Source organism: Peptoniphilus sp. (genome assembly GCF_050943655.1).
Taxonomy (GTDB): domain Bacteria; phylum Bacillota; class Clostridia; order Tissierellales; family Peptoniphilaceae; genus Peptoniphilus_A.
In genome coordinates this window covers 1-82,018 of the sequence record NZ_JBMNPQ010000002.1, presented here as the reverse complement: position 1 = coordinate 82,018, position 82,018 = coordinate 1, and the positions used below count along the sequence as shown (strand labels likewise).

69 protein-coding genes and 1 pseudogene are annotated in these 82,018 nt (G+C 35.7%); 52 read left to right on the top strand and 18 right to left on the bottom strand.

The genetic code is table 11. The features are described from left to right. Positions 1-214: pseudogene (gene tuf, locus ACOX6R_RS00715) on the top strand (elongation factor Tu); the annotation flags it as partial. Positions 215-279: 65 nt separating this feature from the next. On the opposite strand, the gene ACOX6R_RS00710 reads toward tuf, so the two are convergent. Continuing rightward, entirely contained in the window at positions 280-816 is a 537-nt protein-coding gene (locus tag ACOX6R_RS00710) for a uracil-DNA glycosylase family protein (protein WP_433446200.1), read from the bottom strand. 290 nt (positions 817-1,106) lie between these two features. On the opposite strand from ACOX6R_RS00710, the gene ACOX6R_RS00705 reads away from it, so the two are divergent. Further along, entirely contained in the window at positions 1,107-2,468 is a 1,362-nt protein-coding gene (locus tag ACOX6R_RS00705) for a hemolysin family protein (protein ID WP_433446196.1), read from the top strand. A gap of 121 nt (positions 2,469-2,589) precedes the next feature. Here the strand turns inward: ACOX6R_RS00705 and ACOX6R_RS00700 are convergent, their stop codons facing one another. Continuing rightward, entirely contained in the window at positions 2,590-4,296 is a 1,707-nt protein-coding gene (locus ACOX6R_RS00700) for a dihydroxy-acid dehydratase (protein WP_433446194.1), read from the bottom strand. Positions 4,297-4,577: 281 nt separating this feature from the next. On the opposite strand from ACOX6R_RS00700, the gene ACOX6R_RS00695 reads away from it, so the two are divergent. The 11 genes from ACOX6R_RS00695 to phnW all read left to right on the top strand — a co-directional run bounded on the left by ACOX6R_RS00695 (position 4,578) and on the right by phnW (position 16,251). After that, entirely contained in the window at positions 4,578-5,783 is a 1,206-nt protein-coding gene (locus ACOX6R_RS00695; RefSeq protein ID WP_433446193.1) for an aconitase X catalytic domain-containing protein, read from the top strand. Positions 5,784-5,785: 2 nt separating this feature from the next. Then, complete coding sequence (locus ACOX6R_RS00690) at positions 5,786-6,187, top strand: aconitase X swivel domain-containing protein (protein WP_433446191.1); 402 nt, start codon at positions 5,786-5,788, stop codon at positions 6,185-6,187. Positions 6,188-6,199: 12 nt separating this feature from the next. Continuing rightward, positions 6,200-7,234 (top strand): TRAP transporter substrate-binding protein, encoded by a 1,035-nt coding sequence (locus ACOX6R_RS00685; protein ID WP_433446189.1) that lies wholly within the window; start codon positions 6,200-6,202, stop codon positions 7,232-7,234. A gap of 77 nt (positions 7,235-7,311) precedes the next feature. Next, positions 7,312-7,797, top strand: a complete 486-nt coding sequence (locus ACOX6R_RS00680; protein ID WP_433446187.1) for a TRAP transporter small permease — start codon at positions 7,312-7,314, stop codon at positions 7,795-7,797. A gap of 14 nt (positions 7,798-7,811) precedes the next feature. Next, positions 7,812-9,080, top strand: a complete 1,269-nt coding sequence (locus ACOX6R_RS00675) for a TRAP transporter large permease (RefSeq protein ID WP_433446185.1) — start codon at positions 7,812-7,814, stop codon at positions 9,078-9,080. Positions 9,081-9,094: 14 nt separating this feature from the next. Further along, the gene (locus ACOX6R_RS00670; RefSeq protein ID WP_433446183.1) at positions 9,095-10,066 is read left to right on the top strand and encodes a C-terminal binding protein; all 972 of its coding nucleotides are present in this window, start codon (positions 9,095-9,097) and stop codon (positions 10,064-10,066) included. 60 nt (positions 10,067-10,126) lie between these two features. Next, entirely contained in the window at positions 10,127-10,807 is a 681-nt protein-coding gene (locus ACOX6R_RS00665; RefSeq protein ID WP_433446181.1) for a GntR family transcriptional regulator, read from the top strand. A gap of 135 nt (positions 10,808-10,942) precedes the next feature. Next, positions 10,943-11,719, top strand: a complete 777-nt coding sequence (locus ACOX6R_RS00660) for an ABC transporter ATP-binding protein (protein WP_433446179.1) — start codon at positions 10,943-10,945, stop codon at positions 11,717-11,719. A gap of 125 nt (positions 11,720-11,844) precedes the next feature. After that, positions 11,845-13,377, top strand: a complete 1,533-nt coding sequence (locus ACOX6R_RS00655; RefSeq protein ID WP_433446177.1) for an ABC transporter permease subunit — start codon at positions 11,845-11,847, stop codon at positions 13,375-13,377. Continuing rightward, positions 13,367-14,359, top strand: coding sequence for an extracellular solute-binding protein (locus ACOX6R_RS00650; protein ID WP_433446175.1), 993 nt, complete (start codon positions 13,367-13,369; stop codon positions 14,357-14,359). Before ACOX6R_RS00655 ends, ACOX6R_RS00650 begins: the two co-directional genes overlap by 11 nt. Before the next feature lie 14 nt (positions 14,360-14,373). Then, on the top strand, positions 14,374-16,251 hold the full coding sequence (gene phnW, locus ACOX6R_RS00645; protein ID WP_433446173.1) for a 2-aminoethylphosphonate--pyruvate transaminase: 1,878 nt from the start codon (positions 14,374-14,376) through the stop codon (positions 16,249-16,251). A gap of 770 nt (positions 16,252-17,021) precedes the next feature. Here the strand turns inward: phnW and ACOX6R_RS00640 are convergent. Next, positions 17,022-17,564 (bottom strand): phosphatase PAP2 family protein, encoded by a 543-nt coding sequence (locus ACOX6R_RS00640; protein ID WP_433446171.1) that lies wholly within the window; start codon positions 17,562-17,564, stop codon positions 17,022-17,024. Continuing rightward, positions 17,551-18,429 carry a LysR substrate-binding domain-containing protein gene (locus ACOX6R_RS00635; RefSeq protein ID WP_433446169.1) on the bottom strand — a complete coding sequence of 293 codons (879 nt, stop codon included), beginning with the start codon at positions 18,427-18,429 and terminating at the stop codon, positions 17,551-17,553. Before ACOX6R_RS00635 ends, ACOX6R_RS00640 begins: the two co-directional genes overlap by 14 nt. Positions 18,430-18,677: 248 nt before the next feature. On the opposite strand from ACOX6R_RS00635, the gene ACOX6R_RS00630 reads away from it, so the two are divergent. The 4 genes from ACOX6R_RS00630 to ACOX6R_RS00615 all read left to right on the top strand — a co-directional run bounded on the left by ACOX6R_RS00630 (position 18,678) and on the right by ACOX6R_RS00615 (position 23,479). Then, positions 18,678-19,304: an NAD(P)H-hydrate epimerase gene (locus tag ACOX6R_RS00630; protein WP_433446167.1), complete on the top strand. Its 627-nt coding sequence runs from the start codon at positions 18,678-18,680 to the stop codon at positions 19,302-19,304. Continuing rightward, the gene (locus tag ACOX6R_RS00625; RefSeq protein WP_433446165.1) at positions 19,297-20,652 is read left to right on the top strand and encodes an MATE family efflux transporter; all 1,356 of its coding nucleotides are present in this window, start codon (positions 19,297-19,299) and stop codon (positions 20,650-20,652) included. The genes ACOX6R_RS00630 and ACOX6R_RS00625 overlap by 8 nt, the downstream gene beginning before the upstream one ends. 89 nt (positions 20,653-20,741) lie before the next feature. Next, complete coding sequence (locus ACOX6R_RS00620; RefSeq protein WP_433446163.1) at positions 20,742-21,941, top strand: hypothetical protein; 1,200 nt, start codon at positions 20,742-20,744, stop codon at positions 21,939-21,941. Continuing rightward, the gene (locus ACOX6R_RS00615; protein ID WP_433446161.1) at positions 21,941-23,479 is read left to right on the top strand and encodes a ClC family H(+)/Cl(-) exchange transporter; all 1,539 of its coding nucleotides are present in this window, start codon (positions 21,941-21,943) and stop codon (positions 23,477-23,479) included. The genes ACOX6R_RS00620 and ACOX6R_RS00615 overlap by 1 nt, the downstream gene beginning before the upstream one ends. Before the next feature lie 154 nt (positions 23,480-23,633). Here the strand turns inward: ACOX6R_RS00615 and ACOX6R_RS00610 are convergent, their stop codons facing one another. From ACOX6R_RS00610 to ACOX6R_RS00590, 5 genes are all read right to left on the bottom strand, one after another. Beyond that, positions 23,634-23,996: a Spx/MgsR family RNA polymerase-binding regulatory protein gene (locus ACOX6R_RS00610; RefSeq protein WP_433446159.1), complete on the bottom strand. Its 363-nt coding sequence runs from the start codon at positions 23,994-23,996 to the stop codon at positions 23,634-23,636. 593 nt (positions 23,997-24,589) lie between these two features. Beyond that, the gene (locus ACOX6R_RS00605) at positions 24,590-25,174 is read right to left on the bottom strand and encodes a DUF1275 family protein (RefSeq protein WP_433446157.1); all 585 of its coding nucleotides are present in this window, start codon (positions 25,172-25,174) and stop codon (positions 24,590-24,592) included. Positions 25,175-26,545: 1,371 nt separating this feature from the next. Next, positions 26,546-27,748: an FprA family A-type flavoprotein gene (locus ACOX6R_RS00600; RefSeq protein ID WP_433446155.1), complete on the bottom strand. Its 1,203-nt coding sequence runs from the start codon at positions 27,746-27,748 to the stop codon at positions 26,546-26,548. A 13-nt stretch (positions 27,749-27,761) separates the two neighbouring features. Continuing rightward, positions 27,762-28,526 (bottom strand): exodeoxyribonuclease III, encoded by a 765-nt coding sequence (locus tag ACOX6R_RS00595; protein WP_433446153.1) that lies wholly within the window; start codon positions 28,524-28,526, stop codon positions 27,762-27,764. A gap of 15 nt (positions 28,527-28,541) precedes the next feature. Beyond that, positions 28,542-29,366: a tRNA 2-thiocytidine biosynthesis TtcA family protein gene (locus ACOX6R_RS00590; protein ID WP_433446151.1), complete on the bottom strand. Its 825-nt coding sequence runs from the start codon at positions 29,364-29,366 to the stop codon at positions 28,542-28,544. 195 nt (positions 29,367-29,561) lie between these two features. On the opposite strand from ACOX6R_RS00590, the gene ACOX6R_RS00585 reads away from it, so the two are divergent. The 15 genes from ACOX6R_RS00585 (at position 29,562) to ACOX6R_RS00515 (ending at position 49,854) form a co-directional block, all read left to right on the top strand. Further along, positions 29,562-31,022: a nicotinate phosphoribosyltransferase gene (locus ACOX6R_RS00585; protein ID WP_433446149.1), complete on the top strand. Its 1,461-nt coding sequence runs from the start codon at positions 29,562-29,564 to the stop codon at positions 31,020-31,022. 18 nt (positions 31,023-31,040) lie between these two features. Next, a complete protein-coding gene (locus tag ACOX6R_RS00580) occupies positions 31,041-31,907 on the top strand; it encodes a radical SAM protein (protein ID WP_433446147.1) in 867 nt (288 codons plus the stop codon). Positions 31,908-31,925: 18 nt separating this feature from the next. After that, a complete protein-coding gene (locus ACOX6R_RS00575; RefSeq protein ID WP_433446145.1) occupies positions 31,926-32,399 on the top strand; it encodes a hypothetical protein in 474 nt (157 codons plus the stop codon). Next, a complete protein-coding gene (locus ACOX6R_RS00570) occupies positions 32,396-33,601 on the top strand; it encodes an AI-2E family transporter (RefSeq protein WP_433446143.1) in 1,206 nt (401 codons plus the stop codon). Before ACOX6R_RS00575 ends, ACOX6R_RS00570 begins: the two co-directional genes overlap by 4 nt. 225 nt (positions 33,602-33,826) lie before the next feature. Beyond that, entirely contained in the window at positions 33,827-34,975 is a 1,149-nt protein-coding gene (locus ACOX6R_RS00565; RefSeq protein ID WP_433446141.1) for a cation diffusion facilitator family transporter, read from the top strand. Positions 34,976-34,983: 8 nt separating this feature from the next. Then, on the top strand, positions 34,984-36,381 hold the full coding sequence (trkA, locus tag ACOX6R_RS00560; protein WP_433446139.1) for a Trk system potassium transporter TrkA: 1,398 nt from the start codon (positions 34,984-34,986) through the stop codon (positions 36,379-36,381). Next, a complete protein-coding gene (locus ACOX6R_RS00555) occupies positions 36,371-37,822 on the top strand; it encodes a TrkH family potassium uptake protein (RefSeq protein WP_433446137.1) in 1,452 nt (483 codons plus the stop codon). The genes trkA and ACOX6R_RS00555 overlap by 11 nt, the downstream gene beginning before the upstream one ends. Continuing rightward, positions 37,819-39,186, top strand: coding sequence for an NAD-binding protein (locus ACOX6R_RS00550; RefSeq protein ID WP_433446135.1), 1,368 nt, complete (start codon positions 37,819-37,821; stop codon positions 39,184-39,186). The genes ACOX6R_RS00555 and ACOX6R_RS00550 overlap by 4 nt, the downstream gene beginning before the upstream one ends. 4 nt (positions 39,187-39,190) lie before the next feature. Beyond that, positions 39,191-39,859, top strand: coding sequence for a uracil-DNA glycosylase (locus ACOX6R_RS00545; protein ID WP_433446133.1), 669 nt, complete (start codon positions 39,191-39,193; stop codon positions 39,857-39,859). Between the two features lie 233 nt (positions 39,860-40,092). Then, positions 40,093-41,430, top strand: coding sequence for a DUF3798 domain-containing protein (locus tag ACOX6R_RS00540; RefSeq protein WP_433446131.1), 1,338 nt, complete (start codon positions 40,093-40,095; stop codon positions 41,428-41,430). A gap of 71 nt (positions 41,431-41,501) precedes the next feature. Beyond that, on the top strand, positions 41,502-43,097 hold the full coding sequence (locus ACOX6R_RS00535; protein WP_433446129.1) for a sugar ABC transporter ATP-binding protein: 1,596 nt from the start codon (positions 41,502-41,504) through the stop codon (positions 43,095-43,097). Next, positions 43,090-44,166: an ABC transporter permease subunit gene (locus tag ACOX6R_RS00530; protein WP_433446127.1), complete on the top strand. Its 1,077-nt coding sequence runs from the start codon at positions 43,090-43,092 to the stop codon at positions 44,164-44,166. The genes ACOX6R_RS00535 and ACOX6R_RS00530 overlap by 8 nt, the downstream gene beginning before the upstream one ends. After that, complete coding sequence (locus tag ACOX6R_RS00525) at positions 44,159-45,298, top strand: ABC transporter permease subunit (RefSeq protein ID WP_433446125.1); 1,140 nt, start codon at positions 44,159-44,161, stop codon at positions 45,296-45,298. Before ACOX6R_RS00530 ends, ACOX6R_RS00525 begins: the two co-directional genes overlap by 8 nt. 1,747 nt (positions 45,299-47,045) lie before the next feature. Further along, positions 47,046-48,458 carry an APC family permease gene (locus ACOX6R_RS00520; RefSeq protein WP_433446198.1) on the top strand — a complete coding sequence of 471 codons (1,413 nt, stop codon included), beginning with the start codon at positions 47,046-47,048 and terminating at the stop codon, positions 48,456-48,458. A gap of 76 nt (positions 48,459-48,534) precedes the next feature. Beyond that, the gene (locus tag ACOX6R_RS00515) at positions 48,535-49,854 is read left to right on the top strand and encodes a M18 family aminopeptidase (RefSeq protein ID WP_433446123.1); all 1,320 of its coding nucleotides are present in this window, start codon (positions 48,535-48,537) and stop codon (positions 49,852-49,854) included. A 1,177-nt stretch (positions 49,855-51,031) separates the two neighbouring features. On the opposite strand, the gene ACOX6R_RS00510 is transcribed toward ACOX6R_RS00515, so the two are convergent. Then, positions 51,032-51,793: a hypothetical protein gene (locus ACOX6R_RS00510; RefSeq protein WP_433446121.1), complete on the bottom strand. Its 762-nt coding sequence runs from the start codon at positions 51,791-51,793 to the stop codon at positions 51,032-51,034. 130 nt (positions 51,794-51,923) lie between these two features. On the opposite strand from ACOX6R_RS00510, the gene ACOX6R_RS00505 reads away from it, so the two are divergent. The 3 genes from ACOX6R_RS00505 to ACOX6R_RS00495 are packed head-to-tail and all read left to right on the top strand — an operon-like array spanning position 51,924 to position 54,206. Continuing rightward, positions 51,924-52,412, top strand: a complete 489-nt coding sequence (locus ACOX6R_RS00505) for an LURP-one-related/scramblase family protein (RefSeq protein WP_433446119.1) — start codon at positions 51,924-51,926, stop codon at positions 52,410-52,412. 51 nt (positions 52,413-52,463) lie between these two features. Continuing rightward, positions 52,464-53,840 (top strand): aldehyde dehydrogenase family protein, encoded by a 1,377-nt coding sequence (locus ACOX6R_RS00500; RefSeq protein ID WP_433446117.1) that lies wholly within the window; start codon positions 52,464-52,466, stop codon positions 53,838-53,840. A 24-nt stretch (positions 53,841-53,864) separates the two neighbouring features. Continuing rightward, on the top strand, positions 53,865-54,206 hold the full coding sequence (locus tag ACOX6R_RS00495) for a phage holin family protein (protein ID WP_433446115.1): 342 nt from the start codon (positions 53,865-53,867) through the stop codon (positions 54,204-54,206). Between the two features lie 1,141 nt (positions 54,207-55,347). On the opposite strand, the gene ACOX6R_RS00490 is transcribed toward ACOX6R_RS00495, so the two are convergent. Together ACOX6R_RS00490 and ACOX6R_RS00485 are read right to left on the bottom strand one after the other, a co-directional pair. Then, positions 55,348-55,770 (bottom strand): PPC domain-containing DNA-binding protein, encoded by a 423-nt coding sequence (locus tag ACOX6R_RS00490; RefSeq protein WP_433446113.1) that lies wholly within the window; start codon positions 55,768-55,770, stop codon positions 55,348-55,350. Between the two features lie 11 nt (positions 55,771-55,781). Next, complete coding sequence (locus ACOX6R_RS00485; protein ID WP_433446111.1) at positions 55,782-56,258, bottom strand: methylglyoxal synthase; 477 nt, start codon at positions 56,256-56,258, stop codon at positions 55,782-55,784. 111 nt (positions 56,259-56,369) lie between these two features. Between ACOX6R_RS00485 and rpsF the strand changes: the two genes are divergently transcribed. From rpsF to rpsR, 3 genes are read left to right on the top strand one after another with little or no spacing between them, the layout of a single operon-like run. Then, on the top strand, positions 56,370-56,654 hold the full coding sequence (rpsF, locus tag ACOX6R_RS00480; RefSeq protein ID WP_433446109.1) for a 30S ribosomal protein S6: 285 nt from the start codon (positions 56,370-56,372) through the stop codon (positions 56,652-56,654). Positions 56,655-56,666: 12 nt separating this feature from the next. Continuing rightward, a complete protein-coding gene (locus tag ACOX6R_RS00475; RefSeq protein WP_433446107.1) occupies positions 56,667-57,167 on the top strand; it encodes a single-stranded DNA-binding protein in 501 nt (166 codons plus the stop codon). A 14-nt stretch (positions 57,168-57,181) separates the two neighbouring features. Then, positions 57,182-57,406, top strand: coding sequence for a 30S ribosomal protein S18 (gene rpsR / locus ACOX6R_RS00470; RefSeq protein ID WP_433446105.1), 225 nt, complete (start codon positions 57,182-57,184; stop codon positions 57,404-57,406). Positions 57,407-57,502: 96 nt separating this feature from the next. Here rpsR and ACOX6R_RS00465 read toward each other — a convergent pair whose 3' ends face one another. Together ACOX6R_RS00465 and ACOX6R_RS00460 are read right to left on the bottom strand one after the other, a co-directional pair. Beyond that, positions 57,503-59,194 carry a hypothetical protein gene (locus ACOX6R_RS00465; protein ID WP_433446103.1) on the bottom strand — a complete coding sequence of 564 codons (1,692 nt, stop codon included), beginning with the start codon at positions 59,192-59,194 and terminating at the stop codon, positions 57,503-57,505. Next, positions 59,181-60,101 (bottom strand): FUSC family protein, encoded by a 921-nt coding sequence (locus tag ACOX6R_RS00460; RefSeq protein WP_433446101.1) that lies wholly within the window; start codon positions 60,099-60,101, stop codon positions 59,181-59,183. Before ACOX6R_RS00460 ends, ACOX6R_RS00465 begins: the two co-directional genes overlap by 14 nt. Before the next feature lie 133 nt (positions 60,102-60,234). Between ACOX6R_RS00460 and hpf the strand changes: the two genes are divergently transcribed. From hpf to ACOX6R_RS00430, 6 genes are all read left to right on the top strand, one after another. Further along, positions 60,235-60,750: a ribosome hibernation-promoting factor, HPF/YfiA family gene (gene hpf, locus ACOX6R_RS00455; protein ID WP_433446099.1), complete on the top strand. Its 516-nt coding sequence runs from the start codon at positions 60,235-60,237 to the stop codon at positions 60,748-60,750. A 226-nt stretch (positions 60,751-60,976) separates the two neighbouring features. Then, complete coding sequence (locus tag ACOX6R_RS00450; RefSeq protein ID WP_433446097.1) at positions 60,977-62,068, top strand: dipeptide epimerase; 1,092 nt, start codon at positions 60,977-60,979, stop codon at positions 62,066-62,068. Positions 62,069-62,102: 34 nt separating this feature from the next. Next, on the top strand, positions 62,103-63,281 hold the full coding sequence (locus ACOX6R_RS00445) for a DUF819 family protein (protein ID WP_433446095.1): 1,179 nt from the start codon (positions 62,103-62,105) through the stop codon (positions 63,279-63,281). Between the two features lies 1 nt (position 63,282). Continuing rightward, positions 63,283-64,068 (top strand): serine hydrolase, encoded by a 786-nt coding sequence (locus ACOX6R_RS00440; protein ID WP_433446093.1) that lies wholly within the window; start codon positions 63,283-63,285, stop codon positions 64,066-64,068. 1 nt (position 64,069) lies between these two features. After that, the gene (locus tag ACOX6R_RS00435) at positions 64,070-64,384 is read left to right on the top strand and encodes a DUF3870 domain-containing protein (RefSeq protein ID WP_433446091.1); all 315 of its coding nucleotides are present in this window, start codon (positions 64,070-64,072) and stop codon (positions 64,382-64,384) included. Positions 64,385-64,973: 589 nt separating this feature from the next. After that, entirely contained in the window at positions 64,974-66,590 is a 1,617-nt protein-coding gene (locus ACOX6R_RS00430; RefSeq protein ID WP_433446089.1) for an alkaline phosphatase, read from the top strand. A gap of 1,176 nt (positions 66,591-67,766) precedes the next feature. Here the strand turns inward: ACOX6R_RS00430 and pepT are convergent. Next, positions 67,767-68,978 (bottom strand): peptidase T, encoded by a 1,212-nt coding sequence (gene pepT, locus ACOX6R_RS00425; protein WP_433446087.1) that lies wholly within the window; start codon positions 68,976-68,978, stop codon positions 67,767-67,769. A gap of 108 nt (positions 68,979-69,086) precedes the next feature. Between pepT and ACOX6R_RS00420 the strand changes: the two genes are divergently transcribed. Then, positions 69,087-69,860 carry an alpha/beta fold hydrolase gene (locus ACOX6R_RS00420; protein ID WP_433446085.1) on the top strand — a complete coding sequence of 258 codons (774 nt, stop codon included), beginning with the start codon at positions 69,087-69,089 and terminating at the stop codon, positions 69,858-69,860. Positions 69,861-69,899: 39 nt separating this feature from the next. Here ACOX6R_RS00420 and rd read toward each other — a convergent pair whose 3' ends face one another. Beyond that, on the bottom strand, positions 69,900-70,061 hold the full coding sequence (rd, locus tag ACOX6R_RS00415; RefSeq protein WP_433446083.1) for a rubredoxin: 162 nt from the start codon (positions 70,059-70,061) through the stop codon (positions 69,900-69,902). Positions 70,062-70,219: 158 nt separating this feature from the next. Between rd and ACOX6R_RS00410 the strand changes: the two genes are divergently transcribed. After that, on the top strand, positions 70,220-70,612 hold the full coding sequence (locus tag ACOX6R_RS00410; protein WP_433446081.1) for an ATP-binding protein: 393 nt from the start codon (positions 70,220-70,222) through the stop codon (positions 70,610-70,612). Between the two features lie 1,396 nt (positions 70,613-72,008). Here ACOX6R_RS00410 and pepD read toward each other — a convergent pair. Further along, the gene (gene pepD, locus ACOX6R_RS00405; protein ID WP_433446079.1) at positions 72,009-73,400 is read right to left on the bottom strand and encodes a beta-Ala-His dipeptidase; all 1,392 of its coding nucleotides are present in this window, start codon (positions 73,398-73,400) and stop codon (positions 72,009-72,011) included. Positions 73,401-73,408: 8 nt separating this feature from the next. After that, the gene (tyrS, locus tag ACOX6R_RS00400; RefSeq protein ID WP_433446077.1) at positions 73,409-74,635 is read right to left on the bottom strand and encodes a tyrosine--tRNA ligase; all 1,227 of its coding nucleotides are present in this window, start codon (positions 74,633-74,635) and stop codon (positions 73,409-73,411) included. A 216-nt stretch (positions 74,636-74,851) separates the two neighbouring features. Here tyrS and ACOX6R_RS00395 point away from each other — a divergent pair, with 216 nt between their 5' ends. From ACOX6R_RS00395 to tkt, 6 genes are all read left to right on the top strand, one after another. Next, positions 74,852-76,021, top strand: coding sequence for an NAD(P)H-hydrate dehydratase (locus tag ACOX6R_RS00395; protein WP_433446075.1), 1,170 nt, complete (start codon positions 74,852-74,854; stop codon positions 76,019-76,021). Positions 76,022-76,621: 600 nt separating this feature from the next. Beyond that, entirely contained in the window at positions 76,622-76,819 is a 198-nt protein-coding gene (locus ACOX6R_RS00390) for a hypothetical protein (RefSeq protein ID WP_433446073.1), read from the top strand. A gap of 11 nt (positions 76,820-76,830) precedes the next feature. Then, the gene (locus ACOX6R_RS00385) at positions 76,831-77,103 is read left to right on the top strand and encodes a hypothetical protein (RefSeq protein WP_433446071.1); all 273 of its coding nucleotides are present in this window, start codon (positions 76,831-76,833) and stop codon (positions 77,101-77,103) included. A gap of 104 nt (positions 77,104-77,207) precedes the next feature. Next, entirely contained in the window at positions 77,208-77,552 is a 345-nt protein-coding gene (locus ACOX6R_RS00380; protein WP_433446069.1) for a type II toxin-antitoxin system PemK/MazF family toxin, read from the top strand. Positions 77,553-78,856: 1,304 nt separating this feature from the next. Then, a complete protein-coding gene (locus ACOX6R_RS00375) occupies positions 78,857-79,612 on the top strand; it encodes a WecB/TagA/CpsF family glycosyltransferase (protein WP_433446067.1) in 756 nt (251 codons plus the stop codon). Between the two features lie 10 nt (positions 79,613-79,622). Then, positions 79,623-81,572, top strand: coding sequence for a transketolase (tkt, locus tag ACOX6R_RS00370; RefSeq protein WP_433446065.1), 1,950 nt, complete (start codon positions 79,623-79,625; stop codon positions 81,570-81,572). Positions 81,573-82,018: the final 446 nt, after the last annotated feature.

Genomic DNA, 82,018 nt, shown 5'->3' with positions numbered 1-82,018 from the left:
TAACGGATACAGACCACAATTCTACTTCAGAACAACAGACGTAACAGGAGATATCCAATTAGCAGACGGAGTAGAAATGGTAATGCCAGGAGACAACTCAACATTTACAGTAACACTAATCACACCAATCGCAATGGACGAAGGATTAAGATTTGCCATTCGTGAAGGTGGAAGAACAGTAGCATCTGGCGTAGTATCAAAAATCATTGACTAATAAAATAAAATAAAAAATGGAGCAGGCGACTGCTCCTTTTTTGTTGCAAAATTTTTGTTTTAAAACTATTTAATAATATCTTTAACTAAACTCTTAAGCTCTGGGATGACTTCTTTTTCAAACCATGGATTCTTGGCAAGCCAGCGTCCGTTAAGTGGTGATGGATGGATTATTGGGAAATATTTTGGAAGATATTTTTTATAATTTCTGACGGTTTCTGTTAAATTTTTCTCTTTTATATCTTTTAAATAATAATCCTGTGCATACTTTCCTACTAAAATATAAAGCTCAAGTTCTGGCATTAGTTCAAAAAGTTTAGGGTGCCACTTCTTAGCAAATTCTTTTCGCGGTGCCATGTCGCCGCTTTTTGCCTTGCCTGGATAATAAAAGTCCATTGGAAGAAGTGCTATTTTATCTGTTTCATAAAATTCATCTCGGCTTACTCCAAGCCATTCGCGGAGCCTATCTCCGCTTTTGTCATTCCAAATAATGCCAGACTCCTGTGCCTTCTTGCCTGGTGCCTGACCAATTATTACAATCTTTGCATTTTTATTTGCCTTATAAAGCGGTTCGTAGTTTTTCTCTGTGTACTTCGCGTTCATTTCATCGTTTTTTATTTCATTTTTTATTTTAGAAAAATCGTTCAATTAACTCGCCTCCATAAACTCTCATTTAATATATCCCCATTTATTAAAAACTTAAAGCCCAGGTCAGTGCGACATAACAATTGTGAAATTTATTTTATTTTTATATACTATATCTAAGAGAAAAATTTTTAAAAATTAGATTGAGTAAATTTATCTAAAGAAGTAATGGATAAAAGATTATAGAAATAGATATAAATAATTGTTATAATAATCTTAATAATTCATATTGGAGGGACAATAGTTAAATGGACGATGGCGGGGCCTTAGGGCTTAAACTTTTATTAATCGTAATACTAACTGGAATAAATGCCTTTTTTGCGTCGGCAGAGATGGCAATGGTTTCAGCAAATAATAATAAAATTAAGGAAATGGCTGAAGAGGGCGATGCGAGAGCTCTTATGTTACTTGATATTGCAAAGGATCAAACGAGATTTTTATCCACAATTCAAGTTGCAATAACTTTAGCTGGATTCTTCTCATCTGGATCAGCTGCAACAAGTATCTCAAGAGTATTGGGACAGAGATTTATAGAAATGGGAATAAGTTATGGACACACAATTTCATTTATTGTTGTGACATTTATACTTTCTTACTTAACACTTGTATTTGGTGAGCTCGTTCCAAAGAGAATTGCACTTCAAAACTCTGAGAAGGTGGCACTAAATTCAGTTAGAGCAATTTCCTTTGCATCAAAAATATTTTATCCCTTTGTAAAATTTTTATCTTTTTCGACAGTGATTGTACTAAAGATTATGGGCAAATATTCTGAAGATGTTGAAGAAAAAATTTCTGAAGAAGAATTAAAATCATATATCAAAGTATCAACTCAGCAAGGAGTAATAAACTCAGCCGGCGAAGAGATGATTGTAAACATTATGGACTTCGACGACAAGTTGGCTTATGAGATAATGACACCGCGTACAGCTATTTACATGGTAGACTACGACGCCTTTAACACAGATACCGTAACTGAAATTTTAAAAATGGGCTACTCAAGAATGCCAGTTTATAGAGAAAACACGGACAATATTTTGGGAACAGTTTATATAAAAGATATCTTCGCAGAATATGCAAGAAATAATTACAAGAGCATAAACCTCGACAATTGTATAAAAGCACCATACTGTGTGCCCGAGACTAAAAAGATTGACCAACTGCTAAAAGAATTGCAAAACACCAAAAATTATGTGGCAATACTAATCGACGAATACGGCGGATTTTCGGGGATGGTAACTGTTGAAGACATTGTCGAAGAAATTGTTGGAGAAATTGAAGATGAATATGACAAGGACAATCCAAAGATAGAAAAAATTTCCGACAACGAATACATTGTCGACGGTTCAATGGATATAGAAGATGTAAACGACGAGATTGGAACTTATCTCTACTCCGACAATCACGAGACAATATCGGGCCTTATAATAGAAAACTTAGGTTACATTCCAGAAGAGAATGAAAAAGAAAAATTGCAAGTGAGAATAAAAGGATATATATTGACAGAGCTTGCCGTTGCAGACAAGAGAATAATAAAGGCAAGCATCAAAATAATAAAAGACGAACAAGAAGACGCAAAGCGCGAGTACAAAGAATGGGACGCATTGCAATAAAAAAGCTAGCTACGTTTAAGTGTAGCTAGTTTTTTGTATTATTTTTAGTAAAAATAAAATCTTATTTATTTTATTGAAAAACCATTAGCATACATTAATTATATACATTTAGGGTTAATATCTAATAATTTTTATATAAAATTGCCCCTTGAATTGCTGAACTAACATTATCGACATATCTTTTCATCATACCAGGCAATAAGTCTGGACTCTTATAAGGTTTAATCTGAGCTTTTCTTCTGGCAAATTCTTCTTTACTAACATTGGCATTAACTTCTTTTTTGTTAATATCAATAGTTATCTCATCGCCGTCTCTTAATAAACCTATTGGACCTCCAGCTGCTGCTTCGGGTGAGATGTGACCAACAAAGCAACCATTATTTGTACCAGAAAACCTGCCATCCGTAATTACAGCTGTGGTTTTTGATAATCCTTCACCGTTTAATAGTTTTAAAGTTAGATACATTTCTCTCATTCCTGGACCACCTTTTGGACCCTCATATCTTATGACTAGAACATCCCCATCTTTAATTTTTTTATTTTTTACCGCTTCAATTGCAGCTTCTTCTCTGTCAAAACAAACAGCTCTACCTTTAAATAATTGTGCAGACTTATGTATAGCAGCTGGTTTTGCTACACCAGTTTCAGGTGCTATATTACCTCTCATTATAGTAACGCCACCAAATTTTAAAAATGGATTATCTAGCGTTCTTATTACTTTATCATTGACGGTAACAGGTTGAACGTATTTTAAGTTATTATCTACAGTTTCTCCAGTGCAAGTTAACGTATCAAGGTTTATATTGTCCCCAAGTCTCTTCATTACCTCTGGAATACCGCCATTGTAGTAAAAGTCTTGAACATCAAACTCGTCAGAGGCTGGATTTACTTTTACAATTAATGGCACTTTTTCAAAATATCTCTCATATAGATTTATCATTGTGTCAGAGCTTATACCTATTTCGTTTGCAATTGCTGATAAGTGGATAATCGCGTTTGTAGATCCTCCTGTTGCCATAAGCACAGCTATTGCATTTTTCAAAGCTTCCAGATTTACTATTTTTTTTATGTTTATATTTTTTTTAACTAACTCTACAATTTTTTCTCCAGAATTGAAAGCAGATCTAGATCTTTCGTTGTAAACTGCTGGTATTAATGATGAGCCCGGGAGACAAAGTCCCATAGCTTCAGCTAGAGTACACATTGTATTTGCTGTGCCTAAGAATTGACATGATCCACAGGTAAGTGCACAGTTAGTACTTAAATTTACAAGTTCATCTTTATTTAATTTGCCTCCATAATACATGCCAAGTCCTTCAGAAATGGTGGTTGTATTAGTTTTGACTTTATTACCAAAGCTAGGAGAAGATATCATTGGTCCTCCGTTTACAAAAATAGTTGGTATATTAGTTCTAAGAGCTCCCATTATCATACCAGGGACAATTTTATCACAGCTTCCCAGTATTACTAAACCATCATAAGCATGTGCCCTTACTTGTAATTCTACTGAATCAGCTATTAAATCTCGTGATGGCAAAGTATATTTTGATCCTATATGATTATCGGATAAAGCATCGCAAACTGAAATACATCCGAATTCTGCAGGAATTCCACCAGCTGCATAAATTCCATTTTTAATTTGCTGAGCAATTTCTCTTAAATTTTTATGTCCAGGAATCAAATCATTAAAACTATTAGCTATTCCTATAATAGGTTTCTTCAGATCTTCGTAACTGTAACCATTACCTTGAATTATTGTAGCGTGAGAAATCAAATTAAGTTCTCTAAATTTACCTACTTTTTGTATTAGATCATTATTTTTATCCATACTATCTCTCCTTTCGCTATTTTTTAATGATATTTTATTCTATGGTTTAAATAAAATCAAGATGTGAGATGTGTCTGATAAATATTTAAAAAGTTTGTGTTTATATTTTTTAATATTCTCAGATTAATTTAAAAATTATTGTATTCATTTTTTATCTATATAAAAAGTAAATTATTTAAAACAATTTTAATTTATCATAAAAAAGTATTGACATAATAAATCGATAGATGTATACTTCTAGTATACGGTGAAAACATTTACAATAGAGGGGGATTTATATTATGAAATTGACTGATCTACAAAAAGATATGTTAGATGGTAAATATGGCGAAGGTACTCAACTTGCTATGAAAGTTCAAGTTGGTATAGGAGAATCTTTTGGAGCAGAAAGGATGGTTCCTATTACAAGAGCCCATGTTGCACTAAGTAACCAAGATGCTGATCTTTGGTTGGCGGAAAAAATGGTTAATTTAGGAGCAAAGTGTAGAGTATCTCCTACAGTTAATCCTGGATGGTGTATACCTTATTTTAAAGAAAAGAATATGGGTGATGAAGAGGACTACGCAATGATGCAAAGAACTCATGAAGCATATAAAAAGTTAGGAGCTACTTTAACTTACAACTGTACACCATATATTGATACAAATGTGCCTAATTTTGGAGAAGTAGTAGCTTTTTCTGAATCTAGTGCAACCCCTTATGTTAATTCGGTATGGGGAGCTCGCTCAAATAGAGAAGGAGCCAACTCAGCACTTTTTGCATCTATTACAGGATTTGTACCAGAATATGGACTTTTATTAGATGAGAATAGAAAAGGAAATATACTAGTTGAAGTTGAAGCTGATATGAAAACTCCATATGATTATCACCTATTAGGAATGTGCGGGGATAAGATAGGTTTCGGTATACCAGTATTTACAGGATTACCAAAAACAATTTCCAAAGAAGCATTGAGGAACTTGGGTGCACAGCTTAATACGTCTGGTGCTTATGATATGTATCACATACTTAACTTTACACCAGAAGCTCAAAGTTTAGAAATGGCGTTTGGTGGAAAAGAGCCTGAAAGAAAAGTAACTATAACAAATGAAGATTTTGAAAAAGTTCTTGATAAGATATCTCTCGAAGGAGATAGAGAAATTGACTTTGCTATGTTTGGATGTCCACACTTCACATTAGATGAGGTTAGATATATTTCTGACAAGATGAACGGAGAAAAATTAAAAAAAGAAATGTGGATTTTAGTATCATCACATGTTAAACATCTGGCAGACATAATGGGATATACAGAAAGTATGGAAAAACTGGGCGCACATATTGTTCCAAGTACATGTCCAGATCAGCCAATTTGGAAGTTCTTAAAAGGAAAAGTTGGTGTTACTGAATCTCCAAAGTGTGCATACTATCCAAAAAGAAGAGGAATAGATTTTGTTATTAGAGATTTAGATACTTGTGTTGAAGCAGCTATGACAGGGAGGGTTAAATAATCATGAAAAAATTTAAATGTCATAAAATATCTGATGGAAGAGTTGAAGCTGAGGTTACTATTTCAAAAGACCCAATAATGTTTTACTTATTAGAACCAGAAACTGGAAAAATGATAGAGCCTAACCACGATTTTACTGGTAGGAGTATGGCAGATAAAATACTTCTGTTCCCTTCAGGAAAAGGAAGTTCTGTAGTTCAAGCTGATGGTTTATTTCAATTAATGAAAAATGATAAGCAACCTGCTGGAATGATTGTTCAGCATGCTGAAACAGTTTTAGTTTCCAGTGCAATTGTATTTGAAATTCCGTTAGTAGATAAAGTAGATCCTGAATTCTATGAAACAATTAAAGAGGGCGATAGAATAATACTGGACGCAACAAATGAAGAAATAACTATTTTATAAAAGGAGAGCATTATGAAAAAAAGAAAAATTTTAGGGATAGCTTTATTAGCATCTATGTTATTTATGACTGCATGTTCAGGTAAAGGAACTAATACAAAAGAGGCAGCACCAGCTCAAGCAAATAGTGACGCGTTAACAATAAAAATTGGTCACGTAGAACCAGAGAATAGATCAACTCACAAAGCATTAGTTGAATTTAAGAAAAATGTAGAAGAAAAGAGTGAAGGAAAATTAAATATTGAAATATTTCCTAACGGATCTTTAGGCGGGGATGTTCAGATGACAGAGTCAGTAGCTATGGGAACATTAGATGCGACATTACCATCATCCTCAGTTCTAACAACATATTCAGAAGAATTTGGTATATTAGATATGCCATGGTTATTCTTGAGTAGTGAAGATGCATTTGAAGCATTAGATGGAGATGTAGGAGAATATTTTAATAAAAAGTTAGAAGATCAAGGAATAAAATGCTTAGGCTATGTATATAATGGTCCAAGATCAACAACTACTAACTCAGGACCTATTGAAAAGCCGGAAGACTTAGAAGGTGTAAAAATGAGAGTTATGGAGAGCCCAATTTTTATAGATTTCTATAAAACTTTAGGAGCAAATCCTACACCAATGAGTTTTACTGAACTTTATACAGGACTTCAACAAGGCACTGTTGAAGCTCAAGAAAACCCACCTTCATTAACATTTGCAAATAAATTTTATGAAGTACAAAAATATCAAACTATAGATGAACACGTTCACAATTTCTTGCCTTTTATTATAAATAAAGGCGTATATGACAACTTAAGTGATGACTTAAAGGATATTTTAGATGAAGAGGCTAAAGAATATGTAAAACTTCAAAGAGAAATGGAACTTAAAGATAATGAACAAGCAATAAAAGATTTAGAAGAAGTTGGTGGATTGGAAACTAATATACTTGATAATGATCAAAAACAAGTATTTAAAGATGCAGTTGCTCCTATGTACGATAAATATAAGGCAAAATTTGGCGAAGAGTTATTTGAAATGTGTGAAAAATACAATAAATAAAGACATAAGTATTCAATTAAATAATTTGCATAGTAGGAAGATCTTAATTCTTCCTACTTGCTTATAGAGGAGTTATTATGAAAAATCTTTTTAAAAAATATAATAAAGTTGAAGAAGTGGTTTTGATAGCGAGTTTAGTAATAAATGTTATTATTGTTTTTACGCAGGTTATCATGAGATATTTTTTCAATTCTTCTTTATCTTGGTCGGAAGAGTTATCTAGGTATATTTTCATTTGGCAAGTTTGGTTAGGGACCAGTATAGCATTTGTAGACGATCAACACATTAATGTAGATTTAATTTATCAATTGGTAAAAAGTAAAAAAGGACATAAGATTCTAGATACAATAAGATATACTGTATGGTTAATATTTAACTTATATCTTGTAAAAATTGGTTTTGAACTAATCGCATCAATGTCAGCTAGAAATGCACTATCATCAGGAATGAGGATACCTTTAGCATATGTATATGTTGTATTACCAATCTCGGCTATCTTATTGTCTATTCGAATAATAGATAAGCTTATTGATATTTTTAAGACAGATTATTCTGCAGAATAATTAAGGAGGATATTATGGAATCTTTAGTTCTTTTTGGAATATTTTTTATATTATTATTTTTGGGTATTCCTATTGGTTATGCTATAGGTATAGCGACTCTTATAACGATAAGTAAGTATACATCTTTGCCAACTGTAATGATAGCACAAAATTCAGTTGCAGGTGTTGATTCTTTTCCTCTATTAGCTATTCCTTTTTTTATGTTGGCTGGAAATTTGATGAGTAGTGGCGGAATAGCGAAGAGACTTGTTAATTTTTTTGAATCTATTATAGGTCATATCACTGGTGGTTTGGGCATGGTAACAGTTGTAGTATGTATGTTCTTTGCTGCTATATCAGGTTCAGCAGTAGCAACTGTTTCAGCAGTTGGAGCTTTTATGATACCTCAAATGGTTGATCATGGTTATGGGAAAGGTTTTTCTACAGCATTAACAGCTGCAGCAGGTACCATTGGTGTAATTATTCCACCAAGTGTTCCGTTTGTAATATATGGAGTTGTTTCAGGAGCATCAATAACTCAAATGTTTACTGCTGGTTTTTTACCAGGTATTTTGATGGGTATAGCATTAATGATTATTTGCTATATAGTGTCCAAAAAAGAAGGATTCAAGGGTAGTGAAACTAGATCAAGTTTAAAAGAAATATTTCATGCTTTTAAAGATGCGTTTTGGGCAATTTTATCTCCAGTTATAATATTAGGAGGAATTTATTCTGGTATGTTTACTCCGACAGAAGCGGCAGTGGTTTCTGTAGTTTATTCTTTTGTAATTGGAGTATTTGTTTACAAAGAACTAGATATGAAGCAAGCATATAATGCATTTAGGGATGCAATCGTGGTTAATGGAGCTACAACTTTTATGGTAGGTCTATCTACTGCATTTGCTGCACTACTAACAATGCAACAAATCCCACTTAAGATTGCAACTTTTATAACATCACTAAGCGATAACGGTATAGTTATATTGTTATTAATAAATGTGTTCTTATTAATTGTAGGAATGTTTATAGATAATATACCAGGAACTATAATATTAACACCAATATTATTGCCTATAGTAATGCAATTAGGTATGAGCCCTGTTACATTTGGTATTATGTTAACTATGAATTTAGCGATTGGTTTTTGTACGCCACCATATGGAATTAACTTATTTGTTGCGACTGCAATATCAAAGGTTAATATGACGGTACTGACTAAAGAGATACTTAAGTTCATACTAGGATTAATCATTGTTTTATTATCTGTTACATTTATACCAGCTGTAACTAATATATTTTTATAATTTAGGAGGTAGTTATGTTAATTTGGATCATTGATGAAGAGTGGACTGAATATGAATATGAAAAAGAATTTCTTAATGAAAAATATCCTGGAGTAGAAATTAAAATTTCAACATATGATTATCAAAAAGATTTAGAAGAATTTGGTTATAAGGCGGATGGAATTTTAGCACAAGTATATGCTGACATTCCTGCAGAAGTAATAAATAAATTAGATAATTGTAAAGTAATTGCTACTTATGGTGGTGGATATGATAGAATAGATATAGAAGCATGTAAAAATAAAGGAATAAGAGTAACGAATATACAAGGTTATTGTGCTGAAGATTTGGCAGATTATGTAATAGCTGCTATTTATCATTATAATAAAAAGATTAATTTTTATGCTAATAATGTTTTAAAAGATATAAATGATGGTAAATGGGGCTCTACAGTTATTGAAAAAAGGAATCATAGAATTTCAAAACAAAAACTATTTATTGTAGGATTTGGAACTATAGGTAAAGCAGTAGCTGAAAGGGCTAAATTACTAGGAATTGAAATATTAGCTTATGATGAATATTATAATGAAGAAGAGATAGCAAAATATGGCGTCAAGAAGGTTAGCTGGGAAGAAGGATTTTCTACTGCTGACTATGTAAGCATTAACTTAAAAGGTGTGGAAGCTAATAGAGATAAAGTTGGCAAAAATGAGTTTGAGTTAATGAAGAAAGATGCTGTTATTATAAATACAGCAAGAGGGAAAATAATAAACGAGCCAGATTTAGTGTATGCCGTAAAAAATGGCATTATCGGTGGGGCAATTTTAGACGTTATAGATAAAGAACCGCCAACAGGGGATGAAGAAATCTTACATGTTGAAGGGATATTAGTAACACCTCATATCTCTTATATTTCTATAGAGTCTATGAGAGCTTTAAAAGAATTTGCATTAGGCAACTTAGCTGCTGTATTAGATAATAAGGAACCAAGAGATCCAGTAGTATAATTTTATTGCTATTCTAAAAAGTGTATTAAATATTGTTTAGTACGTGGGTGAAGACGAAAAATGAATTATGACAATATTGAGATTAAAAGAAAGAAAACTCTTTCTGAAGTTGCCTATGATTATATAAAAAAAATGATAATAGAAGGAAATTTAAAAGGTGGCGATGTTCTAACTGAAAATGGTATTGGTGAGGCTCTAAATATGAGCAGAACACCTGTTAAGAGAGCTATTACGAGGTTAGAACAAGAAAGATACGTAAGAAGTGTTGATGGTATAGGTACAATTGTAGAAAATTTATCTTTAAAAGATCTTACTGATATTTATGAAGTTAGGATAGAAATAGAAAAACTTGCAATAAGGACCTCAATTAAAAATTTAAAACAAAAAGAATTAGAAAAATTGGAGAATGAATTTGAGCAGGTTTTATCGGAGATACGAAAAGGGAATACTCCAGATGAGGATTTTTTGTCAATGCAGGATGAAAAACTCCATATGTTTATCTTAGATAATTCGACTAATTCATATATTAAAGATATTTATAAATATATAAGAGCTCAGATACTTAGATACAAGCATGAGGCTTATGCATTGACAGATACCTCAGAAGAGAGTACCTTATATCACCTTGAAATAATTAGATGTTTAAAGTGTCAAGATCTTGAAGGTGCACTTAAAATTATGGAAGAGCATTTGAGATGGTCATATAATACACTCGTTGAAGAATTGACACGATTAGATTAAAAGCTGGGCAATCCAGCTTTTTTATAATTGATAATTTTAAAGACGCTTTAAGGCGCCTTTTTTTGTGCTCATTTAAATATTTATAAGTTACATTACCTACCGGACACACGGAATATTTTTTTGAAAGAGGTTTAAATGTTAGTCTTAGAAAATATTAAAAAACAATTTGATGATGGGATGTATATTTTAAATGGAATAAGTTTGGAGATTAATAAGGGCGAGATTGTTTCAATTTTGGGGCCATCGGGAAGTGGCAAGACGACTCTTCTTAATCTTATCTTGGGGATTTCGCCTCTTACAAGCGGAAGAATTCTATATAATGACAAGGACATGAGCAATTTGTCACTACAAGAGAGAAACTTCAACATTGTGTTTCAAGATTATGCACTTTTTCCCAATTTAAATGCTTATGAAAATATTGTCTACGGTCTTAAGAATAGGCCGAATCTTTCGACTAAGGAAGAGGTAGACGAGTTAGTTGAGCTTTTAAATTTAAAGGAGCATCTTGAGAAAGATATTTCTGAACTCTCTGGTGGACAAAAGCAAAGAGTTGCCCTTGCGAGGACTCTAGTGATGAAGCCGGAGGTGCTTTTGTTGGACGAGCCCTTCTCTGCACTTGATGGAATTATTAAGGAGTCGATTAAACAGAGGATAAAGGAAATTGCTGCAAAATATAATCTTACGACAATTATTGTAACTCACGATCCAGAGGAAGCTCTTACTATTTCAAATAAGGTTTTAATTTTAAACAAGGGAAAGATTGCTCAGTTTGGAACTCCGAAGGAGATTATAAATTCTCCAGCTGATGAATTTGTTGAGGAGTTTATATTAAGACAGCTCAAGGTTAAAAAAGATAATATTTATAACTTATTTGACAGTGGACCAATTGGCATAGAAAGGCAGGTTGGTTAATCTTGGAGAGTAGAATAAGTTTAACTAGAAATAGACAAGAGGCGTCAAGTCACAAGTTTTTAATGTACTTAATTTTTGCATTCTTTCTAATATTTCTAATTTATCCATTAATTAAAGTGCTTCAGATGGCATTTTTTGTAAATGGAAGTTTTAGCACAGAAAATTTTAAGGATGTTTTTTCAAGTGGCGATGTGATTAAGGCTTTTACAAATAGTTTTTCGATTTCGCTATTAAGTAGTCTCATCACAACAATTACTGCATTAATAATTGCTATTGGAATAAATTTTACAAATTTAAATAAAAATTTTAAGAAGTTTTTGGAAATTGCTCTAATGGTTCCCATGTTTCTTCCAACTATTACTTATGGTTTTGCAATCATGCATTCTTTTGGAAAACAGGGATACATTTTAAAATTATTTGCAAAGCCAATAATAGACATCTACGGTGTGGGTGGCCTACTTCTTGGATATTTTATCTACACTTTGCCCGTGTCCTTTATTCTGCTTAATAATGGGATGAAATACATTGACAAGAGATATGGCCTTGTCTCCACACTTTTGTATGACAGTGGCTTTAAAAATTTTATGATTTCTATTATAAAGCCAATAAGATTTACAATTATTATTTCGATAATTCAGTGCTTCTTCCTGTCATTTACAGATTTTGGTATTCCCGCATCTCTTGGGGGAAACACTCCATTAATTGCAAAGTCTCTTTACGAGCAGATGATGGGATCAGTTCCAGATTTTAACAAGGGAGCGATTATTGCACTTGTCATGATGATTCCATCAATCTTAAGCATTGTTGTGATATCAATTTTTAAGGAAAAGAACACAAGTGAGAATATAAGCAAAAATATTTATGTGAGAAAGAATAGAGCAAGAGATGTATTTATAATTATTTTTTCGATTTTTGTAGTCTTAATTATTTTTTCAGTTTTAATTTCTGTAGTGATAATTCCGTTTTTTGAAGATTATCCATACAATTTAAATTTTTCGCTGATAAATATTAAGAACACTTTAAATGATAACGAACTTTTGGGAGCATACAAAAATTCAATTGTAGTTGCCCTTGTTGCATCTATTATTGGAACGGTCATTGCATACATTGGAGCTTTATTTACAACGAGAAAACAAAATATAAATAAATTTTCAAAAGTTTTAAATGTAACTCCATCTATTATAAATACAGTGCCGGGAATGGTACTCGGTATTAGTTATTTGCTCGCTTTTTCTCCCACACCAATTCACAACACTTTATTTATTGTAATAATATGTGACGTGGTGCACTATTTTTCCACGCCTTATTTGATGTTTTCTGATTCGCTAAGCAAGTTAAATCAAAATTGGGAGACGACGTCAAATCTTTTGGGAGATTCTTGGTTTAAAAATGTAAAGAAAATACTCGTGCCAAACTCCTATAAGACTATAGTTGAAGTGTTCACTTATTATTTTATAAACAACATGGTTACAGTCAGTGCCGTAATTTTTATTACAGGTGCAAGGACAATGGTCATAACGACAAAGATTAAAGAGTTGCAATATTTCATCAGATTCGATGACATATTTGTAATTTCTACAATGATTCTAGTTACAAATATTATAGTAAAAATTATTTCAAACAAATTAACTAAAAGGGGATTAAAAAATGAAAATTAAAAATGTAAAAAGTATTTTGGTATTAATCGCACTGGCACTTTTATTACCACTTACAGCTTGTGGTAATAAAGAAAATAGCGATGCAGTCGTTATTTATTCAAACGCAGATGAAGAGGCAATAGTTGCCATAAAGGACGCACTTGATGCTGCAGGTTATCAAGATAAGTACATTGTAAAGACATTTGGAACATCAGAACTTGGCGGAAAGTTATTGGCAGAAGGAAAAAATATTGAGGCTGACATGATGACAATGAGCTCTTTCTACATTGACAGTGCACAGGATAAGGACAATATTTTTCTTGATTTTAAGCCAGATGTAGTGCCACTTGATAAAGAAAATTCAGAATACAGCTATCCAATAACTGTGCAAGAGGGAGCAATTTTCTACAACACTAAAGAGCTTGAGGCAGAAGGGCTTGAAGTGCCAAAGAGTTTTAAAGATTTAACTAAGCCGGAATACAAAGACAAACTCAGCATATCTGATGTAAAGCATTCTTCAACAGCTTGGCTTACAATACAAGCTCTTGTAGATAATTACGGCGAAGATGAAGCGAAAAATATTTTAAGTAAAATTTATGAAAATGCTGGAAACAATATTGAAAGTTCAGGATCAGGCCCTATGAAGAAGGTAGAAGTTGGAGAAGCTGTCATTGGAATTGGACTAAGACACCAAGCAGTTCTTAAAAAAGCAGAAGGAAAACCAATTGAATTTGTGGATCCAGAAGAAGGAACTTATTATTTAACAGAAAATCTTGCAATATTAAATAAGGACAATCCAGAAAAAGAAGAGCTTTGCAAAGAAATGGCAAATGTAATTTTAAAAGAAGCAAGAAAAGAAATTATTAAATTTTATCCAAATGCCGTATATGAAGGCGAACAAGAGGATGAAAGTATAAAGGCAAAAGATGTTAAAAAATATCCAGAAAAACTTACAGTCGACTTATTAAAAGAACATCAAGAATTACCAGAATCTGCTAAATAAATTGGAGGTAACAAATGGAATATAAATTATTGACACCGGGACCATTATCAACAACTATGAGCGTAAAAAGAGAGATGCTCGTAGACCACTGTACATGGGATGACGACTATAAAAATATCACACAAGAGATAAGAAGTGAGCTTTTAAGAATAGCAAACTTAGACGAAAAAAATTATACAGCAGTTTTAATGCAAGGAAGCGGAAGCTTTGGAGTGGAGTCTGTAATAACATCTGTTGTGCCAAAAGATGGCAAAGTTCTAATTCTTGTAAACGGAGCCTATGGCAAGAGAATGGTAAGCATTGCTGAGTTTTCAAAAATTAAATTCGAAACAATAGAAGTAAGCGATAGCGAAATTTTTAATAAAGAAGATGTAAGAAAAGTCTTGGAAAAAGATTTAGACATCACTCATGTTGCCATGGTGCATAGCGAGACAACTACAGGAATTTTAAACAATATCGAAGAGATTGGAGAAGTTGTAAAATCACATAATAAAACTTTTATCGTAGATGCAATGTCTAGCTTTGCAGGAGTTGAGATTGAAATAGAAAAAATTGGAATTGACTTTTTAATCTCAAGTGCCAACAAGTGCATTGAGGGCGTGCCGGGATTTAGTTTTATAATTTGCAAAAAAGAGTCAATTGAAAATTCAAAAGATAATGCAAGAAGCCTATGTTTAAATTTATACGACCAATACCAAACAATGGATAAGGATGGCAAGTGGAGATTTACTTCACCAACTCACACAGTCCTTGCCTTTAGACAGGCACTTAGAGAACTTGAAGACGAGGGCGGAGTAGAAAATAGAGCGAAGAGATATAGAGAAAATAACAATCTATTAAATATCGAGATGGAAAGACTTGGATTTAAATTATATTTAGATAAAAATGTCCAAGGCCCAATAATTTCAACTTTCTTGTATCCTGAAAATTTAGGTATCGACTTTAAGGATATGTATGAATTTATTAAAAATAGAGGCTACATCATCTATCCAGGAAAGCTCACAGAAAAAGAAAGCTTTAGAATTGGAAACATTGGAGAAATTTATAAAAGAGATATACTCGGACTAATAGGTGTCTTTGAAGAATACCTTGAAAACATAAATTATAGAAAAAATTTCAAAGACCTTGAGGCAGTAATCTTTGACTGGGCTGGCACAACTGTTGACTTTGGATGTATTGCTCCTGTGGCTTCGTTTAGAGATGCATTTTTAGAATATGGAATCGAAGTGACAGAAGAAGAAATTAGAAAGCCAATGGGCATGTTAAAAATCGATCACATAAGAGAGATGCTAAAGATGGATAGAATTAATGAGCTTTGGGAAGAAAAATACAACAGAAGCTGGAGCGAAGAGGACGTAGAAGAAATTTATAAAATAAGTGAGAAGAAGATTTTGGAAAACGTGGCAAATCACTCCGAGCTAAAGCCACATCTTCTTGAGACAGTAAAACTTTTAAGATCAAATGGAATAAAAATCGGCTCAACTACAGGATACACTGATGAGATGATGGAGATAGTAACAAGAGTAGCAGGAGAAGAAGGTTATAAACCAGACTTTTTCGTCACACCAAACTCAGTTGAAAATCACGGCAGGCCTTATCCATTTATGATTTATGAAAATATGAAAGCATTGGAAGTAACATCTGCAAAAAATGTCGTAAAAGTTGGAGACACAATATCAGACATAAAAGAGGGCAAGAACGCCGGAATAATTGCAATAGGAATTATAGATGGAAGTTCTCTAATGGGACTAAATAAAGAAAAGTTCGATGGACTTTCCGAAGAAGAAAAAGAAATTAGAAGAGAAGAAGTTAGAAGAAAATATGAAGAAGCAGGAGCTGACATAGTCATAAAAGACTTATCAGAACTTGGTGAAGTTTTAAATTTAAAATAAAAATATAACAAACGAAAAAAGGTATGTCAGAGGAACCGCTCGAGGCCGCTAGGCCAAGTAACGCTTTTCTGACATATCCTTTTTTCTATTAATAAAGAATTATAAAAAACTTAGAAAGAAAAAACTTCGGAATAGTGACAACTTATTCATATGACGAGGTACCTACTCCGTCATCTTGAGCGGAAAAAATCCGTAAGGATTTTTGGAGTCGCTGTGTACCCGGAAGGGTGAAAGATCTGCAAAGTAATCGAGCGAGAACTTATCGTCTTAACGAGAAAACCCCCTTCCAACGTCATCCCGAGCGTTAGTCGAGGGATCTGTACCTTAAGAAGAAACAGCCTAATCGCCTTAATTAAAAAACCTTACGGAGAATTAAAAAGAAAAATAATTAAACAAAAACAGAACAAACGAAAAAAGGTATGATGCGAGACACGCTCGAGGCCGCTCGGCCAAGCTAATGGTCTCTGCATCATATCCTTTTTTCGATTAATAAAGAATTTATAAAAAATTTAGAAAGAAAAACTTCGGAACAGTGATAATTTATTCACATGACAACGTACCTACTCCGTCATCTTGAGCGAGAGCTTTGCTCGAGTCGAAAGATCTGCAAAGTAGTCTTGCGAGACCTTGTCGTCTTAAATAAAAATCGTATAGGGGAAATACCTAAAACTTCTATCTAATAAAAACGACGACACATCACCATCGCGCATTAAAAATCTCACACCACCCAAACCCCAATTTAATAAATCAAAAAAAGCACCACGTGGTGCCTATTTTTTATCTTTTGCTATTTTTTCTTCTATCATTCTTCTTATTTTTTTAGACGCCTTTGCGCTTCCTAGTCCAAGTAAAATCCCTGCTGCTACATCTGTTGGGTAGTGGACATATAGATACATTCTCGAGAATGTTATTAGAAGGGCAAGGATAAGCGCATATTTTCCAAATTTTTTGTCCAAGTTATTTATTGAGCTTGCTGCTGCAAAGGATGATGATGTGTGTCCTGATGGAAAGGAGAAGTCCTTTGGCGCTTTTATGAGGAGTTCTTTAAAGCCAAATGTGTCAAAGGGCCTTGGTCTATGCACTATTGGTTTAAGTATAACAAGTCCAACTACAGCTGATATTATGAGTGAAAGTAAAAGTATAAATGCCATTTTTTTGTACTTTTTCTTGTGCCTTGTTAAGAGAAAAATTCCAACGATAATCCAAATTAGTCCTCCATTGCCAAGCTTTGTTACAAAAACCATTAAAGAGTCTAGCAATGGAAATCTAATATTTTGAAGCGCGTTTAATATTTCAATTTCAAGACTTGCCATTTTTAAATTTCTCTTTGATAAATTCTACAAAATTATTTACGTCTTCTTTTATTATGTCTTCGTTTTGGTAGGTAAGGTAATACTGTCTTTCTAGTTTTACATCGTCAAACCTGTGCTTTTTTATTTCGGGGTCGTCTATAAAATATTTTGAACCCAAAGACACAGTGTTGGAATTTTTAATTATGTTATAAAACATGCAGTTGTTTTTTGCGATATATTTTAAGTTTACGGAAATATTTTTATCTTTTAAGTAATCTAGTAGAATTTTTTTGGCGTTGTCGTCGAACTCACCCATTATAAATTCTCTCTCTTTTAAGTCGTCAAGTGTTAAGCTTTTCTTTACTCCAAAGTTGTAGTCTTTATTTGTTATTAAAACGAGCTCGTCTGTAAAAAATGGTTCTGATGTTATTCCGCTAATTCCAGTTTCGTCTTCTATTATTGCAAGGCTTATTTCTTTTGATTTTAATTTTTCGATTAAGTTCTGCCTTGTGTCTATAAAAACTCTTATGTTTACGTCTTCGTATTTTTCTTCAAATTCTTTTACTAATTCAAGCATCAGTTTGCAACCGAAGTTAGAGCTTATGCCAAGGTGAATGTTATTTGATTTCGATGCTCCGTGCAAAAAAATCATTGTATTTTCAAATTCTTCTAATAGTATTAGTGCTGATTTATATAGTCTTGCTCCCACATCTGTTATGTAGAGTTTTTTTGAGATTCTATCAAATAGTGTCACATTATATTCTTTTTCTATTTGTGATATGGCTTGGGATACTGTCGGCTGTGATATATTTAAATTTTTGGCAGCGACAGACATATTTTTTGTTCTGACTACTTCTATAAATATTTCTAAGTCTCGAATTGTCATTATAACCCCCTTAATATAGTTTAATATGAATACTTGCAAAAATCAAGATTTATAGAGAAAAGCTAATAATAAGTTTAGTCTTATGCTACTTAGGCTCTTTAGCTAAATATAATTATGAATAGTTAAAAATTTTTTGTGATGTTTTTTATTCTATAAATTTTATATAAAATTTTTGTGAAAAAAACTTTCCAAAGGCTTTAAATAAGTTTTATTATCGTATATCATATAAATATTAAGGAGTGAAAATTATGGCAATTTCGATAGAAAAAATGAAAGAACTTGAAAAGAGAACAATCGAAGATTTTGGCGTAAATTCCTTAGTATTAATGGAAAACGCAGGTATGGCAATTTTTAATGAAATAAAGGATTCGTCTTCCTTTACTATTGTGTGTGGAAGCGGAAATAACGGTGGCGATGGACTTGTCATTGCACGCCATTTAATTTTAAGCGGCAAGGAAGTTGAAATTTTTATTGTTGGAGATAAAAAGTCTAAAGATTTTGCCACTAATTTAGATATTGTGAAGAAGCTTACTGATAGAATTTTCTTTATAGAGGAAGATAATTATGACGATTTAGTTGAGTCTCTTGAGGTGAGTGAGGTTACCGTTGATGCTATTTTTGGAACGGGCTTAAATAGAAATCTTTCTGATTTATATATAGATGTTATAAATTTAATCAATTTGCATGGCAATTATATTATTTCTGTTGACATTCCAAGCGGAATGGATGGAAATACTGGTGACGAATACGGCGCATGTGTGAGAGCTAGAAAGACTTATGCTATTACAGATATTAAAGAAGGAGAACTTCTAAACAGCAACTCTGGAGAGCTTAACACAGTCTATATTGGGATAGTGAGATATAGAGATGAGTAAAAAAAGAATAAGTAGAAATATAAACCTAACTGAGGGCTCTATTTCAGAGGGCCTAATCAAATTTGCTATTCCTCTTTTACTTACAAATTTTTTGCAACAACTTTATAATACAGCAGACCTTATGATAGTTGGACAGTTTGCAGGCAAAAATCCAATGGCTGCCGTTGGGGCGACTGGTCCAATTTCAAACCTTTTGATTGGACTTTTTATGGGTCTTACTACTGGTGCATCTGTAGTTATTTCCCTATACTATGGTTCAAACAACAGGGAAGAGCTAAGAAGATCAGTTGGGGTTTCTTATTATCTGGGTCTAATGTCAGGAATTCTAATAACCATTGTGGGCATACTTACGACCCCGATGTTTATAAGGGCAATGGACACTCCGCCCGATATTGCAGAAGATGCAGCTCTATACATGAGGATATTCTTCCTTGGAACTGTGCCAATTCTTATTTATAACATGGGCGCGTCTATTTTAAGGGCTGCCGGAGACTCAAAGAGGCCGTTTAACTTCTTGTGTGTATCAGCAGTTGTAAATATAGTCCTTGACCTTTTGCTTGTAGGTTATTTAGATTTATCAGTAATGGGTGCTGGTATTGCAACTTTGTGTTCACAAATTGTATCAGCAATTTTAGTTACTATGTCTCTTCTTAAAACTGACGCAAGCTACAAACTTAGAAAGAGCGAAATCAAATTTCACAGAGAAGAGGCTAAGCAGATTTTTGAAATTGGAATACCTACAGGAATCCAAACTTCACTTCTATCTGTAACAAATGTAGTCTTCCAAGCAAAGATAAATACATTTGGACCAGCTGCCATAGCAGGTATTGCCGCCGAAGGGCGTATTGATGGATTTTTATTTATGTCGCTACAGGCAATTGCTCTTGCCGCCACAACTTTTGCAGGACAAAACATGGGCGCAAGGAAAATCGATAGACTTCGCGAGGGAGTTAAGATTTCTGTAATTATTGTACTCGTTTTATCTGCAATTCTTTCTGTAATTGCAATAGTATTTGCAAGACCACTTATCGCCATGTTTAATCCTGATCCAGAGGTAATTGAATATGGTGCCGACTTCTTGGTAATTATAAGTTTTGGTATTTGGTCTTTTGGAGTTGCCGAGACAATTTCTGGTTTTGTAAGAGGTTGTGGCAAGGCACTTCCTCCAATGATAATTTCACTGTTTTCAATTTGTATCTTTAGACTTTTAGCAGTTTATATTGCAATGCCAATTTATAATTCCATTAGAGTTATAAGTATTGCATATCCTGTATCATATGCTCTAAACATGATATTAAATCTACTCTACTACAAATTTGGAAACTGGAGAAAAGAAGTCAGGGCATAATTATTTAAGAGTCTTTTTGTAAAGCAAGAAGGCTCTTTTTTCTTTGTATTTTTCTCAGTTTGTTGTAAACTATTAATAGGTGTTAAAGGATGAAAAACAAAAGAATTTTTATTGGGCTTTTTTTAGTACTTGCCCTTGCTCTTAGCTTTTATAAATTTAATACATATCCCAAAAAAGTTGTTGCAAATGCAATCTATTCTGTGGAAGGTAGAGGGATGGATATTGTAGATGACTATTTTGACGGACTTGATATAAGTAGCCTCTATTATAAAATAAAGTCTGAGGGAAACATGAATCTCTCTTTATTTATAGATAAGGGTATTTTTTATAAAGAGAAGTGGCAATACATTTTAACAAACGACGTGTCAAACAAGTCAAAATATCTTTTAAAAAAATACAGCGGCGTAAATGACTACAGTGAGTTTCACGAAGAGAGCGTCATAAATAACGAAGTGTATATCGAAGACAGCAAGTTTTCTCCCTACGTCTTTTATATCGACACCAACACTATGAATAGCCTATCTAACAATTCGACGGCTCTTGGTGATATGGGAGTAGACATTAATAGTCCAAATCTTTTTTCTGTGCCGCAGTCACTCAGCGAGCACAATCACATGCTTAAAAAATACGTAAGAGATGAGTGGAACGGTCTATTGAGGTCGACAAAAGTTAGAACCATCTCAAAGGGTAATTATAAAATTGTACTAGATTCAGATAAGTTTAAAGCTCTAATGGATAAGACTTTTGAGTTTTATAAGACGAGGGGCGACTTTTCTTATGAAAAGATTGCAGAATTTTTTAACAGCAGAAAGAAAAAGTTAGACCAAGACCTCTTAAATAGAGATGAGCTCGAGTTATTTATGGAGATTGACGATGAGGGCAATTTAAAAAAGGTTTATTCCATGGACAAGGACTACCTGCTCGATTTGGATAATAATTTTTGGCTCATTCTTCCCGATATCAATATAAAATTATCGACAGAAGAAAACGAAAATTACAACACAATCTTTGGAAGTTTTAACGGGCGAGAGTTTAGGATGAGTTACTATCCCATAACGCAAAAGCTAATTTATCACGACGACAAAAATTTAAAAATACACGCGGACTTTTCGGAAGTTAATAAGGGGAAGAGTTTTAAATTTAGCTCAAAGTTAAAGGGGACTTTGTACAACAGAGTGGATCTAAGGCTTAGCACAAAGCCCGATGCAATTAAGAAAAAAAGAAATTCAATAGAAATTCTAAAGCTTGACCAAAAGCAGTGGGACGAACTTAAAAAAGGAATGAAATAATGAGAGATAATTTTTACAAAAAAGAAGAGACAATATTCGTGATCCTCTTTGAGTCCATAATTGTGGGAACTATCGCGGGACTTTTTTCTGTTTTATATAGATTTATTGTTTCGAAGATGGGAATCATAAGGGGAAATCTTTATGGAAGTGTTAATTTAAAAAATATATTAATAATTTTGGCATTGGCAGTAGTTATCTCATGGACAATAAACTACTTGTTAAAGATCGCACCATTATCTGGAGGAAGTGGTATTCCTCAAATTAGGGGCGAGATCTTGGGAAAATTCGACATGAATTCAGAAAAGGTTCTGCTTTCTAAAATTCTCGGCGGAAGTCTTGGTAATTTAATGGGATTTTCACTTGGAAGAGAGGGCCCATCAATTCAAATGGGTGGAGCCAGTGCAAAGATTATTGGAAGGCTTATGAAAAGGCCGCCCGACGAAGTGAAGTACATGATTACAGCGGGAGCCGCAGCAGGACTTGCGGCAGCTTTTAATGCGCCAATGGCAGGATGTATTTTTGCAATGGAGGAGCTTCACAAATCTTTTTCAAAATTCGTGCTTCTTCCTGCACTAATTGCATCAATTATTGCAAACTACATCTCCTTTGTCTTAATGGGTTATGACACATCTTTTTCCTTCGCAGTAAAAGAGACAATGCCAATAAAGTTTATGTGGGTTGCAGTAATAGTTGGACTTGTGACTGGAATTGTTGGAGTATTCTTCAATAAATTAATTGTGATGTTTCAAGACTTTTTCAAAAAATTTAACTCAAAAGTTTTAAAATACTCAGTCCTAATGGGAGTTGCTATTTTAGTCGGATACTCTTTTGTTGAGATGACAGGTGGAGGTCACGGACTTTTGGAGGACATGGCAAAGAGCGAATTTCCACTAAAGTATATACTTCTAATCATTGTAATAAAACTACTCTTCACTACATTTTGCTACGGAAGTGGAGTGCAGGGCGGAATATTTTTGCCAGTTCTTGTAATTGGTGGCGCATCAGGCGCACTTGTTTATTCTCTAATGCACGGAGTAGATGGCCTTCAAAATTATTATGTAAACTTTATAATACTTGGCATGAGCGGCATACTTGCATCAGTTGTAAGAAGTCCAATACTTTCTATAATTCTTGTAAGTGAGATGACTTCAACATTTGAGCACTTAATCGGTCTTTCTGTAGTAGTTGTCGTTTCATATTATGTGGCAGAAGCACTAAGAGTCGATCCAATTTATGAGACACTTTTTGAAAGACAGCTAAAGGACAAAAACTTGCTCGAGACACCAGAAAGAGATCTAAGTGACTATTCAGTGTTTGAATACGGAGTAAACGCCGGGTCAAACATAATCGGCAAGACTCTTGCAGAAATAAATTTCCCAAGGCATTTAATAATTATTTCAATCGAGAGGGACAATTATGAATTTGTGCCCGTGGCAGGTGATGAAATAAGAGCGGGAGATAAGCTCCTAGTCCTTGCCAAGGCAGAGTACTTTTTAGAAATAGATAAATTTTTCTCTCGTGAATTAGAAAAAGCTTGACGAATAAAAACATTGGTGTTAAGATAATAAAAATATATTTTTTATCTATGAAAATATGTATAGAAAATATTCATTATTGCAAACATATGAAATAAATTACTTTTTTTACACCGTGAAAACGGACGAAAACTCCTCAAAGCTGAGGAGTTTTTTGTTACTTATTTTCTATTAAATTTACCAAATATTTTTTAACTTGAGGACCAACAAAAGTACCATCATCTGTGATTAAAATAGGCCTTTTCACTAGCATGCCGTTTGAGGAGAGAAGTTTATAAATTTCCTCATCTGACATTTCATTTTTCTTTTCCTTTAAATTCATGTCGCGATAGACTTTGCCACTTGTGTTAAATAGTTTATTGATTTCGATCCCAGCTTCCTCTTTAATCTTTTTAAGCTCATCTACGCTCAAGAGATCTTTGTCGATTTCTCTGTAGCTATAGTCCATGGGAATTTCCTTTAAAAGTTTTTCAGTATTTTTGCAAGTGCTGCATTTTTTATATCCAATCAATGTGTTCATAAAATCACCTCATGAAATAGATACCCATAAAAACTTTAGACTTAAATAAAGAGATTATAAGATGGTAAGACAGACATTAAAAAAATTTTTAAAAAATTTTAAAAAAGCTGGTTATTTTTAAACTTATTGGGTATAATAGAAATACCAAATAATATACTAAAGCGTTAGCAAAGTAATATTTGGTTCGTAACTTGAAAACTCCATCCAATTAAAACGATATTGATCACGACTATATACAGAAGAAAGTTTTTGATTCTTTTAAAATTAATAAGTCAACGACTTTTTATATAGATTGTTGTAAATTTGATATGTATGTTATTGCAATATAGATTAGATTCAATTTATTGGATACAAAGTTTTAGAGTTGAAACTTTGAGTCATATTCACTAGACTAGTTTTTAATTATATATTTAGAGTATTAGACTTAACGTAGAATTTAAAATAGCGAATATGAAGTTATATTTGCTCATCTAAGAAAGAGTGATGGAAGAGTGTTAGAACCAAAAAGTAACCATTGGATGGAAATTTCAGTTACATTTTAAAAATGCCATTTTACTATAGAAATAGGAATGGCATTTTTTTATTGCTTAAAATTAGAAAGTTATGGCGAGAAAAACATAGATAATGCTTACGACAATTTGACTAAAATCATCAGCAAATAAAAATAAAACTCCGCCGAGAATAAAAAAGAAAATAGATGTCAAGAAGAATAAACTAATATGTAGCTTTGAATTATCTCTATCCCTAAAAAATCTTCCAATTATTGCAGCGCTGTCTGTAAGGTATCCTGTGATGTGAGAACTTCTGATGAGGGTGTCGTCGTACTTAATGAGAAGAGAATTTTGAAAGCCGAAGATGAAAGTCAAAAGATATACGCTTTTATCCTTAAGAAAATTAGAAAGAAAAGTCAGAATTGCAAGAATCACAAAGCCCCTCTTAAACTTGTCGCCGTAAGTTAAATATGAGCCGCATAAGGAGCCTAAAAAGAACAGAGTGAAGATAGAAATTAAAACAAGAAACCTATCTAAGTCGTAAATAGAGAGGGCAATAGCAGTCGCATTGCCTGTGTGGTGAGTAACGGGAATTTTAAAATTAAAAACGCAGTAAGCATTAATCATCCCGCTTGCAATCATAAGTAGCATAAGCTTAAACCTAAAGAAAAAACCATTGTCTTTCACTTAAGAACCTCCGTAAAAAATAATCACATATATTTTACCAAATAAAGGGAGAATAGCAAACTTGGATAAGGATGACGGCCTCACACTCCGTCATTTTGATGGAGAGCTTTGTTCGAGTCGCCGTGTACTCGTAAGGGTGAAAGATCTGTAAAGTAATCGAGCGAGAACTTGTCGTCTTAACAAAAAGGCCTTAAGGAGTAATAAAACCATCAGAAATCAACCAAAACACTCGCAGTCTCCCCTTACTCGTCATTCTGAGCGAGCACAAAGTGCGAGTCGAAGAATCTGCAAAGCTATCGAGCGAGAACTATTCGTCTTAAAGAAATTAAGACAAGGGGAAAATTCCCCAAACCGCTGTCGTATCAAGACGATGACACATCGCCACCGTGACCCTACAGATCCTTCGACTCACTTCGTTCGCTCAGGATGACGGCCCCACACTCCGTCATCTTGAGCGGAAAAAATCCGTAAGGATTTTTGAAGTCGAAAGATCTGCAAAGTGTTCAAGCGAGAACTAATCGTTTTAGCAAGAGCACCTCAAGGTTAAACCTTATATAACTTAATTTCAAAACTGCGTTTTGGATTTCCTTTTGCGAGGAAGGGAAGGGGGCTTCCGCTCCTCCGTTGCGATTGTCCAAATCGCTCTCGCGCACCAACTCAGGCCCCCAACGCCCACTTCGGAGAACATGTTGAACTTATCTAGTCATTTAGTACTCCGCAAAAAGCCTAAATTTCATAACTCGCAGATTGTAATTTTTGTTAAGTTTTTTCCCTATAGCTTTTTTCTTTAATTCGAAGTAGTTATTGTGGTTTGCTCAAACAAATGAAATTTTTAACGGCTTTTTCCGAAACTCGCCTGCCGCATATAACTCCTAAACATTTCATCATCAAGACGACGACACATCGCCACCGTGACCCTACAGATCCTTCGACTACGCCTCATGCTCTGCATTCGGCTTCGCTCAGGATGACGCTGGAGTGGGTATTTTTCTGATGTCGTAACGAAATTGTATACACCAAATGTTGTCTTCTACCCGTCATCTTGAGCGGAAAAAATCCGTAAGGATTTTTGAAGTCGAAAGATCTGTAAAGCATTATAGCGAGAACTAATCGTTTTAAAGAAACTACGGCAAGGAGAAAATTCCCCAAACCTTTGTCGTATCAAGACGATGGCACATCGCCACCATAACCCTACAGATCCTTCGACTGCGCCTCATGCTCTGCATTCGGCTTCGCTCAGGATGACTTCTCTAGTGAGGCGCCTTCCACAAAAAAACACATCGCTCGAAGGTTCTAAATCCTTTTAAATACAAAAAAGTCTAACCTCACCGATTAGACTTTTTAAGCTATTTATTTTTTTATTTTTTTAATTTATTTGTCTAGTATTTTTGCAGCCATTTCTTTTCCAAAGTTTATTAATGCTTCGATTTCTTCGTCGTTTGCTGCGCCTTTTATTTCTAGTTGTGTGTCAAGCACGTCGTATTTTCCGTCTTCCATATATTTTTTAAGTGTTTTTAGTGCTCCACCGCTCCATGAGTAGGAACCGAAGATACCCCAGTAGTTGTTCTTCATTCTTTGGTGAGATATTTCTGTTAGTAGATAATTCATTGGAGGGAATAAGCTGTTGTCGTAAGAGCAAGATCCTAGTATTACTCCCTTGTATCTCCAGATGTCTGATAGTAGATAGGAGTTAGGTGTTTTTGTTATGTCGCGGATTTTAATGTCTTTGATTCCGCCTATTGCAAGACCCTTTGCCACTGCTTCTGCCATTTGTTCTGTGTTTCCATACATTGAGCCGTAAATTACTACGCATCCGTCAATTGTTTCTTGTTTTGCAAGTGATGTGTATAGGTCGATGATTTTTTGTGGGTTTTCTCTCCAAATTGGTCCGTGCACTGGACAGATTAATTCGATGTCTAGTCCTTCTAGTTTTTTTAGTGCGCGAAGTGCTTGTTGTGAATATTTTCCAACTATATTTATATAGTATCTTGTGATTTCTTCTAGGTAGTGTTTTGTGAATTCTACTTGGTCGTCAAAGACTGCTCCATCAAGTGTTCCAAATCCTCCAAAGATATCTTGTGAGAAAAGTGTTTTAGTTTTTGCCTCATAAGTTACCATTGACTCTGGCCAGTGAACCATTGGTGTTGTGTAGAATGTGAATTCGCGGTCTCCGAGCTCTAGTGTTTCGCCTTCTCCTACTACGATGATGTTGTCTTCGATTTCGTAGTATGCGTTTAGCATGTCGACGGCTCTTTTGTTTGTTATTAGTTTTGCTTTTGGATACACGTCAAGGACTGCTTTTATTGATGATGTGTGGTCAGGTTCCATGTGGTTTATGATTATATAGTCAAGGTCTTCTCCGTCTAGAAGTTCTTGAACTTTGTTTAGGTAAACTGAAGATGTGTTTACTCTTACAAGGTCAACTATGATATTTTTTTTGCCCTTAATTAGGTATGAGTTATATGCAACTCCGTTTGGCAGAGGCCACATTCCTTCGAAAAGTGGTGTTTGTCTGTCATTAGTTCCAATGTAATAGATGTCGTTTTTAATTGGTACTGATAATAAATTTTCCATTTTCTATACTCCTTTATAATTTTATTTTTAGTTCAACAGGGCAGTGATCTGATCCGTAGATGTCCTGATGAATTTTTGCGTCTACTAAGTTATCTTTTAATTCTTCTGATACGACGAAGTAGTCGATTCTCCAGCCCACGTTTCTCTCACGTGATTTGGCGAAGTAGCTCCACCATGAATATTCGTCTTTTAGGTCTGGATAAAAGTATCTAAATGTGTCGATATATCCGCTATCTAAGAGCTCAGTAAATTTTTCTCTTTCTTCGTCAGTAAAGCCTGCAGATTTTCTGTTTGTTGATGGGTTAGCTAGATCTATTTCTTTGTGAGCTACGTTTAGGTCGCCACAAAGTACTACGGGTTTTGTCTTCCTTAGATTATTTAAATAGTCTCTAAAGTCATCTTCCCACTCTTGTCTATACCCTAACCTTTCGAGTTTTCTCTTAGAATTTGGTGTATAAACTGTTACGAAATAAAATTTTTCGTATTCAAGCGTTATGACGCGTCCCTCGTTGTCGTGATGCTTAATATTTATTCCATAAGTTACATTAAGAGGTTCTTTTTTTGTAAAAACTGCAGTGCCAGAATAGCCTTTTTTCTCCGCGTAATTGTAATATTCGAAGTAGTCTTTAAGGTCTATTTCAAGTTGTCCCTCTTGCATTTTAATTTCTTGGAGCGCAAATATGTCGGCATCAAGAGATGCGAAGCTATCCAAAAATCCTTTTTTAACGGCAGCTCTTAAGCCGTTTACATTCCAAGAAACAAACTTTAATTCTTCCATTTACTCCTCCAGTCATTAATAAAATTCGAGAAAGTCGTGTTTCTCTCCATTCTTCTTAAATCCTAAGATTTGTTCAAAATTTACATTCTCTGTTGCTCGCAATATATTTATATCAACATTTTTGTTTTCTTCTTTGAGTTCTTTTATAAGATCTTTTACAAAAAATCTCTTGTTGCCAGATTTTTTCTTTGTAACAGTACATGCGCAGTCAAGTGCACTGAGGCCTGTTGAATTCATAAATCTAATTATTGCCTCTTCGTGAACCATATACATTGGCCTTATAAGTTCCAAGCCTTCGAAGTTTTGTGATTTTAACTTCGGCATCATCGTCTTAAAGTCGCCTGCATAAATTATATTTAGCATTACAGTCTCAATCACATCATCAAAATGGTGACCCAGTGCAAGCTTATTGCAGCCAAGCTCTTGTGCTCTTGCGTACAAGTTTCCACGCCTCATTCTAGCGCACATGTAGCATGGGCTTTTGCCCTTTGACATCTTCTCTGCGACTTCAAATACATCGGAGTCGTGAATCTTAACTGGTATGCCAAGTTTTTCGCAGTTAAACTGAAGCCTCTCTCTATTCTCAGGAAGGTATCCTGGATCCATTGCAATAAATTCTAGTTCAAAGGGGACTTTGTTGTGACGCTTTAATTCCTGCATTAGTTTTGCAAGAGTAAGCGAGTCCTTTCCACCAGAAATTGCAACGGCAACTTTGTCGCCTGGACTAATCATCTCGTATCTATCTACTGTCTGTACAAAGGGTCTATATATATCGCGTCTGTATGTTTTTATTATAGATCTTTCAATATCTTTAATTTCTTTAATTCTTTTTTCTTCCATATTCACCATTACCAATCTGTTATTATTATAACATAGTTTATTATTAGTATTTATATATAATCGTTAATTATTAGTATTTTAACCAATTATTTAAATTATAAGTACTGAGGGTATTTTTTGCAATCTGGTAAAATTTTAAAAGATTAACTTTTGTGATATAATCAAAATAGTATTTAATCGATGAGAGGGAGCTTTATGAAAAAATATAATGTGAAGAAGAACTTCACTTTGCTCGTTGACTTTTATGAGCTTACAATGGCAAATGGATTCTTCGAAGAAGGTATGAAAGATGTCGAAGTAGTTTTTGACATGTTCTTTCGTTCCGTGCCCGATGGTGGCGAGTATACAATAATCGCCGGACTAGAACAATTAATTGAGTATATGGAAAGTCTTCACTTTTCAGATGACGATATTGAATTTTTAAGAGCAAAAGATGTATTTAATGACGACTTTTTAGAATATTTGAGAAACTTTAAATTTGAATGCGATGTGTGGGCAATGCCTGAAGGAACTCTTGCTTTTCCAGGAGAGCCTCTTGTTATTGTAAAGGGACCTGCCCTTCAAGCTCAAATGCTTGAGACAATGGTTCTTCTAACAATAAATCACCAATCAATGATTGCAACAAAGGCATCAAGAATTGTGCGCCAAGCAGGAAATAGACCTGTTGTTGAATTTGGTTCAAGAAGGGCCCAGGGGTATTCTGGAGCAAACCTCGGTGCAAGAGCTGCATACATTGGAGGCTGTGCAGGTACAGCAAATACACTTGCAGACAAGATGTTTGGAGTGCCAGCTCTTGGAACAATGGCGCATTCATGGGTTCAAATGTTTGATAGTGAAATCGAAGCCTTTAGAGCTTTTGCAAGAGTTTATCCAGACAACTGTCTACTTCTTGTTGACACATATGACACTCTTCGCGAGGGTATTCCAAATGCAATTAAAGTCTTTGACGAAGAAGTTGTGCCACGCGGATTTAGACCTAAGGGAATTAGAATCGACTCAGGGGATTTAACTTATCTATCAAATATTGCAAGAAAGATGCTCGATGATGCAGGTTATCCCGATGCACAAATCATGGCGTCTAACTCACTTGATGAGTACACAATTAGAAATATTTTAAACCAAGGTGCAAAGATAGACTCCTTTGGCGTTGGCGAAAGACTTATCACATCAAAGTCATCACCAGTCTTTGGTGGAGTATATAAACTCACTGCCGTTGTGGGAGAAGATGGAGAAATTATTCCAAAGATTAAAATTTCTGAAAATGTGGCAAAAATAACTACACCTGGTTTTAAAGAACTTTATAGATTTTATGACAAAGACACAAACAAAGCCATTGGCGATGTTGTTGCTCTAAAAGACGAAGTAATTCCAGAGGATAATTATGAAATCTTCCATCCAGTTTATACATGGAAGAGAAAGACTATAACTAATTACAGAGCTGAAAAAGTGCTTGTAAAAATTTATGACAAGGGAAAACTTGTCTACGACCTTCCAAAGCTTGAAGAGATAAAACAAAGGGCAAAGGATCAGCTAGATACTTTGTGGGATGAGACTACAAGAATCGACAATCCTAACCAATATATAGTGGATTTATCCAAGGAGCTTTGGGATCTTAAAGATGATTTGATAAAAAAACACGGAAAGAGATTTAAATAAAAGAAGAAGGGGAGAATTATGCAATACTACGGAAATGTATTTAGGCCACCATCTGAGGCAAGATCATTAATCATTCAAGCCACAGTTGGTTGTTCACACAATGATTGTACTTTTTGTTATATGTATAAAGATGATGAGTTCAGAATAAGAAGTGTGGAAGATATCAAAAAAGATTTAAAGGAAATGTCAAGCTACGGCGACTACTTCGAAAGAATCTTTTTGGCCGATGGAGATGCCTTAGTTTTAAAGACAGAGGACTTAATCGAAATCTTAAAAGCTATAAAGGAATACTTTCCAAATGTAAAGAGAGTTTCTTCCTATGCTACGGCACAAGATATCAACAGAAAATCTGTAGAAGAATTAAAAGAGCTCTACGACCACGGCATTGAGATGCTATACATTGGATTTGAAACAGGCGATAGAGACCTCTTAAAGAAAATAAACAAGGGCGTGACATACGAAGAGTATGTTGAGGCAATGAAAAAAGTTAAAGAAGTGGGCTTTAAATCTTCAATAACTATTATTGCAGGCCTTGGTGGAGTAGAGGGCATGAGAGAAAATGCAATTGGAACTGCAAAACTTATCTCAGACACAAAGCCCGACTACTTGGGATATCTTACAATGAGAATTTACAAAAACACTCCTCTTTACAAGGACTATGTAGCAGGCAAATTCCACATGCCAGATGCTGCACAGATTCTAGAAGAGATGAAGATATTTCTTGAAAATGTCGACTCAGAGGGGACTGTATTTAGATCAAATCACGCTTCTAACTTCATACTTTTAGCTGGAACGCTAAACGAAGATAGACAGGCTCTAATTGATGCCATCGAACAGACACTTAAGAAAAAAAGTTTTAGACCTGATGCACTTAGAGGATTTTAATATTCGTAGGGTGATTTTATGAAAGATGAATCTCGCATTAATAAAAACAAAAATGAAAAATTAAATTATGCCAACAGCGGCAAAATTGTTTTTACAAAAGAAGAGGAAAATAGCACAATGCTCGCTAAAAGTCCCGCGAGATTTTTGTTGCCTTTTAACTCGATTAAAGAGGACAAAAAAGACAGAAGGTTTGGAATTTCTTACACAGAAAAAAAGAATAAGGACTCGAATGTAAATTTCGACATAATTTTTGAAATGGACGAGAGACTTCCTGATTATGACAAAAAATCTGTGGTGCTTCGCGACTCCTACCTTCCCAATAGAAATATAAATAAAAACTACAATGTAAACACTGTGGAATTTATTAGAAATCAAGTGAAGCTATTTTTAAAATATGACAGAGATCTTTTGAGAGAAGACGAAGACTTAAAAGATGAATTTATTGACGAATACTTAGAAATTATGGATAAATTTTTTGGTGGAGGGTTATGATAGAAAAAGACATTAGTAAAAAAGAGAGTGCGACCAAAATGCTCTCTTTCGAAAAGGGAGTATATAAAAAAATATTTTTAACAGGGCTTGCACTTCTATTTGCAATGTTTTTGTTTTCAAATATTAAAATTGTTGGCGATGTAGTTCTTTTGGTTCTTGGAATTTTGAGGCCATTTATAATTGGAGGCGTGATTGCCTTTATAATTAAAATTCCTCTAAATTATTTTGAGAATAAGTTTTTTGACAAAATTAAAAGCGAGAAGTTTAAAAAACACAAGAGGACTATTTCAATTTTAGTTTCCTATATAGTGATACTTTTAATATTTTCACTAATTTCTGGAGTGATTTTTCCACAGCTTGTGATGTCCTTTAAAGGACTTGAAGATTCCATGCCAAGCTTTGTTCAAAATGTCATAGATAAATCGAGAGAGATTCCACTTCTAAATAGATATTCAGACACTTTGCAAAAGGAGTATGACAATTTAAGTTGGAATAGAATTTTTAACGAAGTTAAGACATTTTTATCAAATGAAAATACATCAAGCGTCTTGGGAAGTGCGATAAACGCCGCATCAAGTATTGTTGGAGGACTTGTCACTTTTGCCCTTGCCTTTATTTCTTCAATTTATATATTATCAGATAAGGAGAGACTGGGTTATCAGGCAACGAGACTTTCTTATGGACTTTTTAGTGAAAAGACTTCAAAAAGACTCCTTCATGTGGCACATATTTTGCACGATAATTTTTACGGATTTATCAAGGGACAGCTCACTGTTTCTTTTCTAATAGGAGTTGCAACTGGAGTTTTATCCTTTGTAATTAGAATTCCTAACGCGGCAACTCTTGGTGTAATTGTCGGTGTGACAGACCTTGTGCCAATCATCGGGCCATTTATTGGTGGAGCCATGGGCTTTATCTTAACCGTAATAGACGACCCGACAAAGGCCATAATATTTGTAATTTTAATAGTTATACTTCAACAAGTTGAGTCAAACATCGTCTATCCAAAAGTTGTTGGAGATAATGTAGGTCTTCCATCACTTTGGACACTTGTTGCTATTACTCTTGGCGGATCGCTTTTTGGAGTAGAGGGAATGTGGATATTTATCCCTCTTGCGTCTACGATTTATATGCTCCTAAGCGAGTACACAAAATATAAAGTGGATAAGAAGGGCATTCGCCTTAGAATGAAAAAAATTTAATAGAAAATTTGGCTTTCCTAGTGAAGGCCTTTTTTATTTTTAAAATTTTTGATGCGTAAAATATTTTAAATACACGTGATTAATGCAACTATTTTTAAAATTTTAGCAGGCTTTAATTCTTGATTTTAGAATGATATAATAAGCTAAAGATGTTTTAAGCTTAAGGCTTAAGATATTTTATTTTTTTACTGGACATGAAATTTTAAATAAATTTAGGGGAAGAATATGTTTTGGAAACTAATTTTAAAAAGAGGCCAAGTTAGTGGCGGCTACAACAGGGCAAAGGTCACAAAGGAGACATCAACTCTTGGTCTAATTTCTAATTTAATTGCTGCGCTTGTGAAGGTATTTTTATATGTGTTTACTGGATCAATATCAATACTATCAGATGCTGTAAATAATATTACAGACTGCGTGAGCTCTATTATTTCAATCGTAGGAATAAAGCTTGCCTCAAAGCCAAGTGACAGCCACCATCCTTATGGACACGGAAGACTTGAGTATTTAATTTCTCTTATCGTAAGTGGTATAGTTTTAACTGTTGGATTTCAGTTTATAAGAGCATCAATTAAGAGAATTATCTCACCTGTAGCACTTAATTATCCAGTGTATACAATTGGAGTTTTAATTTTTACAGTTCTCTTAAAGATGTGGCAGGCAAATTTATATAAAAATATAAGCACTGCCATTGACTCGGGAACACTAAAGGCGATGGAGAAGGACTCTCTTAGCGACTGCTTCATAACAGGAGTAGTGCTTGTGTCAATTGCTGCAGAAAAAATGTTTGATGTGACACTTGATGGCTATGTTGGAGTAGTTGTCGCATTATTTATAATATACACTGCACTTGATTTAATTCACGAGACTATCTCAGTTATTTTGGGAAGGGGACTTCCACCTGAGATATATTATGAAATCGAGTCAAAGGTAAATAGCTACGATGGAATTTCAAATGTTCACAATCTAAGAGTCACAGACTTTGGACCAGAAAATATAATTGTTATAATAGACGCTGGACTTTCCTATGACATGACTTTGGAAGAGGTGCACAACATCGTCGACAAAGTTGAGAGGGAAGTGTCAGAGCTTTTGGGAATAACTCTTATCATTCACCCCGATCCACTGGGAAGCTCTGCAGATATTATAAACGACGTGGAGAAAGAATTTTCAAAGATAGTAAGATCAAGCTTAAATATATATTCTTGTCACGACATAGTTCTTGATGGAGATGTTATTTATGTTGATGTAGATTACAATGCACAGAATATAAGGACAAAAGAAGAAACAGAGAAGATGAAAAAAACTTTAGAAGACAAATTGGAAGAGGTTTATTCGAAATATAAATTTTCTATAATACTAAATCCAATTTTTTAGGAGGAATTATGAAGGCTTTAGTTGTAGGAGTAGGAAAACTCGGACATAGGCTTGCATCAGAACTTATAGACGAAGATTATGAAGTTACTGTCATCGACAACAACAAAGATGTAATAGAAAATATTACAACATCTCTCGATGTAATGAGCATACATGCAAATGCCTTGGATTTTGGAGTTCTTGAACAACTCGAAATGGCTGAGTATGACTATGTCATTGCAACGACGACAAATGATGAAGCAAATGTAATTTTATGTACAATTTCAAAAAAGATGGGCTCAAAATTTGCTATTGCAAGAGTTAGAGACCCAGAATACAGAAGACACCTAGACTTTATTGGCGAAGAGCTTGATATAGATAAAATTATAAATCCAGATTATGCCACTGCAAAATCAATCGTTAAGTACTTGCTTAAGAAGTATCACCTTTATTCTGATCACTTCGCAGAGGGCAAGGTATCTCTCGTTGAATTTAATATTGGAAAAGACGAGAGCTTTGTTGGCAAAAAAATCATGGAAATCGAAAAGATTAACGGTCTATTAATTGCTGCCATATCTCGCGATGGAAGCGCAATTATTCCAAATGGACAGACAATCCTTATGGAAAATGACAATATTATTATGGCTGGAAATGCCGAGACTATTGAACAGTTTGACAAGAGACACACTGGAGTTGAAAAGGCGAGAAAATTAAAAAACACTATGATTGTCGGAGGAGGAAAAACTGGACTTTATGTTGCACTTTTGCTCTTAAAGGAAAATGTAAATGTAACTATTATAGAAAGAGATAGGGACAGGTGCATTAAGCTTAAGGAAATTGTGCCCGATGCACAAATAATTAACGGCGATGGCACAGATATTTCTCTACTTGAAGATGAAATGATTCACAGCTACGATTCATTTTTATCTGCAACGGGAATTGACGAGGTAAATTTACTTCTTTCACTTGTTGCAAAGCAAAGTGGAATTTATAAATCTGTTGCAAAAATTTCAAGAACAAATTACGACAAGGTAATAGATAAACTAGACATAGACTGTGTCTTCAACACATCTTATATCACTGCAGCAGAGATGCTTAAGGAGATAAGGGGCAAAGACTCACTTGCACTAAATCTATTTTTAAATGGACAAGTGGAAGGTGTGGAACTTATCATAAAGAAGAGACAAGTTGTATGCGGAAAGACTATAAGAGACTTAGGTCTTCCTAAGGGAATTTTAATTATTGCAATAGTAAGGGACATGAAGGTAATAGTTCCAGATGGTTCTACACAACTTCTTGAGGGCGACAGGCTAATTGTATTTTCAAAACACGAGCAGGTTGCCAATATGAAGAAAATTTTCTACTCTGAAAACAGAATTTCAAACGCAATAAACATGATCAAGAGTGGTGGATTTAATGAATCATAAATTAATTTCAAAAATAATCGGTTTAATTTTAATAATAGAGGTGGTCTTCATGGTGCCATCTCTAATTTTGGGACTAACTGCAGGCGACGGATCAGCTAAGGGCTTTGCAATCGCCATACTCGTTTCATTAATAATTGGTCTTTTACTTATTAGTATTAAATATGATAAAAAGTTTTTGTCGCCAACAGACGGCATAGCCATAGTTACACTATCTTGGCTTGTTGTATCTATAGTTGGCGCTCTTCCTTTATTTATAAGTGGAGATATGAGCTATGTAGATTCATTTTTTGAAATTGTATCGGGCTTTACCACAACGGGGGCGTCAGTAATTGTCGAGATAGAAAAATTCCCAAAATCAATAATACTTTGGAGATCTACAACTCACTGGATAGGCGGAATGGGAATCTTGGTATTTACTGTAGGCCTTCTTCCAAAGCTTGGAGTTGGCGGATTTCAAATTTATAAGGCAGAGTCACCAGGACCTGTGTCTGGAAAAATTGAGTCGAGAATATCTCAATCTTCACAAAGACTCTACATTATCTATATAGTAATTACGATTGCACTTTTTATATGTTTAAAAGCTGCAGGCATGAGTTCATTTGATTCTGTTGTGCACACATTTGGAGTTGTGGGAACGGGAGGTTTTTCTTCTAAGAACAATTCATTCATGTCCTACACGGGATATGCAATTCCCATAATTATGTCGGTATTTATGTTTATGTGTGCGACAAACTTCTCAGTGTATGCACTTTTAACTAAGAAAAAATTTAAAGAAATATTTATGAGTAGCGAGATAAAACTTTGGTTTGGATTTATCGCATCTGCAATTATTTTAATTGCACTTGACCTATACCGCTCAGGATATTCATCACTTCCCGAGGCCTTTCGCGACTCAGCATTTCAAGTTACATCAATATCATCAACATCGGGCTTTGCCAGTGCCGACTACGACCTTTGGCCAAGCTTTTCTAAATTTGTTTTAGTAATTTGCATGATATTTGGAGGATGCGCCGGATCAACTGGTGGTGGAGTTAAAATTGTAAGAATCGCCGTGTTATTAAAATTAATTTCGCGCGAGATGAAAAAAGTAACTCACCCAAGGGCAGTGCTACCTATTAGAAGTAGCGGAAAAAATGTCGACGAAGAAATAGTTCTTGGAATAACTGCATACCTTGGAACTTACTTTATAATTACACTAATATCGACTTTAATCGTGACATTTTCTGGAACTGATATAATGACTAGTTTTTCATCAGTAATCACGACCCTATCTAATGTAGGTCCTGGATTTGCAGAAGTTGGCCCGACAAAGAACTTTGCTTTTTATAATGACTTTTATAAAATTTACTTCAGTATACTTATGCTTTTAGGTAGACTTGAATTCTTTACAATAATGGGACTATTTTCTCTAAGCAATAGAAAAAAAGGAGCATTTAATTGAAAATATTAATAATCGGTGCAGGAAAAGTGGGTTCGACAATTGCAAACACCCTGATACTCGAAGATTTTGAAATAGATATAATCGATAGAGACGCAGATAACTTCACAGGCCTTTCAAACAAAATAAATTATTTTGTAGGCGACGTGTTAAATGGAAAATTTTTGAGCAAGTTCGTGCTTGAAAGTTACGACTATGTAATCGTCACAACAGATAGCGACAAGACAAATTTAATCATCGCATCAGTCCTAAAGGATGTGAATACAAACGTAATCCTAAGGCTTGATGAACTAGAAAATGTATCGGAGATAAATTATTTAAAAAACGCCTTTGACAATGTGGTAAATGTCTTTAACAAAAGTCTTGAGACTGGCAAAATTTTAATAAAATTAATTGGAAATTACGAGCATTACCAAGCCGACTATTTTGGCAAGGGCAAAATCGAAGTCGCAGGGCACTTGATAAATTATGACAAAGAATTTGAAAATATTAAGATAAAAGATGTGGGTTCACTTGCAACAATACTTGTCGTTGGAATATTTCGAGACGGAAGGCTCATCGTTCCAAATGGAGATACAGTCTTAATGGCAAATGACTACATCTATCTTATGGGACTATCTCGCGACATTAGAAACTTCAAGATGACTCACTTTGAACTTCCACCGTCAAAGGATTACAAGGACGTAGTCATTGCATCGGGAGACGGCATAGTTAATGAGATGCTTTCAAATCTAAAAAACACAAATGTAAAAATAATTGAGCCTGACAGAGTAAAGGCAAAGGAGTACAGGAACAAAAACACGAGCGCCTTTGTCGTAAATAAAAGCTTAAAGAATGAAAAGTTATTTGAAGACGAAAACATTAAAGAAGATGCAACATTTATTTCAATGACATCTTCAGACGAGCTAAATATTGTATTGGGACTTATGGCAAAAGCTCACGGCATAAAGAGCAACATCGTCGTTCAAAATGTAAATAATTATTCCAAAATTCTAGACCCACTAGAAATTCACAGAATAGTCGACCCAAAGGTTCTAGTTGCAAATGAAATAGTAAAGTCAATTGACAGGGGGATGAAGCTCTCCATTAACTTCATGTTTGGTGGAAAGGCGAGAGTATATGAGATAAAAATTCCAGATGACTTCGTATACATCGACAAAAAATTAAAGGACATCGACCTGGGAGATGGAATAATTATTGGCGGAATAATTAGATACGATAACTCCGCCGTAATCCCGCGTGGCAATACGGAGATTAAAAAGGGCGATAGGCTTGTGATCTTCTGCACAAATGAGAGCAGAAAAGAGCTCGAAAAATTAATCGATCCATCACTTAGAAGATCAATATTTGAATTTTTCAGAAGGTGATAAAGTGAAACAGATAATAAAAAATGATTGGCAAGAAATACTTGAGGAAGAATTTGAAAAGGACTACTACAAAAACTTGCGAGAGCTTTTAATAGATGAATATCGACACTATCAGATTTTTCCAAAGGCAGAAGATATTTTTAATGCTTTTAACTACACATCTTATGAAGATTTAAAAGTTTTAATCCTAGGTCAAGACCCATATCACAATGTTGGGCAGGCACACGGCCTTGCTTTTTCTGTTAAAGAGGGAGTAAAAGTTCCTCCTTCACTAAGAAATATTTATAAGGAACTAAACGAAGATCTTGGAGTTAAGATACCAGACTCTGGCTACTTAAAGAAGTGGACAGAAGAGGGAATAATGCTTCTTAACACAACTCTTACAGTTAGAGCTCATCAGCCAATGAGCCACTCAAAAATCGGCTGGGAAATTTTTACAGACGCGGTGATTAAAAAAATAAATGAAAGAGAAAAGCCAGTTGTCTTTATACTTTGGGGCAATCACGCGCGCGAGAGAAAAAGACTTATAACAAATAGTAGGCATCTCATAATAGAGGGGCCACATCCTTCACCATTTTCTGCCAACAGAGGCTTCTTTGGTTCGCGTCCATTTTCAAGGGCAAATAAGTTCTTGGAAGAAAACGGAATAGAGCCACCAACATGGCAGTTATAATTTGTGAAAACGTCACAGATTTTAAAAAACTTTTTTAATTTTGTTTTGAAAAATTAAATATTTAAGAATTTTTAAATACCTAAACTTAAAAAACAGTTGAGGTATTTTTTTATTTTTAAAAACTTGCCACTTTACCATGAAATACCTTTAAAGTACTATTGACTTCGACCATTTTAAGTGATATTGTATTAATAATTCAAATGACTAAACTAATTTTAAAAAGAGGTGTGACAATGAAAGGTAAATTAAAAAGGATTTTTGGTATCGCTTTAGTAGTACTTGCAGTTTTTGCTTTTACAGGATGCCAAAAAGTTGACAATGCTCCGAAAGAAGCAGAAGGCGAAAAAACAGTTGCTGACGATGGAGTTAAGGCAAAGTTTGACACAATCTCCGAAGGAGACGAGTACCACATCGGTATAATTACAGGTACTGTTTCCCAAGGAGAAGATGAATTCCGTGCGGCTCAAGCTGCAATCGAAAAATACGGCTCAGCAGATGAGGGCGGAGTTATTCGTCACGATACTTATCCCGATAAGTTTGATGCAGAACAAGAAACTACAATTTCTAAAATCGTAGCTATGGCAGACGACCCACTTATGAAGGCTGTAATAGTTAACCAATCTGTTCCAGGAACTTCAGCTGCATTTAAACAAATAAGAGACAAAAGACCAGACATCATTCTTGTTAACTTAGTTGCACAAGAAGACACAATAATGGTTGAAGATGCATCTGACCTTGTAATTGACGCAGACAATGTTTCTAGAGGATATAGAATCATAGCTGCTGCAAAAGAAATGGGAGCTACTAAATTTGCTCACATAACTTTCCCAAGACATATGTCTATCGAACTATTAGCTCTAAGACGTGCAATCATGGAAGAAGCTTGTAACGAGCTTGGACTTGAATTTATTTCTCTAAACGCTCCTGACCCAATAACAGACATTGGTGTACCAGGTGCACAACAATATATCGCAGAAAATATCCAACCTTGGATTGATAAGTATGGAAAAGACACAGCTTTCTTCTGTACTAACGACGCCCATACTGAACCTCTTTTAAGAGGAGTTGCAGCTGGTGGAGCAATCTTTGTTGAACAAGACCTACCATCTCCAATAATGGGTTATCCAAAGGCATTCTCTGTAGACATAAAAGACCTTGCAGGCGACTGGCAAGCAATCAACAAAAAAGTTGAAGAGGCAGTTGTTGACGCAGGTGGCGGCGGAAGAATGGGAACATGGGCATACTCCCTTGGATATTCTGTAACGCTTGGCGCACTTGATCATGTAATCGATGTAATCCATGGCAATGGAGAACTTCTAGATAACGATGCAGTTATTAAATCAATTGAAAACTATACTGAAGGTGCACACTGGATGGCTACAAATTATGTAGATAGAGCTACTGGTGAAGCTAAACAAAACCACATACTAGTTTCTCAAGACACTTATGTATACGGCAAGGGATACCTAGGTATGGATAAAGTTGACGTTCCTGAAAAATATCTAAATCTAAATGTTGACTTAGAACAAATTAAAGCTGATCAAGAACAAGCTGAAGGAAAAGCAGAATAATAAAATTATTATTTTAATAATAAAATCAACGGGCTCTTCCGTTGATTTTATTTATAGTTGGAGGTATTTTTGTGACAGATAAATTACTTGAAGTTAAAAATGTCAGCAAAAATTTTGGCGAAAACTCGGTTCTTAGGGGAGTAAACTTTTCTCTAGACGCAGGCGAAATATTGGGCCTTGTTGGAGAAAACGGCGCAGGCAAATCTACTCTTATGAACATTCTATTTGGAATGGAAGTCATCCATCACACTGGTGGCTATGAAGGAGAAATATATTTTGATGGAGAAAAAATTAATTTTAAAAATCCAATCGATGCCCTTGCTGCAGGAATTGGAATGGTCCATCAAGAATTCAGTTTGATACCAGGATTTACAGTTGCTGAAAATATTACGCTTAATATGGAAAAGACAAATCCCTCAATTATCTCAAAAGTTTTTGATAAAAAGCTAGAAAATGTGGATACTTTAGGCAACATAGATATTGCAGGAGAGTCTCTCAATACTTTAGAGATAAAAATCGATCCAAATGACAAAGTTTCTGAAATGCCCGTTGGGCACAAACAGTTTATAGAAATAGCAAGAGAAATCACAAGAAAAGATGTAAAGTTAATCATAATGGATGAGCCGACAGCAGTTCTTACTGAGTCAGAGGCAAACAACTTGATGAAAGCTTTAGAGAGACTATCTGATCTTGGAATTGCAATTATTTTTATAACCCATAGACTGCGAGAAATTATAAGCATATGCGACAAGGTAATCGTACTAAGAGACGGTGAAATAATAGAAGATAGGGAAAACAAAGACCTCACTATGGAAGAAATTGCAAAGTGGATGGTCGGACGTGATGAAGATAAAAAAATCGCCAAAAAGAGAAGACACAAAGAAATCGACAAAGAAGATGTAATACTTAAGATGAATCATCTTTGGGTCGACATGCCAGGCGAGGCAGTCTTTGATGTAAACCTCGAAGTTTATCGCGGTGAGATACTTGGAATTGCAGGTCTTGCTGGTCAGGGAAAACTTGGAATCCCAAACGGAATTTTGGGGACTTATCCCGTTGGAGGAGAATGCGTATTTAACGGCGAGAAGTTAAAGCTTGGAGACACATTAAGCATTCTAAAAAATAAAATCGCCTTCGTGTCAGAAGATAGGCGTGGCGTTGGACTTTTACTTGATGAGCCAATTTATTGGAATATTTCATTTAATGCAATGCAGGTTCAAGAGAAGTTTATAAAAAAAGTAATGGGAATAAAATTTAGAGACGAAGACCAGATGAAGAACTTGGCAGATAAGTATATCGAGTCCCTTTCAATTAAGACAATGGGCTCTCACCAAAAGGCTGGCAATTTATCTGGTGGAAATCAACAAAAAGTTTGTTTGGCAAAGGCATTTGCAATGGAGCCTGAGCTCCTATTCGTATCAGAGCCTACACGTGGAATAGATATTGGAGCAAAGGAACTAGTTCTCGATGCGCTAAGGGACATTAATGTTGAAAATGACACAACAGTTGTAATGGTTTCATCAGAGCTTGAAGAGCTACGAAGCATATGCGATAGAATTGCAGTAATATGCGAGGGAAAAATTGCCGGCATACTATCTCCTAGTGAAGATGCACAAAAATTTGGACTACTGATGAGTGGAGAGAAGGAGGCAGCTTTAAATGGTTAAAAAGAAAAGTTTTGTTGAAAGAGTTGGAATACCTAGACTAATCATTGGAGTATTCCTACTAGTTCTTTTTGTAGCGGCCCCTTTTGCAGGCGTATCTCTAAAGGACTCTGTAGAAAATGTGCTTGCAAGATTTGGAATGTTTTCAATTCTTGTGCTTTCACTTGTGCCAATGGTTCAATCTGGTTGTGGACTTAACTTTGGTATTCCAATAGGAATTGTTGCTGGAATACTCGGTGGAGTTACTTCAATTGAATTTGGACTAAAGGGCTTTGGCGGAATTTTTGTGGCAATATTAATTGGAGCGGCGATTGCAGTAATATTCGGAGCGCTTTATGGACTTCTACTAAATAGAATCGTGGGCGACGAGATGTTAATTGCAACTTATGTTGGTTATTCTTTTACAGCTCTTATGTGTATTGCTTATCTAAAGCTACCTTACAAGAATCCAGTTTCTGTACTTTCCTATGGAGGCACTGGACTTTCACAACAAATTCCAGTTGCAGATTATTGGATGAAGTCTGTCGTTCTTGACGACGGAACGAGAGTCACTACGGGAATTATAGATAGACTCTTAAGTTTTAAAGTCTTTGGAGTTAGCGTTCCAGTTGGAATGTTTTTAATATTTGGCATAATCGCCTTCTTCGTTTGGATTTTCTTTAAGACAAAGACTGGTACTGCAATGACTGCAGTTGGATCAAACCCAGACTACGCAAGAGCAAGTGGAATTAATATTAAAAAGACAAGACTTGTGTCTGTAATTCTTTCCACAGTAATCGCATCAATGGGGATAATAATTTATCAACAATCCTATGGATTTATCCAGCTTTATCAAGCTCCACTTTCTTTTACATTCCAAACAGTTGCAGCACTTTTAATCGGTGGAGCGAGTATCAACAAGGCATCTATACCAAATGTAATCATTGGAACATTTTTATTCCAAGGAATAATAACACTTACACCAACAGTAATAAATGGAGCTTTAAATATAGATATATCAGAAATTTTACGTATGATTATCACAAATGGAATGATTATTTATGCTCTTACTAGGAGGAACGCAGATGAGTAAAAAATTAAAAAATACACTAATCAGATTTATGGTTCCGATTTTATTTATAATAATAGTAACAGCTGGATTAATAATCGCAAAACCACCACTATCTTATATAACTAACGAGTTGTCAAAGAGAATGGTGAGAAACACATTCTTGGTATTATCTCTAATAATTCCAATCATTGCAGGAATGGGAATTAACTTCGGTATCCCTCTTGGAGCAATGGCAGGACAAATTGGAATAATATTTGCACAAGACTGGGGCTTTACTGGTTTAACTGGACTTATAATAGCAGCTATAATTGGAACACCAATTGCAATATTTCTTGGCAGATTTTCAGGAAAAGTTTTAAACAAGGCGCGTGGAAGAGAAATGATTACATCAATGATGCTTTCATTCTTCATACTCGGCTGGTACATGTTATTCTTATTAAACCTCTGTGGGACAATAATCCCACTAAAGAATAAGTCCATGATACTTTCACAAGGTTACGGAATCAAAAACTCAATCACACTTGCATCAGCACAGGGCCTTGACAATATTTTAAAATTTAGAGTAAATATTCCAATAACAGAAAAACAAGCAATACTTTTTGACATTCCTGTAGTTACAATAATAATAATTGCACTGCTTTGCCTATTCATAGTTTGGTTTAGAAACACAAAACTTGGACACGACATGAAGGCAGTAGGGCAAAACCAATTTGTATCACAAAACGCAGGAATGGATGCAGATAAAATTAGAATCTCATCAATAGTAATGTCAACAGTGCTTGCATGTTATGGACAAATTATCTATCTTCAAAACATCGGAACACTTGCAACTTACGCAGGACAGGACCAAGCAGCACTATATGCAGCAGCAGCAATACTTGTAGGAGGAGCCAGCGTATCAAAAGCATCTATACCAAATGTAATCTTGGGAACAGCACTGTTCCACTTAATGTTTATAGTGCTTCCACAAGCAGGTAGAGTATTGGCAGGAGATGCAATAATTGGAGAATACTTCAGAACATTCTTATCATATGCAGTAGTAACAATGGCACTAATAATGCACGCATACGAGAGAAAGAAAGCAGAAGACGACCTAAGACATCAAATGAGAGAAGAAAGACTGAAAAAAGAAGCAGAATTAACAGAAGCTTGATGAATTTTCAAGATAAATCAAAAAGACCTGAGGGATGGTTAAAAGCCATGACCTTAGGTCTTTTATTGTGGAAATTAATGATTTAATTAAACGCCTTTCGATCTTCTTGGGATGACGTCCCATACTCCGTCACTGTGAGCGTGAAACTCGAGTCGAAGAATCTGCAACTTTTGGAGAAACAGCCTATGAGTTTTGACGAGAAAACCTCATAGAGAACCTCAAAAAAATAAAAAAATTAAACAAACGAAAAAAGGTATGATGCGAGACACGCTCGAGGTCGCTCGGCCAAGCTAATGGTCTCTGCATCATATCCTTTTTTCTATTAACAAAGAATTAAGCAAGCATTGGGCACAGTAACAACTTAAACCCCATAAAACCTCCACACCTGTCATCTTGAGCGAGAGCTTTGCTCGAGTCGAAAGATCTGCAAAGTCATCGAGTGAGACCTTGTCGTCTTAACAAGAAAACCTCAAGGTTAAATCGTAATAAATACTTTAATCTCAAAACTGCGTTTTGTATTCCCGATGCGAGGAAGGGAAGGGGGCTTCCGCTCATCCGCTGCGATTGTCCCCTTCCCTCTCCTCGCGCACCAACCTAACCCCCAACGCCTACTTCGGAAAGCGTGATGAACTTACCTGACTTTTTAGTAATCCGCAAAAAACCTAAATTTCATAACTCGCGGGTTGTAATTTTTGTTGAGTTTTTTCTCTATAGATTTTTTCTTTAAATCAAAGTGATTATTGTGGTTTGCTCAAACAAATGAAATTTTTAACGGCTTTTTGCGAAACTCTTCTGCCGCATATAACTTCTAAACATTTCATCATTAAGACGATGACACATCGCTCTCACGACTCTACAGATCCTTCGGCTCCACCTCAGGCTTCGCCTTCCGTTTCGCCAGGATGACGTCCCACACTTCGTCATTCCGAGCGAGCGTGAAACGCGAGTCGAGGAATCTGCACCTTAAGAAGAAACAGCCTATGCGTCTTAACGAAACAACACTAAAGGGAATGACTCCAAGACACAACGTGGTAAAAACGACGACACATCGCTCGAAGACCCTACAGATCCTTCGACTCACTTCGTTCGCTCAGGATGACGTATAAAGAGGTGTCTTCCATATAACGTGGATAAGTCATAGGCACAGTAGCGACCTATTTGAGTAATAACGTGCACACTCCGTCATTCCGAGCGAGCGTGAAACGCGAGTCGAGGAATCTGCACCTTATGGAGAAACGACCTATGCGTCTTAACGAGACAACACTAAGGGGAATAACCCAAATACACAACATGGTCAAGACGAAGACACATCGCTCCCGAGTTTCTACAGATCCTTCGACTGCACTTCTCATTCCACCACATCTCACAGATAATTCCACTATAAAAACAATATTTCAATATATGGAATAATTGCAAAAATACATTTTTCCCAATTTTTAAGTTTTCCCTTAAGATATAAACATAATAATCCAAATGTTACTTTACTCATTTAAACCTGCAAATTAAAGGTTTTAATGTAGAATTTATATAAATCGGTAGAATTTTACCTCCTTTATATATATAATAGTTATTATATTAGTTTAATATTAAAAACAATTTTTAAAAATTTTTATAAGGATATAAAAAACATTTTCCATCTTTATAAGATTTTATTTTTATTATTCTAATATGTATTTATATGAAATTATAATAAATTTCGAAAGGAGAAAGAAAGTTGATAGAATCAGAAAAACGAATTAAATGGTATATGCTTTCATTTATGGCGTTCTCGACTCTTTGGGGTTTTGGTAATGTTGTTAATGGTTTTATATACTTCAACGGTATTCAAGTTATCTTCTCATGGATAATGATGTTTTTACTTTACTTCATTCCAAATGCTTTCATGGTAGGAGAACTTGGCAGTGCTTTTAAAAACGAAGGTGGAGGGGTTACTTCTTGGATCAGATCCACTACTAATGAAAAACTTGCTTACTACGCAGGTTGGACTTATTGGGCATGTCACATCACATACATTGCTTCAAAGGGATCAGGCGGACTTAAGGCTCTTTCTTGGATGATTTTCCAAAGTGCAGATGTTTATGATAAGATTCCAACAGTTTATATTCAAATTGCAACTTTAGTTGTATTTTTATTCTTCTGTTGGGTTGCTAGTAGAGGTATCAACCCTCTTAAAAATCTTGCCACTCTTGCAGGTTCTTCAATGTTTGTAATGTCAATTTTATATATTGTAATGATGTTTGCTGCTCCAAAGATTAATCCAAACGGTGGATATCTTTCTGCAGACTGGTCATTTAATAATTTGATTCCAACATTTGATATGAAGTACTTCACTTCTCTATCAATCTTAGTATTTGCTGTAGGTGGTATTGAGAAGATGAGTCCTTATGTTAACAAGATGGAAGGCGACGCTTCTAAGGCATTCCCTAGAGCAATGATCTTTGCTGCAATCATGGTAATTATTTCTGCTGTATTTGGTACTATTGCTATGGGAATGATGTTTGATCCAGAACTTATAAACGCAAGTCCAGAGGCTTTTGACTCATACCTTGCAAACGGAGCTTACATGGCTTTTCAACAACTTGGTGAATACTACGGAATTGGAAATACTCTTCTAATCATCTATGCTCTTTGCAACATGATTGGACAATTCTCTACACTAGTTGTAAGTATTGACGCACCACTTAGAATGCTTCTTGAAGACGAAAGGGCAAATCAATTTATCCCAAGAAGTCTTCTTAAAAAGAATAAATACGGTGCATTTATAAATGGTATCAAGCTTGTAGTTGTTCTTTGCGGAGCTATTATTGTTGCACAAATCGTAGCACCAGGTGCTGCTGCAGTTTTAAGACAACTTACTAAACTAAATTCAATCGTAATGCCTCTTCGTTATCTATGGGTATTTGTTGCATACATTGCTCTTAGAAGAAAAACTGAAGAGTTCCCAAGAGAATATAAATTCGTCAAGGGTAACGGCGTTGCTTTATTCTTTGGTGGATGGTGCTTCTTCGTAACAGCAGCTTGCTGTCTACTTGGAATCTACTCAGACGATCCATTCCAACTTATGCTAAATATTATCACTCCAGTGGTACTAATTGCACTTGGTATGATCCTTCCAATGCTTAGAGCACGTGAAGATAAAAAACTTGGAATTGAAAAATAAAATTTAAAGAGTCGGTCATCCGGCTCTTTGTTTTAATTTGTGTAAAATTGGTTAAATAAAAATAGAGGTGTAAAAAATGGAATATTTAAAATTAGCAGAAGAACTACTTGAATTTAATAAAAAAAGTGCAAGTATGTTCCACTCAATCGATAATATAAAAAACTATATGGAAGAAGCAGGCGCAACTTATTTAAGAGAAGGCGAAGAATGGAAGCTTGAAAAGGGAAAAGCTTACTACACAATGAGAAATGGATCAAGTATCATCGCCTTTAAAATAGGCCGTGACCTAACTGACTACCACTTCCAAATGACAGCATCACATAGCGACTCACCAACTTACAAGGTAAAGAGCGTGCCAGAACTAGAAGGACCAGACGACTACCTAAGACTTAATGTCGAAAGTTACGGCGGAGTAATCGACTCAACTTGGCTTGATAAACCTCTTTCACTTGCAGGAAGAGTCTTGGTAAAGGACGGCAACAAGGTAGAATCAAAACTTCTTAACATCGACAAAGATTTGTTGATAATACCAAATCAACCAATTCACTTTAATAGAGATATTAACGACGGATACAAATACAATAGACAAGTTGACCTTTGTCCACTATTTTCAGCAGGCGCACTTAAAAAAGGTGCTTACGACAAGATGATTGCTGACGAAATGGGCGTCAAAGAAGAAGACATTATAGCAAAAGATTTGTTCCTTGTAAATAGACAAGAGGGAAAAGTTTGGGGACTTGAAAATGAATTTATATCAACTCCAAAACTTGACGACCTAGAATGTGCATTCACATCAATGAAGGCATTTATCGCATCTAACAATGACAAGGCTATTAATGTATATGCATGCTTTGACAATGAAGAAGTTGGATCAAACACAAAACAAGGTGCAATGTCAACATTCCTTCACGATGTTCTAAAGAGAATTAACAACAATCTCGGTTACACTGAAGAAGACTACTTTAGAGCAATTAGCAAGAGTTTCTTAGTATCATGCGACAACGCACACGCAGTTCATCCAAACCATCCAGAAAAAACTGATGACGAAAACAAAGTATTCATGAACGGCGGAATTGTAATAAAAGAAGCTGCAAACCAAAAATACACATCTGATGCGTTTAGCCAATCTGTGTTTAAGACTATACTAAATCGCGCGGAAGTTCCATACCAAAACTTTGCAAACAGAAGTAACATCATGGGCGGCAGCACTTTAGGAAACTTATCCAACACACAAGTTTCTGTTCACGCAGTTGACATGGGTCTTGCACAAATTGCAATGCACTCAAATTATGAAACTGGCGGAGCAAAAGACGTTTACTACGCAGTAAAGGGACTTGAAGAATTTTATAACACAAATATAAAAATCGACAGCGCTCACGGATTTGAAGTAGAATAAATTATTGGGAAGGCTAAGCCTTCCTTTTTTAATGCAGTTAAAACAATAGAAAAATTATTTTGTGCGTCGAAGGATTTGTGGGGCTGTGGGAGCAATGTGTCGTAGTTTTGACCATCACCCATCCAACGTCATCCTGAGCGGAACGGAAGGCGAAGCCTGGAGTGCAGTCGAAGGATCTGTAGAGTCTTTGAGCGATGTGTTTTCGTTTTGATGTAAAAGTGTTTTGGGGTGATATGCAGAAGACAAGTTTCGCAAAAAGCCGTTAAAAATTTCATTTGTTTGAGCAAACCACAATAACCATTTCAAGTTAAAGAAAAAAGCTATAGAGAAAAAGCTTAACAAAAATTATAATCTGCGAGTTATGAAATTTAGGCTTTTTGCGGAGTACTAAATAGTCAGATAAGTTCAACACATTCTCCGAAGTGGGCGTTGGGGGTTAGGTTGGTGCGCGAGGAGAGGGAAGGGGACAATCGCAGCGGATGAGCGGAAGCCCCCTTCCCTTCCTCGCAAAAAGGAATGCAAAACGTAGTTTTGAGATTAAGTTATTTATGATTTAACCATGAGGTTATCTCGTTAAGACGCTTAGGTTGTTTCTCCTAAAGGCGCAGATTTCTCGACTACGCTCGGGATGACGAATAATAGGTGACGACAGGTGTTTAGGTTATTTTTCGATAGTTATAGTTATGCCCTCTACGTTGTTTGGTTAAAACGAGTAGGCTGTTGCTTCTAAAGTTACAGATCTTTCGACTTCAGAAAATTCTTGCGAATTTTCTTTCGCTCAAGATGACGGAGTGTTGAGGTTATTAATAGAGTATGTTGTAACTGCGCCATGGTTCATCTGCGTTATATGAAGAACACCTCATGGGGCGTCATCCTGAGCGAAGAAGGAGCAAAGCGACGACGAAGTCGAAGGATCTGTAGGGTCTCGGGAGCGATGTGCGGTCGTCTTAACCACGTTGCGTATTGGAGTCATTCTCCTTTACGCTATCTCTTTAAGACGCTTAGGCTGTTTCTCCTTAAGACGCAGATTCTGCGACTCTATCGAACCCCTCACTCAATATGACGGCGTGTGAAGGCTTTTTATAGTTAATCAATCTACTGTGCCGAGAGTTTTCTAAATTCTTTATTAATAGAAAAGGTATGATGCAAGTTATGCACCATACCTTTTTTTTACTATTTAATCTTCTGGATCTTCGTCTCGTTCTTCTTCGTCTTGTTCTTCCCCATCTTCTAATTTTCCATCAATGTTATGTCCTGTGTAATCTATATACGCATCGGAGATTCGAGCCATATATGTTGGTATTGCAAATACTAAATATATAATGCTCACTGAAAGTCCTATTACTGCAATTGTTGGCAGAACTCCAACACTTTTTGTCACAGTCATTAGTCCAACTATTATTAAAAATATCACTGGTATAAAAAATATCTTTAAAAATATTTTTACTGTTTCAAGTGTCAAATTAAATCCAGTCTTTATTACAAGTTTTAGCGAAGCTCCAAAGCTTAATTCTTCATTTCTCTCGTCTGCCAACACCAAGTTTGTGTACATAAATATAAGTTCCATAATTATTGTGCCAATTACCAGTGCTGTTATTATTCCAATATTAGATGAGCTCTTTTCAAAGTAGATGTCATCTGGAATATAAGAGACCGCGCTTAAGGATATGATAAGCATCAAAAACAATGCGCTTATTATTCCAGAGACTATATTTACAAATATTACATTCGCATTTATTCTCTTGATGTTTGAAAAATAATCTCCTATTCCTCCCGTTCTCGTATGTAATAGTCCCGAAAAGATTAAAAAGTTTGATATTATTCCCACGATAAGTTGTATAAATTCCAAGTTTTCAGAAATTTCATTTAATATCACTGCTATTATTGCGTTAATTATGATTATTCCAAAAATTGGAAAATAGCTGTATTCTCTCTTCATGTTTTCCTCCATTCTGATTAAAAAGTTAAGTTTTGTCAAAGAAGAGATTTTTCCTTGTATTACAAAAAACTTTCTAACATAATAATATTATATATTATATGCCCAATTTTTTTAAGTTTAAGGAGTTTTTATGAAAAAATTATACATACAGCAAAAAGTTTTTAAGATTACAGACCACTATCCAATTTTAGATGAGAACGACGAAGTGGTTTATTATGTGGATCAAGATTTTGCTTTTTTCGGGTTAAATGTTACAGTTTCTGATAAAAATCATAACGAGATCTTCGTCATCACAAGGGAACTTCTCCACTATCTTCCCGAGTTTGTAATAACTTTTGCAAATGGAGATGTGGCAAGGTTAAAGTCACGCTTTAGGTTATTTTATAAGAAAATTGATGTAATCTTTCCAAGCATGGATATTTCTATCGAAGGAGATTTTTTATCCCACAACTTTGTGATTAAAAATGGCGACAAGGAAATTGGCCAGATGAAGCGCGAGCTCTTTACTATTGCCGACAGATTTGAAATTGAGATATATGATGAAGAGTACATGGACATAATCGTCGCCTTTATGATTGCAATAGATCACTTAATAGACATTGCACGCAGTGCAAATTAATAAAGTAATTTGATATAAATATGGGTATATGATTAGTAAGTAGGTGATGCTATGGACATTGATCTAATTTTTAAAAATTCTTATGATTATTATAAAAGTGGCAAGACAAGAGACATCGATGGCCGCATTTATTATCTTAGAATTTTAAAAGATGCTTTAGAAAAGCACGAAGAAAAACTTTTAAATGCGGTTTATAAGGATCTCGGCAAGTCAAGGGCCGAGGCTTTTATGACAGAGCTTGGAATTGTGTATGAAGAGATAAATTATTTTTTAAAAAATCTTAAAAGATTATCAAAACCTGATAATCCTAGAACTTCAATCACGCAGTTTCCAGGAAGCCTTAAGGTTATTAAAGAGCCTCACGGCGTCGTACTCATAATGTCGCCTTGGAACTATCCTATTAACTTAAGTCTAACTCCTCTTGTGGGAGCAGTTGCTGGCGGAAACACTGTTATTTTAAAGCCCTCTGAATACGCAAACGAGACTTCCTTTTGGATAGATAAAATTTTAAAGGAGATTTCTGATAATAGGGTACAAGTTGTTCAGGGAGCAGAAGATGTAAGCAGCAAGCTTCTCGAAAAGGACTTTGACTATATATTTTTTACTGGAAGCCCTAGAGTTGGAAAAATTGTAATGGAGGCAGCATCAAAAAATCTAACTCCCGTTACGCTTGAGCTTGGTGGCAAGTCGCCTACTATTGTCGATGAAAATGTAAATATCAAAAAATGTGCCAAAAGAATTGTCTTTGGAAAGCTTATGAACGCGGGGCAGACCTGTGTCGCACCTGACTACATCATATGTCACAGCTTGGTTAAAAATAGGCTGATTGATGAGATAATTCATCAGATAAAAAAGGCCATACCGAGTAAGGAATATTATTACAAAAATTATCCAAATATTATTAACGAAAGACATTTTAACAGAGTCGCAAACTTGATTGAAGGTAACGCAATCTTTCCAAAGCTTGGAGTAGAGCACTTTGACGAAGAAAATTTAAAAATTTCTCCCGTTATAATCGACTCGCCGAGTCTTGACTCAAAAGTCATGAACGAAGAAATCTTTGGACCAATCTTTCCGATTTTGACCTTTGAAAACATCGATGAGATTCGTGATATCGTTGAAGTTAACAAAAATCCCCTTGCAATGTATATTTTTTCTGACGACGATGATTTTATCGAAAAGATTATTTCTAATATAAATTCTGGAGGAGTATGCGTAAACGACACGCTTATGCACATGGCATCGAATAGAGCTCCCTTTGGCGGAGTTAAAAATTCTGGAATTGGAAATTATCACGGCAAGGCAAGCTTTGATACTTTTACAAGGAAGAGGACATGCCTATATAAATCCAAATTTTTTGACATCAAGTTTAGGAACCACCCTTACAAAGATAGTTACTTAAATATTTTAAAAAAATTTTATAAATAAATTATTAATCATGGAGGTTTTTTAATGATTAGTCCTATAGCAACTTTAATTGCTAACTTAATTTCAATTTTTATTCTAGATGCACTTTTTGCTAACATTCACTTTGCAACAAGTGGAACAATGATTCTTTTTGCAATTGTTCTTGGCATTGTCAATATGTTTATTAAACCAATATTAAAAGTATTGTCACTACCACTTACAATATTAACATTCGGAATTTTTTCCTTAGTTGTAAATGCTCTAGTGCTAATGATTGCTTTTAAATTTACACCAAATGCTTATATCGCAAGCTTTGGAACAGCATTTTGGGCAGCAATAGTACTTGGCTTAATAAATAGTTTTGTAATGAAAATTTTTGAAAAATAATATAGAAGCCTACAGATTTTAAGGTCTGTAGGTTTTTTATGTTTTTAAAAAGTTTTACTGAAGTAAAATTAGAGTTGACTGATTTGTAAGAAAAATTTATTGCATAAAGGCACATAACAGTTTATTCATATAAACGTCTCAATAAGTCATACCGAGCGACAGTCGAGGGATCTGTAAAGTAGGGCGAACCTCATCGTCTTAAAGAAATAGCGTAAAGGAGAAAAACTCCAAAACTTTTTCACATCAAGACGACAACACATCGTCGCCATCACTCTACAGATCCTTTAAAGACCTAACAGAAATCTTTGATTTCGTCGTAGGTCTTATGCTGTAAAGTGCGACTCACTTCGTTCGCTCAGGATGACGTTGGAGGTGGGCATTTCTCTGATATTGTTATGAAATTATCTACATTCACTGTCGTCTCCTACCGGTCATCCCGAGCGTTAGTCGAGGGATCTGCAAAGTAGTAGGGCGAGACCTTGTCGTCTTAACGAGAAAACCTCAAGGTTAAATCATAAATAACTTAATCTCAAAACTGCGTTTTGCATTTCATTTTGCGAGGAAGGGAAGGGGGCTTCCGCTCATCCGCTGCGATTGTCCCCTTCCCTTCCTCGCGCACCAACCTAATCCCCAACGCCCACTTCGGAAAATGTGTTGAACTTATCTGACTTTTTAGTACTCCGCAAAAAGCCTAAATTTCATAACTCGCGAGTTATAATTTTTGTTAAGTTTTTTCTCTATAGCTTTTTTCTTTAACTTGAAATGGTTATTGTGGCTTGCTCAAACAAATGAAATTTTTAACGGCTTTTTGCGAAACTTTACTGCCGCATATCACCCCAAAACACTTTTACATCAAGACGAAAACACATCGCCAGACAACACTACAGATCCTTCGACTGCACTCCAGGCTGCGCCTTCCGTTTCGCTCAGGATGACGCCCCCACACTCCGTCATCCCGAGCGTAGTCGAGGGATCTGCAAAGTAGTAGGGCGAGACCTTATCGTCTTAACAAGAACATCTTACGGGGAATGGCTTCAATATGCAACGTGGTTAAGACGAGGGCGCATCGCTCCCACGACCCTACAGATTATCTATAAAATAATTTTCTCCACACAAAAAGGGGCCCAGCGGCCCCAATTTATTAGTCAAATTTATAAATGTTTATTCCTGTTTCTTCGTCTATTTGTCTTTCGACTCTTCCGTCTATTACATTTATTGTCAGTTCGCAAGTTACGCTAATGCGAGCTTTTTTAAGGTGACCGCCAAATACTTTTCCTTTGTCATCGCCACAGCTTATGTGAAGATGTGGGTAGTACTCTCCATCTTTTGTGGATATGCTTCCTATTATTGATAGTATTTCGTAGTCGCCTTCGAAGTCGTATTCTGTGTAGTCCTTGTTTGATACTTTAAATGATCCTATTCTAAATTTGTCTGTCGCTCCAAGTCCGTAGATGCTTGCGAGCTTTATGTTTTCTTTTGTGGCGATTTCTTCTAATTTTTCGTGAACTTCTTCGCCTCTATCGATTCTTGCTATTATTGTGTTGTTAAATCTTCTGTAATCCATATTTCCTCCTATTAGTCTTCAAAGTTATCTCGTTCGATTCTCTCTTCCACTGAATATTCGCTATCGAGCACGCTCTTGTCATACTCATCTAAAAACATAGGCGATGACAGTATGAAGTCAGCTGTTGTCGGAGATGTTGCCATGGCTATGTCATAAAGCGTCGATATTCTAAGAAGCGCCTTCACATCTGGGTCGTGAGGTTGTGCCTCAAGGGGGTCCCAGAAAAATATTAATATGTCAATTTCTCCTTTTGAAATTAAAGCACCAAGTTGTTGGTCGCCGCCAAGTGGACCTGATGATAGTCTTCTTACGTCAAGTGATGTTTTATTTGATATGATGGCAGCTGTTGTGCCTGTGCCAATAAAGTTGTGGCCCTTTAGTTTGTCTTCGTGCTTTTTAACCCACTCAAGAAGCTCCTTCTTCTTGTGGTCGTGAGCTACAAGTGCTATTGTTTTTTTCTTTGGGACAGTTATTTTTTTACTTTTCATAATCACCTCAAAAATTCTTGACTAATTCTTTTATATAATATATAATATCAAAGATTGAAATCCTTGCATAGAGAAAAACTATGCCGAAGACCAAAAGGAGGTGTAATTTAAATGAACAAGTACGAAGCGGTGATTATGTTTTATCCCGAAGTGGAAGAAGAAAAAAGAAATGCTTCTTTTGAAAGAATTAAGAATGCAATCGAAAAAGACGGCAAAGTACAAAATGTAGACGAATGGGGCATGAGAAAACTTGCTTACGAAATCGAATACAAAAGCGAAGCTTACTATGTTTTCGTAGAATTTGAAACTTTACCAGAACACATTGTAGAACTTAATAGACTTGCTAAAATCATGGACCCAGTAATGAGACAAATGATTGTTAAAGTCGAAGACTAATGAGGAGATATTATGAATAGCGTTTGTTTAATAGGAAGACTAACAAGAGATCCGATCGTTCGTTACAGTCAAAATGGTATGGCAATTGCTAGATTTACTGTTGCAGTTGACCGTAGATTAAGTAGACAAAAGAAACAAGAGATGGAAGCTAATAATCAGCAAACTGCGGACTTTATTGGTTGCACAGCTTTTGGTTCTACTGCAGAACTTATTTCTAACTACTTTAAAAAAGGCTCACAAATTGGTGTTGAGGGAAGAATCCAAACAGGTTCCTACGAAAAAGACGGAAGAACTGTTTATACAACAGATGTTGTAGTTAATAATATTACATTTATCAGTTCATCTGGCGGTGGACAAAACATGGGTGGATTTAACCAAAATCAAGGTGGTTTTTCATCACCTAACCAAAACAGTGGACCAGTTAACTCTGCATATGGCGATGACTTCTCTAGCGTTGGCAACAATGACAACGACGGTTTTTTCCCTATTGACGATGAGGATATTCCATTTTAAGGAGGTTAACATAAATGCAAAGAAGATTTGGCAGAAGAAGAAAAGTCGATCCATTTGAAAAGGATAAGACTAAAAAAATCGACTACAAAGATGTAGAAACTCTTAGAAACTACATTTCTGATAGAGGTAAAATTCTTCCAAGAAGAATTACAGGCTTAAATGCTAAACACCAAAGAGAAATGACAGTTGCTATTAAAAGAGCAAGACAAATCGCACTATTACCATACAGTGCTGACTAATATAAAAATAATACCCCTGGAGTTTAAAACTTCAGGGGTTTTTTATATTTTAATAAAATAATTTTCCGTAACAAGATGAAAATCTCATGGACTTATTTATTTTGAAAAGTCTACTTTTATTACATTGTTTTTCTTGTTTGACACTGAGAAGTAATCGTATAAAATCTTTCCAAGCCTTGTCAGCTTGTATTCCTTTTCGCCTTTTATTATTCCAAAAAGTATAAGGCCATCTATTAGTGGCATAAGTTCGCTTTTGATGTCGTGTTTTGTAATTCTTCTTCCCATGGCAAGGTTCGTCGTAAAGTCGATTATAAATTCTGCATATTTATCGGTGTCATTTCCAAAAGTTTTTCTTACAAAGTTTTCATTTAACATTGTGCTTATCCACAGACTCTTTTTAATTTCTTCTGGCAGCATAAAATATTTTTGCGCATTATCTCCCATTGATAGATAAGTCATGCCCTCGAAGCTTTCTTTAACCAATATGTCCTTCATTTCTGAGAATGATAAAAATATTTGGAAAAGTGGGAAGTGGTAATTTTTAAATGTTTTTACTTCGCGCGTCGGTTTTACTTCAAAGGTCTTTGCAAGCTCTTGTAAAATTCCAGGCGAAATATTTCCGTTTTTTAGGACTGTGATGTACTCGTTATCAACAATATCCAAGAAGCTTTCGTACAAATCCAAAAACTTTGAATCATCAGGGTCCCAATCGCTATTTATAACGCACTTAAAGATGTCATCGTCGAGATAAAATCCCTTCGTTGATTTTTTTAAAATATTTTGATAAGTTAAAATATTATTTTTCGCATCGTCTAAGTTATCTAAAATAAAGTCCACATCGCGTCCATCTTTTTTAAGTAGGGAGTAATAATCCCACAAAAATCCAATCTGCTCACTAAGAGCCTCACTCGTAACATATATACCATCTCTGCAGCAAGATTCAATAATTTTTGCAAAATTGATGTTGTAATCTTTAAAGGAGAGTGACTTCTCTTTTAAATAATTTTCATAAATTTGATAGAAGTAGGAGAGGATTGTGTTTTGAATTATCTCTGTCTCTTCAAAAGTTTTTCCCGAATAGCTCCTTACGAAATCTTTAAATATTTCGAAGTCTTCTCTAGTAAATGCGTCTGCAAGTACGTTGTAACCTGAGACACTTTTTCCTTCTTTAACTATGTCATAGATGTCCCTATCAATTAAATAGTACATAAGTATTAAGTCGGGCAGATGGCGTTTTAAAAATGTTTTGATTTCGTGTTGGCTAGAGTTTGGCGGCATTTCAAGAGATAGGAAATCATCCCACTCTCTTTTTACTACGCGGCCAAAGAACTCGTCTTCTATATTTCTAAGTACGTGTAGAATAAAAGCTTCGCCGTCATAAAATGCAACTCTCATAATAACCATATTTGATTTTAAGTCACAAGTGGCAGGAGTTTTTGAAATAATATAGCGCTTTTCCATCATCATGTCGAAAGCCTCAAGTCCGAGCTCAGTCTCTTTTAATTTAAAAATTGATGCATAAGAAGAAAGTAGAGACTCTTTTATTTTTTCTCTATCGTCTTTTTCTATATCTTTGTCGCGAAGCCCAAATATCATGGCTCCGTCTATTCGATCTATTGCATCTTCTTTATCAAAGTCGCTCCACGCCATAAAATCTTCCCTCTCAAAGGGCGAGATTACATCTGGATTATCATCATCTCCAATAGTTATTGAAGGAAGCCTTGCAAAATTTTTTGAAATATCCATTATATTTTTGTAAGTTTCGTATATATCATTAATTGTTATCATTATTTTCACCTATAAGTTTCTTTAATTCGTCTAGATAATTTAAAATTGACTCAATGTGATAGTTGTTAACTCTATCGGATTCAGTCAGTTTGTTTGTTGCCTCTTTATCTACATTGTATCTTTTATGTAGTTCGTCTACAAGATTGGCATTTAGATTTTTCCCCTCAGTATTTTTTATAACTTCGAACCTAACCGATATGCTGTCTAGAAGTGACATCATAGTTTTTTCTTTTGAGATGTCAATTTCACTTACAAGGGGAGTCTTGACTTCTTTTTTTAAAAGTTCATAGAGTTTAATTGTCTTTTTGTAATCTGTGTCAAATTCATCGAGCTCTAAGTTGTCATTTACAATATATTCTCTAAGGGCCCTGTTGGCAGAGCGATAAGTCTTCTTCACGGATTCAAAATAATTTTTGTAAACATTGGGTGAAGATATAAAATAATTTACCATTACACCAACGCCAACGCCTACGAATGTGCCGATAATTCTGTTAACGGCATAGATTAACTTTGACTCTGCTGCAAAAGATGCCATAAAAACGATACATGAAAGTTGTGTCATGGACTTCATGTCGATTACTACTAAAATATAAATTATAAAGAGTATGCCAAGACCTGCTATTAGAGGTTCAAAATAAAATGGCAACGAAATTTTTGAAGATAAATATCCAAGCACAACGCCAAAGACGCAGGTAAAGAGTCTCTTCTTTGTGTCAGATAGAGATTCATAAAGTGAGCCCTTCATAGTTGATATTGCCGCAATGGATACAAATATTGGCGAGTTCAGATGAAGCAGCTGAGAAATATATAAGCCAATCACAACAGCAAGGGCAGTCTTAATTGCTCTCATTCCAATTCTATAATTGTAATTTAATTTATTGATACCAGGTATATTTTCTTTTTTCATAAAATCAGTCCTCGCAGTAAACTACTAATTTAATACCCAAATCTAATTGAGAGTAATAAGAGTATATAACTTTAGTGTGATAGAAAATGTAAATCTTGGGTAAAAATAATTTACACAGGAAGGAGTGACGTTTATGTTATTTAAATTTGTTGGAAAAAACATGGAGATAACTGACAGCTTAAAAGACATGGCTGAGAAAAAATTATCAAAACTTGAAAAATATTTTTCTGAAGAAATCGAAGCCAGAGTTGTTTTTTCTGTCATAAAAGATTCACAAACTGTAGAGGTAACAGTATACTTACCGGACACAATCATTAGGGCAGAGGAGACAACAGACGATATGTACACTTCCATCGACAAGGCAGTGGACGTATTGGAGAGACAAATAAGAAAACATAAAACTAAACTTAAAAAGAGATATCAAAACAACGAGACAATTAGATTCGATTTAATTGAAGATAAACCGGAAGAAGAAAATAAAATTGTAAAGAGAAAGAAATTTCAATTAAATCCAATGAGCGAAGAAGAAGCAATTCTTCAAATGGAACTACTTGATCACAAATTCTTTATATTCTTAAACGCAGAAATAGATGCAATCGAAGTTTTATACAAGAGAAACGACGGCAACTACGGAATTATAGAAGTATAAAGTTTATGATTTTTGAGCCCTTAGGGGCTCTTTTTTATTGTAAAATTTTTTCAAACAATCAACAAGTTAGTTGACTAAAGTAATAATATTTATTATAATATTTGTAAGTAAATAAAAAACTGTAGCAATTTGCGTGAGTTACTTCCCTAACTCAAGAAACATTTTGAAACCCAGTAAGATACTCTTAGTATTTTATTGGGCTTTTTTAGTTTAGAAAGGAGTTAATATGAAAATCACAGACGTAAAACTAGGAATATTAAGAGCACCTCTTCGCGTTCCATTTAAAACTGCATTAAGATCAGTGGACTCAATCGAAGATGTTGTTGTAGAAATTCACACAGACACAGGTAATGTTGGATATGGCGAGGCGCCACCAACTGGAGCCATAACTGGAGAGACTACGGGATCAATTATAGCGGCCTTTAAAGATCACATAAATAAAACAATTATCGGGCGCGACATAGACGATCTTGAAAACTTACTTATTGACCTTAACAAGTGCATAGTTAAAAACACAAGCGCAAAGGCAGCATGTGACATGGCAATCTATGATTTGTACGGACAGCTCTACAAAATTCCTGTGCACAAGCTCTTGGGCTCATCTAGAAAAAATATTGAGACAGACATTACAATTAGCGTAAACCCACCAGATATAATGGCAGCTGATGCAATTTATGCAGTAGAGAAGGGTTACGACGTTTTAAAAGTAAAAGTTGGAATCGATCACTCTCTTGATGTGGAAAGGCTCGTTAAAATTAGAGAGGCCGTTGGCGATAAACCAAAAATTAGAATCGACGCAAACCAAGCGTGGACGCCAAAAGAAGCTGTTAGAATTTTGGATAAGATGCAGGAGAATTTAATCGATTTAGAGCTAGTTGAGCAGCCAGTAATCTATCACGACCTTGAGGGATTAAAGTATGTAACAGATAATTCAACTGTACCAGTTCTTGCAGACGAGAGTGTATTCTCACCAGAAGATGCACTTGAAATTGTAAAGACAAAATCGGCCGACATGATTAACATAAAGCTTATGAAGTGCGGAGGAATTTATAACGCGCTTAAGATTACATCACTTGCAGAGCTTGCAGGGGTTGAGTGTATGCTCGGATGTATGCTCGAGGCAAAGATTAGTGTAAACGCGGCAGTGCACCTTGCTTGTGCAAAACAAATTATCACGAAGTTTGACCTTGATGGCCCAATACTTTGCACACACGATCCAGTAATAGGCGGTTCAGTTTTTGAAGAAAAAGACATAACTGTATCAAACGACTACGGCCTTGGAATCAAGGGGATTGAGGACATAGAATACATTGACTAAAATTTAAAAAATAAAAAAAGAAAGGAAGGTTTTTATGGTTATAACTAATGGTTTTACTTATATTGCATTCTTGATGTTTGTAGCGGGAGCACTTTTAGCACTTGAAAAATACACTCAGTGGAAAATATTTAATGTAGTGCCACCACTAGTTTTTATCTATGTACTTAACATGGCTTTTTGCACAATGGGTCTCTACGACTCAGAAGCTTGTTCAACAACATACTCAGCACTAAAAAATAATTTACTTTACGCAATGATTTTTGTAATGCTTTTGAGATGTGACTTTAAAAAACTTGCAAAGCTTGGCGGAAGAATGGTGTCAATATTTTTGGCGTGTTCACTAACTCTATTCGTTGGGACACTCATTGGATATATAATCTTTAAGGGACACCTTGGAGACAACACATGGGGAGCAGTTGCAGCACTTTATGCATCTTGGGTAGGAGGATCTGCAAACATGGCAGCAATGCAGGCAGCACTTCCAGTAGATGCGGGAGCATATAGCTGTGCACTTGCACTTGATACAGTATGTTATTCAGTTTGGATTGCACTTTTACTTTTGGCAGTAAGATATGCACCAAAGTGGAACAAAATAACTAATGCAGACACATCAAAACTACAAGCCGTAGCAGATGCTGCAGCAGAAGAAGTAGCAAAGGGCAAAAAAGAAGCAACATCAGCAGACTGGATTTTCTTAATTGGTCTTTCACTAATGGTTTCAGCAGTATCTCAATACATTGGAGGAGCTTTAAACGAATCACTTTCACAGGCAGGCCTTGGAATGTTTGATAAGGGAACAATCACAACACTATTTGTAACAATACTTGGACTAATCTGTGCACTTACACCACTTGGAAAAGTTCCAGCAGTAGAAGAATTATCAAACGTGTATCTATATGCAGTAGTATCACTTCTTGCATCAACAGCATCAATTGTCGACCTACTTACAGCACCAATGTGGGTAGTTTTTGGATTCTTCATCTTAATAGTTCACGTAGTGCTCATGTTTGTATTCTCAAAAATGTTCAGATGGGACCTTTGCATGGTTTCAACAGCATCACTTGCAAACATTGGCGGAGCAGCATCAGCACCAATCGTTGCATCAGCCTATGACCAGTCCTATGCAGGTATAGGAGTTTTAATGGGAGTTTTGGGAGCAGCAGTGGGTAACTTCCTCGGAATTGGAATTGCTCAGATACTTCGAATGATGTAATATGAAAAATTATGAAAAACTTGTAGAAAAAATAGAAAAATACGTCACAAATCAAAATGCAAATATTAGCGTGAGCTTTTGTGACTTAAAGAGAGACTTTACATTTAATGTGGAGGGGGACAAAAAATCTCCCTCTGCAAGTATGATAAAGCTTTTAATAATGGCAGAAGTCTTAGACGAAGTGGATAAGAAAAAACTTAGCCTTAATGAGAAATACATTATTTCTCCTCATAACATAGTAGAGGGAAGCGGAATAGTATTTGAGCTTGAAGAGGGCCATGAATTTTCTCTAAAAGAAATAATTAAGCTTATGATAATACTTAGCGACAACTCATGTACAAATTTTTTAATAGACCTTGTGTCCATGGAGAAAATAAATAAGATGGGTAAGATGCTAGACCTAAAAAACACCGTACTTCAAAGAAAGATGATGGATCTAGAATCAGCAGAAAAAGGCTTTGACAATTACACATCATCTAATGATATAATGAATATACTTAAACTGATATATGATGGAAAACTGATAAATGAAGAGATGAGTAGCATAGCCCTTGAAATACTACTTTGTCAAAAATTAAACTACGGCCTTAAAAAATATCTGCCAGAAGAATTAAAACTTGCGAGCAAAAGTGGAGATTTAGAAAACTTAGAAAATGACGGCGGAATATTTTTTACAGACACTTGTGACTATATACTCACAGTTTTAGTAAATGGAACAAAAAATTATATTGCAAAAGATATAATAGCTGAGATATCAAAAATGGTATATTGTTTTATGGAGGTTTAGCGTGGAAAGAGAAACATTATATATAACGGGCGAAGCCAGAACAAATATGGACAATGCAATAACAAAAATATACGGACTTTTTTATATTGCAATGGAAGTAGATAGGAAAAGCGGCGATATATATTGTTTCGATTGCAATGCAACGCTTGAACTTACAAGAGACTTTGTGAAGAGAATATTCGAAGGAAAAAATATAGTTAAGGATGAAGAAAAAATAATATCAGAAATAAACACGAGATATTTAGCATCATCGGCAAAAGCAATAACAGTTGCCTATAGAGATGCACTTCAAAAATATAAAAAAATTAATGGATGAGGACCTGCATGGATCCTTTTTTATTTAGAATTTTTAATTGCAATTTTGAGAATCCAAATTCAAAATCCGTTATCTTGAGCGAGAGCTTTGCTCGAGTCGCCGTGTACCCGGAAGGGTGAAGAATCTGCACCATTAGGAGAAACAGCCTAGTCGTCTTAAAATATAAGCCTAAAGGAGACAACAAAACACATCAGCAAATTGCTGTAACACCTGATGTTTCCTCTATCTCGTCATTCTGAGCGAGAGCTTTGCTCGAGTCGAAGAATCTGCACCTTTAGGAGAAACAACATAAGCGTCTTAACGAGAAAACTTTGAGGGGAAACTCCAATACGCAGTTTGGTTAAGACGATGACACATCGCTCCCGAGACTCTACAGATCCTTCGACGCGGAAAATAAATTTTCCTTGCTCAGGATGACGTTGGATGGGAATTCTAATTAAAACTATGACACATCTCTTCAGAGTCTCTCCAGATCCTTTAAGCTCCAAACACACCTTGCCCAATATATAAATATTTTACAAACCCTCTAAATCATTTTTACAACTATCTGTTAAATTATATGCATCAATGAATATTTAGGAGGATTTTTGTGAAAGGATTTAAAAAATTTTTAGCGACAGCCCTTGCTGTTGCAACTTTAGCTCCAAGTTTTGTTTTTGCTGAAGCTAAAGACTACGGAAGTGCAAAAAACGTAATCATGATGATACCAGATGGTATGAGCATTGAGGCTTATACTACTGCAAGATGGATGACAAAGGACAAAACTTTTGTAATGGACGAAATGTCAACTGGAATGGTAAGAACAAACAATGCCAACACTCCAATTGCTGACTCAGCTCCAGCAGGTACAGCTATGGCAACAGGAATTAAATCTGAATCTCCTTTTGTTGGAGTTTATCCATCAAAAGCAGGTATGCCAGGTGCAGAACCATTTGACGAAAACAAATCTAAAATGCCACTTGCAAGTGTACTAGAAGGTGCAAAGAGAAGTGGAAGATCAACAGGAATTGTGTCTACATCAAATATCCAACACGCAACTCCAGCAGATTTTTCTGCACACAATCCTGACAGAAACAATTACCAAGACCTTGGTGAACAACAAGTTTATCAAGATATGGATGTAGTACTTGGTGCAGGTTCAAAACATTTAGAAAAAGTTACAAGAGATGACAAGGAAGATTTAATTGCAGAAATTAAAAATCTTGGATACGACTACTTCACAACACCAGATGCAATGAAAGCATCTACTAGCGACAAAATTTGGGGACTTTTCGACGAAGATGCAATGTCATTTGAAATCGACAGAGACCCAGCAAAAGAACCATCTCTTGCAGAAATGACTAAGAAAGCTCTTGATGTATTATCAAAAAATGACAAGGGATTTTTCTTAATGGTTGAAGGTTCAGAAGTTGACTGGGCAGCTCACTCAAACGACCCAGTTGGACTTGTTCACGATGTCAAAGCTTTTGATGATGCAGTAAAAGTTGCAAAAGACTTTGCAGATGAAAAGGGCGATACTGTAATAGTAATTGCAGCAGACCACGGAACTGGCGGAATAACTTTTGGACACAGAAATATTTCAAAAGGTTATGACAAAGCTAAATTAGAAGAGTTTACAAATATTATAGGAAACGCAAAAATTTCTACAACAAAAGCTGCAACTCTTATTAACGAAGACAATTCAAATATTGCACAAGTTATGAAAGAAAACTTCAACATCTCTGATTTAACTGAAGAAGAACTAAACTTCATCAAAAATGAAAAAGAAACAGAATCAGCAATCGGTAGAGTAATCTCAGCAAGAAGCCACATTGACTGGACAACTGGCGGTCACGTTGGTGGAGACATTGGACTTTACTGCTACTCAACAGCAGACGGTGCAAAGAGACTTATGGGAACTATCCATAATAATGAAATTGGAAAATATATGGAAGACATTCTAGATATTGACTTAAAGGCACTTACAGAAGAACTTTACAATCCAATCAGACAAGGATTTGAAGACAAGGGTGCAAAAGTAGAATTTAACGTCCTAGGCAAAAACAATTACGAAGCAGTAGTAACAAAGGGAGACGACAAAATAGTATTCCCAGTATCTAAAAACTACGCAATCAAAAACGGAGAAAAAGTAGAACTAAAAGGACTTACAATTTACACAGGAAGAGCAACATATGTATCAAAAGATGCATTTGATCTAGTAAAATAAGTTGATAAGCTTGATAAGATTAATAAGATAAAAGAAGCCACGGAATGTGGCTTTTTTTATTGCACTATTAAAACGATGACACATAGCTCCCGAGTCTCTACAGATCCTTCGACGCGGAAAATAAATTTTCCTTGCTCAGGATGACGTATGGAGAGGCATCTTCCATAAAAAGTGGATAAATCATAGGCACAGTAACGACCTATTTGAGTCATAACCTCTACACTCCGTCATCTTGAACGAGCGTGAAACGCGAGTCGAAAGATCTGCACCTTGTGGAGAAACAGCCTAAGCGTCTTAACGAGAAAACCTTCCTCCCCGAGCGTTAGTCGAGGGATCTGCAAAGTAGTATGGCGAGACCTTATCGTCTTAATGAAACAACCTTAAGGTTAAATCGTAAATAGCTTAATCTCAAAACTGCATTTTGTATTCCCTTTTGCGAGGAAGGGAAGGGGGCTTCCGCTCGCACGCTGCGATTGTCCCCTTCCCTCTCCTCGCGCACCAACCTAACCCCCAACGCCCACTTCGGAAAACACGTTGAACTTACTAGACTTTTTAATTCTCCGCAAAAAGCCTAAATTTCATAACTCGCGAGTTGTAATTTTTGTTAAGTTTTTTCTCTATAGCTTTTTTATTTAACTCGAGGTGGTTATTGTGGCGTGCTCAAACAAATGAAATTTTTAACGGCTTTTTGCGAAACTTGTCTTCCGCATATTACTCTTAAACACTTTCTCATTAAAACGAAAACACATCGCTCCCGAGTCTCTACAGATCCTTCGACTATGCCACATGCTTTGCATTCGGCTTCGCTCAGGATGACGTTGGATGGGGAATTCTCATTAAAACGATGACACATCGCTTGAATAATCTACAGATCCTTCGGCGCGGAAAATAAATTTTCCTTGCTCAGGATGACGTCCGATGGGTTGTTATCCATATGATGTAGACGAACCATAGGCACAGTCGCAACATACTCTATTAATAACCTCCGCACTCCGTCATCTTGAGCGTAAAAAATCCGTAAGGATTTTTGAAGTCGAGAGATCTGCACCTTTATAAGAAATAGCCTAAGTGTCTTAACGAGAAAATTTAATACTTGACGTTTCAAGCTCATCATTATGAATGAGGCAAAAAAAATCCCACCTAAGTGGGACTTTTTAATAAGCTATAAAATAAAAATTATTTTTCTATTCCTATGTTTGCTATATTTTTTACTGTTTCAACGGCTTTTCTCATTGCGTCAACTGATACAAGCTCGTATCTTCCGTGGTAATTGTAACCGCCTGTGAATATATTTGGACAAGGTAGTCCCATGTATGAAAGTTTTGAGCCATCAGTGCCACCTCTTGTTGCTTCTATAAGTGGTGTTACTCCTGCTTTTATTATTGATTCTTTTGCAAGCTCTACTATTTCCATGTGAGGTGCAATTTTTTCTTTCATATTGTAATATTCGTCGCGAACTTCAACTGTTACTCTTTCGCCATATTTTAGGTTTAAGAAGTTTCCGATATCTTCAATTAAGTTTTTCTTAAATTCAAATTTTTCTTTGCTGTGATCTCTTATGATGTAGGAAACTTTTGTCTCTTCAACGGATCCGTCAATAGAAATCATGTGGAAAAATCCTTCGTATCCTTCTGTAAATTGTGGTCTCTCGTTAACTGGTAACATTCTGTCAAGTTCAAATGCTATTGCCATTGAGTTTACCATAGTGTCTTTTGATGAGCCTGGGTGCACATTTTTTCCTTGGATTACAATGTCTGCGCGCGCTGCGTTAAAGTTTTCGTATTCGAGTTCGCCTTCTTTTCCACCGTCGATTGTGTAGGCGAAGTCTGCGTCAAATTCTTTTACGTTAAATTTGTCTGCGCCGCGGCCAATTTCTTCATCAGGTGTAAATCCAACGCGAATGTCGCCATAGGATCCTTCTTCGTCGTTAATTAACTCATCAATTGCAGTCATAATAATTGCAATGCCGGCCTTGTCGTCTGCTCCAAGAAGTGTTGTGCCATCAGTTGTTATTATTGTTTCGCCCTTTAATTTTTTTAGGAACGGAAACTCAGATACTTTTGTTGTAAATTCATCGTTAAGTACTATGTCTTTTCCGTCGTAGTTTTCGATAATGTTTGGCTTAACGTCTTTTGCAGTCATATCTGGTGCAGTGTCCATGTGTGAGATGAAGCCGATTTTCTTTTTGTTTTTGTCCTTTCCCTCTAACTTTCCATAGACATAGCCGTTCTCATCGATGTGTGCGTCAAGTCCCATCTCCTTTAACTCTTCCAAAAGAACCTTTGCAAGGTTAAGTTGGCGATCTGTTGATGGAGTAGTTTCGCTTGTTTCGTCACTTGTAGTTTCAATGCTTACATATTTTAAAAATCTTTCAATTAATTTATCCATGAAAGCCTCCTCGTATATCCTTTAGTATATTATACAAGAGATAAATGAAATTGAAAACTTTTCTAAAAAGATATACACTAAAGAAGGAATAATTATTAGGAGGAAGCGATGAAGTATTTAAAAACTAATTATGCAGATATTGAGGAGATTAAAATAGATGATATCCCTACACTTTTAATTACACCAAGGGGAGATAATGTAGATAAGACTATTGTGTTCTACCACGGTTGGGGCTCAAGTAAATTAAACCAGGTCTTTAGGGCGAATATTTTTGCAAGCTACGGATATAGAGTCCTACTTCCAGATGCACAACTTCACGGTGAAAGAAAAACCAAAGAGATAGACTATGAAGACGAAGACGTGATGAGAAAATATATTTTGGAAGTGATAATGCACAACATCGAAGAGGCGCCTTCAATATTTAAATATGTAGAAGAAAACTTCGGAGGAGAAATTGCCGTTGCTGGCCACTCTATGGGAGCAATTACAGCAGGTGGACTTTATAATTTTAAAAAAGATTTGAAGATGGCGTTTATCTATAACGGAATGAACGACTGGGCGTTTTTAGTGGAAGCAGTAAATAAATCTAAAGATGTAGAAAACACAAGCTACACAGAGCTTAGAGTTAACGACTTCTTCCTTGATATGGACCCAATGAACGAGCCAGAAAACTTTAAAGATAGACCGATAGTATTATTTAACGGAAAAGAAGACAATGTTGTTAATCCTAAAGCACAAAGAAACTTTGCAGAAGAAATCGAAAAAGTTTATACAAAAAAAGAACTATTGGACTTCCAAGTGTTTGAAATGACATCACATCAGCTCACAACACAAATGCTCGAAGCATCAATAAAGTTCTCAAAAGAAATTGCAGGATTTTAAACAAAAAAACGCCACCCAAAAGGGTGGCAAATTTTATAATTATTTAACTGGTTCGAAATCTGATTTTTCAGCTCCGCATAGTGGACATACCCAATCAGCTGGAAGATCAGCAAAAGCTGTACCTGGCTTTACACCATTGTCTTCATCACCAATTTCTGGGTCATAAATGTATCCGCATAGTGTGCATTCGTATTTTTGCATCGAAAAGTCCTCCTTATAAGATTAGTGCACTGTTGTGCCTCAAATCTATTATACCCAATAATTAAAAACATTCCACAAATTTATTTAAATAATTGCAAAAATTTTATGGTTAATAACAACCTAAGAAGGGTAGATAATAAGTGGATGGAGTGAGAGAAATGGACAGTATCTATAAATACAATGGTTTCATAAATAGCGATCTCTCCTGTATAAAATCCTTTCTCGATAATGCAATAAAGAATTTAGATGAATATATAGTTGATGATGAAAAACTTTTCGATATAAAGGTAATACTAAATGAGCTTGTAATAAATGGAGCCATGCACGGCAACAAAGAATATTTTGAGAAGAAAGTGTACTTGGATTTATCGCTAAATGATGACCGATTAAAAATCAAAGTGCGCGACGAAGGTTTGGGAGTTAAAGTGGACAACTCCGAGTACAATTGCAGAGATTTTAAATGCAGTGGTAGAGGCCTTATGATCGTAGAAGCACTGACGGATGAACTTATACTAAACAATAACGAAGTGATAGCAATAAAAAATATATAACTCAGTATAAAATGCTGAGTATACATACTATAACTACATATCGGGTCCTGAGGATTCTCAGGATCTTTTTTGCGTTGGGGAAATTTTAAGGGTGGAAGAATTGAGGATGACGCCCGATGGGGCATTTTTTATAAAACGCAGAGAAATCATAGCACAGTGACGACCTATTTGAGCCGCAACCTCTACACTCCGTCATCCCGAGCTTGTCGAGGGATCTGCACCTTTAGGAGAAACAGCCTAAGCGTCTTGATGAAATAACTTTGAGGGAGAAACTCCAATACGCAGCTTGGTTAAGACGAACACACATCGCTCCCTAGTCTCTACAGATCCTTCGACTCACTTCGTTCGCTCAGGATGACGTGGAATGGGCATTTTTCATATAATGTGGATAAATCATAGGCACAGTAACGACCTATTTGAGCCGCAACTTCTACACTCCGTCATCTTGAGCGAGAGCTTTGCTCGAGTCGAAAGATCTGCAACTTTAGGGGAAACAGCCTATGCGTCTTAAAAAGAACATCTCATGGAGAAACTCCCAAAACACATTTTCCTCAAAACGACAACACATCGCTCCCACAACCCTACAGATCCTTCGACTGCGCCTCATGCTCTGCATTCGGCTTCGCTCAGGATGACGTGGAAGGGGTCATCTTGAGCGAGAGCTTTGCTCGAGTCGAAAGATCTGCACCTTCTGGAGAAACAGCCTAAGCGTCTTGATGAGAAAACTTTAAGGGGAGACTCCAAAACATTTTGGCTTTAAGACAATGATACATCGCAGGACGACCCTACAGATCCTTCGACTGCGCCTCATGCTACGCATTCGGCTCCGCTCAGGATGACGCCCAATGGGGCATTCTTCATAAAACGTAGTGAAATCGTAGGCATAGTGACGACCTATTTAGCCGCAACCTCTACACTCCGTCATCCCGAGCGTAGTCGAGGGATCTGCACCTTATGGAGAAACAGCCTATGCGTCTTGATGAAATAACTTTGAGGGAGAAACTCCAAAACATCCTATCATTAAAACGATGACACATCGCAAGACGACCCTACAGATCCTTCGACTCACTTCGTTCGCTCAGGATGACGTGGAAGGGGGTCATCCCGAGCTTGTCGAGGGATCTGCACCTTTAGGAGAAACAGCCTAAACGTCTTGACGAGAAAACTTTAAGAGGAGACTCCAAAACATTTTGGCTTTAAGACAATGATACATCGCAGGACGACCCTACAGATCCTTCGACTGCGCCTCATGCTACGCATTCGGCTTCGCTCAGGATGACGTGTTGGGTGTTCTCATCAAAAAGGCAAAACATCGCGCGGGCTCTTAACCCATAAAATTTACATAACAAAAAAGGCAGCCGCATTGCGACTACCTTCTTATTTTCTATTAAGACAATTAAATATTTTTCAAAACTTCCTTCAAGTGTTCGTAAACTCTTTCTGTTGATTTTATATCCAAAGTTTCTTTTTGTGTGTGAGCACCAGTTATGTCTGGTCCAATTGACACGATGTCTAGGTTGTTGTTCTTTTCGAAGAAAACTCCGCATTCAAGTCCGCCGTGAGTGAATTCTTCTGTCATTTCTTTTCCTTCTAATTGAATGAAAAGTTTTTTAACTATTTCTCTAAATTCTGAATCTTTTTTGTATTCCCATTCTGGATATGGATTTGTGAATTCAAATTCTACGCCATATTTTTTTGCAATATTTGCATATACATTTCCAAATTCCTCAGAAAGTTTTGAGCTTGCGTATCTTAGTGATACTAAAATTTCAACTTTGTCGTCATTTTTTCTAACTATTGCAAGGTTAGATGATGATTCAAGAACTTTTTCTTCTTCGTTTAGGAATGTGTTTGGTCCTGTTGGAAGCTCGTCTATTAGTTCTACTAATTTTTGTGTCGCTTCTTCAGTTATGACTTTTCCAGAAAATTCGTCCTTGTCATATTCAATTTCTAAATTGCCATCAATGCTTTCATATTTTTTAAGCATCTTTTCGATTGCAACTTTAAGTTCTTCTTCGTCTCCTGCAATTGAAACATATCCTTCTCTTGGAATTGCGTTTTGTTTTGTTCCACAGTTTACGTCGACAATTTTTGCACCATGAACTTCGCCCATAAGGTCAAAAATAATTTTAATCATGTTTCCCTTGTTGTTTGCAATTTCCATTCCAGAGTGTCCACCCAAAAGTCCGTGTAGGTGAATATTTAAAATTTCGCCAGAGTAGTCTTCCATCTCAGCTTTAAATTCTCCGCTAAACTGCTTTCCTCCAGCAGATGAAACTGTAAGGATTCCCTCTTCTTCAGAGTCGATGTTTATTAAATAATCTCCTTCAAGGTGTTTTGGTTCTAAGTTTTTGGCACCGTGCATGTCAGTTTCTTCTGATACTGTAACTACAATTGTCATTGGGCCGTGCTCTTCTTCTGCAAGTGCAAGTGACATTGCAACGCCAATTCCATCATCTGCTCCAAGAGTAGTGTCATTTGCATGAAGCTTGTCGCCATCAACGATTAATTCAATTGGATCAGTCAAAAAGTCGTGGTCTGAATCTTTTCCCTTTTCACAAACCATGTCCATGTGACCTTGCAAGATCACTCTTTTTCTGTCTTCGTATCCTGGTGTTGCAGGCACCTTTGCGATAATGTTAAGTGACTCATCTTGTGTCACTTCGTAGCCCTTTTCTTCGCAAAGCTTTTTTAAAAAGTTAGACACTTCTTTTTCGTTTCCAGATTCTCTTGGAATGTTTGATAGTTCTTCAAAATATTTAAAAACATTTTTTGGTTCTATATTCATACTTCACCTCATTTAACAATAACTTTGTGATAAACTTTCTTGCCCTTTCTAATCATAAGCTCGCCGTCTTTAAAGTCATCGAGAGTGACTGTTCGAGCGGGATCAGTTACTTTTTCGTCGTTTACGCTAACTCCACCCTGTTTGATTAGACGTCTTCCTTCAGAGTTTGAACTGATTAGAGAAAGCTCTGTCATTAGATTTAATAGACCAACTGGCTCTTTAAAGTCGTCTTCACTCATTTCAGTAGAAGGCATGTCGCTTGTTTCTTTGTTTCCGCCAAATAGTGCACGAGATGCATCAAGTGCAGATTTTGCAGCTTCTTCGCCGTGGATGTCCTTTACAATTTCATAAGCCAATACTTCTTTTGCCTTATTTATTTCTGAACCTTCAAGTTTTTCGTACTTCGCAATTTCTTCTAGTGGAAGCATTGTAAGAAGTTTCATAAATTTAATTACATCTCTGTCGTCGCAGTTTCTTAGGTATTGGAACATTTCGTATGGAGAAGTCTTTTCAGCATCAAGCCAAATTGCTCCTGCCATAGTTTTACCCATTTTTATTCCATTTGCTGTTGTTAAAAGTTTAAAAGTCATTGCATAAACTTTGTCGTTTTCGAGTTTTCTAACAAGTTCATAACCGCCAAGGATGTTTGACCATTGATCAGATCCACCAACTTCTAGCTTGCAGCCATATTTTCTATATAGGTACAAGAAGTCGTAAGATTGCATAAGCATGTAAGAAAATTCGAAGAAAGTAAGACCTTGTTCCATTCTGTTTTTGTAGCAGTCGAAAGTTAGCATTCTGTTTACAGAGAAGTGAATACCAATTTCACGCACAAAGTCCAAGAAGTTTAATTTAGTTAGCCAGTCTGCGTTGTTTACAATGTGGCCCTTGCCTTCAGAGAAGTCCAAGAATTTAGAAATTTGTTCTTTAAATCTCTTTGCGTTGTAGTCAATAGTTTCTCTGTCCATCAAAGTTCTCATGTCGCTCTTGCCTGATGGGTCGCCGATAGTAGTTGTTCCACCACCCAAAAGTGCTATAGGGATGTGGCCTGCTCTTTGCATGTGTTGCATAACTCTAATTTGTAAGAAGTGACCAAGGGTTAGAGAGTCTGCTGTGGCATCAAAGCCAATGTAGAAAGGAACTTTTTCGCTTCCAAGCATTTCGCGAAGCTCATCTTCATAAGTGCATTGATCCAAAAATCCTCTTTCCGTTAAAATATCAAATACATTTTCCATAAAAACCTCCAAAAAGATAAAAAAAGCCCCGGAGATGAAAGGACGCATTCGTGGTACCACCTTTCTTCGCCAAGGCCTTAAAAAGTTAAATTGACTCCAATATTGTAATTCGGCTTTCGCTTACTGTATATTTTCATCGTCAAAAATATTCATATTATTGTATGATATAATAATCGAAAATAGAGAAAAAGTCAAATCAAAAAGGTCGGTGATTAGATGCAAGGCATAGACATAGTTGAAGTTAGAAGAATACAAAAAATTGTCGAAAAACATCCAGAATTTTTACAAAAAGTTTTTAATGATGAAGAAATCGAAAGAATTAAAAAAAGAAAAAATCCCTACGAGAGAATTGCGGGAATGTATGCTGCAAAAGAAGCAGTATCAAAAGCAATGACAACTGGCATTGGAAAGTTTTTGTCATTTCACGACATAAAATTAAAATACGACGGCGAAGTGCCAAGGGCAGAGGTGGGAGAAAAAAACTTTAGACTTACAATAAGTCACGAAAAAAATTACGCCATCGCTTTTGCAGAATATGTGGAGGATGAAGTGAAGATTGAAAGAGAAATAATTGGAAAGATAAAAATGAGATCGCCCAATACGCACAAGGGCGACTACGGCAAAATCGCAATAATAGCAGGAAGCCTCGGCATGACAGGATCAGCCTATCTTTCCTCTAACGCAGCACTAAAAATGGGCGCAGGCCTCGTTTACAATATTGTGCCGCGTGAGATTATGGACATAATGAGCATAAAATATATCGAGCCCATAGTAAAAAGTTTTGACGAATTAGATGAATTGGAAGAATTTTTAAAAGGTATTGATACCATAGCTATTGGTCCTGGAATGGGAACGGGAGAAGAAGCAGTAGAAAAACTAAAACTCGCACTTAAATTTAAAGACAAAAAAATTGTTGTCGATGCAGATGGATTAAATATACTCTCAAAAGATTTAGAGCTGCTTAAAGTTCGAGACGAATTTACAACAGTTCTAACGCCACACGAAGGAGAATTTGCTCGCCTATGTAAAAGAAGCGTTGAGGAAGTGCGTGAAGGAAGAATTGAATTTGCAAAAGAATTTGCTAGAAAGAATCGAGTAGTTCTATTACTAAAAGGACACGAGACGATAATAACAGATGGCGAGAGGGTCGAAATAAATAAAACAGGAAACGCTGGCATGGCAACAGCAGGAAGCGGAGATGTGTTAACGGGAATAATAGCAACACTTCTAAAAACACAAGACGCCTTTGACGCAGCAAGAGTGGGCGCATATATTCACGGACTTAGCGGCGATATATACGCGAAGAAAAACTCAATGACAACACTAAGGGCGAGGGATTTAATAGAAGGCCTCGACGAAGTATTTAGAGAGACTCAAAAATTATAGAATTTGAAACAGTTGAAGAGTGAAAATCATATGTATGAGTAGGCGAAAATCACATGGCACAGTAACAACCTATTTGAGTCGTAACTTCTGCACTCCGTCATCCCGAGCGTAAGTCGAGGGATCTGTACTTCGAGGAGAAACAGCCTAATCGTCTTGACAAGAACACCTTACAGAGAAAATACCCAAAAACACTTATTCATTAAGATGAGGACACATCGCTCCCTTTCATCTACAGATCCTTTAAAGACCTAACAGAAATCTTTGATTTCGTTGTAGGTCTTATGCTGTAAAGTGCGACTCACTTCGTTCGCTCAGGATGACGAATGTGGTGACATCAAGTCAAAACAACAACTTATCGCCCATGCACCCTACAAATCTTTACACTTACGGATACACGTCGACTCCCTTTTCACACTTGGTCAGAATGACGTGTTTGAGTTTATGCGGACAAATCAACAACACATCTTAAATAAAAAAATTGTAATCTCAAAAAAATTGCCCTATAATTTTAATATAAATATAAGAGGTGATGAGATGGAGGATAAGGGGCGTCGAGATTTTAACATTGTAGCCACGTTAACCTCTCTAACAATAGTTTTGATGAGAGGAATAGATGGTGAGGGTGCGTACTTAAAAATAGCTTTATTTGGAGGACTTGTTGTACTTATAAATATTATTGTTTTAATTAAGCGTTGGCGATACTGGCAAAAGAGCTATAGAATTGGTGAGATTGTATTTATTATCGTCTACATAATCATGTTTAGCTTTGCAAGCTTATTAGAATATGTGAACCCTTAATAGGTGATGTTATGTTAAAGAACAGAAAATTAATTTTTATTTTAATTCTTTTTATGGATTTGATTTTTACATATTTTGCAATAAAGGGCGAGGCTCACTTCTTTAAAGGGAGAAGTCAAGATGAAATATTTTTGCAAATTTTTAGATTCTTTGTTTTATTAGGCCCGTTCATCGTTCACTACTTGCCTGGTGGCACTCGCGAAAATTTAAAGGAGACAAAAAAATACACAATTCCTCTTTTCGTTTTACTTTTTATCAATGTAATAATTGCAGTTTATTTCTAAAAAATCAGAAATTGCTCATATAATAATGCTTTGACTTATATTTTTAATTTAGATATAATGAATAGGGGATCTTTTCAATCTTTATGCTACACTAGGTGATTAGTATGATGGTAAAAAGAGGAGACATATTCTATGCCGACCTTTCACCTGTAATTGGGTCTGAACAGGGCGGAGTAAGACCTGTCGTTGTTGTCCAAAATGATGTGGGTAACAAATATTCCCCAACAACAATAGTAGCAGCTATTACATCTCAATTAAATAAAGCGAAGATGCCTACCCACGTTAAAGTTAGAGCGAAAGAGGTTCCATTACCCAAGAATTCTGTAATTCTTTTGGAACAAATTAGAACAATAGACAAAAAAAGATTGAGAGAGAAAATTGGCAGATTCGATGATGACATAATGAGAGATGTTGATAATGGTATTAAAGTGAGTTTGGGGATAAAATAAGGGCATACATAAAAAAGGACTGTTCCATTGGGAATGGTCCTTTTACTTTTATATAAACTCGACTTGTAGATAGAGCTTTTAGTTGTGTCGAGGGATCTGTAACTTCTCAGCAAAAAGCCTAAGCGTCTTGATAAGAAAACTCCATCTTCCCGTCATCCCGAGCGTAGTCGAGGGATCTACAAAGTAGTCGAGCGAGACCTAATCATCTCAAAGAAAAACTTTTTACCCGTCATCTTGAGCGAGCGTGAAACGCGAGTCGAAAGATCTGCAAAGTCATCTAGCGAGACCTTATCGTCTTAACAAAAAAACCTCAAGGTTAAACCGTATATAACTTAATTTCAAAACTACGTTTTGGATTCACTTTTGCGAGGAAGGGAAGGGGGCTTCCGCTTCTCCGCTGCGATTGTCCCCTTCCCTCTCCTCGCGCACCAACCTAACCCCCAACGCCCACTTCGGAAAGCGTGTTGAACTTATCTGGCTATTTAGTACTCCGCAAAAAGCCTAAATTTCATAACTCGCAGGCTGTGATTTTTGTTAAGTTTTTTCTCTATAACTTTTTTTCTTTAACTCGAAGTAGTTATTGTGACTTGCTCAAACAAATGAAATTTTTAACGGCTTTTTGCGAAACTCTACTGCAACACATAACTCCAAAACACTTCCGTGTTAAGACGACGACACATCGCTCCCCCGACCCTACAGATCCTTCGACTGCGCCTCATGCTTCGCATTCGTCTCCGCTCAGGATGACGTTGGAAGGGGTCTTACTCTGATATCGTAACGAAATTACCTGCGCTCGCTGTTGCCTTCTTTCCGTCATCCCGAGCGTAGTCGAGGGATCTGCACTTTTAGATGAAACAGCCTAAGCGTCTTAACGAGAAAGCCCCACGGAGAAAACACCCCAAAACACAAAGTGTAGAAGACGCGAACCAATCGCCCCATCACCCTACAGATCCTTTAAAGACCTAACAGAAATCTTTGTCGCCCACGGTCTTATGCTGTAAAGTGCGACTGCGCCTCATGCTTTGCCTTCTTCTACTAAGGATGACTTGATGGGTACGTCACAGTAACAATTTGTTCGAGTCACAATCTAAACACTACGTCATCCCGAGAGTTGCGGAATCAGTAACTGCTCATAAAACAGCCTAATCGTGTTAAAGCATAAACCTCACCACTTGAAGAAAATAAATCCACACCTAAACAAAAAATTATAAAAAATCAAACATAAATTAAGTAAAACCTTTCCAAATTCTTTTCTATCTAGAATCCTTTCAAACAATGTGATAAACTAAAAACTGGAGAGAAATATGGAAAAAGTAAAGATATTTGGCGTGGAAATATTTAATATTACAAGCGATGAATGTGAAAATATTCTGCGACAATTTTTAAAAAGTGAAAAATTAAATAAAATATTTACACCAAATACCGAAATAGTAATGGCGGCAAAAAGAGACGAAGAGCTTAAAAATTTGGTAAACTCGGCAGACCTTGTACTTTGCGACGGAATTGGTCTTATTCACGCAAGTAAAATGAGGAACAAGCCTATTAAAGAGAGAGTTACAGGTTTTGATACATCAATAAAGTTACTTGAGATTGCAGACGAAAAAGGACTTAACCTCTACTTTCTAGGCGGCAAAGAGGGCGTAGCAAAAGAGGCAAAAGAGAAGGTCGAAGAAAAGTACAAAAATCTAAAAGTAGTCGGCTATCACAACGGCTATTTTAATTCCAAAATTGACGGCAAAGAAGACACATCAGAAGAGAAAAAAATTATCGAAGAAATTAATTCAAAAGACACCGACATAGTCTTCGTAGGCTTTGGATTTCCCCGCCAGGAAAAATGGATTGACAAAATGGGAGACGACATAAAAGCCAAAGTAATAATTGGAAACGGAGGCGTTCTTGATATTTTATCAGGAAGAGCGAATCGTGCCCCCGATATTTTCATAAAGCTGGGACTTGAGTGGTTCTACCGCCTAATCAAAGATCCGGCTAGAATAAAAAGGCAAATCGACTTGCCAAAATTTTTGTTAGCAGTATTAAGAGATAAAAATTCAGTAGAGTAGGAGTGTTAAATTGAACATCGATAACAGAGCAGTTAATACAATAAGAATGCTTAGCGTAGATCAAGTAGAGAAAGCAAACTCTGGCCACCCAGGTATGCCACTAGGCGCAGCACCAATGGCCTATGTACTATTTAAAAATCACATTACGCGTGACTCTAAAAATCTAGATTGGACAAATAGAGACAGATTCATCCTATCAGCAGGCCACGGAAGCGCACTATTATACTCACTATTTCACACATTCGGCTACGGACTTACAATGGATGATTTGAAAAATTTCCGTCAGCTCGGTTCCCTAACACCGGGTCACCCAGAATACGGCCACACTAAGGGAGTGGACGCGACAACAGGCCCACTTGGACAGGGAATCGCAATGGCTGTAGGAATGGCAATAGCAGAAGAAAAACTAGCAGCACTATACAACAAAGACGATCTAAAACTCGTAGATCACTATACTTATACAATTGTTGGCGATGGATGTTTGATGGAAGGAATATCTAACGAAGCATCATCACTTGCCGGCACATTAAAACTAAAAAAACTAATTGCATTTTATGACTCAAACAGCATTTCAATAGAAGGATCAACTGATTTAGCTTTCTCAGAAGATGTGCGCAAAAGATACGAGGCTCTAGGCTGGGACACATTCCTAGTAGAAGATGGCAACGACTTAGACGCAATAAATAAAGCAATAGAAGAAGCTAAAAAAACTGACAAGCCTTCTCTAATAGAAGTAAAAACTAAAATAGGATTTGGATCACCACTTGCGGGAAGCGAAAAAACTCACGGCTCACCGCTTGGAGAAGAAAACACAAAAGAAACAAAAAAATACTTCGGGCTTTCTGACAAATCCTTCTATATAGAAGAAGACGTTAAAGAATATTTCGACAAACTAATCGAAGAAAACACAAAAAGAGCAGAAGAAAAATTAAAAATCGAAAAAGAATACGCAGAAAAATATCCAGAAGATTACAAAAAATATAAAGAATCTTTCGAATACCACAAAAGAGAATATTTAGAAAAAGAATACTACGACTCTTTTGACAAGGACATGGCTACAAGATCAGTATTCGGCGAAGTATTAAACAAAATCGCAAAAGATAACGACCTAATCTTTGGAGGATCAGCTGACCTTGGTCCATCAAACAAATCACTATTAAAGGGCGAAGAGTACTTCTCAGCTGACAATAGACTTGGAAGAAACTTGACATTTGGCGTGCGTGAAAATGCCATGGGAGCAATAACTAACGGAATGGTTTTGCATGGCGGACTAAAAACTTACGCATCAACATTCTTAGTATTTAGCGACTACCTAAAACCAACAATAAGACTATCAGCACTTATGAACTTGCCAAACCTATTTGTGTTCACACACGACTCAATAGGAGTGGGCGAAGATGGTCCAACGCACCAACCAATTGACCAATTGGCAATGCTAAGAAGTATACCGGGCGTAGTAGTGATGAGACCAGCAGATGGAAGAGAAACAGCAGCATCAATTAACCTTGCGCTTAACTCAAAGAACACACCAGTGGCACTTGCACTATCAAGACAAAACTTGCCACAGTTAGAAAACTCCATGGCAGATATCAAAAAGGGAGCCTATATAATAAAAGAAGAAGAGGGCGAACTAGAAAAAATAATAATTGCAACAGGTTCAGAAGTATCTCTTGCAATCGAAGCAGCAAAAGGACTTAAGGGAGTAAGAATTGTTTCCATGCCATCAATGGAATTATTTGATGCACAATCATCAGACTACAAAGAAAAAATCTTGCCAAGAAATGTAAGAAAGAGAATATCAATCGAAGCAGCATCATCATTTGGCTGGCACAAATATGTTGGTCTAGATGGAATGACAATATCAATAGATGGATTTGGAGCAAGCGGAAAGGGCGAAGAAGTATTCGAACGCTTTGGCTTCACTGCAGAAAGAATTAGAGAAAAAATACAAAAATATTAAATAATTAATTAAAATAATGAGGGCGACTGAGGTCGCTCTTTTTTGTTGGAGTAGAAGATTAACTTTAAATTCCAATTAAAAACAAAATAATATTAGTATCTATCACACAAATAAAAATAAAGTAAATTTAAAAACAATAATTTAACTTATCCAGATCACAAAGAAAAACATTATCCCAAGGCTTAAAATTTACTGATTTCAAAGTATATTTATACAAAAAACAATTTATAAAAACATAGAACAATTTTATTTAATTCACATCACACAAACTTCATATTTACTAATTTTATTTTTTATAAATGTAGTTATCAGTTAAAAAACATACTATTTTTTGTTTAAGCATACAATTATTGTATCTACTAAATTTTTACATTTTAAATTATTCCGTTCTGTGGAAATTTTGTTACACTTAAATGAATTTTTCTCTATTTTTCAAATATTCAATC

Excerpts from the sequence above, each read along its gene's own strand:
- ACOX6R_RS00390 (WP_433446073.1), top strand. The coding sequence starts at position 76,622 with ATGAGAGGAATAGATGGTGAGGGTGCGTACTTAAAAATAGCTTTATTT.
- pepD (WP_433446079.1), bottom strand. The coding sequence starts at position 73,400 with ATGAATATAGAACCAAAAAATGTTTTTAAATATTTTGAAGAACTATCA.
- ACOX6R_RS00580 (WP_433446147.1), top strand. The coding sequence starts at position 31,041 with ATGCAATACTACGGAAATGTATTTAGGCCACCATCTGAGGCAAGATCA.
- ACOX6R_RS00395 (WP_433446075.1), top strand. The coding sequence starts at position 74,852 with ATGCAAGGCATAGACATAGTTGAAGTTAGAAGAATACAAAAAATTGTC.
- ACOX6R_RS00485 (WP_433446111.1), bottom strand. The coding sequence starts at position 56,258 with ATGAAAAGTAAAAAAATAACTGTCCCAAAGAAAAAAACAATAGCACTT.
- ACOX6R_RS00610 (WP_433446159.1), bottom strand. The coding sequence starts at position 23,996 with ATGAACACATTGATTGGATATAAAAAATGCAGCACTTGCAAAAATACT.
- ACOX6R_RS00700 (WP_433446194.1), bottom strand. The coding sequence starts at position 4,296 with ATGGATAAAAATAATGATCTAATACAAAAAGTAGGTAAATTTAGAGAA.
- ACOX6R_RS00495 (WP_433446115.1), top strand. The coding sequence starts at position 53,865 with ATGATTAGTCCTATAGCAACTTTAATTGCTAACTTAATTTCAATTTTT.
- ACOX6R_RS00710 (WP_433446200.1), bottom strand. The coding sequence starts at position 816 with ATGAACGCGAAGTACACAGAGAAAAACTACGAACCGCTTTATAAGGCA.
- ACOX6R_RS00410 (WP_433446081.1), top strand. The coding sequence starts at position 70,220 with ATGGACAGTATCTATAAATACAATGGTTTCATAAATAGCGATCTCTCC.
- ACOX6R_RS00385 (WP_433446071.1), top strand. The coding sequence starts at position 76,831 with ATGTTAAAGAACAGAAAATTAATTTTTATTTTAATTCTTTTTATGGAT.
- ACOX6R_RS00450 (WP_433446097.1), top strand. The coding sequence starts at position 60,977 with ATGAAAATCACAGACGTAAAACTAGGAATATTAAGAGCACCTCTTCGC.
- rpsR (WP_433446105.1), top strand. The coding sequence starts at position 57,182 with ATGCAAAGAAGATTTGGCAGAAGAAGAAAAGTCGATCCATTTGAAAAG.
- ACOX6R_RS00460 (WP_433446101.1), bottom strand. The coding sequence starts at position 60,101 with ATGAAAAAAGAAAATATACCTGGTATCAATAAATTAAATTACAATTAT.
- ACOX6R_RS00565 (WP_433446141.1), top strand. The coding sequence starts at position 33,827 with ATGTTTTGGAAACTAATTTTAAAAAGAGGCCAAGTTAGTGGCGGCTAC.
- ACOX6R_RS00635 (WP_433446169.1), bottom strand. The coding sequence starts at position 18,429 with ATGACAATTCGAGACTTAGAAATATTTATAGAAGTAGTCAGAACAAAA.
- ACOX6R_RS00600 (WP_433446155.1), bottom strand. The coding sequence starts at position 27,748 with ATGGAAAATTTATTATCAGTACCAATTAAAAACGACATCTATTACATT.
- ACOX6R_RS00620 (WP_433446163.1), top strand. The coding sequence starts at position 20,742 with ATGAAAAACAAAAGAATTTTTATTGGGCTTTTTTTAGTACTTGCCCTT.
- ACOX6R_RS00640 (WP_433446171.1), bottom strand. The coding sequence starts at position 17,564 with ATGGCAAGTCTTGAAATTGAAATATTAAACGCGCTTCAAAATATTAGA.
- ACOX6R_RS00625 (WP_433446165.1), top strand. The coding sequence starts at position 19,297 with ATGAGTAAAAAAAGAATAAGTAGAAATATAAACCTAACTGAGGGCTCT.
- ACOX6R_RS00500 (WP_433446117.1), top strand. The coding sequence starts at position 52,464 with ATGGACATTGATCTAATTTTTAAAAATTCTTATGATTATTATAAAAGT.
- ACOX6R_RS00525 (WP_433446125.1), top strand. The coding sequence starts at position 44,159 with ATGAGTAAAAAATTAAAAAATACACTAATCAGATTTATGGTTCCGATT.
- rpsF (WP_433446109.1), top strand. The coding sequence starts at position 56,370 with ATGAACAAGTACGAAGCGGTGATTATGTTTTATCCCGAAGTGGAAGAA.
- ACOX6R_RS00475 (WP_433446107.1), top strand. The coding sequence starts at position 56,667 with ATGAATAGCGTTTGTTTAATAGGAAGACTAACAAGAGATCCGATCGTT.
- ACOX6R_RS00665 (WP_433446181.1), top strand. The coding sequence starts at position 10,127 with ATGAATTATGACAATATTGAGATTAAAAGAAAGAAAACTCTTTCTGAA.
- ACOX6R_RS00575 (WP_433446145.1), top strand. The coding sequence starts at position 31,926 with ATGAAAGATGAATCTCGCATTAATAAAAACAAAAATGAAAAATTAAAT.
- ACOX6R_RS00515 (WP_433446123.1), top strand. The coding sequence starts at position 48,535 with ATGGAATATTTAAAATTAGCAGAAGAACTACTTGAATTTAATAAAAAA.
- ACOX6R_RS00510 (WP_433446121.1), bottom strand. The coding sequence starts at position 51,793 with ATGAAGAGAGAATACAGCTATTTTCCAATTTTTGGAATAATCATAATT.
- ACOX6R_RS00590 (WP_433446151.1), bottom strand. The coding sequence starts at position 29,366 with ATGGAAGAAAAAAGAATTAAAGAAATTAAAGATATTGAAAGATCTATA.
- ACOX6R_RS00440 (WP_433446093.1), top strand. The coding sequence starts at position 63,283 with ATGAAAAATTATGAAAAACTTGTAGAAAAAATAGAAAAATACGTCACA.
- ACOX6R_RS00690 (WP_433446191.1), top strand. The coding sequence starts at position 5,786 with ATGAAAAAATTTAAATGTCATAAAATATCTGATGGAAGAGTTGAAGCT.
- ACOX6R_RS00570 (WP_433446143.1), top strand. The coding sequence starts at position 32,396 with ATGATAGAAAAAGACATTAGTAAAAAAGAGAGTGCGACCAAAATGCTC.
- ACOX6R_RS00615 (WP_433446161.1), top strand. The coding sequence starts at position 21,941 with ATGAGAGATAATTTTTACAAAAAAGAAGAGACAATATTCGTGATCCTC.
- ACOX6R_RS00705 (WP_433446196.1), top strand. The coding sequence starts at position 1,107 with ATGGACGATGGCGGGGCCTTAGGGCTTAAACTTTTATTAATCGTAATA.
- ACOX6R_RS00380 (WP_433446069.1), top strand. The coding sequence starts at position 77,208 with ATGATGGTAAAAAGAGGAGACATATTCTATGCCGACCTTTCACCTGTA.
- ACOX6R_RS00660 (WP_433446179.1), top strand. The coding sequence starts at position 10,943 with ATGTTAGTCTTAGAAAATATTAAAAAACAATTTGATGATGGGATGTAT.
- phnW (WP_433446173.1), top strand. The coding sequence starts at position 14,374 with ATGGAATATAAATTATTGACACCGGGACCATTATCAACAACTATGAGC.
- ACOX6R_RS00540 (WP_433446131.1), top strand. The coding sequence starts at position 40,093 with ATGAAAGGTAAATTAAAAAGGATTTTTGGTATCGCTTTAGTAGTACTT.
- ACOX6R_RS00670 (WP_433446183.1), top strand. The coding sequence starts at position 9,095 with ATGTTAATTTGGATCATTGATGAAGAGTGGACTGAATATGAATATGAA.
- pepT (WP_433446087.1), bottom strand. The coding sequence starts at position 68,978 with ATGGATAAATTAATTGAAAGATTTTTAAAATATGTAAGCATTGAAACT.
- ACOX6R_RS00685 (WP_433446189.1), top strand. The coding sequence starts at position 6,200 with ATGAAAAAAAGAAAAATTTTAGGGATAGCTTTATTAGCATCTATGTTA.
- rd (WP_433446083.1), bottom strand. The coding sequence starts at position 70,061 with ATGCAAAAATACGAATGCACACTATGCGGATACATTTATGACCCAGAA.
- ACOX6R_RS00555 (WP_433446137.1), top strand. The coding sequence starts at position 36,371 with ATGAATCATAAATTAATTTCAAAAATAATCGGTTTAATTTTAATAATA.
- ACOX6R_RS00695 (WP_433446193.1), top strand. The coding sequence starts at position 4,578 with ATGAAATTGACTGATCTACAAAAAGATATGTTAGATGGTAAATATGGC.
- ACOX6R_RS00490 (WP_433446113.1), bottom strand. The coding sequence starts at position 55,770 with ATGGATTACAGAAGATTTAACAACACAATAATAGCAAGAATCGATAGA.
- ACOX6R_RS00520 (WP_433446198.1), top strand. The coding sequence starts at position 47,046 with ATGCTTTCATTTATGGCGTTCTCGACTCTTTGGGGTTTTGGTAATGTT.
- ACOX6R_RS00530 (WP_433446127.1), top strand. The coding sequence starts at position 43,090 with ATGGTTAAAAAGAAAAGTTTTGTTGAAAGAGTTGGAATACCTAGACTA.
- ACOX6R_RS00630 (WP_433446167.1), top strand. The coding sequence starts at position 18,678 with ATGGCAATTTCGATAGAAAAAATGAAAGAACTTGAAAAGAGAACAATC.
- trkA (WP_433446139.1), top strand. The coding sequence starts at position 34,984 with ATGAAGGCTTTAGTTGTAGGAGTAGGAAAACTCGGACATAGGCTTGCA.
- tyrS (WP_433446077.1), bottom strand. The coding sequence starts at position 74,635 with ATGGAAAATGTATTTGATATTTTAACGGAAAGAGGATTTTTGGATCAA.
- hpf (WP_433446099.1), top strand. The coding sequence starts at position 60,235 with ATGTTATTTAAATTTGTTGGAAAAAACATGGAGATAACTGACAGCTTA.
- ACOX6R_RS00505 (WP_433446119.1), top strand. The coding sequence starts at position 51,924 with ATGAAAAAATTATACATACAGCAAAAAGTTTTTAAGATTACAGACCAC.
- ACOX6R_RS00420 (WP_433446085.1), top strand. The coding sequence starts at position 69,087 with ATGAAGTATTTAAAAACTAATTATGCAGATATTGAGGAGATTAAAATA.
- ACOX6R_RS00595 (WP_433446153.1), bottom strand. The coding sequence starts at position 28,526 with ATGGAAGAATTAAAGTTTGTTTCTTGGAATGTAAACGGCTTAAGAGCT.
- ACOX6R_RS00375 (WP_433446067.1), top strand. The coding sequence starts at position 78,857 with ATGGAAAAAGTAAAGATATTTGGCGTGGAAATATTTAATATTACAAGC.
- ACOX6R_RS00585 (WP_433446149.1), top strand. The coding sequence starts at position 29,562 with ATGAAAAAATATAATGTGAAGAAGAACTTCACTTTGCTCGTTGACTTT.
- ACOX6R_RS00650 (WP_433446175.1), top strand. The coding sequence starts at position 13,367 with ATGAAAATTAAAAATGTAAAAAGTATTTTGGTATTAATCGCACTGGCA.
- ACOX6R_RS00675 (WP_433446185.1), top strand. The coding sequence starts at position 7,812 with ATGGAATCTTTAGTTCTTTTTGGAATATTTTTTATATTATTATTTTTG.
- ACOX6R_RS00680 (WP_433446187.1), top strand. The coding sequence starts at position 7,312 with ATGAAAAATCTTTTTAAAAAATATAATAAAGTTGAAGAAGTGGTTTTG.
- ACOX6R_RS00465 (WP_433446103.1), bottom strand. The coding sequence starts at position 59,194 with ATGATAACAATTAATGATATATACGAAACTTACAAAAATATAATGGAT.
- ACOX6R_RS00445 (WP_433446095.1), top strand. The coding sequence starts at position 62,103 with ATGGTTATAACTAATGGTTTTACTTATATTGCATTCTTGATGTTTGTA.
- ACOX6R_RS00655 (WP_433446177.1), top strand. The coding sequence starts at position 11,845 with ATGGCATTTTTTGTAAATGGAAGTTTTAGCACAGAAAATTTTAAGGAT.